Genomic DNA, 113,207 nt, shown 5'->3' on the forward strand with positions numbered 1-113,207 from the left:
ATGGGCTTTTCGCTGCTGGTGCAGTTGGTGGTGATGGCGGGGATCGTGGTGGTGGCGATATTGCCGGCGGTAGTGGTGTGGGCGACGGTGGCCGGGTACTTGCCGTTGGCGCTGACTGTCCTGGTGCTGCTCGGCTACGGCAGCGGAGTGTTTGCGGGGCTGTTGCGGGTGGCGGCTGCCGGGGTGGAGAGACACGCAGTGCGTTTCTTGACCGAGATGCGTTCTTGGCCAGGACATTAGGCCCATCGCCGCACGGCCCGGCCTCACCAATGGGCTAGGGTGAGGCGAGACCAGGAAGATTCCTACACTTCAACGAAGAGGAGTAACGTCGTGGACGTTTTGATCGTGAAGGACGACGCCACCATCGGCAAGCTCGCCGCGGACGAATACCAGCGTGTCCTGACCGCCAAGCCTGACGCTGTTATCGGCCTGGCGACCGGATCGTCCCCGTTGTCCACCTACGCCGAGCTGATTAAGCGCTACCAGGCCGGCACCCTGTCCTTCGCGGCGGCCACCGCGTTCATGCTCGACGAGTACGTTGGTATCGACCCGGCGCACCCGGAGCGCTACCGCAACGTGATCGACACGGAGATCGCCTCCCAGGTCGATCTGCGGCCGGAAGCGGTGCACGGCCCGGACGGCAACGCCAGCGACCTGCAGGCCGCCTGCGCCGAGTATGAGGCCAAGATCGCGGCCGTCGGCGGGGTGGACTTGCAGATTCTCGGCATTGGCTCCGATGGGCATATTGCCTTCAATGAGCCGGGGGGGTCGTTGGCTTCCCGCACCCACCTGGGGGTGCTCACCCAGCAGACCCGCGAGGATAACGCTCGTTTCTTTGACGGCGACCTGGCGAAGGTGCCCACCCACTGCCTGACCCAGGGGCTGGCCACCATCATGGCGGCCCGGCAGCTGGTGCTGGTGGCGCAAGGTGAGGGCAAGGCCGAAGCTATCCGCCAACTGGTGGAGGGGCCGGTCAGCGCCAAGTGGCCCGCCACCATCATGCAGCACCACCCCAATGCGTTGGTGATTGTCGATGAGGCTGCTGGCTCGAAGCTCGAACTGGCGGACTACTACCGGGAGGTCGCTGCCGCGTCGGGCCGCAGCGTATAGCCGAGGCGGTGAGGCGGCGTGCCTGCCTGTGTTTGGCCGCACTCGCCGCTCCTGGGCAGGCGTGAGATTTCCCCGCGCCTGCCCAGCTGCATTTGGGCGGGGCGAGAGTCTTATGCTTGTCCTCATGCACGTACCTGTTCTTTCCACTGAATCTGCTGACCCCGGCACCAGCGTGGGGGTGCTGGAGCGGGAAGAAACGCTGGCGGAGACCGATCCGGGGGATCGCGACCGCTTCGCCCACTACGTGCGTAAGGACCGGTTCACGGCTGCCGCTGCCTCGGGGGCACCCGTGGTGGCGTTGTGCGGCAAGGTGTGGGTGCCGGGCCGTGACCCGAGTAAGTACCCCGTTTGCCCGACTTGCAAACAGATCCTGGAAGAGCTTTTGCAGGGCCCGGGCGGATCGGGACCCCGGCGGCCGCGGTGGCCGTTTGGACGCGGCGGCAGCGAGTCGTGAGCCGGGCACCTGCGGGTGCCGCCGACCAACCCACTCTTTTCGGGCCGGGCTCTTCCCTGCCCGCGAGTGCCTCGCCGTCGGCGGCCGAACAGTTGTCCCCCGCCTACCCGGCGCGGGCCGCGTGGGGCACGGCCTCGTCTCTGCGGGCCTGGCAGGCGGAGGCACTGTCTAAGTATTTGCAGACCATGCCGTCCGACTTTTTGGCGGTGGCCACGCCGGGGGCAGGCAAGACGACTTTCGCGTTGCGTATCGCCACCGAGCTGCTGTCGCGGGGGGATGTGCGGCGGGTGACGGTGGTGTGCCCCACCGAACACTTAAAGTCGCAGTGGGCCGACGCGGCGGCGCGGGTGGGCATTCGCCTGGACCCGGCGTTCAGTAACGCGCAGGGGGAAGCGGGCAGCCAATTCCACGGGGTGGCGGTGACTTACGCGCAGGTGGCCACCAATCCGGCGGTGCATCGCCGCATGGCCACGACCCGCGACACGTTGGTCATCTTGGACGAGATCCATCACGGTGGCGACGCCAAGAGCTGGGGCGAGGGCATGGGCGAGGCCTTCGGAGGCGCCAAGCGCCGCCTGTCGCTGACGGGCACCCCGTTCCGGTCTGACGACGCCAAGATCCCGTTCGTGCGTTACCTCAAGGACGAGCACGGCGTGGAGCGCTCGCGCGCTGACCACACCTACGGGTACGCGGACGCGCTGCGGGATGGGGTGGTGCGCCCGGTGTTGTTCATGGCCTACTCGGGGCAGATGGCGTGGCGGACGCGGGCGGGCGACGAGTATGCCGCCCAGTTGGGGGAGCCGCTAACGAAGGAGCTGACCGCGCAGGCGTGGCGCACGGCGTTGGACCCGGCGGGGCAGTGGATTACCGCCGTGCTGGAGGCCGCCGAGCAGCGCCTGACGCAGGTGCGGCGGCAGGTGCCCGACGCGGGAGGCCTGGTTATCGCGTCGGACCACAAGGCGGCGCGGGCCTACGCCCAGCTGTTGCAGAGCATCTCCGGGCAGGCCGCCACCGTCGTGCTGTCGGATGATGCGGGGGCTTCGGAGCTGATCGATAAGTTCTCCGCCTCGACTGACAAGTGGATGGTGGCGGTGCGCATGGTCTCGGAGGGGGTGGACATTCCGCGGCTGGCGGTGGGAGTGTATGCGACTTCCACCTCGACACCGATGTTTTTCGCCCAGGCGGTGGGGCGGTTTGTGCGGGCCCGTCGCCGAGGCGAGACGGCCTCGATCTTTTTGCCGTCGGTGGCGCCGCTCCTGGAGTTGGCAGCGGCCTTGGAAGTGGAGCGGGACCACGTGCTCGGGGGCAAGTCCGCGCAGGGCCCGACGGAGGAGGAGCAGGCCTTAGCGGAGGCGAACAAGACCGAACAGGCCTCCGATGACCTGTTTGGCCAGTTCGAGGCGTTGGATGCCGATGCCGCGTTTGACCGGGTGCTCTTCGGGGGCGGCGAGTTCGGGACGCAGGCGGCGGTGGGCTCGGTGGCGGAGGCGAACTATCTGGGGATTCCGGGCCTGCTGGAGTTCGACGAGGTCACTTCGATGCTGCGCGAGCACCAGGCCACGCAGGTGCGCCAGCAGCAGGCGGAGCAGGCGGCGGCCGGGCTGCGGGAGGCCAACTCGGGAATCTCAGACCACCGGCTGCGGGCCGCCAAACGGAAGGAACTGCAGAGCCTGGTCAGCGCGTGGGCGCGGCGCTGCGGGGAGCCGCACGCCAACGTGCACGCGGACTTGCGGCGGCGCAGTGGCGGCCCGGAAGTGGCGAAGGCGACGACGGAGCAGATCCAGGCCCGCATTGACATGTTGCGGCGCTGGTTCGTAGGCAAAAGCTGAAGCTGGACCATTGGGGCGCTGCCGCTAGGCTGGCCGGATGGAAGATGAGCTGATGGAGGCCGCCCTGGCGGGAGACGCGGTGGCAATGCTGCGGGTAGCGCTGCGCTACGAGCAGCAGGAGGACGAGGCGCAGGCGCAGGAATGGTACGCCCGGGCTGCGCGCGCGGGCCACGCCGAGGCAATGGTGATCTACGGGGCCTTGTTGCATGAACAGGGACAAGGTGACCAGGCACGTTCCTGGTACGAGCGGGCCGCAGCGTTAGGGGATCCAGACGCCTGGGCGGTGCTTGGGGCCTTGGCGGTGGAGAACGACGAGCTGGCGGCCGCTGAGGAGCATTACCGGCGCGCCATCGCGGCTGGCAACCAAGACGCCTTGGTGTACCTGGCGGGAGTGTGCGAGTTGACGGGCCGGGTGCCGCAGGCCGTGGAGCTGCTGGCCCAAGCGGTGGCCGCTGATGTGGCGGAGGCTCGCGAGTTGCTGGCCGAGCTGGCGGCCGAGGGGCACGCGGCGGCCCAGGCCCAATTGGTGCGGTTGGCCGCGGACGCGGACTAGCCGACCCGGGCAGACCGGAGCGCGCTTGGCGGGGGCACCGGGCCCCCACCAACCGGTGCTTTAGCGGCGCGTGGCCTGCGAGACGGACAGGTCAACTAGGCGCGTGGGGATCGCGGGATCACCCTCGGACAGCCGCCAGCCGTCGTATGGGAGCTCGGCGCGCGAAGCCTTGTGGCGTTGGGCGGCCACCCGCAACGCTCCCGGCCCGCGGTGCTCCTGCACGATCTGCCCGCCGACCACGAGGTCGACGTGCAGCGCCCGCGCCCCCGCCTCCGCCAGCACCCGCTGGGCGGCGGCGCGGTCGTCGAACGTAACCACTAGCTCTTCGGTGGCCCGGCCGTCGCTGCTGACGCGCCCGGCGAGCTTTTGCCCACCGACGCTCTTCTTCGCCCCCGAGAACTTGGCGACGTCTTGCATGACGCCGTCGTCGCCCTCCCGGGCCACCAGCTTGTACACCAGGGCGGCGGTCGGCACGCCCGAGCCGGTCACCAGGCGGGTGCCCACCCCGTAGGAGTCGACCGGTGCGGCCCCCAGGGCGGCAATGGCGTACTCGTCCAGGTCCGAGGTGACGGTGATCTTGGTGCCGGTGGCCCCCATGGCATCGAGTTGTTGCCGTACCTTGATGGCCTGGGCTACCAGGTCACCGGAGTCCAGGCGCACCGCCCCCAGTTCGCCGCCCGCTGCCCGGGCGGCCTTGACGGCCCGCTCGACTCCGCGTTCGACGTCGTAGGTGTCCACCAGGAGCGTCGTGCCCGGGCCGAGGGCCGCGATCTGGGCGGCGAAGGCCTCTTCCTCAGAGTCGTGGAGCAGGGTGAAGGAGTGGGCGGCCGTACCAATGGTGGGGATCTCGTAGCGGCGCCCAGCCTCCAGGTTGGAGGTGCCCTCGAAGCCGCCCACGACGGCGGCCCGGGCCGCCGAGACTGCGGCGCGTTCGTGGGCCCGGCGGGCTCCCATGTCGAGGCACGGGCGACCGTGGGCGGCGGTGGTCATCCGGGAGGCGGCACTGGCCACTGCGCAGTCGTGGTTGTAGATGGACAGCAGGAGGGTCTCCAGCAGCACGGCGTCAGCGAACGTGCCTTCCACCACCAGCAGGGGCGAGCCGGGGAAGTAGCATTCCCCTTCGGCGTAGCCACGGATGTTGCCGTTAAACCGGTAGGAGCGCAGGTAGTCCAGGGTGTCGTCGTCCAGGAAACCGCGCCCGGCCAGAAAATCGATCTGGCGCGGCCCGAAGGTGAACCTGTCCAGGGCATCTAGCATGCGGCCCGTGCCGGCTACTACGCCGTAGCGGCGGGTGGCGGGCAGGCGGCGGCCGAACAGTTCAAAGACGCTGCGCCGGTGGGCGGTGCCGTCCCGTAGGCAGCTTTTCAGCATCGTCAGCTCATACATATCCGTGAGCAGGGCAGTGGAATCAACCATGTGCGCACCCTAGCGGGGTTGACGGGCTTTGTGTTGCGATTCCGTGCGGGGCCGCGGCGTGGTAGGGCTCACGCACAAGTTCTCTAGGGAAGTTGCCAGCAAACGTATAGCGTGCCAGGTATGAAGGACGCACCTATAGGCATCTTTGACTCCGGCGTGGGCGGATTGACGGTGGCCCGGGCGGTGCTTGACCAATTGCCGGGCGAGTCCATTCACTACATCGGTGACACGGCCAACGCCCCGTACGGCCCGAAACCCATCGCGCACGTGCGGGAGTTGGCTCTGAAAGTCATGGATCGACTGGTGGCGGCGGGGGTAAAGCTGCTGGTGATCGCCTGCAATTCGGCGTCGGCGGCAGTCTTGCACGACGCGCGCGAACGATACGCCGTCGGGGCAGGCATCCCGGTGGTGGAGGTCATCAAGCCTGCGGTACGCCGGGCGGTGGCCACGACCCGCACCGGGCGGATTGGGGTGATCGGGACCCAAGCGACGGTCTCCTCCCAGGCCTACCCTGACGCGTTTGCGGCTGCCCCGGAGTTGTTTATCACGCAGGCGGCTTGTCCCCGCTTCGTGGAGTTCGTGGAGAGCGGGACGACGACGGGCGGCGAACTTATCGAGGTGGCGCGCGACTACCTGCAGCCCATCGTTGCGCAGGACGTGGACACTTTGGTGTTGGGGTGCACGCACTATCCGCTGCTGACGGGGGTGATCTCGTACGTGTTGGGAGACAAGATTTCGCTGGTCTCCTCGGCAGAGGAGACGGCCAAGGATGTCTACCGGCAGTTGTTGACGCACGGGCTGGAGCGGGACAACCCGACCCCGCCCACGCACCGATGGGAGACCACCGGCAATCGGGAACAATTTTTGACGTTGGCGCGGCGTTTCTTGGGGCCAGATGTGCTGAACGTGGCCGAAATGGGGGACAAGTAATGAGACTGACGATCGTGGGTTCGTCGGGGTCGATGTCGGGCCCAGACAATCCAGCGTCGTGCTACCTGCTGCAGGCGCCGGGCCCGGCGGAGGGTGGCAGCCGACGGATTTTTTCGCTGGTGCTGGATATGGGGCCGGGATCCAACGGGGCCCTGATGAAGTATTTGCACCCGTCAGCGATTGACTTCATCGGTTTGTCGCACTGCCACGCGGACCACATGGTGGACATCATCGGGCAGCAGGTGTTCCGCAAGTGGCACCCGGATGGGCACCTGCCGCGCACCATGCTCTACGGGCCGTCGAACCTGACGCCCCGCATGCTGGGGGTATCGGGAGATGCGGGCATCGTGGACTACTCCGAGGAGTTCATTTTGGGGGAGTGGCGGCCGGGGGTGCCGGTGCAGGTGGGGCCATTCGTCATCACCGCGTTCCCGGCCTGGCATCCAGTGGAGGCCTACGCCATCCGCGTGGAGGGCCCATCGGCCCTGCACGACGGCACCGCGATCTTTACCTACTCGGGGGACACCGACCGGTGTGACACCGTGGTGGAAGCCGCCTACAACGCCGACCTGTTCCTGTGTGAGGCCGCGTTCCTGGAAGGGCAGGCGGTCGATCGGGGCGTGCACTTGACGGGGGTCAGTGCCGGGCAGCTGGCCACCGACGCGCGCGCTAAGGCCTTGGTGCTCACCCACATCCAGCCGTGGACGAACCGGGAATTGCCGGCGGCGGAGGCCCGCACTTCCTACAGTGGCCCGCTGGCCTTGGCCCGGCCGGGTGACGTCTACGAGTTTTAGGTCCGGGCGGGGCTCTGCCGCAAACGGCGAACCCCGCCCGCCCAGTGGCGGCCGTCAGAGCCAGGCCTGCACGGTGGCGGCCAAGGCCCGCAGTGCGCGCCCGCGGTGGGACAGGGCGTTCTTCTCGGCGGGCGACATCTCTGCCGTGGTGCGCTGGTGTCCGGTGGGCAAGAACAGCGGGTCGTAGCCGAAACCGCCGGTGCCGCGCGGGGCGGTCAGCAGCTGCCCCCGCACCTGGCCGAGTTCGACGTGTTCCCGCCCGTCGGGGTGCACCAGCGCCGCGGCGCACACGAACTGGGCGCCCCGGTGCGGCGGGGCGATGTCGGCCAGTTGGGCCAGCAGCAGCTCCAGGTTGGCTTTGTCGCCGCCGCCGCCCGCCCACCTAGCCGAGAAGATGCCGGGGCAGCCGCCGAGGATGTCGACGCTGAGCCCGGAGTCGTCGGCGATTGCCACGATGCCCGCCGCCCGGCAGGCCGCGCGTGCCTTCAAAAGCGCATTGTCCGAGAAGGTCAGACCAGTTTCCGCTGGCTCAGCCAGCGCGAGGTCCGCGGCACTGACGATGTCTTCGGGCACCAATCCCGGCACCAGCGGAACCAGGATTTCGCGTAGTTCGGCCAGCTTGTGTTGGTTGTGGCTGGCCAGCACCAGCCGCGCCGTCACAAGGCCTCCAGGGCCGCGCGCTGCAACTTGGCCAGCTCGGCGGTGCCGTGCACGGCGAGGTCCAGCAGCTCGTCCAGCTGGTGGCGGGCGAAGGGGGTCCCCTCCGCGGTGCCCTGCACCTCGACGAAGTCACCAGAGCCGGTGACCACCACGTTCATGTCGGTGTCGGCGGCGACGTCCTCCACGTACGGCAGGTCCAGGCACGCCACCGCGTCGACTATGCCCACCGAGACGGCCGCCACTGAGTCGCGCAGCACCGGTTTGCCCGCCTGCGGGGTGATGTGTCCCTGGGCGGTGGCCCACGCGATCGCGTCGGCCAGCGCCACGTAGGCCCCCGTGATTGCCGCGGTGCGGGTGCCACCGTCGGCCTGCAACACGTCGCAGTCCAGCACGATCGTGTTCTCGCCGAGCGCGGCCAAGTCCACCACAGCCCGCAGACTGCGGCCGATCAACCGGGAAATCTCGTGGGTGCGCCCGCCAATCTTGCCCTTAACGGACTCGCGCTGGCTGCGGGTGGTGGTGGCGCGCGGCAGCATCGCGTACTCGGCGGTCACCCAGCCTTCTCCCGAACCGGTGCGCCACCGCGGCACTCCCGGGGTAAAGGATGCGACGCACAGCACCCGCGTCCGGCCGAACTCGACCAGCACGCTCCCCTCGGCCTGGTCTAGCCAGTTGCGGGTGATCTTCACGGGACGTAATTCGTTGAAGGCGCGGCCATCTGCCCGCCCGTTAGCTACAGACACGAAATCAGCTTCCTAGATAGACAGTTGGGTGCGCAGCCGGGCCACATGCCCGGTGGCCTTGACGTTGTAAGCCACCGAGGTCAGGGTGCCGTCCGGCGCCACCACGAAGGTCGAGCGTTTGATGCCCAGCAGCTTGCGTCCGTAGGACACCTTTTCTCCCCAAGCGCCGTAGGCGGTGGCCACCGCCTTGTCTTCGTCGCACGCCAGCGGGAACGGGGCCCCGTACTTCTCGGCGAACTTAGTTTGCGCTGCCACGCTGTCGGGTGAGACGCCGATGATGCCGTAGCCGGCCTGCTCAAAACCGGCGAACGAATCGGTGAAGTCGCAGGCCTGCGTCGTGCATCCCGGGGTGGAAGCCTTGGGATAGAAGTAGACGATCACCCCCTTGGCGTGCTTGGCCAGCTCCGCGGACAAACTGACGGTGCCACCGCCAGCGGTGGGCAAGGTGAAGTCGGGGGCGGGGGCGCCCGTTTCCAGCTCGGTCACGTAACTCTCCTTCTGCCGGTGCTGCAACTGTCAGTGTCTCACTGTCCGGAGCCTGGCTGCCCCGCCTCGCCGGAGTACGGGCGCGGTTTCCAGGTTCCGATCAGAATTGGGGCAAATCAGGGGTGCAAAAGTATGTTGCGATTCGGTAACGGTGAGCTATCTTCGTTTCTGGTGTCAGTGGAATGACATCGCAGAAGTTCATGGCGAAAGGTAAACAGTGCGTTACCGCAGTGACGTTTGGCGCGGGTTGGTGGCGATTGGCGGCACCATGGGGCTCGTAGCAATGGCCGGGTGCGCCAGCCCGAGCCAGGAGGCAGAGGTATACCCGGCGGTTGTGGTAACCGCCGATCCCACGATCGGCGCGGTCGGGAGCGGCAAGGTGGCCCCCACGGCGCAAGCCCAGTCGCAAACCGCTGACCCCGCGCAGCGGGCGACCGCCGCCCCGGTGGAGGAGGGTACCGATCCCGCCGGGCAGGAGGCGGAGGCGCAGCCCGCCCCTGGGGTTAACGTCCCCGCCCCCGTGGGCGATGCCGGGGCGCGCGACGTGCCAAGTGTTCCGGCCGCTTGGAGCTTGGACGAGTTTCTCGCCGCGCACCACGTCAAGCAGGCCGACGCCACCGTCGTCTCCTCGCTCAGCGAGGCCTTGGCGTTGACCGCACCGCAGGCCAACATTGTTGTCTCCGACGGCACCGCGCACGCGCTGTTCGTACGGGAGGCGACTGATGCCGACAAGTCCATCGAGGTAGCCGGGGCCAGCTACGGGGCGCGTTTCGAGCGGGAGGTACCCGTGCTGGCTTTCGCGGAGGCCGGACACAACGCCGACGCGGTCAACGCCGCTTTGCAGGTGGCAGCCCAGCGTGAGCTGGGGGTACGCCTGAGCCCCAAAGCTGCCTACACCTTCGACAAGACCGTCAAGATTCCCGCCGCAGTTTCGTTCCTGGACGGGGCCGGGGCGAGTATCGCCGTGCAGTTGGGGGGCGGCACGCAGAGCAAGCCCAATGTGGCGGTGCTCGTGGAAACCAACACCGATGGCCTGGCTATCAGCAACCTGCGCTTAGACCTGTCGGCGTCCCCGTTCACCCGCGGCGTCCTCGGGCACAACGTCACCCACTTGGCGGTGACAAACTCGCACATCACCGGGGTCGACTATCGGGCAATCGAGTTTGTCGCGACCTCCGGACCGGTCACCGATGTGGCAATCGTGGGCAACACCATCGAGGCCACCCCGGGCGACAAGGACAACAAGGGCATCACCAACGCCATCTACATCACGGCGGCGCTGGCAGAAAACGACCCGCGTTTCACCTCCAGCTCCAGCCCCATCTGGGACCGGTACACCACGGAGGGAGATGTCGTCCCGGGCAAGTTCGAGGCTAGTCGTTTCACGGTGGCCGACAACCACATCTCCGGTGGCTACTACGGCCTCGGCATGTCGGCGATCCAGCACTCCCTCATCTCCGGCAATCACATTGAGATGAACATGCGCAACATCTCGCTGCAGAACAACTGCAGTTACAACGTCGTGGAGAACAACGAGCTGCGGGACTCCATCTCCTCTTCGGTGCACCTGGCATACAACTCCGACCACAACGTGGTGCGCGACAACAATGTCGCCACCTCGCGGGCCAGCGGCCAGGGCCTCCTACAGGCCTACCAGGGCAGCAATGACAACACGTTCACTGGCAACACGGTGAGCGTCACCGGCGACAGTCAACCCAGCTGGATCCTGTACGTCGGCACCGATTCCCACAATGTCAGCTTCACCGGCAATACCGTCAACGGTGGGGCCCGGCACGCGGTGGTCGGCATCGAATCGGTGTGGGACGGGCAGTCCGCTGTCAGCGGCCTGGACCGCAACCTCTACACCTATATGTCGCAGGGCACCATCCCGAGCCCGGTGGACGGTTCGGCACAGAACTTCGGCGGGGGCTTCGGTCCGCTGGCTGGGGTCAGCGTGACCGACAACGTGTTCGCCCCCGCCAATCCCGCCACCCCGCTCATCTACGTGGGAGCCGAGGTCTCCAAGGGGCGGCACGGCGAAAGCAAGATCGTGGGTGACGTCACCGGGTTGGTGCTGCGCGGCAACCAGGTGGAGGGCGATGCCTACTCCGAGCTGCTTATCACCCATGAGGGAGAGCTGCCGGGGGTAGGGCGAGCCCGCATCCAAGCAGACGACGACTCCGTGGAGTAGCCCTTGCCGCTGACCGGCAGCGGTCAGGGTGAAGGGCGTAATGATCCGAATAGAGCGGCGACGCAGGCCACCATCATGTCTTTAGCGCACCAGCATGCCCTTAAATCGGCGCATTAAGGGCATGATGGTGCAGCAAGGGCATGGTGGTGCAGCAAGGGCATGATGGTATCGCCGTGCCCCGTGCGGGGGACAGTCGGTGCCGCGGCGATAGCGCCCGGCCCCCGTCGATCGGGCAGCCCGCGGCTAGTCGGCGGCGGAGAAGGACATTTCGTGAACGCGCGCGGTCGAGCCCGTGAAGCGCAGACGCACCGCGTCGGCCGCGGGCGGCACCTTCAGCTCCAGCCAGCTGCCCCGCTGGTCGATTTCGCCCAGCGGCTGCCATTGGCCTGCCACCTTGGCCTCCACGTGGCCCTCGCCGGCCGCCACGACTGTCAACTGCCTGGGGGAGCCGGATGGTACCTGTCGCGTGAAGGTGCCGCCGCTGGGAGCAGGGGCGGGGAGGAAGCTGGTGGCCAACTTGCCATCTGCCCCGGCCTCGCTGCCGACGTCCGCTTTCGGCAGTGTCGTCGCCACCTCGGCACTGGGCGGCCACACCACGAACTCACGCACCATGACCCACTTGTCGCCCGGGTTGGGGCGCGCGGCGCGCACCCGCACATAGCGGGCTGGCACCGGCTCGTCCAACGGGAGAAAGATGCGGGCAGCTTCCTCCGCCCGCCCGAGCTCCTGCCAGTTCTCGCCGTCGGCGGAGGCCTCGACGACGGCGTAGTGGAACATGTCGCCCGGCTCGTCGTCCGCGCTCGCTTGGTGGAGTTCCACGGTCCCCACCGGCGCGGTTTTGCCGAGGTCGACGGTCAGCGCGTCGTCGGCGCGTGCTCCTGCTTCCGACTGCCAGGCCGTGTCCTGCTGCCCGTCCACGGCCTGCGCGAGCGGTAGCTCGGGGTTGGTGTTTAGCGTCGTGGTGGGCAGCGCCTGGTAGGGGTGGCGGGCCGGGGCTGCCTCCAAGGAGAACTGGGAATCGAGCGCGGCCAGCAGATCGGCTTGCAGCTCCAGGAGGCGCCCGTCGGCTACCACCGGCACTAGTGCCGCCTGGCGCACCGTGCCGTCGCCGCCGAGGGCCGCCACGGACGGTGAATCGGCGGCGGCCCGCGTGACCGACCAGGCGTCCAGTTGCCGGGCCACCTCCTGCCGGTCATCGCGCGCGGCCGCCTCCCGGGCCGCCAGCAGGTGCAGGGTGCCGCGGGCCTGGGCGCTGAGGGCCTGCGCCCACGGGGCGACGTCGGCGGCGAAACCCCGGTCCGGCAGGTCGGCCAGGGCGGCGGGTAGAGCCGCCAGCAGCTCCAGCTCGGCCCGCAGCGGGGCATCATCGCCCTGCTCGAATTGGGCGATCGCTCGCGTTAAGGTGGGCGCCTCCACCGAGGTGAGGCTGTAGGGTTGCCAGCCGCTCGCCGAGTCAGCGAAGGCGTGCAGTGCCCGGCGGGTATCCAAGTTGGGGCCGGCCAGCTCGTTCAACACGCCCCGCCAGGAAACCTCCACGGAGAAGCCCGTCGGGTTCCAGGTATAGTCCGCCACCCCGGCCAGCGCCACCTGTGAGGCGTAGGGCTGAATCATCGGATTGGCCGTCAGGCCCGTCACAATGTTGCCCAGCTCGGCAGCGCGCTGCGGCAACGGTCCGAGAAAGAGACGGGTACGGTCACCGTCGTTGACGGGGTAGTTGTCCCACACTACGAGCGGGGCGGCATGGTACTGCTCGCGGGCGGCCTGTGCGTCGGCGGCAGTGATGGCGGCCGAAATGATGCCCGGGCCGGTCCACTGCACGGTGATGCCGGTGGCCAGTTCGCGCCCCAACGTGTCCTTGTACGGGTGCGGGTCGGTGCCGTGATATTTGGTAGGCACCACGCTTACCCCGGTCAGTGACAGATCAGCCACGAGCCGGTTGGTGAAGTCGGCCTGGGCCCGGGCGAGGGCGGTCTCGGCATCCCCCGGGAAGCGGGCGGAATCGTGTTCGCAGTGGAATTGCGGCTCGACGTCGTCAAAGGCGAAGGTGAAGTACTTGACCCCGGTGTCTTGCAGCTGCGCCAGCTTGGTGCGGGCAGCCGCGTAGTCCTCCGCACTGGTGTAGCACAGGTCTAGGCCAGGGGACAGGGCGACGGTGAAACGCACGTGGTGGCTCTCGGCGGTCGCCACCAGTTCCCGGAACTTGGCCAACTGCGCGGTCGTGAAGGGCTCTCGCCACCTGGCGCGCAGCAGGTCGTCGTCCTTGGCGGCGTAAACGAACGTGTTGAGCTTGTGGCGCCCCGCGAAACGCAGCAGGTCCAGGCGGGCGGGGTGGGACCACGGCACCCCGTAGAAGCCCTCCACCACGCCCCGTAGCGGTAGGCCCGGCCAATCGGTGATCCGCACCGCCGGGATTTGTCCGTCGGCCGCCAGCTGCCGCAGGGTCTGCACTCCGTAGTAGGTGCCTGCGGGGCTGGGGGACACCACGGTGAGGGTCGGATGGTCGTTCTCAGTTTGGGAGGACAGCACGTAGCCCTCGGCGGGCATGTGGGCTGGGAAGGGATGCGGTTGCGGCGTGGGGGCGGAGTCCGTCAGGTTGATGATCTGCAAACGGATGACACTGCCCTTGCTTGACGGCAGCGGCGCGGCTGCCAGCTGGACGGTGGGGGTACCGCCCGCGGCCCGGACGGCCGCGACGGTGTCCTCCACCGTCTGGTCGCTAACGTGGGCCCCGCGCACGATCGTGACCTGCCCCGTCAGCGGGACGGTGACCCCGGTGGGGGAGACGTGTTGCGGGAACGGGAAGACGTTCAGGAGCGCAGAGGGCAGGGTGGGGCCAGCGTCAGGAACCACGACGCGGGTGTCGGCGGACTCGGCGGTCTGCTCGGAGCCTGCAGGCACGCAGGCCGCTAGCAAGACGATCCCTAAGATGCTGGCAGTCCAGTTGCCTCTGCGCACCTTACCCTCCAGCGGTGAGTCGTGAGTGATTCGTGGTCCCGAGGAGATTATGGGCACCGCCCGCCGACCGCGACTGGCAGACGCCGCCTGGAAATGGCTTGCGGGAGGGGATGCGTAGAGTTAAGGGATGAACTCTCTTCCGCAGCTGGCCCGCGGCGCCCTAGTTCGGCCGCCCGCACACGAATGGGAAACCGACCGGGCGGCGGCAGCGGCAGATCCCGCGGCCCGGGTGCTGTGGGTGGGCGACGACGGGACGTTGGCCGCCGACGACACGGGGCGGGTGCTGTGGGACGAGCCGGGGGAGCAGGCCACCTACCTGGGGCGCGGGCCGGGCGGACCGCTCTTCGCCCAACTGGCGGCCTCCGCGGCGTTGCCGCCTGGAGCCACGGACTGGGTGGGGTTACGACGCATCGCCCACGCGCTGACGGCAGACGCAAGTGCCGCGGCGGTCACCGCGGTGGCGCTGGCCGCCTTCCATACCACCCACCGGTTTTGTGGTCGCTGCGGTGGGGACTGCCGCGCGGATGCCACCGGGTGGCAGCGGACATGCAACCAGTGCGGGCAGGAGATCTATCCCCGCATCGATCCGGCCATCATCGTGGCCATCACCGATGCCGCCGATCGGCTACTGCTGGCCCACAACAGTCGTTTCGCTCCCGCCCGGCGCAGCGTGGTGGCGGGCTTCGTGGAGGCGGGGGAAAGCCTGGAGACGGCGGTCCAGCGGGAGGTACGGGAGGAGGTGGGGCTGGAGGTCGAGGCGATCGCCTACGCCGCCTCGCAGGCCTGGCCGTTCCCACGGGCGTTGATGCTGGCATTCACGGCCCAGGCCGCGACGACGCGCGTGCAGGTTGACGGGCAAGAGATCGATGCCGCCGATTTCTACTCGCGGGCCCAAGTGCGCGCGGAGACGGCGGCGGGGCGCCTGGAGTTGCCCCCAGCCCACTCGGTGGGGCGCTGGCTGGTGGAGCGGTGGCTGGCCGCCCCGGCAGGCCACTAGCCCGGGGCAATGTCAGCGGTGGGAGGCAAGATGAGGACAGGCAATTGGAGGGGCGGCAGATGACGCAGGCACGACGTTTGCCCAGCAGCCAGGAGCTGCTGGCGGCACTCGATCCGGATCAACGGCAGGTGGCTGAGCACCTGCGCGGGCCGTTGTGCGTGTTGGCCGGGGCGGGCACCGGTAAGACACGGGCGATTACCTACCGCATCGCCCACGGTGTTGTCAGTGGCCAGTACGATCCGCGCTCGGTGCTCGCGGTGACTTTCACCGCGCGAGCAGCGGGCGAGATGCGTACCCGGTTGGCTGACCTCGGGGTCGAGGGGGTGCAGGCGCGCACCTTCCACGCCGCCGCCCTGCGGCAGCTGCGCTACTTTTGGCCGTCGGCGGTTGGCGGCAGCCTGCCGCACCTGCTGGAGCACAAGGCTCAGGTGGTGGCCGGGGCGGCCGGGCGCGTCGGGTTGAACGTGGATCGGCCGCTGCTGCGCGACCTGGCAGCCGAGGTCGAGTGGGCCAAGGTCAGTCTGGTCAGCCCGGAGGACTACGTGCAGGCGCTGGCCACCGTCGGCCGCCCCGCCCCCGGGGACCTGGAGCCGGCCACGGTGGCGCACCTGCTGGAGGTCTACGAGAAGGTCAAGATCGAGCGGGGGCTGATCGACTTCGAGGACGTGCTGCTGGTGCTCAACGGCATCCTGTTGGAGCGCGAGGACATCGCCAAGACGGTGCGCGCCCAGTATTCGGTCTTCGTGGTCGACGAATACCAAGATGTCTCCCCGCTACAGCAGGCGCTGCTCGACCGCTGGCTGGGCGGCCGCACCGACCTATGCGTGGTGGGGGACGTGGCGCAGACGATCTACTCGTTCACGGGGGCCACGCCGCGCTACTTGACGTCGTTCGCCCGCCGCTACCCGGGGGCGCGCACCATTTCGTTGGTGCGGGACTACCGTTCGACACCGCAGGTGGTCAGCCTGGCCAACGCCGTGCTGGCCAAGGCCGGGCAGGCCGGGCGGGGGCGACTGGCGGGGGCGGTGACCCTGCAGGCGCAGCGGCCCAGCTCGGTGCCGGTGCGTTTCGAGACCTACGACGACGACCGCGCCGAGGCCGCCGGGATCGCCGCCCACATCCAGGGCTTGGTGCAGCAGGGGGTAGCGCTCAGCGAGATAGCGGTGCTATACCGCACCAACGGCCAGACCGAGACATTCGAGGAGGCGCTCAGCGCGGCCGGTATCGGCTACCAGGTGCGCGGCGGGGAACGGTTCTTCGCCCGACCGGAGGTGCGCCAGGCGCTGGGGCTGCTGCGCTCCCAGTCTCGCACCCCCACCGGGCAGGAGTTGCGGGCTGAGGTGGAGGAGGTGCTGACGGGCCTGGGATGGAGCCCGCAGCCGCCCGCCGCGCGCGGAGCCCTGCGGGAGCGGTGGGACTCGTTGCAAGCGCTCGCGGCCCTAGCGCAGGAGCTACAGGAGACCCGGGGGGCGGACCTGGTGGCTTTCGTAGCGGAGCTGGAGCAGCGGGCGGCCGTGCAGCACGCGCCCAGTGTGCAGGGGGTGACGTTGGCTTCCCTACACGCGGCCAAGGGGCTGGAGTGGGACGCGGTGTTCCTGGCCGGGATGAGCGATGGGTTGCTCCCCATTTCGCTAGCCGAGACGCCCGAGGCAATTGAGGAGGAGCGGCGGCTGCTGTATGTCGGGGTGACGCGGGCCCGCGAGCATCTGATGTTGTCCTACGCCCGGGCCCGCACTCCCGGCGCAAAGGGCCAGCGCAAGCCGAGTCGCTTCCTGCAGGGCATTTGGCCGACGCCGCCGCGGAGCGAGCAGCCGGAGCGGTCGCGGCGGGCGGAGGCGCGGCATCGGGCTGAACAGTTCGCGTTGCACCACGACGCCCGCACGCTGCTGCTGTTCGAGGAGCTAAAGGAATGGCGGGCGCAACAGGCACGGTCCTTGGGACGCCCGGCCTACACGGTGTTGCACGACACCACCCTGCAGGCCATCGCGGTGGCCCGCCCGAAAAACCTAGCGGACCTGGCGCAGGTGCGCGGTATTGGCCTGAACAAGCTGGAGCAGTTCGGGGCGGACATCCTGGCCCTGTGTCAGGCCAATGGCGTGGCGGACGGGTAGTGGGGGCGGCCGGGTGTTGCCCCGCCGCCTCCACTAGCTGGCTGGTCGATTAGGGAGTTTCCTGCATGAAGTCGCAGAAAATTTCCCGCGTTTTCCACACGGTGGTGCCGTCGGTGAGGTAGGTGGGCCACCAATATTGTTCGGTTTTGGCGTCCCAGCAGCCTTCGGGTAGGGGCTGGTCGGTGGTGAAGGCCTGCCATTGCCGAGGGTCTAGGTCTTGGTACCTGAGGAGGCTTACTCCGGGGGGACCGGCCTCCGGGTTGGGGGATTGCAGGCTGCACAGGTAGAGAGGCTGGGTGGCGGATAGCTGGTCGGCGATGGATTTAGTAAGCGGCGCGGCACTATCCGCATGGGCTTGGCACAGTTCCAGCAGCTGGGCGGTGCGTTCCACCCCGACTTCGGGATCCACTAGTTCGGTGGGATTCACGGGGCGCGGGTCTTTGGGCTTATCCACCCATTCCTTTTCTCCACCGACGCAACCAGTCAAGGACAGAGCCAGTACCAGCCCGCATACCCACCAGCGCCTCATCGCGCCCTCCTTCCAGGTAACAGAATCCTAGCGGGTTTCCCTGCCCTGGGGCCCACCGCGAGTCAACTGGCCGCATCGGCGGGGGCGGGCGGCCGAGCGCGGGCAACGGGCAGGTGACTGACGGGGCTGAGCCCGTCGGTGGCGGCTCCGCAGCCGCACTCCGGGTGGGCGGCGATCTCCCGCAGGCTCGCCCCGGTGCCGTCGAACGGGACCACCAGCTGGCGGCCGAGATACTCCGGGTCGCGGCGGTCCAGCCAGGCCACCGCGGCCTGGGTGACCAGACTGACGGCCCGCACCGTCGCCACCGCCGGAATGGGGGAGGGCGGCAGCCCCACCAACTGGGTGGCCAGGGCGGGCCAGTCCGGATCCGCTGCGGTCGCATGCAGGTGCGTGCAGCGGGCGCACGCCGACTGGCCGGGCACCACCAGAGGCCCCACCAGCAGCTCCCGCTCGCCGGTGATGACCAGCAGGTGCGGGACGTCTGCGGCCGTCAGGGCCCGGGTCAGCCACGGGGCGGTAACGTGGCGCCCGGCCACCACCACAAAATCCTGCTCCACGGCCCAATCGGTGCCCGGCCGCTGCAGCAGCCCGGGCGCACCGGCGATGGGCGGGGCCGCGGCCGCCAATTCGGCGCTCAGGCAGACCTGGCCGTAGCCGCAGGCCGCCAATGTCTCGGCCACCCGTGCCAGGTAGCTGCCCACCCCGACCAGCCCGACGCGGTGGTTAGGTCGCTGTTCCAGCCCTGGCAGTTTGATGGCGGCGCGGGCGTAGGTGTTGCACTCGCGCTGCAGGGCGGCACTCAGCCCGGTCGCCTCCGCGGGGGCCAGCAGATCGGCGTCGGCCAGCTGTGCCAACAGGTTCGCCCGCAGGTGGCGACGGGCCTCCCGCTCCGGCAGGCCCGGGGACCGGGCCAGCCGCGCCAGGGCCGCGAACTGGCGTTGGGTGACGTACTGCAGGAGCACACAGTGCCGCCGATCTACCCCCACCTGCACCTCGTGGCGCGAACGCCACAACACTTCCACCCCGTCGCGTAGCCGCATCGCCCGCCCTTTCTACTTGCCTGGCCGCAGCGTGGCACGAATCCCCGCGCGCTGCTTGCCGGGCAGTAAAAGCTGTGGATAAGCGGGGGGAGTGGCGAGCGGTGGACAACTAGCTGTCCGGTCGATCCCGCAGCGGGTCAGGCGCCGGGATCAGCCTCGTCGGCCTCGCCCGCCGCATCCCGCGGACCTTCCGTCCCGGGAGCCTCCGCCGGTCCGCTGCTCGGCGGGCCCGCGTCGGCGGTGCGGCTCTCGTCCCCCGGCGCGGCGGCCCGACGCGCACGCTCGGCGGCGTCGTGGGCGGCCGCCCCCGCGTCCTGCGCCAGCGAACCGTCCAGGAGCGAAGCCAATTGGGCGTCCAAGTCAGCATCGGCGTCGGCCGCTAGCTGCCGCAGGCGCACGAACGTGTCCGGGGACGACAATTCCTCGGCCGTCGGCATCAGGTCAGGGTGGTCCCATAAGGCATCGCGGGCAGCCACTCCCAAATCCCGCCCGACGTGCGCCCACAACCGGCTGGCGTCCCGCGCCCGGCGCGGCCGCAACTGTAAACCGACCAGCGAGGAGAACAAGTGCTCCGCGGGCCCGCCGGTGGCCCGCCGTCTGCGCAGCAGCTCTCGCAGGCCGTGGGCATTCGGCAGGTGTGGGGCAACCGCGGTGAAGGAAACCTCATCCACCCAGCCCTCCACCACCGCCAGGGTGGTCTCCAGCTGCAGCAAAGCCCGCTCCTGGGCGGGCGAGGGACGCGGAGAAAACATGCCCGCCGACAACGCATCGCGCACCGAGTCCGGATCCATGCCCTCCAGCTCGGCCACCGCCTGCTCAATGGCCGCCGTGTCCAGCCGGATCTCGCGGGCGTAGGCCGTCACCAGGGCCAACACGTGTGGGCGCAACCACGGCACACTGGCATACAGGCGGGCCGTGGCGCTCTCCCGCACCGCCAGGAACGCCAATACCTCCGAACTGGCCAAATCCAGCCCATCCATGAAGGCCTCCACGTTGCTGGGCAGCAGCGCCGCCGCCCCCACCGTCAACGGCAGCCCCACGTCGCCCGCCCCGAAACACTCACGCGCCAGCGACCCCACGGCCTGCCCGATCTGGGCGGCGAAAGCCAAAGCCGCCACCCGCTGCAACATCGTGCCGAGCCCCGGGCCCTGCCCGCCTGCGAGTGAAGCCAACGTGTCCAAGCCATCAAAGCCCGTCAGCCCCTCCAGGCCAGGCAAGTCCTGGCCCGTCAAGTCCAAGCCGTCCGCTTCGACCCGCTCCGCGATGGCCTGCGACAGGGCCTCCACCGCCGAGGCTGCCACCGGCTCCATCACCTGCCGCCACACGGGCATGGTCTGTTCCACCCACTGCGCCCGCGACCACGCATGGCGGTGCAACCCCGTCGGGGCAAAATCGGTCACCACATCCAGCCACAAATCCGCTGTCTGCAGAGCCGCGCTCACCTGGGCGGCCTGCACCGCCAAGACGGCCGGATCGTCCCCGCCGTGGGCCGTGTGGCGGGCAGCGTCGTGCGCCACCTCCCAATCCACCGGCCCCGCAGTGGGCTTGGCTAGCAGGCGGCGGGTCTGCTCGACCATGGCCTGCAGGTGCAGCGGATCAATGCCCTCCAAGGAACCGCCCAAAGACTGCGGATCCAGGCCCGAGGCCCGCATGGCCGCAAGCAGCTGGTCGGCGTTGTCGCTGCCCAGCAGGTTGCGGAGCATCTCTTCCCAGTCAGGCACGTTTGCCTCGCTCATCGGCTCCCCTTTCGGTTGCGCACTCAGAGTAATGCGTCCCGGCATGCAGGCGCCAAGGGGCAGAGGGTGGCACAATGCGGCGCGTGAGCCAACTGCAATCGATCCCGTCCCCTGCCCGCCCCCGCCGCCGGTGGAGATGGTGGCTGGCCGGTCTCGTCACCGTCCTGGCTGCCGCCATCCTTATCTTCGGCACGTTCGTGCGCGCCCCCTACGTGCTGTACGGCCCCGGGCCCACCCTGAACGTGCTCGGTCAGGACGCAGGCCGCGACATCATCAACGTCTCGGGGGCCGACGTCTTTCCCACTTCCGGGGAACTACGGATGACGACGGTCTCGCAACAGGGCGGCCCCGGCACGCACCTGACGTACTTCCAGGTCGCTAGCGCCCTGCTGTCAGACGACTGGGATGTCGAGCGGGAGGAGGACGTCTTCCCGCAAGGCACCACCCGGGAGCAGATCTCCGAACGTGGTGCCGCCCAAATGGTGTCCTCGCAAGAAAACGCCGAAGCGCGGGCTTTGACCGAGCTGGGATACCAGGTGCCAGTCACGATGAAAGTGGTGGGGACCACCAACACCTCCGACGCGGCAGGCAAGCTGCAAGAGGGGGACATCCTGCGCACCATCAAGGTTGGTGACCAGCAGCCCGCCAAGCTCGACACCTACGCCGCCATCCACGACTTCCTGGCCCAAGTGGAACCCGGCAGCGTCGTGACGCTGGAGTTTGAACGCGACGGCAAGACACAAACAGCGGACATCAAAACCCAAGAACCCATCAACTCCTACACCGGCGGCAAGCTGCTGGGCGTGACCGGCTCCCGGCTCGGAGTCTTCCTCACCGTCGACATGGACCTGCCGCTAGACGTCGGCATCCTGGTGGAAAACATCACCGGTCCCTCGGCGGGCATGATCTTCGGCCTGGCCCTCATCGACAAGCTCACCGAAGGAGACCTGACCGGCGGCAATAACATTGCCGGCACCGGCACCCTCGGCATGGACGGCACCGTCGGCCCCATCGGGGGCGCGCCCCAGAAACTCTTGGGTGCCAAACGGGACGGCGCGGAGTACTTCCTGCTGCCGGTGGACAACTGCGCCGACATCTCCGGGCGGGTGCCCGACGGCCTGCACGTCTACGCCGTGGCCACCCTGGGCGAGGCCCGGCAAACCGTGGAAGGTATCGCGGCGGGTGACTTCTCCCGCGCGCAGACCTGCGAGCAGGCCATCGAGCGGCTAGCTGTACTGACCGGAGACGTTGGTCAATCGTGAGAAGGGCGGCTGGTTGCCGCAGGCCGTGTGGAGCCGGTGCTGGTTGTAGTAGTGCAGCCAGCCGTTGAGTTCGCCGCGGCGTTCGGCCTCGGATGTGTAGCAGCGGGCGTAGGCCCAGCCGTCAGCCAGGGTCCGATGGAATCTCTCGATCTTGCCGTTGGTCTGAGGCCGATATGGCCGGGTGCGCTTGTGTGTGATGCCGAGCTCGGTGCAGGTGTCTTGCCACAGGTGTGAGCGGTAGGCGCCGCCGTTGTCGGTCAGAACCCGCTCGACGATGACTCCGCGCTGGTTGAACCACTCGACAGCCCGGACCAGGACAGCGGTGGCGGTCTGGGCGGTTTCATCGTCGTGGATCTCGGCGTAGGCCACGCGGGAGTGGTCGTCGATCACGGTGTGGACGAAGGCCTTGCCCATCAACGGGTCCCGGTACTTGTTCCTGGGCTTGTCGGGTGTGGCTGCTCGGTTCTTCTCACCTTGGCGGCGTCCGACGTAGCGCCATCCTCCGCCGTCGGGGATGTTGCCGAGCTTCTTCACGTCGACGTGGAGCATCGCGCCGGGATGGTCGTGTTCGTAGCGACGGACAGGCTCACCCGTCGCACGATCCATGTGGGAGAGCCGATTCAGGTGCGCGTCCGTCAGGATCCGATGGACCGTCGACGGCGCGATTCCCAGCCGGCAGGCCAACTGCACGGGACCTTCCCTAAGTCGGAGCCGCAGCTGGATGCAGCGCTTGGTCGTCTTCGCATCGGTCTTGTTTGGTGAGTGGTTCGGTCGCGATGAGCGGTCCTGCATGGACTGGCCAGCGCGGTAGCGGTCTGCCCAGCGCTTCACGGTAGGCCAGGAGACCTGGAAACGGGCGGCGACCTCGCTGACAGGCCAGCCCTAGTCCACGACGAGGCGGCCGACAATCAGCCGGTGGCGGGGTGTGAGAGCGGCGTTGGGGTGCGACATGAAGGAGCCTTCCTGGGGGCATGTGCCGCCCAGGAAGGCCGGGTTGCCCCCGTGGGGCGGCTGATGGGTGGTGGGTCAGGCAGCAGTGGAGATGTGGAGCACCTCGTAGGCGGTGACACCTGTTGAACTCTGGTCGGCTTCGTGGGTGCTGAGTTCGACGAGGATGGCAGTCCAGGTGGTGACGTCGACGGCGGTGACGCGGGCCACGGTGGAGTCCGTGGCCGTGGCAAGGAACTCAGCGGTGATGTCGTCGATGCACTGGGACGGTGCAGCGTGAGTTGGCAGGGGCACGGTCTTGACGGTCAGGCTGCGGGCAGCGGAGTAGTCCGCCGGCCCATCGACGAGCTGGTGGACGGTCCAGTCCTGGATCGAATGGCGGCCGAAGTCGCGCACGATGGCCGAGTAGCCGGGCTCGCCCCAGCAGAACTGCCGCATCCCATCGATGTCGCGCCAGACGTAGAAGGGGGCGTAGACGTTGCGGGGTGCGCCCTTGGTCTTCTCCTGGATGAGGTAGGCCTTGAATTGCAGCCCGGGGTAGCCGTCCATGAGATGCCCGGTCTGGGTGACGCGGTCGCGGATGATCTCCATGCTGTAGTCGGTGGGCAGGGTGATCTGGTACTGCATGGCGTACATCAGTGGTTCTCCTTGGTTGCCTGGGTGTAGGTCGTGGGGGTGACGGGTTCGTGCCAATCGACGGTCGACAGGTCGTCGGCGGCTTGCTGGTAGGCGACGTGGGTCATCGGCTGCCCAGGTGCGGCGCCATGCCAGTGCCGCCGGTCGGCGTCGATCCAGATGGATTCACCCTTGGTCAGGTGCTTGGCCGTCTGTCCTTCGATGTGGACCAGGGCAACGCCGTCCGTGACGTAGAGGCCTTGTCCCTTGGGATGGGTGTGCCAGTGGGTGTGCGCGCCAGCGCTGAACGTGACGACGTAGACAGCCAGAGGAGACTCGGGCGTGGGTGCCGCCAACGTCGTCGCGTTGACGGTGCCTGTGAAGTGCACAGGCACCGTACTCATCGTTGACTCCACGCACACAGGAGCGCCGTCGCACCCTGAACGGCGGCATCGAACTCGGCAGGATCCTGCTGCGCACGCGCTAGGACATAGCCACCCTGCACAGTGGCCACGACCATGGAGGCGAGCCGGTGGGCATCGGTGTGGTGCGGGAACTCACCGTTGACGATCCCCTCGTTGATGACCAACTCGATCGTCTGGACAAGCCAGGCGAGGGTTTCGGAGACCGGCGTGAGCAGCTCAGGCGTAGCGAGCACGTCCGCGTCGTAGGTCATGCGCCCCATGCGGCACCCCATGAGGGAGTTGCGCTGACGCCCAAGGTAGGCAACGAGCCGCTCAGTGGCCGTTCCGTCTCCGTGGAGAAGCGCTTCAGCATCCTGCCGCATGACTGTCGCGCTGGCCTCCAGCGCGGCTACCGCAAGGTCCTGCTTGCCGGAGAAGTGGTGGTACATGCTGCCCTGCCCAGCGTTGGCCCGACTCAGGATTTCCTTCGGGCTGGTCGCGGCGTAACCCCGCTCCCACAGCAGTTCCTGGGTGGCATCTAAGAGTCGACTCCTTGTGTCCATGACTCGACTGTACATACCAGTAGTTACAGATTGCCAATCTGATCGCTACTGTGAGCCGTCTCAATCAACGTCTCCGGTCAGTACAGCTAGCCAGCTGACAGGCGGCGGTCGGCGCGCGTGGACGGTCGCCGGGCTGCCGGCGGCCGCCGCGCCTAGTCGGCGAAAGTCGCTAAGGCCGCAGCCACCAGGTCGGGGGCCAGTTCGGTGCCGCCCCCCACGGCGTCATCGGAGTCATGGGCGCGCGCCCGCACCGCACACCACGACTCCCCAGTGCGCAACACCCCCACCGCGAGGCGCACGTCCTGCCGCTGCGGGTGAGACAACAAGAACTCCTCGCGGGCTGTCGGCTCGCTGGGGGCGTCCTGCTCGACCTGCGGCGGCAGCACGAGACGCTCGGCCGTCACCGCCATGCCCGCCACCGTCGGGGGCCACGCCAACTGGGCCAGTACGGCCCCCAAGTCGTCGCCGAGGTCCGCAGTCTCCTGGGCGATGGCCGTCAGATGTTCCGGATTGTTCTCCAACTGGGTGCGCAGTTGTGCAGCCATTTCGGCGTCCAACTCGGGCGAGGTGGCCAGCAGTGCCGCCGACTGCACGAGCGCAAACACGCTGATTGACCGGTCCCAGCCGAGCTGGGCCACGTGTTGCTCGATCTCGGTGACGGCATGCACGAGGGCAATCTGGCGGGCGGAAGGCAGGGCGGCAGTACTCATGGGGACATCATCGCACTGGTTCGTGGGACGATTGTCTCGACTATCGCCATCGAAGGAGCAACGTGAGTTTCTTTTCCGCGCCCGCCTCTGGCCCCGCCCAACCACCCCGTCGTCCCCCCACGCGGCCGACGAGACCGGCTGGTCCGCGCCGCCGCAGCGCTCTCGTCCCCACGCTAGTTGTGCTCGGGGTGCTGGCGGCAGGCTTGCTGCTGGCCGCCAAAGTGTGGACCGAGGTGTTGTGGTTCCGCCAACTGGGCTTCACCCGGGTGTTGCTCGTGGAGTGGGGCGCCAAGGTGGGGCTCTTCGTCGTCGGTTTCCTCGTGGTGGGGGGAGTGGTGTGGCTGGCCCTGACGCTGGCGCACCGGTCACGTCCGCCTGCCTCGCGTCTCGGGCCGTCCGACGCCGTCGTCGCCTCCTACCGCAAACAGTTTGAGCCGTTGCGGCGCTTGTCCTTCCTCGGGGTTGCTGCTGCCCTCGGGGTCTTGGGAGGCGTGAACCTGGCCGCCAACTGGTCGACGGTGCTCACCTTCTGGTACCGCTCCAGCTTTGGGGTAAACGACCCGCAGTTCGGACTAGACATCTCGTTCTTCGTCTTCACGCTGCCGCTGCTGCGCCTCATCCAGGGCACCCTGCTGACCTTGACGGTGTTGTGCCTGGTGGCGGTGCTCGTCATCCAGTACCTCTACGGCGGCATCTCGGTAGTGGATAAGGTGATCTCGCGGGCGGCCTGGGCCCAACTGTCGGTGCTGGCCGCCGTGGCCATGGCCCTCGTCGGCGTGAAGTACTGGCTAGACCGCTACTCCCTGTTGTTGCGGCAAAACTCGCGGTTTGCGGGGGCGTCGTACTCTGACGTGCACGCGGTGCTGCCGGCCCGGGCCATCCTGGCCGCTATCGCCCTGGTGGTAGTGGCGCTCTTCGTGACCGCCGTCTTCCGGCAGTCGTGGAAGCTGCCCATCGCGGGCATCGTGGTGATGGTGGCCTCCGGACTGGTCATCGGCACCGCCTACCCGGCCATCGTCCAGCGCTTCACCGTCGTGCCCAACGCGCAGGAGGCCGAGGCGCCCTACATTCAGCGCAACATCGACGCCACCTTGGCGGCCTACGGGTTGCAAAATGTCGAGACGCAGACCTACCAGGCGACGACCACGGCGTCGTCCGGGCAGCTGCGGGAAGACTCCGAATCGACGGCCTCGGTGCGGCTGCTCGACCCCAACATCATTTCGCCCACCTTCCGGCAACTGCAGCAAAACCGCCAGTACTACGGCTTCTCGCGGGAGCTGAACGTCGACCGGTACCTAGTGGAAGGCAAGCGGCGCGACACCGTCATCGCGGTGCGGGAACTGAACCAAGACGGCCTGGGGGCCGAGCAGCGCACCTGGGTCAACGACCACACCGTCTACACCCACGGCTTCGGAGTGGTGGCCGCCTACGGTAACGCCACCGCCACCGATGGGCGCCCGGCCTTCTGGGAGCAGGGGATCCCCTCGCAGGGTGACCTCGGCGAGTACGAGCCGCGCGTCTACTTCGGCAAGCACTCTCCGGCCTACTCCATCGTGGGGGCGCCCGAGGGGGCGGCCCCGCAGGAGCTTGACTACCCGGACGACAAGGCCGCCAACGGGCAGGTAAACACGACCTACAAGGGCGACGGCGGACCGAGCGTCGGCAATTTCTTCCACAAGTTGCTGTTCGCGATGCGGTTTAAGTCCCTGGAGATCTTGTTCTCCGACCAGGTCAACTCCCACTCCCAGATCCTGTTCGACCGTGACCCGCACGTACGGGTGGCGAAGGTCGCGCCCTGGCTGACGTTGGACGAGGAGGCCTACCCGGCGGTCGTCGACCGCGACGACAACCCGGCGACCCCGAAGGAACTGGTGTGGATCGTCGATGGTTACACCACCACCAACTCCTACCCCTACTCGGCGCGTGCCTCGATGTCGGCGCTGGTTAACAGCCAGACCGGCTGGGTCTCGGCCCCGCAGGAAGTCAACTACATTCGCAACTCGGTCAAGGCCGTCGTCAACGCCTATGACGGCTCGGTCACGCTGTACCAGTGGGACGAGAACGACCCGCTGGTCCGTACCTGGGGCAAGGTCTTTGGTGGCACCGTCACCCCCTTGTCTGAGGTGTCCGGGGACTTGATGAGCCACTTCCGCTACCCGGAGGATCTCTTCACGGTGCAGCGTGAACTTTTGGGGCGCTACCACGTCACCGATGCGCGTTCCTTCTACTCCGGGGGTGACTTCTGGAAGCAGCCCGCCGACCCGTCGAACCCGGCTGAGGGCCGCGCCCAGACCCCGTACTACCTGACGTTGCAGATGCCGGGGCAGGACACCGCCGAATTCTCCCTGACCAGCGTGTTTATCCCGGGCGGTAATGACACCCGCAACGTGTTGACGGGCTTTGTGGCGGTCGACTCGGAGACGGGCTCGGAGCCCGGCAAGATCCGGGAGGGCTTTGGCAAGATCCGGCTGCTGGAGCTACCGCGCGACTTGACCGTGCCCGGGCCGGGGCAGGTGAAGAACATCTTCGACTCCACCTCCCGGGTCTCTACCGAATTGAACCTGCTGAGCCAGAACTCCTCCCAGGTGGTGCGCGGTAACCTGCTCACCCTGCCGGTCGGAGGCGGTCTGCTCTACGTGCAACCGATCTATGTGCAGTCGGCGCAGGGTACCCAGTACCCGCTGCTGCGCAGCGTCCTCGTGGCGTTTGGGGAACAGGTCGGCTTCGCCCCGACACTGTCCGAGGCGCTCGACCAGGTCTTTGGCGGCGACTCGGGGGCAACCACGGGGCAGGAGACGGTGCCCGACGAGGCCCTCGAACCCGAGGAAGGGCAGACGCCCGCACCCGACCAGGGCACTGCGCCGGGTGGTACCACCACCGTGGATGCGGGCGCAGCGGCGCGCCTCGAGCAGGCGCTGCAGCGGGCGGCCGCCGCCATGAAGCAGTCCGACGAGGCGATGCGGGCAGGGGACTGGACCGCCTATGGGCAGGCGCAGGACGCGCTAGACAAGGCCCTGCAGGAGGCCTTCGCGGCGCAGGCGGAGCTTGGGGGCCAGGCGACGCCCGCCCCGACCCCGGCGCCGACCCCGGCGGGCTGAGGCGGGGCGGCCTGCCGCCCGCAGGCCGACGAGGCAGGGCGGGGAGCCACATGCGTGGTTCCCCGCCCTCGTGTTGTGGCCGCCTGCCCAGCGTTGGGGCTGCCCGCTCGGCGCTGTGAGGCACGCTACGGCTGGGCGACTTGCGTGGGGGAGGCAGGGTGTCGTAAGCTATTTCAGCCGACGCGGGGTGGAGCAGCTCGGTAGCTCGCCGGGCTCATAACCCGGAGGTCGCAGGTTCAAATCCTGTCCCCGCTACTAAACAAATCGCGGACCCTGAAGGGTCCGCGATTTTTTCGTGCCTGGGAATGGGGTAGGGGCAGAGTGCGGGCACCGCCGCACAGGAGGTGTCTGCTCCCGCTTGCCTGGCGCGGGCTCGATTGTTGGTCGGCTGAAGGGTGATCTCAGCGCCAAGCGTCGACAGTTAAGAACGGGCGCAAACCGCTGTGTGGTCGGTGCTTTGCCTTAGGGGTCTGCGAGGTGCGCAACGGTCAGTGTCGACCTCGCCGATCCTCATCGCACCCCACCATCATGTCGTTGGTTCACCACCATGCCCTTAATGCACCACCATGCCCTTAAACCACTGAAATAAGAGCATGGTGGTGCATTAAGGGCATGGTGGTGCCGCAAGCGCATGGTGGTGGCGGTGGTCAAGGCGGCGTAAGGGCATGACGGTGCGGCAAGGGCATGGTGGTGCGGCGACCTGCTGGCCACCCCCGGGAGCCGCAGTGGCCGCGCTCGTTCACCGCAACATCACATTGTGCGAGCTGACCCCTTGTCCAGGCTGCTCCCTCCCCGTACTATTAGACCGACGGTCGGTCTGTAGTGGGTCGCGGCAGGATAGGAGGCAATCATGCGTGTGAGAAAGACCGCGGACGCGCGCCGGGAAGAAATCCTGGACGCCGCGCAGCAGCTGTTCATTACCAAGGGCTTCCAGGCGAGCACCATGGAAGACATTTTGCGAGCTGTGGGAATCGCCAAGGGCACTCTCTACCACCACTTCCGCAGCAAGGAAGAGATACTCCGCCAGATCGTGGCCCGCTTCGTGCGTGACTACGCCGAACGAGCGCAACAAATTGCTGACAGCCCTGCCCCCGCGCCCGAGCGGCTACTAGCGGCCCTGGCCGCGGGGCGAGCCGCAGGGGCCGATGCCGAGCTCATCGACGAGTTTCATGCCGCGGGGAACGCCGAGTTCCATGTGCTGTCTGTCGTGGAAGTGGTCCGCGCCCTCGCCCCCATCGTCGCCCGCATCATTGAAGACGGGGTCGCCGAACAGGCGTTCCACACCGACCAGCCCCGCGAAGTTGCCGAGATCATCCTGGTCTCGGCTGGGGTGCTGCTCGACGAGGGATTCTTCGTCGGCGACCAAGCGGAACAACCCCGCCGCTTGCAAGGGCTGATTTTCGCTACCGAGACGCTCCTTGGATGCCCGCGCGGCAGCTTGGCGCAGCTAGCGGGGCAACAATGAAACCGTTCCTGTTGCTGGTAGGCGGGGCGCTGATAAATGCGCTCGGCACCGGCATGACCGCATTCGCCTTGGCTGTCGTCATGTTTCAGGCGCACGGGTCGGCGAGCCTGGTGGCGGCGGTGCAACTGTGTGGGCTGGGGCCCATTGTGTTGCTGGCTCCGCTCGCGGGTGCCCTGGCCGACCGCTACGACCGCCGCACCATGATGTTGCTGGGGGACGGCGGCTCCCTGCTGGGCCTAGCCATCGTCTTCGTGGCCGCGCAGGCCCCGCAGCCCTCGCCCCTACCGGTACTTGTCGGCGTGACGCTAGCGGCCACCTTCGCCTCCTTGACGGAACCTGCGTTGCGCGCCAGCGTCACTGACTTGCTGCCGCAGTCCCGCTACCAGCAGGCGGCCGGGATGCTGCAACTGGCTGGGGCCGCCAAATTTCTCCTCGCCCCCGCGTTGGCCGGGCTGCTGCTCCCGACAGCGGGCTTGGCCACCATCCTCGCGTTGGATGCCGCCACCTGCCTAGTGACCGTGGCCTGCACCGCCGTCGTCCGCCGGGCACTAGCGAACGCGCCCCGCCCGGACGACGTCCCCGCGGACACCGCCCAACCCCACGCCTGGCGAGCAATACTCGCCACCCCGCTATTGCGCGGCCTGCTGCTGCGCCTGACCTTGGTCACCTTTGCCATCGGCTGCCTGCAGACCCTCTTCAAGCCCATGCTGCTTCCCCACTTCGGCCCCCGGGTACTGGGAACCCTCGAATCGGGGATCGCCCTCGGGCTGCTGCTCGGGGCGGTGGCACTCAGCTTGGCCCCTGCATTTCCGCCCCTCCACCTGTTGCGGGCCGCGCTGGCATTGGCCGGACTGGCTATGTGCGCCCTCGGCCTGTGGCCCGCGCTGGCCTGGGTGGCGGCCTGGGGTCTGCTCTTCTTCTTGGGCCTATCCGGGGCGAACGCGGCCGCCGAGGTGCTGGTGCGGCGGCAAGTGGACAACTCCGTGCAGGCCCGCGCCTGGGGCCTGATCAGCCTGTTGACCCAAAGCGGCTACCTGCTGGCCTATCCGCTGGCGGGCTTCCTCGCCGACCACGTGCTGACCCCCCGCCTGCAAGTCGGCGGCGCGTGGGCAAACACCCTGGGCGCCGTCTTCGGCACCGGCCCTGGCCGGGGAGCAGCTGTGCTCGTCACCGCCCTGGGACTCGTGGTTGTCCTGACCGCTGCCCGCCGCTTGCCTGCCGCCAGCGGGCAAGCGCCCATGTCCACCCATGTGAAAGGTCAAGATAATGCTCGGTCGTCTGCTCACTGCTGATCTGCGGCGGCGTCGCGCCGTCTCGGCCAGCCTGCTCGCCCTGGTCACCCTCGCGGCCACGCTCGTGGCCACCGGTGTTGGTTTGATTCTGCGCACCGCCGCGGCCATCGACGGGCTGTGGGCGGCCGCCCAGCCGCCCGACGCGGTGCAGATGACCACCGGCGAGGTAGACCCGCAGGCCATCGACGAGTGGGTAGCCACCCGCGCGGACGTGGCCGACCACCAGGTCATCACCACCTTGCCCGTGGCAGGCGCCAGCCTCACGATCAACGGACGCTCCCAGGCCGAATCGGTGCTGGAACCCGCCTTCGTCACCCCCTCGCCGCGTTTCGACTTCCTGGTCGATGCGCAGGGACGACCGGTAGATCCTGCGCCGGGCGAGGTCGTGCTGCCCGTCTACTACCTAGACACGGGCGCGGCCCAGGTGGGAGACAAGATCGAGGTGGCCAGCGCGGCTGGCCCCGTGCACCTGACCGTGCGTGACTTTGCCCGCGATGCCCAGATGAACCCGTCCCTGGTCACCTCCAAGCGCCTGGTGGTGCACGCCGACGACTTCACCCGCCTGCACGGCCAACTGGGCCCCACCGAACACCTGGTGGAGTTCCGTCTCCACCCTGGCAACAGCGCCAAGGCCCTGCTCGACGACTACGCCGCTGCCGGACTGCCCGCCACCGGCATCGCCTTGGACGGTTCCGTGTTCTGGCTCATGAACGGACTGACCACCATGCTGGTGGCGGTTGTGGCGCTGTTGGCGGCACTGCTGCTGGTAGCGGCCGCCGTCGTCGCCCTGCGCTACGCCCTGCTGGCCGCCGTCGAGGCCGACGTCCGCCAAGTGGCAACGCTGCAGGCCATCGGGGCCCCCACCCGTTTCGTCTCTCGGCTCTACCTGACGAAGTACGCCGCCCTGATCGGGGCGGGGGCACTGCTAGGTTGTTTGTCCGCCCTGCCCCTGACCCGCGCTATGGACCGCACTGTGTTGCTGTACCTGGGCCAGCCGCCGTTCACCTGGTCCCAGGTGTGGGGACCGGTAGGGGTGGTGGCGCTCCTCAGCCTGCTGGTGCTTGCCACCTGCTGGCTGGCGCTGCGGCAATTGCGCAAGCTGCCCGTGGTGGAGGCGCTGCGGCGCGGCACGCTAGCCAAGGTGCGGGTGCGGCGTTCGCGCAGCCGGTTGGTGCGCGCGCGGTTGTCCGTGCCGACGTGGCTGGGGTTGCGCTCGGCCTTGGCGCGAGGCAGTGGCCTATTGGTGGCCATTTTGGCGACCGCCCTGACGATCATGGTGGTGCCCGCCAACGTCGCCTCTACCTTCGCCCACCCCGACTTTGCCTCGTACATTGGCGTGGGAGCGGGAGCGGATGTGCGCCTTGATGTGCGGGAGGGCGACGTCGACTTCGCTGCGCTGACCGAGCAGCTGTCCGCCGACCCGCAGGTCACCAAGACGGCCGCCCTGGTCAGCCGCCAATACGAGATGCTCTCCAGCGACGGGCAGTGGGAGACCGTGGTTGTCGAGGGTGGGGAGCACGCCACCTTCCCGTTGCGCTACCAGAGCGGTGGTGCCCCCACCACGCCCACCGAGATCGCGCTGTCAGCTAACCAAGCCGACGCTGTGGGCGCCGAGGTCGGGCAGCAGGTGCAGCTGCGGGCCGTGCAGACCGGCCCCGCCGAACCGCCCGCTAGCACGCTGACCGTCTCCGGTATCTACCAGGATCTCACCAACGGCGGGCGCACCGCGAAGGGAGAACCGGCGGTGGCGGCCCCGCCGGTGTGGCAGCTGGCCTACGTGGCGTTGGCCGCCGACGTCGACCCGGCCACCTGGGCAGCCCAGATGCGTGCCGCCTATCCCTCCATCAAGGTCACCGAGATCGCCCGCTACGCGGACCAGACGCTGGGGGCCACCAGCCGCCAGCTGAGTGTTGTCGCCACGGTGGCCTGCGGCGCTGCCCTAGCCCTGGCCTTCCTCATTACGGCGCTGTTTACCGTGCTCAGTGTGGCCCGCAGCCGCGCCGATATTGCCCTGCAGCGGGCCCTGGGGATGCGGCGGCGCGACATAGCTGGCCAATTCCTGCTGCGCACGGGCGTGCTGGCACTGGTCGGTATCGGCATCGGCCAGTTGGTGTCCCTCACCCTCGGGCAGCGTGCTTTCGCCGCGTTGTTGGGCTCCTTTGGGGCCCCCGGCGTGCGCTTCTTGCCAACAGCATGGGTGGTGTGGGGCGTCCTGCCCGCCGCGCTGTTGTTAACCACTTTGGCGGCGGTCGGCCTGGCCCTGCGTCCCGTGCGCACCAGCAAACTTCTAGGAGAGGAATAAACATGACCAGCAACCACGTCCTGCAAGCCCGCTGCCTGGTGAAGGACTGGCAAAGTCGAGTGCTGCACGGCATCGACCTAGATATCGCCGAGGGGGATTTCGTGGCCATCATGGGACCCTCCGGCTCCGGCAAATCGACACTTCTGCACCTGCTGGCGGGCATGGATCAACCGACCGAGGGCACGGTCACCCTGGCAGGCCAAGAGCTCGCGGGCCTGAATCCGAGCGAGCTGGCGCAGGTGCGACTTACCCGCCTCGGCTTTGTCTTCCAACAACCCCACTTCCTGCCGACCTTGTCCCTGCTCGATAACGTTGCCCTGCCGGGCCTGCTGGCTAAGCGGCGTTCCCGTGCCGAGGTAGCGGCCCGCGCCCAGACGCTGCTGCAGCAGCTAGGAATCGGGGACTTAGCGGACCGAGCCGTGACTGAGGTGTCGGGTGGGCAGCTGCAGCGGGCGGGCATCTGCCGGGCACTCATTAACGAGCCCGCGGTCGTCTTCGGGGACGAGCCGACGGGAGCCCTGAACTCGGCAACCGCCGCGCAAATTCTCACCGAGCTGGAGACCATTAACGCGGCGGGCACCACCATGGTGTTGGTGACGCACGACCCGCAGGTAGCGGCCCGGGCCGCGCGGGTATTGGTGCTCGCCGACGGGCGCCTTGTGCAGGATATGCAGTTGAGCGGGAACGACCGGGCCGCCCGCCTGGCATGCGTCACTGGGGCGCTGGCAGCGTGCGGAGTGTAGGTCACTGACCTGCCCAGTACAGCAGCAGCATGCCGAGGGTCAGCAGCCCGACGCTCACCCCCGCAAAGAGGTTCACGCGCGGCCGGTAGGTCACGACCGCGACGTACTCCCGGAGCCAAGCGTTGGGGACGAAGTAGAAGGCGGTGCGGGCCGGTGCCACCGTCCAGGTCAGACCGAGATCGGAGGCCAACAGGGCGGTGCGGGCGGCGTGATACGACGACGTCACCACCAACACCCGCTGCGGGGCGGCGGGGTGCGCGGCCAGCAGTTCGCGGGTGAACCGGAGGTTCTCGCGCGTGGTGCGGGACTTGTCCTCCACCAGCAGGCGCGCGGGATCGACACCGCGCTGGAGCGCGTACTCGGCCATGGCGGCTGCCTCCGCGCGTGGCTCGTCGGGGCCTTGCCCGCCCGAGAGCACCAGCAAGGGCTGGCGGCCTTGGTGCTGTTGCTGCCGCAAGATGGCCAGGGCACGGTCGACGCGGGAGCGCAGCAGCGGCGGCAGTTGGCCATTTATCAGTCCGCTGCCGAGCGCGACGATGGCGTCAGGCTGCGGGGTGGCGCGATAGCCGCCCCGCCAGCGCTGGATGAAGCTTTGCAGGAACAGGATGAGCAGCAGGGTGCTTAAGTACATCGCCACCAGCAGGGCGCTGATGAGGAGGACGACGGCGATACCCGGCGCGAAGCTGAGAATGAGGACGGACACGACGGGGGTGGCTAGCACCCCCACCCCCAGGAAGAGGGGGAGCAGGTTGCCGGGGTGCAGGCCCTCGCGGCGGGCCATGGTCAGGCCATTGGCCACCAGGAGCAGGGGGACCATGAGAGCACTGAGGATGAACGTGGTGCCGAGCAGGAGCTGCATTACCTCCCGCCAGCCATACCATTCGGCGACCCACCCGACTAGATCCACCAAAGCGAAAAACAGCAGCAGTGCGAAGAAGCCATTACGCAGACGGCGGTGATCTCGCCGCACCGAGCACCACAAGCCCCCTGCCCCAAGGGCCACGAGGAAGCCAGAGGTGGTCAATCCCCACCAAAGCTGGGCATGCGAAATGGCCTCCAAGCGTTCCCCCTCAAATTAGCTAGTTCGTGTTGGTCGTTACGGTTGATCCTAATTGGCGTCCGCCGCCACCTGTAGCCCCACCCCGAGGGCCAGCAAGGTGCACACCGCCTGGATCCCCACCAGGAGGGGGACGGCGGGAGCCCCGAGCAGGAGGAGACTGGCGGGCAAGCCAGCCACGAGACCGGCGAGCGGCACCGCCAACAGCATCTGCGCCAACCCCGGCGGTAAGGAACCAAAGGGGGAGGGCACCAGCCCGACCGAGAAGTCCGGCATGGGGCGAAAACCGGTGAAGAGCACCGCCCCACCCCAGGCCAGGCCAGCCAACGTCACCAGCGCAACCACTCCCAGGGGTGAGCCCGCTAACACGAAGGCACAGCCAGCCACCTCGACCTCCTGGCGAGTAGCGGCCGCACCCAACCGGGGACCCAAAGTGACCGCCACCCAGGCGGTCATGCCGACCACGGGCACCACCAAGTGCCCGACCGCCACGGTGAACGGCCCAGCGGGCCAGCGGTGGTCCGCGCTCGGATCGAACCAGGCCTGCCGCGCGGGCGCCGCCAACGCCAGCAGCAAAACCAGACCCGCCACCAGGTGGCAGCCCACCAGTTGGAAGCGCGGCAACTGCGGAGCCAGGTGCGGCAATGCCGCCAAAAGCAGACTGATCGCCACCTGAGCCAGCCGGAAGGACTGGCGTCGTAGCTGCAACCAGTCGGCGGCCGCCACCGCACAGATCACACGCGCGGGGCGCGGCAGGCCCCGGGCAGCCCGCAAACCTCGGAAACGTGCGGGCGCAGCGGGCGGCTGCGGGCGGGGCGCCAACATGCGCCCCAAGGCGCGCGTATCGAGGGACAGCAGCGACACGTGCGCCCCAAAGGAGCGAGCCGCTCCCGCCAGGAGCTGGGCGTCGGGCAGGCGGGCCAGGTGCGGCGCCACCGCCGCCCGCCACCGCCCGAAGGAGATGACGGCCAGCACCACCGCCGCCCCAACCAGTCCCGGCCAGGCCCCGGAGCGCGGCAGCGGGAACAGGAAACTGGCCGCCAGGCAGGCGCTCGCGGCGCCTGCCAGGGTGAGGCTGGGCCAGGGGGTGGCACGATCACGCACCTGCTCGCGAATTAGTTCACCCGCCAGCAGCACGGTGGTGGCGGCCCCCAGGGCCAACCAGCCGCCCAGGTCCGGCAGGCTCACCCCGAGCACCAAGCTGACGGCGGTGGCAGTGGCCAGCCCGGTGCTGGCCGCCGCCCCCACCACCAGGCGGGTAGCGGGCAGGAACAGGCCAGTCCGCTCGCCAGGCAACCCCAGCCACCAGGCAACCTCGAAGGGACGCAGGAATAGGGGACCCAGGCGGCGCGCCGGGCTGAGGGCCGCCAATAGTCCCAGGCAGGCAACGCCGACCATCAGCCACCCGGGATCGGCAACCGCCAGCCCGGTGGCGGCGGGGCCTGCGCTCGTCAGGCGACCCAGGTGCGGTAAGACGAGCGCGGCAAGGATGGCCAAGGCGAGGACGGAAATGTATATGTCGCCCAGCAGCGCCCAGGGGCCACGGGCGTGCCGTCGAGTGTGCTGGGCCGTCCAGGCGACGATTTGCTCCCCGGTGGGGAAGTCGGCGACCGCGCTCACAGCGTGCCCTCGGTGATTGCCGCAACGGCCCCAGCAACATCGGTGAGGGTGGTGCGTTCGCCGACGACTAGGGCCGCCTGGGCGCACGCAGCCACCAGGTCGGGGTCGTGGCTGACGAGGACGACGGCGCCCCCGTCGGCCGCTTCCTCCGCCAGGCGTCGCCCTAGGTGACGGCGCGTGGCGTGGTCGAGGCGCTGCTCCGGTTCGTCCAGGAGCAGCAGTTGCCGCGGGCGGGCCAGCACCGCGGTCAGCGCCAGGCGGCGGCGCTGCCCGGAGGACAGCTGATCGGGGAGGGAATTGGCCAGCCGGGCCAGCCCAAACTCGGTCAGCAGGGAGGTGGTGACGTCGGCGGTGTTGGCCACCCCGTGGCCGTAGCACACCAGCTCCAGGTGCTCGCGCACCGTGAGGGAGGGAAAGAACGACTCTGTCTGCATGTCGCTGGCCACCTCGGCGCGCTGCGCGGCACGGCGCGGATCCGGGAGGCGTCCCAGGAGCCGCACTTGCCCGTTAAGGGCCGGTTGCAGCCCGAAGCAGGTGCGTAGCAGCGTAGATTTGCCGCTGCCGTTGGCCCCCACGACGGCCAATACTTGCCCGGGGAAGACGGCGAAAGAAGCGGCCCCACACACGGCATTGTCGCCGTAGCCGACTTGCAGGTCGCGGGCCTGGAGGAGGGCATCGGCGGCAAAGTCAGGGGGCAGGGCACGAGAGGAACGCATGTGGCCAGTTTTCCAGAGGGGTTGTGGGGCGCGGATCGTGCTGCGGAACGAAGCAAATGGCACCTGCGGCGGAAAACAGGGGTGCGATGGCAGCAGAGTAGCCCCCTTTGGCCCGCCCGGCGCGCCCTGCTCCCGAGCTAGGGCGGGGCTGCCAGACTGGGGGTATGCGCGTTTATCTTGCTGCCGCCCCCGCCGCCTTGGTCGCTCCGCAGTTGGAGGCCGAGATCGTCTACGCAGTCACCCCGGCCCTGGCCGCGGTTTTCCCGGACGATGACGAGGAAGAGCTGGAGGCGATTGCCGCGCTGTGTGCCGCAGAGCTGTCGCTCAGCCTGCTGGGGGCAGGCCCGGCGCGCCGTCTGGTGGTGGCCGCCGACGTCGAGCCGGAGCGTCTGCGGGAGGTGACCGACCGGGAGGACCTGTACACGGGGGCACTGGCACTGGACGGTCCCGTGGCGTGGGAGGAGGCGGTATCGCTGCACCTGGATGATGTCGCCGCCGAGGAGGCGGTGCGGGCGGCCCGTAGCCAGCCGGAACGCGCCGACGAGCTGTTGGCGGAGCACGACCTGCTGTGGTTCGACATCTCCGAACGCGGCAAGGTCGCGGCGAGCCTGGGGCTGTGACATGAGCCGCCGACACACCCGCTTACCGTCGGCGCTGGGTGAGTTGACGCTGGTGGCGGACGGGTCGGCGCTGGTGGGTTGCTTTTTCCCCGGACAGCGGCACGACGGCGGGCCGCAGCTGCTGGCGGCGGAGGATCCGGTGCTGGCGGCCGCCGCCCAACAGTTGACCGAGTATTTCTCTGGCCAGCGCCGCGTTTTCGAGTTGCCGTTGCCGCCGCTGGGGGAGAGTTTCGAGGAGCGCGTGTGGGCGCTGCTGCGCGACATCGACTACGGCCGCACCGTCACGTACGGACAGATCGCCGAGCAGGTGGGCGGGCGTGGCTACTCGCAGCGGGTCGGGCAGGCGGTGGGTCGCAACCCGTGGTCGATCATCGTGCCCTGCCACCGGGTGATCGGGGCCGACGGCTCCCTGACCGGGTACGCTGGCGGCCTGCACCGGAAGCGAGCGTTGTTGGAGCTCGAAGGGGTGCTCCCGAGCGCGGCCGACCGGCTCTTTTAACGGCGCTGTCCGGGCGGGCCGGGGTGCTGCCTGGTGGGAAACCGCACCGTTAACCCGTCTCGCGGCTGCCGTCGCCCGCCGTGACGGTCAGGGTCGAACCCGTGGGGGTGCGGTGCACCGTGATCCGGTCGGCGATGCGCTGGGCCAGCTCTGCCACGTGGCTGATAACCCCGACGGTACGGCCACCCCGCTGCAGGGCCTGCAACTGCGTCATGACCTCGTCCAGGGTGGCCGGATCCAACGAGCCGAAGCCCTCGTCGATAAAGAGCGTCTGGATGTCTATGCCGCCCGCTTCGGCCCGCACGACATCGGCCAAAGCCAAAGCCAAGCAGAGGGAAACGTAGAAGGTCTCGCCCCCCGACAGGGTGTGGGGATTGCGTTGCTGCCCGCCCGCGAAGTGGTCCACCACGCTCAGGCCCAGGCCGCCCAAGCGGGCGCGCTGCCCGCCCTCTGTGTTGGTGCGCAGCAGCTCGTAACGCCCCGCCGAGATGGCGGCGATGCGCGGGTTGGCGGCGGCCAGGACCTCGTCAAAACGTTCCAACAGCACGAACGTATCGAGGGGCACCGCTAATTGGTTGGTGGGCCGGGCCACGGCTAGCTCCGCCACCCACAGCAGCGCCTCGGCCTGCGCGCGGGCGCGGGCGCGGTCCCGCAGGGCGGCGGCCAGCTCCCGGTAGGCTGCGCGGGCGGTAGCCAGTTGGCGGGCGGTGGCGGCCTGCTCGGCCCGCGCTTGGTCGGCCGCCGCCGCTGCGGCTGTGGCCCGGGCGCGTAATTCCTCCAGGTGCGGGGACGGCGCGGCGAGGGCCGCCTGCAGGGCCGGCTCCGCCAGCGCCGCGGCCACTTCGTGCCTGCCTTGTTCGTGTGTCGCGACCTCCGCCTCCAGCTCGGCCAGGAGCGCGTCCGGGACGGTGGCCGCCGCGGCCTCTGCCAGCGAGGCGAAGTCGCTGTCGGCCAGCTCCGCGGCCACCCGCTGCTCGGCCGCCGCCAGGCTGGTCGTCGCCTGCCGCGCTGTGTCGAGGGCGCGCTGGGCGGCGCGCAGAGCCGCGACTTCCTGCCGCTGCGCTTCCAAATGGGCGGCAACCGATTCGAAGGCTCCGCGCGCCGCCTCCACCTCCGCTGCGTTCCGCTCGTGGGCGGCCTGCAGCTCGCGCAGCGTGCCCGCCAGCTCGCCCTGCTGGGTGGCGAGGTCGGTGAGTTCCTCGCCGAGCTGCCCGTCGCGCTCGGTCAAACGCTGCAACTCGGTGGTCAATTCCGCCACGTGGTCAGCGGCCTGCTGGCAGTCGGTCAGGGCCTGGGTGGCCGCCGCTTGGCGGTCCGCGGCCTGTGCGGCATCCGCCCCGCCGGTTTGGGCGGCCCAACGCTCCACCGCCAGCTGCCGGGCGTGCAGTTGCGCGGCTGCTGCCTGGTGGGCCTGCAGCGCCGCCTCGGCGGCGTCGTTGCGGGTGTCAACGTCGGCGCGGGTCACCGGCGCATCCCCGGGGGCCGCCGGGGCCGGGTGCTCCCGGGAACCACAGACCGGACACGGGCGGCCAGCCTCCAGCTCGGCTGCCAGGTTGGCGGCCTGCGTCGTCAACCAGCCTTCCAGGGCGGCGTGGGCCGCCTGCCGGGCCTGTGCGAGGGCGGTCGCGGCATGCTCCGCCTGCTGCTCGGCTGCGACCAGTGCCGCGCTGGCGTGCGCGTGCTCCTGGAGCGCCGCCACCTGTTCCTGTACCGCGGTCAGCTCGGCTTGCGCGCTGGGCATCCGGGCGGCGGCGCGGCGGGCGGTCTCGCGCTGCTCTTCGATCGCGGTGCGGTGGGCAGGCAGCGCGGCACGTTCCGCCTGCCGCTCAGCCAGGAGGGCGGAGAGCTCAGCGTGGCGCTGAGCGTCGGCGGTCAACTGGGCGGCCTGCGCGGGCAGGAGCGCCTCCCGTTTGGCCGCCGCCTCCAGTTCTGCCCCGCGGGCGGCGCGGGCTTCGAGGGCCGCCGCCAAGCTTTCGCCCGCTAGCGCGAGTTGCTCCGGGGTGGGCCAAGTTGCCTGCTCCGGCGGGTCCGCGGCCGTTGGCCCCCCGGCCACCAGCGGCCGGGGGAGCAGGTCACCCAGTTGCCTGTCGGCGGTCCGCAGCTGGGCCAAACAGTCCGCCGCGGTGGTCCGGGCGGCAGCGGCCTCCTGGGCGGCCTGGCAGACAGGAGTGGCGGCGTGGTGGCGAGTGATTCGCTGATTTACGGCAGCGATGTGCGGCTCGGCGGCCGCCAGCTCTGCCTGCCGGGCGGTCAGTTGCCGACCGCGGGCCTGCAACTGGGCGCACTGCTCGCCTGTGGCGGCAGCGGCAGCGGTGGCGACGGCGTCGGCGGTGGCAGCTTCCGCCGTGCCCTGCAGCCGAGCGGCTTGCTCCGCGAGTTCGGTCACCACGGTGGCGGCGCCCTCCACCCCAGGCGCGAGACCTGCCTGCGCCGCAGCCCGCAGGAACTCGGTCCGCCCCGGGCTCGCCCCGGCGACCTGGCCGAGAGCCCCGGCCCGTTCGCTCAGCACGAGGCGGGCGGCGTCGTCGTCCCGCTGGGCCTGCCGGGCCCGCGCCGCCAGGTCTTCCTGCAGGCGGGTGTAGAGGCCAGTGTCGAAGACCTGGGCCAGGAGCTTCTTGCGTTCCTCCGGCTTGGCGTGCAGGAACTGGGCGAACTGTCCCTGCGGCAGGATCGCGGTCTGGGTGAACTGCGCCTTGGTGAGCCCAATGATGGCCGTCAGCTCGCTGCCGATCTCCTGCAGCGAGGTGGAGACCAGCTCGCCTGAGGCGGTGGGGGAGGCCAGCCGCCAGAGCTGGCCCGCGGCTTTCTGCGGGGTCAGTCCCGCCCCGCGCCGCTTGGGGCGGGCATACTCCGGGCTCCGACGCACCCGATAGCAGGCCTGCGGGGTGGAGAACGTCAACTCGACATAAGTGTCGATGTCCGGGGTGGCGTGCTGGGACCGCAGGCGCTGCTTATCGGCCTGCGCGCCCGCCACGTCTCCGTACAGGGCAAAAGTCACCGCGTCTATCAACGTCGACTTACCTGCCCCCGTTGGGCCCGTCAGCAGGAACAAGCCAGCCGGGGCGAGGGCGTCGAAGTCGACCACGTGACGGCCCGGGAACGGCCCGAGCGCCGCAAACTCCAGCCGGTGCAGGCGCATCAGCGCACCGCCTCGTAGCTCGCGCGCACCTCGGCCAACTCGACGGTCGTAGCAGGCCGCCCACCGACCTCCGCCAGGAAGCCCGCCACCACCTGCACCGGGTCGCGGCCCGGCCCGGGGGCGACGGAGGAGGCAGCCTGCGGTGTGGGTAGTGCAGGCGGCGCGTGTCGCACGACCAGGGCGTGGGGAAAGACCTCCCGTACGCGTCCCACCAGCTCGCGGGGGCGGGCCGCATCCGTCACCTCCACCGAGACAAAAGCCGAACGGTGCGCCGCGTGGGCCGGGGACAGCAGCTCGGCCAACGGTCCCCGCAGCACCGCTAGTCGCCGCCACACGGGGGTAGGCACCGCGGTCAGGCGCACCGCCCCACCGCGCTCCCCCAACTCCACCAGCGACACCGACTTGGTGTCCTGCCATTCCGAGAAGGAAAACGCCAGCGGTGAGCCGCTGTAGCGGGCCAGCTGCCCGCCCGGGGGGCGGGCAGGTCCCACCCACTGCGGGCGATGCAAGTGCCCGAGAGCCAGGTAATCCGGGGCCCAGCCGGTGGCGGGCGACAACGCCTCCAAGGGTGCAAAGTCCACGCCCCCCACCCGAATGTCCCGCTCCGAATCGCTGGTTCGGCCGCCCACCACAAACGCGTGCGCGCTCACCACTACCGGTAGCCCGGCCCAGTGCGGGTGGGTGGCCAGTTGCCGGGCGTGGGCGGCCGCAATCCGGCGGTGGGCCGCCTGCAGGACAGCAGCATGGGAACGCGCCAGCGCCCCGGTCCCTGCGTCATCAGCCGCCTGCCGCCTGTCCTCGCTAGCCGCCTGTGGGTCGCTGCCCGCCAACTGTAGGCGGGCCCAATCCGGTTCCAGGTAGGGCAGCGGGTAGATCAGCGCCCCCACCTGGCCCGCACCGTTTGGCAGCGCCACCGCCCGCCCGACGTCGGTCACCCGCGCCCGCATCACCAGTCGCTCGGTCAACAGGCCCTGGCCGAACGCCAGCCTGCCTGCCGAGTCGTGATTGCCGGGGGTGAGAAGGACGCGAGTGCGGGCGCAGAGACGGGCCAGGGCGTCGTCCACCAGCGCCACCGCCTCCACCGGCGCAATAGCCCGATCGAAAATATCGCCCGCCACGAGCAGGGCGTCTGGCTGTTCCTGGTCCACCAGTTCGCACAGGAAATCGAAGAACTGTGCGTGTGCCGCCGACAAATCGGCGCCGTGCAGACTCCGGCCGACATGCCAATCGGAGGTGTGGATGATGCGCATGGCCTGACGTTAGCGTGCCCGGCCTACATTCTCAGTCCGTGCCGGGCGCGAGCCACACCAGGACATCGTCGTGCAGGAGCCCGTTCGTAGCCAGCGCACTGTCGCCGAAGGGACCGTCGGTGCCCTCCAGGTCCGTGAATCGGCCGCCGGCCTCCGTGACGATCGGTACGAGGGCCGCCATATCGTGCAATGCCAGTTCCGGTTCGCAGGCGATGTCCACCGCGCCTTCCGCCACCAGCATGTAAGAGTAGAAGTCACCGTAGGCGCGGGTGCGCCAGCATTCCTCCGACAACCCCAGAAAGCCCCGCAGGCTGCCGCGCTGTGCCCACCCGCCGAGGGAGGAATAGGACAGCGACGCATCGGCGACCTGCGCGACTTGCGAGACCCGCAGGTTGCGGCCCTTGGAGAAGGACCGACCGGTCTGCGCCCCGCCGCCCTTCATCGCCCACCAACGCCGCTGCAGTGCCGGGGCCGAGACCACCGAGACCACCGGTTGGCCATCCTCCACTAGGGCGATCAACGTCGCCCACACCGGCACCCCGCGCACGAAGTTCTTCGTCCCGTCGATCGGGTCGATGATCCACTGCCGCGACGAGTGCCCCGTCGTGCCGTACTCCTCGCCCACGATCGCGTCGCGGGGCCGGGTCCGGGCCAGCTGATCCCGGATCATCTCCTCGGCTCGCCGGTCCGCATCCGACACCGGTGTCAGATCCGGCTTGGCTTCTACCACCAGATCGTCGGCCAGGAAACGGGACATCGTCAACGCATCGATCTGATCAGCAATCACGTGCGAGAGCCGCAGGTCGTCAATGTATCCACGATCAATCAGGGCCATGTGTTGAATCTAGCGGGCCGTGGACGGCGGCGCGCTCTGCCGCGCCGGGCAAAGTAGCCACCCCGGCCGGGCGGCCGCTTGGTGGTAGCGACCGACCGGGGGCGGGGTTAGTCTGGGGCGCACACCCGACAATGAGGAGAGGGAGGAACGTTCGTGGCGCACGTGCGGAGGGCGAAATGCACTAGGGCGTCAGCCCAGCTGCGGGCCGCGTGTTTGTTGAGCGGCCTGGGATTAGTGGCTCTTGGCGGCTGCGGCAGTGAACCGGAGACGACGGCCGCCACCGTTTCCCCGGTGGCTAGTAGCGCCAGCCCAAGCCCGACGTCTCCCGTCACGCCGCGCCCTTCACCGACTGCCACCGGACAACCGATGGGAGAAAACGCCAATGAACCAATCCTGCTGGGCACGACGCTGCCACCGTTGGTTTACGGCGAGCACAACGTCACCCTCGTGGAGGTGCGCGACGGGTCCGTGACCCTGTGGGCCCTGGAGGCGGAGCATCAGCTACAGGTGGGGCAGACCGCGAATCTCCCGGGCATCGGTGAACTGACGCTGCTAGAGACTTTCCCGGAGACGGCGGACGCAGACAGCGGCCCAATCTCCGGCGGGGGCGCGACGGCGGCCTTCACTTTCCAGCCCGCCCCGTAGCGGCAGCGCGGTCAGGCCTGCATCCGCAGCACGGTCAACTGCTCGACGATCCGCACCCGCAGGGTCTCGGGGGCCTGCTCGCAGCAGCACCGCTTCAAAATGGCGCGCAGATGTAGCTCGGCATCGGCCAGCTCGTGGCAGTGGCCGCACTCGTCTAGGTGCTGGGCGAGGCGATCCAGGAGGTCGGCATCAAGCTCCGCGTCGAGAAACGCGAACAGGTTCGCCACGAGTTCTTCGCATTCGGACTTCATGCTCACGACGCCATCTCCTTCACGTAGTCGGCGAGCTGGGCTCGCAATTGAGCGCGCCCGCGGTGCAGACGCGACATGACGGTGCCGATGGGGGTGCCCATAATCTCGGCGATCTCTTTGTAGGAAAAGCCCTCCACGTCGGCCAGGTAGACGGCCATGCGGCGATCCTCGGTCAGCGAGGCCAGGGCGTCGCGGATGACATCGTCCCCGATGGCGTCCAGGGCATCGGCCTCGGCGGACCGCAGGCCCGTTGAGGTGTGCGACGCGGCCCGGGCCAGCTGCCAGTCCTCCACCTCCGCCGCGTCGGACTCTTGCGGTCGCCGCTGCTTCTTGCGGTAGTTGGTGATGAACGCGTTGGTGAGGATGCGATACAGCCACGCCTTGATGTTGCTGCCGTCCTGGTACTGCGCGAACGCCGAGTAGGCCTTGGCGAAGGTCTCTTGCACGAGGTCTTCGGCGTCGGCCGGGTTGCGGGTCATGCGTAGGGCCGCGCCGTAAAGCTGGTCCAGCAACGGCAGCGCGTCGCGCTCGAACCGGGCGGACAGGTCGGCAGCACTGGCGGAGCGAGAAGGAGAAAGGTCAGTCATCGCTCCCGAGCCTAACCTGATCCGCACCGGGGGCGGAAGCCGCCGGGCGGCAGGCAAAGTAAGGCAGGGCATGTGAGGGCCAACGCGGCGACTTTCCGTTTATTCCCCGGCGCGCGGCGGTTAGCTGACGACGTCGATGGCGGCCACCTGCGGCACGGCCTGTGTCAGGTACCACCGCCAGAAACCTCGGCGGGCTTCCACATCGATGGTAGGCGGGTGCTGCCAATTCATGCCCCCAAAAGCAGCGGCGCACAGGTAGCTGCTTTCGTAACTGTCGGGACCCAGCTCATCGTCGTCAGCTATCTCGTCGACGATGTCGAAGCGGGGGTCGTGGCTGGCTGCCGCGCGCACGATCTTCACTGCGGCGTCTGCGACAAATACTGCAGGCTCAGTGACATCGTCGAATTCCTCCGTCTGCAGAAGGCTCTGCCAGAAGCGGGTGGCGGCGAGGTCAGCCTCGTTGCCGTCGACCAGTCCCGCCTCAACTTTCCGTGCCAATTCCAGATACTCGCTGACCCGATTGTCATCCGGGAAGGCCCGGTACCAAAAACTCAGACTGTGTTCCACGCAAGCTGCCTTCAGGGCCCACAGGCGTCGGCAACTCACAGGATCGTCGCCCGGCACGATGAGTGCGGACCAGACACGGCGTCGGCTGGGGAGCGGCAGTATCCCGCGTGGGTGGGTTTCCAGCAGGGTTTGCGCCTCTGCGAGGGAGGTGGACAGCTTCATCATGCGCCTTTCTCATGTTGGTGCCACCGGATTACGTGTGTTTTGTGCGGGGGGAAGCACCCCCACCCAGCCCCCTTTTTGCCCTCGACAGGTGAGTTTGGGTGGCGCTGGCGGCGCAGGTGGAGTACCAATTGACCTATGACTCTTCTAGCACGCCTTGCCCGCCCGCTGTTGGCCGCCCCCTTCATTAAGGATGGCATCGACGCCATCCTGCATCCGGAGGACCACGTGGACAGGTTCATGGAGGCGGCCACTTCGCTGGAGAAGGTCGGGGTGCCCCCGGTCATGCGGTCTGACGCCCAGCTGCTGACCCGCGCCGCCGGGGTGGTCTCCGTGGGGGCCGGTCTGATGCTGGCCACCGGGCGGCGCCCGCGCACGGCCGCGCTGGTCCTGGCGGGCATGAACGCAGTGTTGACCGCGGTGAAGAACCCGGTGTGGGAAACCAGCACACGGCGCGAACGTAACGAACAGTGGGTCGGGATCGCCCAAGGGGCGGCCCTGACTGGCGGGTTGCTGCTGGCGGCCGGGGACCGGGGTGGCAAGCCATCCCTGAACTGGCGCCTGGGCAATTGGCGGGACCACCGGGCCGCGCTGCGCGCCCAGAAGCAACACCTGCGGGAAAAGTACACCGCTTGAACGCGGTGACGCCCGCGACCGGGGCCTGGTCGGCTCCCCTCGCCACCGCTGCGCTCGCCGCCGAGGTAGCGGTGCCGGGCTCGAAGTCGCTGACGGCCCGCGAGCTGGTGTTATCGGCGCTTGCCACCGGGCCGTCCCGGCTGCACGGGGCCCTATTGGCGCGCGACACCCGGCTCATGCTGGCGGCCCTTACCCAACTGGGGGCGCACTGTGAGGTGAGTGACGGCCCGGTGCCCACCATCGACATCACCCCTGGCCCGCTGCGGGCGGGCGGGCATATCGACTGCGGGCTGGCGGGCACCGTCATGCGGTTCGTACCCGCGCTGGCCGCACTGGCGGCGGGCACCACTCACTTCGACGGCGACCCCGCCGCCCGGCAGCGGCCGCTAGCACCCCTGTTGGCGGCCCTACGGCAGCTGGGAGCCACCGTGGAGGCCGCGGCGGGTGACTGCCTGCCCGTGCGCGTGACCAGTCCCGGCAACCTGCCGGGTGGCCCGGTGCGGGTCGAGGCGTCGGCCTCCTCCCAGTTCCTCTCCGCCCTGCTGCTCATCGGGGCCCGCCTGCCCGCTGGGCTGACCATCACCGCCGCGGGCGCGATCACCTCGCGGCCCCACATCGACATGACGGTGCAGACTTTGCGGCAGCGCGGTGTCCAGGTGCGCGAAACGGACAACACTTGGCAGGTGGCACCCGGCCCGCTCACCGGGCGCGAAGTGCAAATCGAACCAGACCTGTCCAACGCCGGGGTTTTTCTCGCCCCCGCGCTCAGTGTCGGCGGGCAGGTGCGCATGGCCAACTGGCCGCTGGTCACCACCCAGGCCGGGGACGCCTGGCGCGAGCTGCTGCCCTGCCTGGGGGCGAGCGTCGAACTAGTCCCTACCAGCCCGACCACCGGCACGCTGACCGTGCGCGGCACTGGTCGCATCACCGGCATCGACGTCGATCTGTCCGCGGTGGGGGAGTTGGCGCCCACCGTGGCGGCGCTGGCCACCCTGGCCACCGGCCCGTCGCGCCTGCGTGGCATCGCCCACCTACGGGGCCACGAAACCGACCGGTTGGCAGCCCTGGAGGCCGAAATTACCCGCCTGGGCGCCACCGTGCGGCAGCTGCCCGACGGGCTGGAGATCACGCCGGGGCCCCTGACCGGTGCGCTGCTGCGCGCCTACGACGATCACCGCATGGCCACCTTCGCCGCCATCGTCGGCACCCGCGTGCCCGGGGTGCGGGTGGACAACATCGCCACCACCGACAAGACCCTGCCGGATTTTGTGGCCCGTTGGCAGAGACTCCTGCAAGGGGCAGCGTGAGCAGGCGCGACATCGGCACCGACGATGCCCGGGTGCGGGTGCGTCCCCCTCGCTCGTCCCGCCCACGCACCAAGGACCGCCCCAAGCACGCCGACGCCGTCACCGGTTTCGTTTTCGCGGTCGACCGGGGGCGCTACGGGGTGCTGCTGCCCGATGGCACCCGCATCGTGGCCATGAAGGCCCGCGAACTGGGCCGGGGCCGGGTGGTGGTAGGGGACCAGGCACGCGTCGTCGGGGACTTGTCCGGCCGGAAGGACACCCTGGCCCGCATCGTCGGCCTGGAGCCGCGCGCCACGCAGTTGCGGCGCTCCGCCGAGGATGGCGACCTGGCCGGGCACGAACGCGTCGTGGTGGCCAACGCCCAGCAATTGGTGGTGGTCACGGCGCTGGCGGACCCGCCGCCGCGGGTGCGCATGATCGACCGCTACCTGGTGGCCGCCTACGACGCCGGCATGGAGCCGGTGCTGTGCCTGACGAAGGCTGACCTCGCCGACCCGAGTGAGCTGTTGGCGGCGTATCGGCCGCTGGGGGTGCGCAGCCTCGTCGTCGCCTTCCCGCCGAGTGGGCAAGACCCCGACCTGACGGAAGTGGAGACGTTGCTGACCGGGCAGGTCTCGGTGTTGGTCGGCCACTCGGGGGTCGGCAAATCGACCCTCGTCAACGCGCTGACGGGGGCGGAGCGGGCCACGGGCGACGTCAACGATGTCACCGGCCGCGGCCGCCACACCTCCACCTCGGCGGTGGCGCTCCCGCTACCGGCGGGCGGGTGGGTTATCGACACCCCCGGGGTGCGATCTTTCGGGTTGGCGCACGTCCAGGACGACGACGTGCTGCGGGCGTTCGCGGATCTGGCCGCCGCCGCGGCGGACTGCCCGCGCGGCTGCCCGCACACCGCCACCGCGCCGGAGTGTGCCCTGTCAGCTCCGGGGCGCGACGAGGTTTTCGCCGCCCGGGTCGATAGCTACCGGCGGTTGATGGCCGCCCGCCTCGGGCCTGACCACGACCCGCGCCCCTAGCGGCGTTGTCAAGGCCACGCCGCGCTCGGTTGTGCGCGGGGGCGGGCGGTGTGACACAATCTCCCGCGTGTGCGGGGCATTGCCCGCGGAATGATCGGAGGCACCATGTCGAAGCGTGGACGCAAGCGTAAGGCGCGCAAGAAGAACGCGGCGAACGGCGGCAAGCGCCCCAACGCCTGACAGCGTAGCGGGGACGAAACCTGAGTGGTTTCGTCCCCGCTAGTTTTCCCCCTGCCGGTGGGGGAGCGCCGGGCCGGGAGACGGTCAGCTGGCAGCGCCGCACAGCCATTCTTTGAAGCCGTAGTGCATCACCAGCCAGGTGATGAGCTCGTAGCCCACGTGACCGGGCAGGCCGCTCGGGGAAGCGGCAACGTCGCTGCGCCACTGCTCGTGCTGGTAGAGGTGCTCGAACGTTTCGGCGTACGGCACGGAGCGTCGCCGACTCACTTCGTGGAAAGCCTCGGAATACTCCGAGAGCTTGCCGGGGTCCACACCGGGCAGGGGCGGCGGGCCGACGACGAAGGCTGCGTGCCGGGCGGTGGCGGCCGCGTCGAGGATCTTGGCCAGGTTCAGGCGGGCGCGCGCCAGCGAGATGCCTTCGCGCAGATCCTGCACCCCGAGGCCGACGATGAGTCGGTTATCGGTGCGGGGGGTGAAGCGTTGGCGGCACTCGGTTTCCCACCGCAGGGACAGCGCCAGGGTCGACTCGTGGTGGACCGGCAGGATGGCGACCATGCGGTCGTGGTAGTTGTCGATCTGGGCGAGCACGCGGCCCACCCAACCTTGGGCGCGCGGATCCCCGGTGCCGGCGATCAGCTCGTCGCCGACAAAGCACAAGCGTAAAAGTGGACCGTTGTCTTCGCTCGGAACCATAGGTGCATAGTGGCAGGTGGCAGGTGGGAGCGGGGCTTCGGCACGCCGACGACCATCGGGCCGAGGGCACGCCGGGCCCAGAATCGGGGTCAGGCGGGGCGCGTGCCCTGCGCCGACAGCCCGACGCGCGGCGAGACTACTCCCGGTGCAGGGCCGCCAGGTCGGCGAGGAAGGACTCAGCCCACAGATCGATGGTGTGCTCGGCAACCTGCTTTTTGAGCGCCCGCATGCGCCGCTGGCGCACCCGGGGCAGATCGGTGGCCGCGCGCAGGATTGCGGCCTTCATACCGTTGAGATCGTAGGGGTTGACGATGTAGGCCTGCTTCAGCTCCCGGGCCGCCCCCGCGAATTCGCTGAGCACCAAAGCCCCGTTGGTGGTGGGGTGGCAGGCCACGTACTCCTTGGCCACCAGGTTCATGCCGTCCCGCAGCGGGGTGACCAGCATGATGTCGGCGATCCGATAGAGGGCCGCCATGGTGGTGCGCGGAAAACTCATGTGCCGGTAGACGATCGCGGGGCGCCCGATCCCACCCACCTGCGAATTGATCTTGCCGACCAGGCCGTCGATGTCGTCGCGCAGTCGCTTGTATTCCTCCACCCGCTCGCGCGACGGGGTGGCCACTTGCAAAAACACTGTGTCGGTGGGGTCCAGCTTGCCTTCCGCAAACAGCTCGCCCACGGCTCGCACCCGCTGCCGGAGGCCTTTGGTGTAATCCAAGCGGTCCACTCCGAGCAGGACGCGGCGCGGATGCCCCAGCTCGGCGAGCAGGCCGGCGGCCTCCGCGATGGTGTCCGGATCGTTCGCGAGGGCGCTGAAACCGGGGGTGTCGATGGAGATGGCGTAGGCCCGCGCCGTGCAGCGGTGCGAAGCCAACTGCACCGTGTCTCTCGCCACCTGCCATTTGGTTAATTTTCGGGTCAGGCGGAGAAAGTTGGCCGCCCCGCCCGGCACCTGGAAGCCCACCAGGTCCGCCCCGAGCAGCCCCTCCAATATTTCTGCCCGCCACGGCAGCTGCAAGAAAATCTCGGTTGGGGGAAAGGGAATGTGCAGGAAGAAGCCGATGCGCAGATCGGGGCGCAGCGCCCGCAGCATCTGCGGCACCAGCTGCAACTGGTAGTCCTGCACCCACACCGTCGCCCCCGGCGCTGCCACCTCGGCCGTGGCGGCCGCGAAGCGCTGATTGACGTGGACGTAGGCATCCCACCACTCCCGGTGAAACTCCGGGAAAGCCACGGTGTCGTGATACAGCGGCCACAGTGTCGCGTTTGAGAAGCCCTCGTAATATTCCTCGTACTCGACGCTGCTGAGGGGGACTGGCACGATGCGATAACCGTCGTGCGTAAAGTCGGCGATCTGCTCATCCGGGGCTCCGTGCCACCCCACCCAGGCCCCGCCACGCTTTCGCATCACCGGCTCTAGCGCCGTGACCAGCCCGCCGGGGGCGGTGCGCCAAGTGGGTCTGCCTTTCTGATCAGTGACCCGGTCGACGGGCAGGCGGTTAGCGACAACAACAAACTGGGCGTGATCCGACACGGATAGTCCTCCTTGGTCCCCGCCAGCCTAACCCCATCACCTGACCGAACAGTGAGTTTCGTCGCTTTGCCCTCTAGGGTGGCAACATGGCTAAGTGGCAAGAACGCACCCCGGCGGCCGGTCGCTTCTGTGCGGCGGCGGCCAGTGATCCAGGCGGGGTGCTGCTCGCCCTCGACTTCGACGGCACGCTGGCGGACATCGTCCCGGACCCCACCGAGGCCCGCCTCCATCCGGCAGCCGCCGCCGCGCTGGCCCGACTAGGGCCGCACCTGGGGCAGATCGCCATCATTACTGGGCGGGCGGTCACCACGGTGTGCCAGCTTGGTCAGCTACCGGGACGTCCCGGTTTGGAGCGGCTGGTGGTGCTGGGACAATACGGGGCCGAGCGGTGGCATGCCGCCGACGGCCCGCCCCCCGCCGGGCAGGCCTCTGACCGCGTCGCGGCGGCGCGGGTGGCCGTCGAGCAGGCGGCGGCAAAGTGGCCCGGCGTGCACGTGGAAGACAAGGGTAGTGCGCTCGTGCTCCACACCCGCCGGGCCGCCCAGCCCGAGCGGGCTTTCGCCGCCCTGCAGGGACCGGCGCAGGCTATTGCGGCCGCCCACGACCTGGTGTTGGAGCCGGGACGCTGCGTGTTGGAACTGCGGGCCTCCCGGGTCAACAAGGGTGACGCGCTGCGCAGCCTGCTGGCCGAGCTGCGCCCGCGGGCGGTGGCCATGTGCGGCGACGACCTAGGCGACCTGCCCGCCTTCGCCGCCGTGCGGGAGGCGGAACCAGAGGTGACAGGGTGTGTGGTGGTCAGCGGCTCGCCCGAGACCAGTGAACTGGTGGAGATGGCCGACGTGGTCGCGGCGGGCCCCGCCGGGGTGGCCGCTTGGTTGACCGCCCTCGCCGACCAAATTGCGGCGGGCACCTAACCGCAGTGCCGGGGTAGGCGGGCGCTTGGCCGTCCTGGCGCGGTAGGCGGGCAGAGCAGGGCAGTACCCAGTAGTATCCGGACATGGCACTGGTAAGCCGTGTTATCGGCTATCGAGAACGAATTGTCTACTTGAGTCTCGCAGCTGGCTGCTTGGCGGCCTGCGGGGGTGTCGAGGTGGTGTCGGCCGACGGCCCGCCAACTTTGACGCAGTGGCAGCCAGAAAGCACGGTGGTGCTACCGGAACTAACGGCTGCGGAAGAGGAAACGATGCGCACGGAGTTATTGGAGAACGCGCGTCCTCCGGAAGCTGCGGGTCTGCCGATTCCACCGCCGGTGCGCTACGTCAGTGCTGAGGAAAATATGACAGTGCAAGCCGAGTGCCTGCGCGAGGCGGGCATAAATGTCAAGCTCCTGCCCGACGGTAATGGGCTCGAATACGAGGTCGAGCCGGGTAGCGAAGCGGATCGATTGGCTAATTTGCACAGCTGGCTGTGCCTAGCCAAATATCCCACGCCGCTCAAACAACAGTGGCCGTTCACGCGCGAACAATGGGCGGTGCTCTACGAATACTGGGACGGGTTCTTTCTCCCGTGCGCCGCCGTGCACGGGCTGGCGCTCGGCGAATCGCCGCCGTCAAAGCAAACGTGGATAGATGCGCGCATGGCGGGAGAAAACGGGCTGGAGGCCCTCGCGTGGGATCCGCGCAAAGAACGGTACTGGACCGAGGAGGCAAAAGAGAAACTCGCCAACGACGACGCTAAACTAGCGGCACTATTCCGTCAGTGCCCGGGCTGGCCCCCATCCCGCTACCTTTACCCCTGAGCGAGGTGCCGCAATGGAGCTAAGAAGAGTCCTGTTAATCACCCTGGGGGCCGTGGTGGGGCTGGCTGGCTGCGGGGGGAGTGTGGAATCGACGTCGGTGAGCAGGGTGGAGGCGGTGGGGGATTTGGCGGCGTGGCGGCCCGATACGCGGGTGAGTCTGCCCGAGTTGACGGAGGCGGAGCGGGAGCGGCTTAGGGTGGAAACGTTGGACGCAGCGCGAGAAATTTCGCCCGAACTGGAGTCTTTGCCGCTGCCGAAGGTGGTGCGGTGGGGCACGTTGGATGAGCCCATGCAAGGACTTTTTGATTGCTTGCTAGAAGCGGGATATGGCATCGAGCCGTGGCCCGATAAGCGGGGATATTCTTTTACTTTGGGGGACGGTCAAAAAATGGAGGACTACGACAGGCAGCACTGGCTGTGTCGGGCACAGTATCCGGAACCGGCCGAGCACATGCGGCCCCTGACTAGAGAGCAGTGGGCTGTGTATTACGAGTACTTGACTGAGTACTTCATTCCGTGCGCGCGGAGTATGGGGGTGGAGTTTGCAGACGGGGAGGTCCCGTCCCAGGAGGCCTGGGTGGATGCCCGCATGAGCCCGTCTGGGGCGCAGGCACAGCCCGCTGAGTTGTTTTGGTTCCCCAACGAAGTGGGCGGTTGGAGCGAGGAGACCCAGCGCCGCTACCGGGAGGACCCAGCTTCCTTCGCCTCCATGTTCGCCCGCTGCCCGGCCATGCCGCCCGCCCAGTACTTCTACCCGTGACCGCCCGCCCGGAAGGAGACTCCCGCATGGCCCGTAATGCTCCCCGCCGCCTCCTGCCTTGGCGGCGGCTCGTGGCCCTGACGATTGGCCTCCTTGTCTGCGGGGTCGCCGTGTTTTGGGCCGGGCTGCAGGTCGGCTCCCAGCAGCAGGACCCCGCCCAAGCCGCCTCCGCGCCCCTGACCGTCACCGTGGAGACCGCCAGCGTCGGCCGCTCCCTGACCCTGCCCGTCGTCGTCAAGCAAACTCGCGTCCCGGTGGGCGGCAACCTCGCTGCGGGGGTGCTGACCAAACTCGGCACGCCCGGCTCGTACGCCTCCGGGGACGTGCTCTACGCGGTCGACGGGCGCGACATCTACGCCGCCCCCGGCAAGACCCCGTTTTACCGTCCCCTCGCCAAAGACGCCAAAGGCGACGACGTGCTGGCCCTCAACCAGATGCTCGTTGACCTCGGCTACCTCGACTACGCCGACGACAAATTCGACGTCTACACCGAGGACGCCGTCAAACGCTGGCAGCGCGACGCAGGCCAGGAACCCACCGGCACCATCGCCCGCGGGGAACTGGTCGCCATCCCTACCCTGCCGCGCGCCATCTACTTCGATCCCGAGATCGGGCGCGTCGGGACCTTGCTCAGCGAGGGGCAAAACCTCGTGCTCACCCTCACCGGGGAACCAGAGTTCCAGCTACCCCTGACCGACCAGCAGCGTGCCACCGTGCTGTCCGGCATGCAGGTGGCCGTCACCGACGGCACCAACACCTGGCCCGCCGTCATCGGCGAGCAAGGCACCCCCAGCGACGGGGTCGTACCCTACCTGCTGACCGCCCCCGACGGCGGCACCGTCTGCGGCAACCAATGCAACCTCCTGCCGCCCGAACCCACCGTCTCCCTCCTCGGCGAGGTCGAGATAGTCCCCCGACAAGAAGGCTTGGCGGTTCCCCTGGCTGCCCTCACCCTCGGCACCGACGGCACCGCCACCGTCACCGTGCAGGAGGCCGGTGGTCCCCGCGAGGCCCAAGTGCAGGTTCTGACGGTGGCCGACGGCGTGGCCCTGGTCAACGGACTGGCGGCGGGCGACGTCGTCGTCCTGGCCGGCCCTCCACCAACCCCAGGGCCGTGATGGACCAGACCTACCCGCGCTGGGCCGTGCGGGACCTCCACTTCGCCTACACCCGCCGCGCCCCCGAGCTCTTCGGCGGCCTCACCCACGCGTTCGCGCCCGGGCAGGTCACAGCCCTGACCGGGCAGTCCGGGCGCGGCAAATCCACCCTGCTTTACCTCCTCGGGCTGCTGCTGCGCCCCCGCAGCGGGCAGATTCTCATCGACGACGCCGACGCCGCCCGCAGCTCCGACGCCCGCGCCTCCCGCCTGCGCGCGGGGGACATCGGCTTCGTCTTCCAAGACGCCCAGCTCGACCCGCGCGCCACCCTGGTCGACTGTGTGGCCGAGCCCGGCACCTACCTCGGCGACAGCCTCGCCGCTTGGCGGCCCCGCGCCCAACAGCTGCTCACGGAGCTCGGCCTGGCGGCCGCCAGCCACCAGCGGGCCGGGAAGGTTTCGGGCGGGCAGGCCCAGCGGGCCGCCGTCTGCCGGGCGCTGCTGACCTCGCCCGGGCTGCTGCTGGCCGACGAACCCACCGGCAACCTTGACCGCGCCAACGCCGAACTTGTGCTCGCCGCGCTGCAAAACGCGGCCAGCCAGGGCCGCACCGTCGTGATCGCCACCCACGACCCCTTCGTGGTCTCCCACGCCCAGGTGGTGCTCGACCTATGAACCCCACCGAGCTGCTGCGCACCGCAGCGCGTACCGCCCGCCAACAGTTAGTGGCTTCCCTGCTGACGCTGGTGGTCGTCGGCCTCATGTGCGCCACCGCGCTGGCCACCGCCGGGCGGGCCACCGCCACCGACGCCGCCCTGCGCGCCAGCCTCGACAAGGCCGGGGCGCGGGCGCTGTCCATCACCGATGTGAAGGACCTAGGGGTGATCAACTCCGCCACCTTCACGGTGGTGCGCGGGTTGAGCACCGTCGAGCGGGCCGTGGCCCTCGGCCGCACCTACGACATGACCCTCGGGGCCACGCCCGGGGGCAACGCCGTGCCGGTGCGCCCCGTCAACGACCCTGCCGCGGTCGCCACCTTGACGGCGGGCCGGTGGCCCGGCCCCAACGAAGTTGTGCTCGGTCCCGAGGCAGTCGCCGCGCTCCGCCTGCGCGGCCCCGTCGGCTATCTGGAAAGCAAGGGCGGGGACGAGGTGGCGGTGGTCGGTTTCTTTGCCCCGCGCCCGGGATTTGAGGACCTGACTGGCCTGGCCCTGCGCGGCTGGCGTGCGCCCGGCAAATTGACAGAGCTGCGCGTTATTGTCACCGACATTGCCGTGTTGCGTGACACCCAGGCCGAAATCTTGGGGAGCTTCGGCACGGTCGACCCACAGGCCTTGTCGGTCACCTCGCCCACCGGGCTAGCCACCGCCAACCAGCTAGTTGCCACCGAGTTGGGGGCCGCCAACCGGGCCGCCCTGGGACTCATTTTGGCCGTCGGGGCACTCTTCATCGGCATCGTGGTGCTGGCCGACGTGCTGCTGCACCGCCGGGAACTGGGACGCCGCCGCGCCCTGGGGGCCCGCCGCAGTGACTTGACCGCGCTGTATGTGGTGCGCACCTGCCTGCCCGGGGCCCTCGGGGCGGGCCTGGGCGCATTCAACACCTGGGCCTATTTTGCCAGCCGCGGCACCGATATTCCCCTGCCATTCGTGGGGGCGGTGGCGGTGTTGGCGGTCGCCACCGTCGCCGTGGCGGCCCTCGCCCCGGCCGCCTGGGCTGCACACCGCGACCCGGTGGCGGTGCTGCGCACCCCCTGAGTGGAAAGTCGCGCCGCGCAGGCGGGACGGGAGAAGGCAGCCCCCCGCGTGGTCACCAGATACTGGCTAAGTCCAGAAATGCCACCTGCCACGTGGGGTAAAACTCGCCCCACCGGTTCACGCCCAAGCCAGCCGCCAACACCGCGCCCAGGCTGGCCAATCCCAGCCATACCCCGCGGCTGACCAGCCGCCACAGGCGGCGCGGAATGAAAACCTCAGATGCTGGCAGGGGCGGGCTGGCCCCGCGCTCCCGGTCGCCGCGCATCCGCCCCCACCAGCGGCGCCGCGCGAGCAGCACCGCCCGGGGGAAGGCCGCAAGCACGGTCAGCACCCCGAGCAGCCCCCACGCCGCCACCAGCACCCCTAGGTGACGCAAAGGTGCCACCTCCTCCAGCTTGGCCAACAGCCCGACGGGGGTCTGGGGGCCGCTTTCTGTTGGTTCCCAGTCGATGGGCTGCCCTGCCTGGGCGGCCCCCCACCAGCTCAAGAAGTGCGGCAGGCGCTGGCGCCACAGCGCCCAGGCGTGCCCGCCCGCGGGCACAAGATCGCGGGCCACGTGATCAGCCTGCGGGGCCGCCAACGCGAAATGGCGCACGAAGTGGGTGGCGTCCCGGTCGTCCTGTGCGGCGGTCAGCCACCAATTAACGGCCGAATGCGCGTCGCCCTGCACCAGGTGCGACAAGGTGTGGGCCGCGCGCAATTCGTTGGCCTGCGCCAGCCCTCCGATTTGGGGGGCGTCGTAGGCCGAGAATGCGGCCGCCGTGCCGAATTCGGAGGACCGCTGCAGCACCGTCCACACCGCGCAGTAGCCGCCCGACGACACCCCGCCCAACGCCCACGCCTCCCGGTCGGCCGAGACGTTCGGGAAGTTGGCCCGCAACATGCGCGGCACGTCGACCTGCACCCACGTGCCTACCCGGGCCCGGCCCGCAAAATCGGCGCAGTCAGGCTCCGCCCGCTGGGCCGCATCCACGCTGAGGGCAGGTGCCACCACCAGCGTCGGGGGCAGGGCCCCGCTGTCGATGGCTTGCTGCACCTTGGCGGTGATATCCAGGTTGTAGAGCATCCCGTCGGGGGTGCCGGGGTCGCCGTGCAGCAGCAACAGCACGTTGTGCGGGCGCTTATCGGTGGGGGAGTAGTGGCGTGGGGTCCACACCCAGACGTCGTCGCTCACCCCGCTGGTAGGTCCCGCAAAATGCGTGACCTGCAGCTGCGCGTCGTGCTCCGTGAAATTGGTGTGCCACTTGGCGGACTTATCGGTGGTCGCGGTGGGTGTCAGTGGCAACAGCGCACTGGGCGCGGGAAGCTCCGCGCCTAACAGCTCCACGAGGTCTCCCAGCGTCACCGCCCAGCGCATCGTCTGGTTGGTGCGGGCCGCGAAGACGGCCACTACCAATACCTGACACAGCAGCACTGCGGCGAGGGCCGCCAGTCGCCGTCGCCACGTGCCCCAGCCGCCCTGGGCCGCCGCGTAGGTGCCACGGGTCGCCAGAAAATAGGTCGTGCCTAGTAGCACCGTGGCGGCCACCAAAACCAGGATCAGGACAAAGTTGGAGGTCGCAATTTCGAAGGGGAGGAAACGACTCACAGGCGTATATTTTGCCTTCTCTACCAGTGCCTGCCTATCCGCCTGCGGTCCTACGTAAATCCAGCGGGCTTAGGCGAAGGAAGTACGCAGGATCTCGGCATTTTCCTCCCGGTGGCGGGCCATGTTGCCCGCCGACGGGGAAGCGGCCTCCTTGCGGGAGATGAACGGCAGGCCGTCCCGCCCCAGCAGCGAGGGCAGGTGGCGCAACATGTAGGGAAGGGGGCCCTGGTTAGCAGGCTCGTCCTGCACCCACACCAGCTCCGCTCGGGAGAAGGGGGCCAGGGCGTCCTGCAGCTGGGGCACCGGCAGGGGGTAGAGCTGTTCCAGCCGCACGATGGCGACATCGGTGCGGCCTAGGCGTTCCCGCTCGGCGGCCAGGTCGTAGTAGATGCGGCCAGAGCACAGCAGCACTCGCGTGACCTGGTTGGCCTGCGCCGCCACCGTCTGGTTAACTTCGCCAAGCACCGGCTGGAACGTCCCGCTGGTGAAATCCTCCACCGCGCTAGTGGCCGCCCGTAGCCGCAACAACTGCTTGGGGGTAAAAGCAATCAGGGGGCGCCGCGGCCGCACGTAGGCCTGTCGGCGCAACATGTGGAAGTGATTGGCCGGGGTGGAGGGCTGACAGATCGTCATGTTGTCCTCCGCGGCCAGCGTCAGGTAGCGCTCAATGCGGGCCGAGGAGTGATCCGGTCCCTGCCCCTCGTAGCCGTGGGGCAACAGCACCGCCACGCTGGAACGCTGGTTCCATTTCTGCTCCGAGGAGGAGATGAACTCGTCGATTACTGTCTGGGCACCGTTGGCGAAGTCGCCGAACTGGGCCTCCCACAACACCAAGGCCTCCGGCATTTCCACCGAGTAGCCGTATTCGAAGGCCAGGGGTGCGTACTCGGACAGGGAGGAGTCGTAAATGCTGAAGTCGGCCTGGTTCTCGGTGATGAAGTGTAGCGGCGTCCACTCGCGGCCGTTGAGGTGGTCGTGCAAAACGGCGTGGCGTTGCACGAACGTGCCACGGCGGGAATCCTGCCCGCTCATGCGCACCGGGGTGCCCTCCACCAGTAGCGACCCGAAAGCCAACAGCTCGGCGAAACCCCAGTCGATGCCCCCTTCGCGGCTCATCTTTTCCCGCCGCTCGCACAGCTGCGCCAACTTGGGGTGCAGCGCGAAATCGGCAGGCACCCGCATGTGCGCCTGGCCGATCCGCTCGATGACATCCCGGTCGATGGCGGTGGTCCACCCGATCATCATCCCGGAACCGAGGCGCTGCGATTCGGGGCGCTCCAGGCCCGCCACCGCTTCCGCCTCCGCCTGCCAACCGTGCTCCTTGGTCGCGGACAGGATCTTTTCCAGTTCGCTGTTGAAGTCATCAACCAGCGCCTGCGCTTCACTTTCCGACAATTCCCCCCGCCCGACCAGCGCGCGGGTAAAGGTCTCCCGCACCCCGTCCTTGGCGTCGATCACCGAATACATCACCGGCTGGGTCATTGACGGGTCGTCACCCTCGTTGTGCCCGCGGCGCCGGTAGCAGGTCAGGTCGATGATGACGTCCTTGTGGAACTCGTTGCGGTAGGCGAAAGCCAACTGGGCGGCGCGGGCCACCGCCTCCACGTCGTCGCCGTTGACGTGCATAATCGGCACCTGCAGGCCCTTGGCAAGGTCGGTGCAGTAGTTGGTGGAGCGCGCCGATGTTGGGCCGGTGGTGAAGCCGATCTGGTTGTTGACGATCACGTGGACGGTGCCGCCGGTGCGGTAGGCGTCCAGTTGGCTCATGTTGAGCACTTCGTAGACCACCCCCTGCCCGGCAAAGGCCGAGTCCCCGTGGATCAACACCGGCATGACCGAGAAGTCCCCGGTGGCCAGGCGGTCCTGCTTGGCGCGTACGACGCCCTCCAGCACACCGTTGACGGCCTCCAGGTGGGAGGGGTTAGCCGCCAGGTAGACCCGGGTGGTCGCCCCATCGGTGCCCGTGAAGGTGCCTTCGGTGCCGAGGTGATACTTCACGTCGCCCGAACCGGCATTAGTCACCGTCACCCCGGACTCGAACTCGGAGAAGATCTGGGCATAGGACTTGCCGGCAATATTGGCCAGCACATTTAGGCGGCCCCGGTGGGCCATCCCGATGGCCACCTCGTCCAGGCCCTCGTGGGCGGCCTCGTCCAGCAGCCGGTCCAGCAACGGGATGAGGCTCTCGCCGCCTTCGAGGGAGAAGCGCTTTTGGCCAACAAACTTGGTTTGCAAAAAGACCTCGAACGCTTCCGCCTGGCCCAGCATTTTCAGAGCGCGGCGCTGCACCTGCGGGGCGAGCGGTACGTAGGGGCCCTCAATGCGGTCCTGCATCCAGCGGCGCTGGGCCGGGTCCTGGATGTGCATGTATTCAATGCCGATGGAACGGGTGTAGGTTTCCCGCAACTGAGAGAGGATGTCGCGCAGCTTCATGTGCGGAGCCGAACCGAACGAACCGGTGGCGAATTCGCGATCCAGGTCCCAGATAGTCAACCCGTAGTTGGTCATGTCCAGATCTGGGTGCCGTCGCACCCGGTAAGACAAGGGGTCGGTGTCGGCCGCTAGGTGGCCGCGCGACCGGTAGGCGTGGATCAACTCGACGATGCGGGCCGGTTTGTCCTTCTCCAGCTCGGCGTCGTACTCGACGTCCTGCACCCAAGTCAGCACCTCGTAGGGGATGCGCAGGGAAGTGAACACCCGCGAATAGAAACCGTCCTCGCCCGTGAGTTTGCGGTGGATCAGCCGCAGGAACTCGCCCGAGCCGGCCCCTTGAATGACCCGGTGATCGTAAGTGGACGTCAAGGTCAGGGTACGGCCGATTGCTCCGCGCGCCAGCGCCTGCGCCGACGCGCCCGCGAACTCGGCCGGGTAGTCCATCGATCCGACACCGACTATCACCCCCTGGCCCGCCATCAGGCGCGGCACCGAGTGCACGGTGCCGAGCGTGCCCGGGTTGGTCAGGGTGCAGGTGGCACCGAAGTCGGCAGCGGTTAATTCACCCCGGCGGGTGCGTTGCACCACCTGCTCGTAGGCCGCCACGAACTCGGCGAACGTCAGCTCGTCGGCGTCCTTGACGGCAGGCACCAGCAGCTGGCGGGTGCCGTCAGGGCGCGGCAGGTCGATTGCCAAACCGAAGGCCACGTGTGCGAACTCCACCAGGGCGGGTTTGCCGTCGACCACCTGGTAGGCCACGTTCATGGACGGCATCTCCACCAGGGCCTCCACCATGGCGTAGGCAATCAGATGGGTGAAGGAAACCTTGCCGCCCCGGGTCCGGGAGAGGTATTCGTTGATCAGCGCCCGGTTTTCGATCAGCAACTTGGCGGGCACCGTGCGCACCGAGGTGGCCGTAGGCACACTCAGTGACTCTTCCATGTTGGTCACGATGCGGCTGGCCGCCCCCCGCAGGCGGGTGGTGGTGTCCTCCTCCACCTGGTTGGCCGCCACCGGCAGGCGGGTGAGATGGCGGCGAGCCGCGTACGGAGAAGTGGGCGGGGCGATCGCCACAGGCGGGGCCGGGGGCAGGTCCGAGCGGGTGGCGTCGGCGGGTGCCGCCGCCTGCTGCGCGAATTGGTCCGGCTCCGGTGCCGGGGCGGGCGCTACGCCGCGTGGGGCGGGAGGCGGCACCGGGGCGGGCGCGGCACTGCTCGGCGTCGCCTGCGGAGACGGGGCAGGGGTAGCCGAACTGGCGGGGGCGGGCGCTTCGCCGCTTGGGGCGGAGGGTTGCGCCGGGGCGGGCGCGGCGGTCTCCGGGGTGGCGGCCACGAAGCTCGCCAAGGCGGCACCCGCCGTTGGGGTGGAATCGTCTGCCTCAAAGTAAGCCCGCCACGCCGCAGGAACGCTGGCCGGATCGGCCGCGTACCGTTCGCGGATCTCCTCAATCAACCACTCGTTCGCGCCAAAATCCAGAGAGTCAGCCACGTTACCGCCCACTTTCGCTGCGCGCCGCCTTGGCGCTGGTTACAAGCCTATGCCCTCCAGCACGCGCAACACGCCGCTTTTGGGACTTCCGGCCTAGTTAAGCTTGCCGAAAGAGGGCCTGCCCCGCAACCGGATTGGCCAGGTAACATCGCCTCATCATGAAAGGCCCTCGACATTCGCGCCCACTAGTTACCACTAGCCAAGGCCCCCAATGCTGATCGATTACGTTTTCTTGGCACTCGGGGTCGTCTTGACCCTCGGCACGGCACTGTTTGTGGCCACCGAGTTCTCCCTCGTGGCGCTGGACGCGGCCAGCGTGGAGCAGCGAGCCGTCTCTGGCGACCGGCGGGCGGCCATCATCGCGGCCGCTCTCAAGCGCCTGTCCTTGGAGCTGTCCAGTTCGCAGGTGGGTATCACCGTCACCACCATCCTGCTCGGCTACACCACGCAGGTGGCGCTAGGTGACATTTTGGCCGCCAACCTGGGACGCTGGCTGGCCCCGGCGGCGGCCACCGCCATCGCCCTGACGGTGGCTTTCCTCCTCACTAACGCCCTGTCCATGGTGTTTGGGGAACTGGTGCCGAAGAACCTGGCCCTGGCCGATCCGCTGCGGGTCGCCGGATTCGCCGTTCCCTACCAGTCAGTTTTCACCCGCCTGCTGCGTCCCGTCATTAAGCTGCTGAACTCGCACGCCGATTGGGTGGTGCGCCGCTGCGGAATTGAACCCGTCGAGGAGCTAGCCGGGGGCCGTTCAGCCCCCGAGCTCGCCGCCCTCGTGCGGCGCAGCGCGGAGGAGGGCACCCTGGCGGTTGGCACGGCCGAGCTGCTGACTCGCTCCATCGGCATCGGTTCCCTGACCGCGGTGGATGTCATGACCGACCGGGGGCGCTTGCATGTGCTGCGGCGCGAGGCGACGGCCGCCGACGTCGTCGAGCTGGCGGTCCGCACCGGCCACTCGCGTTTCCCCGTCATCGGGGAAGACTTAGACGATGTGCTTGGCATCGCCCTGCTGCGGCGGGCCGTGGCGGTGCCGCACGAGCGGCGCGGTGAGGTGCCGGTGATGTCGTCGTCCATCCTCTTCGATGCCGTGCGGGTACCCGAGACCGCCGAGCTGGCCGGGCTGCTGGTGCAGCTGCGGGAGCAGGGGGTGCCGATGGCGATCGTGGTGGACGAGTACGGGGGCGTGTCCGGGGTGGTGACCCTGGAGGACGTGGTCGAGGAGGTGGTAGGGGAGGTCTCCGACGAGCACGATCGCTCCCGAGTGACCACGCGGCGGCTGGCGGGCGGACAGTGGAGCGTGCCCGGCGTGTTGCGCCCCGACGAGCTGACCGCTGTGGCTGGGCTGCGGGTGCCCGACGACGGACCCTACGAGACACTGGCGGGGCTAGTGATGGAGCGACTCGGGCGCATTCCGGCGGTCGGGGACCACGTGGCGGTCGCCGATGTGAGCCTGGAAGTTACGCACATGGAGGGCCGCCGTGTCACGCGCCTGCTCGTGCGGGATCTCACCGAAGGGCAGGACCAGTGAATACCGCTACCGCACTGACCATCGGCGTTGTCCTGCTGGCTCTCAACGCCTTCTTTGTGGCCGCCGAGTTTGCCATTCTTTCGGCCCGTCGTTCCCGTATCGAGCCGCTGGCAGATGCTGGCCGTCGGGGGGCGGCCGACGCCCTGCACGCGATGGAACACGTCTCGGTTGTGCTCGCCTTTGCCCAGCTGGGCGTGACCGTGTGCTCCACTGGGCTGGGAGTGATCGCCGAGCCGGCGTTGGCTCACCTGCTGGAGGTGCCGTTGGGATACCTCGGGTTGGGGGAGGCCGCCGCCCACCTGCTGGCCGTGATTGTTGGCGTGAGCTTCATCGTTTACCTGCACGTGGTAATCGGGGAAATGTTGCCGAAAAACCTGGCGGTAGCGAAACCGGAAGGCGCCGCATTGCTGCTGGCCCCAGTTATTCGCCGCCTAGTACGCCTGCTGCACCCGATCCTGCACGCGCTCGATGCCACGGCGAACTGGATCCTGCGCCTGGCAAAGGTGGAGCCGAAAAGTGAAGTGGCTTCTGCTTTCACGGCGGAAGAGGTGGCAACTATCGTCGAGCATTCCCAGGCGGAGGGTGTGCTGGTCGACGAAGGGGGTTTGCTTTCGGGAGCCTTGGAATTCTCGGACAAGTTGGCCCGCGACGTGATGATCGCCCCGGAACAGTTGGTGACCTTGCCTCGTGGGGTGAGTGCGGAAGAGGTGGAGGCCGCCGTCGGCCGCACCGGTTTTTCCCGCTATCCCGTGGGAGAAGGCGGTGAGCTGGACGGCTACCTCCACATTAAGGATGTCATCGCCTTGCCCGCGGTGTTGCGCAGTGAGCCGGTGCCTGCTTGGCGCATGCGCCGCCTGGCGACGGTGGATGGTGAAGCGGAGGTCGAGTCCGTGTTGTCTGCCATGCAGGCCTCCGCCACCCACCTGGCGCAGGTGCACGAAGACGGCCGCCTGGTGGGTGTGGTTTTCCTAGAAGATATCTTGGAAGAACTTGTGGGCGAGGTGCGAGATTCCATGCAGCGCCGCAAAGGTTCCGGACGAAACTAGTGTTGTGGTCAGCCTCACCGGTAGGATGTGAGCGTTAACGCGGTCCGAGGAAAAACGGGCGGTTACAGTGGGTGGGGGTCGGAATGTCCCTACTGGATTTTGCAGGCAATGTAAGGAAATGCTGCGTGACTGAACGAATTTCCTCCCGGCGCGAGCGGCGGAGCCGCGAACGTGCTGTTGAGGCGGAGTTGGTCGCCCAATCCCGCTCAGCTGCTATGCCCACGCGACGGTCTTTGCGAGCATCCACTAGTGACAGCGAGGCGCCGCGGCGATCAGAGGTAACCTCCGCCACGACAGCGCTGTTCACGGGGCGGCGGCCGGTGACCGTGACCCGCCCGACGTCCGCAGCCCCCTCGGCCTCGCAAATGGCTCAGGCAGGGGAGAGGCTGCTGCGACAGGCCGCCCAGCGCGCGGAGGAAGAACGGCGGGCCGCTGCCCAACGACAGGCCGCCCAGCGCGCCGAGGAAGAACGGCGGGCCGCTGCTCAACGACAGGCCGCCCAGCGCGCCGAGGAAGAACGGCGGGCTGCTGCCCAACGACAAGCCGCCCAGCGCACCGAGGAAGAACGGCGGGCCGCCGCCCAGCAGGCTGTTGAGCAAGAGGAGCAGCAGCGGGCGCATGCCAAGCGGTCTGCGATGCGTCACGCCGCTGGTGGCGAGACCCGCGCGGCCGTAGCCTCTTCGTACGAGCCGGTAACGGAGCGATTGGACCCGGTGCGGCCGCAGGGCGAAGGTCGTCGGCGCTCCGCAGATAGCATTGTTCCACGCCGCTCCCGTCCGAGCTTCGAACAGGTCATATCGGCCCCGCCCAAGGCAGAAAAGCTGGAGCAAGTGTTGCCGACCGCCGGTCTGCTCAGTGACAGCTTGCAGGCTGCCGTGGAGGCGGCCAGTAAGGACTTGCAGCCGGGGGCGGAGCGATCGCAGTTGATGCGCACTGGGGCATTGGGGACGCTGTTGGCGGCCACTGTGGCGCTGCCGCTCAGTGGCATCCTGGCAGATGCCGAGTCTGCCACTGCTGCCTCCACGCCGCCCCGGGATCCGGTGGCGCGTTCGCTGGGCGAGGTGGACAACTCGGTGCTGCAGGAAGTGGTTTCCGAGGAAAACGAGGACGCCGCCATTCAAGAGGTACCCGCGGCCGCCTCGCGGGCCCAGGTGCGGGAAGCTTTTGCCCAGCCTCAGCCTGGCTGCATCTCGCCGGAGACTGCCGGGGCGGACGGCGTCCGCAACGTCGCGCGGCAAGAGGCGGTGCTGTTCTGGCCCATGATCCACGGCACTTACGAGATGACTTCCCCGTTTGGTTGGCGCGTGCACCCCGTGTACGGCGTGCCGCGCCTGCACGAAGGAGTCGATTACTCGGCGCCGCTCGACACCCCGATGTACGCCCCCGCTGACGGTGTTGTGAAAGATATCACAACGGATGGGTATGGGACGGCGATGACCATCAGCCACAACCTGAATGGCGAGGTGTTCGAGACCGTCTACCGGCACCTGTACCCCAGCACGATTTACGTTGCTGAAGGCCAGGAGGTCCAGGCAGGGCAACACATTGCTGGTGTTGGTAACTCGGGGGTCTCCACCGGTCCGCACCTGCACTTTGAGGTGGTCATCGACGGCACGCCCGTCGATCCAGAAGCGTGGCTTAGCGCACACGAGGCCGTGCAGGTCGGATCCTGCGGCCCGGTTGGGTAAAAGCACTGCCGAGAGCCTGCTAGGATTTACTCCGTTGCCCCGGTAGCTCAGTGGATAGAGCGCTTGCCTCCGGAGCAAGAAGTCGAAGGTTCGAATCCTTTCCGGGGCACAACGACGGCGGGTCACCTAAATGGTGGCCCGCCGTTTGCGTTGCTGTGCGAGGTGGAGATTTGGGGGCTGTAGGCCCAAATGTGTTGTTCTGGGGTTTGGTTTTCGTTGTGTTTGTTGGGCAAAGTGGGGTTTGAAGTTGGGGTGTGGCAACTTCAAGGTCGGACAGATTGTGTTGCTGGCGGGGCTGGTTTTCGTTGTGTTTGCAACGGATTGGTGGTGTTGAAGTTGGTGGGGTCAGGTTTGGGGGATGAACACTGCCAAATGCCCGCTGTGTGCGGCGGTGATGACTTGGCATGGCAAGACCCGTGGTGGGGCCCAGCGGTGGCGTTGTCGTAGTTGTAACGTTTGGCGGGTTGGGCGCATTGATTCAAGCGCTAAGCAACTACAGGCTTTCTTGACTTGGCTGTTAGGCGCGGGACGTCAGGCCGACATGCCTGGCGTTGGTAGGACCTTTCGGCGTCACTGCCAAAAGTTTTGGTGTCTGTGGCCCCTGTCCCCGATCGTGGACGAGGTCCACGAAGTCGTCTTCGTTGACGGTATCCATCTGGGGCGTAAAGCGGTGGTCTTGATTGCCCGCAGTAGGCACCACGTGCTGGGCTGGTACGTGGCTCGTAACGAAAACTCCCGGGCCTGGGCGGCGCTCTTAGCTAGGATCGCCCCGCCACAGATGGTGGTCACTGACGGGGGCAGTGGTTTTGATAAGGCCCGCAGACAGCACTGGCCAGGCACTATGGTGCAGCGCTGTACTTTCCATGTTTTTGGGATGATCAAGACCGCTACCACCACTCGTCCCAAGCTGGAAGTCTCCCGCCAGCTCTACGCCCTTGGGCTCGATCTGATCCGTCTACACACCCGTGACCAGGCCTTGGGATGGCTCCAGGCCTACCAAGCCTGGACCACGTGTTGGCAGAGCTTTCTAGATGAGAAGACCACCGGGCCAGACGGCAAGCAATTCTTCACCCACGCGCCCTTGGTCAAGGCCCGCAACAGTCTGAACCGTCTGCTGCGGGCAGGGGTGTTGTTCAGTTTTCTGGCCCCGGGCTGGCTAACGGTGATGCCCGCGATGAACAACCAGATCGAAGGAGCAACCAACGCCCCGCTGCGTCAGATGCTGCGCGATCACCGCGGCCTAGGGCTAGTCAGACGGATCAAAGCGATCTTTTGGTGGTGTTACATGCACACCCAAGCCCCGCTACCGGCAGTCAAGATCCTTAAAACCATGCCCACCGACGCCCAGATCTAGGCCGCTTACCAAGTTGCTGCTCTCCACGCCCAACCCGCTGACTTCCTGCCCCGCTAGGGAGACGCCATTGTCTGGAGAGAACTCCACCACACAAGCCCATACCGCAACGACTGGAACTAAGCAACCCACCCCACCCCCAAGCAACACAATTTGCCCTATAACCCGGATGTTTAGCGTCCGGCCACTAACCCCCGCTGTTCCCACTCCTGCCATCTCCGTAGCTTCACCATCGTGTCCTTAGCGCACCATCGTGTCCTTAGTGCACCGTCATGTCCTTAGTGCACCGTCATGTCCTTATTTCAGTGTTTTAAGGGCATGATGGTGACTTAAGGGCATGATGGTTGCCCCGTCATCGGGCAGCAACTCCTCGCGAGTCGTGAATGGCTGGTGCAGGGGGCAGCCCCAAAGACGCCGCTAATCCCACTGCTTGGGCTGTAACTCCAGCTCGGCAAGGCGTGCGAGGCCTGCCGTACACACACCCCTGCCGCTAACCCGCAAATGCAGCTTCAGCCTGGGGCGAGGCCACCGCCTGGAGGCAGTGGCAGCATTCCAGCCCCTGCAGCAACAGCCGGAGCCGAGCAGCCTGCACCCCAAAGCAACACGTTTTGGACTGCGGTGCTCAAGGCCATCCTTGCGGACCTGGCTCACCAGCACGCCTTTGGCTCACCACCATGCCCTTAACACACCAGCACGCCCATATGTCGGTGTTTTTAGGGCGTGCTGGTGGGGTTCCTGGCTACCTACTTCTTTGGCTTCGCCGACGCGGACGCAGACACCGCCCGGGATGTCAAGAAGGTCCGCCTCGGCAACCGCGCACCGGTAGCGCGCTGAGCGAACCGGCAAGGGGTGGGGCCCGGCAGCAGCGTGCTGCCGGGCCCCACCGGATGCTGCCGCACCTCGCTCAGGCGACTACGGTGCGCTGCACGCCTTGCCCGGGACGGGTGATGATCGTGGAGGCACGGCTGCCCTCTTCGGGCCAATGTGTCTGGTATTCAGCCAGCCAACGCGCCGCGAAATCTTCCGCGTCGCCACTGGGCACGAGCGCCCACACCGAGCCACCGAAGCCGGCCCCGAAGGCGCTGGCGGCCACGGCCCCGCTGCTGCGCGCCAGGCGGTGCAGCGAGATGGTCTGCGGCACCTGGTTGGAGAGCCCCTCCTCGGTCCAGGTCTGGGACTGATCCACCAGCCGCCCGAACTCAGCGAGGTCGTGCGCGGCCAACGCGTCGGCAGCCGCGGGTACCAGGGACTCCGATTCGGCGAGGAATTGCTCGAACCGTCCGCGCAGGTAGCTGGTGCGGCCGAGCAGTTTGCGCATGATTTCGGGGGCGTCGGGCTGGGACCGCACGGCGGAGGCCAGGTAGATGTCGTGGCGATCCATGGCCTTGTTCCACAGGGCAACTATCTCTCGAGTGGAGAGGGAGGCCCGGTTGTACAGTTCGCGCGCTTGGCCCGATTTTTCGGCGAGCACGCCGGAGACGGCGATCACGAACGTGTGGTCGGTGGGGAAGGGCACGCGCCGCTCGTAGCGGGTGGGGCAGAACGAGTACTGCGACAGCTCCCCGGCGGTGCAGCACAGCATGGCGGTGTGGTCCTCCGAACCGCCAAATGTGCCGACCCCGGCGTGTCCGGCCAGGTCGCCGAAGCTTTGGCCGTTCTCGATGCAGGCGAGGTAGGCGGCGTACTGCTCCAAGGTCGTGATGTTGTCACGGAAGACATCGGTGCTTTCGATGCCTGCGATATCGATGAGGCAGCGGGCCAGCCCGACGATCATCGCTGAGGAGGAGGACATGCCCGAAGCGAGCGGCAAGGTGGAGGAGACGTGGATTTGCGCGCCGCGCACTGCGGTGGGGAAGTTGGTGGCCAGGCGGGCGGCGACAGCCGCTGGGTAGCCGGACCAGTGCCCGTGCCGATCCTCGTGTTGGGCTGCGAACGGCACCTCGACCACCTCGCCCGGAATGGCCTCGGAGGTGACGCGCAGGACTGGCTCATCGATGGCCGTGGCGGCAAAGGTGATGCCGACGTCGGAGGCCGCCAGTAGGGAGCGTCCGCCCGCATAGTCGGTGTGTTTTCCGAGCACTTCGATGCGGCCCGGCACCGTCCAGGTGACCTTTTCGGCGGGTGCGGACAGCGGCGTGATGGTCACAGGACTACCTCGGTGTCAGCCAACGCCGCTTGCACCGCCGCAATGTCGGTGCGGCGCGACATGTCCAAGACGCCCACCGCGGCGCGCACCACGGTGAAAGGGGTTCCCGCAGCGATCGCTGCTCGCACGGCGTCGGGCAGCTCGTACTCGCCCCGCACCGACTTAGCAATCGAGCGGCAGGCGGTGAAGATCGCGGGCGTGAACACCCACGCGTTCATGTTGGTGGGGGCGTCCTCGCCCAGTTCGGCAATTTGCGTGGGGGTCGGCTTTTCGACGATGTCCACCATGGTGCCGTCAGCGGCAACCTCGATGAGGGCGAAGGCGGCGATGCGGTCGGCGGGAATATTGGACTGGGACACTAGAGCCTCTCGGTCGAAGCCGACGACGCCTGCCCCCGGAAGCTCCGTCAGGGCCCGCAGGGCACTGACGGGGTAGTAGTTGTCGGAATTGAGCACGAGGAAGGAGTCCTCGCCCGCGAAGTCCGCGGCAGCGGCGACGGCGTCGGCGGTGCCGAGCGGTTCGACCTGGACGGCGTAGTGAATCTTGACCCGGCTGGTGGGCACGGTGTCGTAGTAGTCGCGGAAGATGTTGTGCTCGGGGCCGATGACGAGGCAGACGTCGGTGATACCGGCATCGGCGAGGGCGGAGATGACGTAGTCCAGGAATGGGCGGCCGATGTCGATCATTCCTTTGGCGCCGACGTCAGCGGCCGCACTGGCGGGGGCGGCGGAGTCTTGCTCCCGCATGCGGGTGCCGAGACCGCGGGCGAGGATTACTGCCTTCGTCGTCTTAGTCATGGGCCACATGGTAGTGGCCGCTCTCCGTTCCTGGCGCGAATCCGGCCCGTGTGGTTACCGGGTGGCAGTCAGTCGCCGCCGACGCACCAGGGCCCAGATCCCGAAACTGAGGGCGAGGACGAAAGTGAGCATGACCCCAACCGTTTTCGTGAGAGAGAACCAGGAACCCAGCTGGGGCAGGGTGGGGCTGACCTCGGGGTAGGCGCGCAGTGCCAACCAAGTGCAGACATTTTCGCCCCAGTCACTGAGGCCCGCCAGCACCGGAATTAGGGATATCAGCCGTGCGGGGCGGGGCAGGCCCAGGTACCGGGTTAAGGCGGCCAATAGCAACCCGAAGGAGGTCATGAACAGGGCGGGATACACCATGTCGACGGGGAGCTGAATGTGCTGGTAGTAGTCACGACCCTCGACGCCGAGGGCTTCGTAGAGGCTGACGGTTTCGGCGTGGCTGAGTCCCGTGGGGGACAGGTCGGCGAGTTGGTGTCCGGGCGCGAAGCCCTGGAGCGCGGGGGTGGTGATCAACAGGAGGGTGAGGTAGACCCCGCCGGTGAGGGCCAAGAGGGTGAGCAGCAGGCCGATGCGGGTGCGGGAGGTCAGGGGAGTGCCGACCGAGGTTTCATCCATATTTCAACTTTAACCCCGTCCATCTTCTGGTGGGGCCAGTTTGCCCCCGCCGACCAGAGACGAAAGCTAACTGTGATGCTGGCCGCGCCTGCCGCCGACAGTCCAAGACGGGCTCAGGGGACGTAATAGGCTTTGGTCATGACACCTGCTGAGCTTGCCGCGCACGTGCGCACCGCCCTGTTAGCCCTCATCGACGCGGGCCAAGTAGCCCTCGATCCGGCCGAGGTGCCGGACCCAGTCAAGGTGGAGCGTCCCCGATCCCGTGAGCACGGCGACTGGGCAACCAACGTGGCCCTCCAGCTGGGCAAGAAGGCGGGCACCAACCCCCGGGCGTTGGCGGAGCTGCTGGCCGCGCAGCTGCGGGAGATTGAGGGGATCGACAGCATAGAGATCGCGGGTCCGGGTTTCTTGAACATTCGCCTGTCGTCGGGGGCCGCCGGCGAGCTGGCGCGCACCATTTTGACGCAGGGCGAGGCCTACGGACACACGAACACCGGGGCAGGCCACCACGTCAACCTGGAATACGTCTCCGCCAACCCGACCGGCCCGGTGCACCTGGGCGGGGCCCGGTGGGCCGCCGTTGGCGACACCCTGGCCCGCCTGTTTGCCGCCACCGGCGCCAAGGTGACTCGCGAGTACTACTTCAACGACCACGGTGCGCAGATCGACCGTTTTGCCCGCTCGCTGTACGCCCGGGCGCTGGGGCAAGAACCCCCGGAGGACGGCTACGGCGGCCAGTACATCGAAGACATCGCCAACCAGGTTTTGGCCCAGCAAGCCGAGCGCGGTGAGCCGGACCCGCGGCAGCTGCCCGAAGAGCAGGCCGTCGAGGTCTTCCGGGCCAACGGCGTGGAGTTCATGTTCGCGGAGATCAAGCAGCGACTGGCTGACTTCCGCACCGAGTTCGACGTCTTCTTCCACGAGGACTCCCTGCACACCTCCGGGGCGGTCGCACGCGCCATCGACCAGCTGCGGGGACGCGGCGTGATCTTCGAAGAGGGAGGCGCCACCTGGCTGCGCACCACTGACTTCGGGGACGACAAGGATCGCGTGCTCATCAAGTCCGACGGGGCCCCCGCCTACTTTGCCGCTGATGTCGCCTACTACCTCGACAAGCGGGACCGCGGTGCCGACAAGTCCATCTACCTGCTGGGAGCCGACCACCACGGCTACGTCGGCCGCATGATGGCCCTGTGCGCCGCCTTCGGCGACACCCCCGGGGAAAACATGGAAATCCTCATCGGCCAGATGGTGAACCTGGTCAGTGGTGGGGAAGCGGTACGCATGTCCAAGCGGGCCGGCAACATTGTCACCTTGGACGACCTGGTGGACGCCGTCGGCGTCGACGCCGCCCGCTACGCCCTGGTGCGTTCCTCCATGGACTCGCAGATCGACATCGACCTGGATCTGCTGCGCTCCACCTCAAGCGAAAACCCCGTCTACTACGTGCAGTACGCCCACGCTCGTACCTGCAACGTCGCCCGCAATGCCGCCGCCCACGGAGTGCGGCGCGAGGACGGCTTCGACCCGGCCGAGCTGTCTGCGCCCGCCGACGCCGAGCTGCTGGGCGAATTGGCGCGCTTCCCCGAGATCGTGGCGCAGGCCGCTGAACTGTCTGAACCCCACCGGGTGGCCCGCTACCTCGAGTCCACCGCCGCGGCCTACCACACGTGGTACGGCAAGTGTCGCGTCACGCCGCGCGGGGACGACCCAGTCACGCCTGCGCACGTGGCCCGCCTGTGGCTCAACGACGCAGTCACCCAGGTGCTCGCCAACGGCCTGCGGTTGCTCGGCGTCTCCGCCCCGGAGCGCATGTGACCGGCGGGGCGCCGTTGGCCTGCCCTGAGCCCGACCAACGGCCCGACCTGTGGCCCGCCAACGTGCGGCGGGCAGCTGACGGCGCCCTGACCATGGCGGGGCAGCGGCTGCCGGACTTAGCGGCCCAGTTCTCCACCCCCGCCTACCTGCTGGATGCGGCCGATTTGGCGGGTCGCGCCGAGGTGTACGCCACCGCGTTCGCCGAGGAGTTTTGGCCCAACTACGGCATGAACGGCGCCGACGTCTACTACGCCGGTAAGGCGTTTTTGTGCCGGTACGTGGTGCGCACCGTCGTCGACCACGGCCTGGGCGTGGACACGGCTACCGGCGGGGAGCTGGAGATCGCGCTCGCAGCGGGCGCGGACCCGGGACGGCTGACTCTGCACGGCAACAACAAATCGCGGGCCGAGATCGAGCGGGCGCTGCAGGCCGGGGTGGGACGCCTGGTGTTGGATTCCCTGCCTGAGATCGACTTTGTGGCCGAGATCGCCGCGCGCTTGGGCGTGGTAGCGCCCGTCATGGTGCGGGTGACCACCGGGGTGCACGCGGGCGGCCACTCCTACATCTCCACCGCCCACGAGGATCAGAAGTTCGGGTTGTCGGTGGCGGCGGGCAGCGCGCTGGAGGCACTGACCCGGGTGGCTGCGCATCCGCAACTGCGGTTGGTTGGGATCCACTCGCACATCGGCTCGCAGATCTTCGATTTGACCGGCTACCAGGTGGCTGGGCGGGCAATTTTGGAGTTGCGGGCCGCCCTGCAAGCGCGTGGTATCGCGGTCCCGGAGGTGGACTTCGGCGGCGGGGTGGCGGTGGCCTACACGGACGCCGACCCCGTGGCGCCGTCGGCTGCCACCTTTGCACGCACGCTGGCCGAGCTGGTGCGCACCGAGTGTGAGCGCCTGGGTACCGACGTGCCGCACGTGAGCGTGGAGATGGGGCGGGCCATTATCGCCCCCACGACGCTCACGCTTTACACCGTCGGCACGGTCAAGCCAGTGCAGCTCGACGACGGGGGCTCGCGCCTCTACGTCTCCGTCGACGGGGGCATGAGTGACAACATTCGCCCCGCTCTCTACGGTGCGGCCTATACCGCCACCCTGGCCAATCGTCGGTCGGCCGCTCAGTTGGTGACGGCCCGGGTGGTGGGACGACACTGCGAGTCCGGCGACATCGTGGTCCACGACGTGGCCCTGCCCGCCGACATCACTGCCGGGGATCTGTTGGCTGTCCCCGTCACGGGGGCCTACGGCCGGTCGATGGCCAGCAACTACAACGCCGTGCCGCGACCGCCCGTGGTGGCGGTGACACAAGACGGGGCGCAGGCAATCGTGCGCCGCGAGACGGTGGCGGACCTGCTGTCCCTCGACATCGGCTAAAGGTCGGACACTCTGCCCGCCTCCGGTGGTGTGGCCCATATACTGCGCCCAGACCCACCAAGCTCAGGAGTTTGCATGCCGGAAGTTTCCCTCGCCGTCCTTGGGGCGGGCACGGTTGGTTCCCAGGTGCTGCGGCTGCTGGGGCAGCGCGCTGACGATCTCGCTGCCCGCGCCGGGGCCCAGTTGGTGGTCAAGGCCGTTGCGGTGCGTAATCTCGCCACCCCGCGCCCCGACTTCATCGACCCCGCGCTGTTGACGACCGACGCGCGGGCCGCCATGGCGGGAGTTGACATTGTGGTGGAGCTGATTGGGGGGATCGAGCCTGCCCGCAGCTTGGTGCTGGCGGCCTTGGCGCAAGGCAGCACCGTGGTCACCGGCAACAAGGCCCTGCTGGCCGCGCACGGGCCCGAGCTATACGAGGCCGCCGCCGCCAGTGGCGCCGACCTGTACTACGAGGCCGCCGTGGCCGGGGCGGTGCCCGTCGTCTACGCCATTCGCGAGTCTCTCGCCGGGGACCGCATTACCAAGATTCTCGGCATCGTTAACGGCACCACGAACTACATCCTGGACGAGATGACGACCAAGGGCCTGGACTTCCAGGAGGCCCTGGCCACGGCCCAACAATTGGGATACGCCGAGGCTGATCCGACGGCCGACGTCGACGGCCACGACGCCGCGGCCAAGGCCGCGATCTTGTCCTCCCTGGCCTTCCACACGCGGGTCGCCAGTAAGGACGTGCCGGTCACCGGGATCCGGCACATCACCGCGGCGGACATCGCCCAGGCCCGCGCGGACGGTTACGTCATCAAGCTGCTGGCCTCGGCCGAGCGACACGCCGACGGATACGACGTGCGAGTCGAGCCGCGGCTGGTGCCGCTCGTGCACCCGTTGGCCAGCGTCAGCGGCGCGTTCAATGCGGTAGTCGTGGAGAGTGAGGCGGCTGGACGGCTCATGTTTTACGGTCAGGGGGCCGGCGGGGCGCCGACCGCCTCGGCCGTGCTCGGTGACGTGGTGGCGGCCGCCAGCCACAAGGTGCGGGGCGGTAACGCGCCTGCCGAATTGGCCTACGCCGACCTTGCCGCCCTGCCGCCCAGCCGGGTCCGGGCCCGGCGGTGCCTGACCATTGAACTGTGCGACCAGCCGGGGCAGTTGGCGGCGGTGGCTAACATTCTGGCCGGGCACGACATTTCGATCGACCGGGTGCATCAGCGACCCTTGGCCGCCCAAGAAGGGCAGCCACGGGCGGCGGTGACGATCATGACCAAGGCCGCCACCCGGGCCGCTCTCGACGCGGCCGTGACCGAACTGGGCTCGCTCGCGGTCCGCATCATCAACGTCCTGACGGTGGAAGGAAACGACTAATGGCACACCAGTGGCGCGGGCTAATCGAAGAATACCGCGAGCGCCTGCCGATTGCGGCAGACGACCCCGTAGTGAGCCTATTGGAGGGCGGCACCCCGCTGGTACCGGCTCCGGCCCTGTCCGCGCGGGTGGATGCGCAGGTGTGGGTGAAGGTGGAGGGCGCCAACCCCACCGGGTCCTTCAAGGATCGCGGCATGACCATGGCGATGAGCAAGGTGGCGGCCACTGACACGCAGATGGTGGTGTGCGCCTCAACGGGTAACACCTCCGCCTCGGCTGCCGCCTACGCGGTGGCGGCGGGCCTGCGCTGCGCCGTCGTGCTGCCCACCGGCAAGATTGCCGCGGGCAAGCTGGCCCAGGCCATCGTGCACGGGGCCGAGCTGGTGGCCGTGGACGGCAACTTCGACGACTGCCTGACGATGGCGCGTTCCCTGGCGGCCAACTACCCGGTGGCCCTGGTTAACTCGGTCAACCCCTACCGGCTGCAGGGACAAAAGACCGCAGCTTTCGAGATCGTGGATGCGCTGGGCGATGCCCCCGACATTCACGTCCTGCCGGTCGGCAATGCTGGCAATATCTCGGCCTACTGGATGGGCTACCGCGAGTACGCGGGCCTGGACGCGGGGGCCGACTTCGCCCCGCAGGCCACCAAGACCCCCCGCATGTGGGGAGTGCAGGCCGCCGGGGCCGCGCCCTTTGTCAGCGGTGCCCCCGTGGCTCAGCCCGAGACGATCGCCACCGCGATCCGGATCGGTAACCCGGCCTCGTGGGAGCTGGCAATTGCGGCCCGCGACCAGTCCGGGGGCGCCATCACCGCCGTCAGCGACGCGGAGATCCTGGCCGCCCAGGCCCTGCTGGCTGCCGAGGTGGGCATCTTCGTCGAGCCGGCGTCGGCCGCGTCGATCGCGGGCCTGCTGGCCGCCCACGCGCGCGGCGAGGTACCCGCGGGGGCCCGCATCGTCTGCACGGTGACCGGCAATGGTCTGAAGGACACCGCCACCGCGCTCGGTGAGCGGCAGATCGAGCCGACGGTCATCCCGCCGCAGGCTGCGGCGGCCGCCGAGTTCCTCGGACTGTAGGGCGCGCCATGTCGATCGTGCGGGAGCAAGCCACCGTCGTCGTCCCAGCCACCTCGGCCAATCTCGGGCCGGGCTTTGACAGCCTCGGTCTGGCCCTCGGCATCTACGACGAGATCACCGCGCGTGCCACCACTGGGGCCACCGAGGTGACGATTCACGGGCAAGGGGCGAGCAGGGTCGCCACTGACGAGCGCAACCTGGTGGTGCGAGCGCTGCGCGTCGGCCTGGAGGCCGCCGGGGCGCCCGAATGCGGGTTGGAGTTGACTTGTCACAACCGGATTCCGCACGGGCGGGGCCTCGGCTCCTCGGCGGCGGCGGTCGTGGCGGGGCTCATGCTGGCCCGGGGCCTGACCACCCCGCCGGTTACGCCGTCCGAGTTCGACCCGGCCAGCCGGGGCGTGCTCAACGACGAGCTGTTGTTGGAGCTGGCCACCGAGTTCGAGGGACATCCGGATAATGTCGCCCCTGCGCTTTACGGCGGGGCGACCGTCGCCTACGTGGACGGCGACGGACGGGGGCGGGCCGCCCGCGTGCCGCTGGGGCGGGAACTGCCGCTGACGGTCCTGGTTCCGGAGGTGCGCCTGGCCACCAAGAAGGCGCGGGCGGCGCTGCCCGCCAGCGTCCCGCACGGGGACGCGGCCTTCAACGTGGCTCGCGCCTGCCTGCTGGTGCTGGCCCTGGCCGGGGGCGAGGTAGAGCTACTGACCGCCACGGAGGATCGGCTCCACCAGGACTCCCGCCGTGCCTCCATGCCCGGCACTGTCGGCGCCGTCGACGCGCTACGACGTCGCGGACTGCCCGCGGTCGTCTCCGGGGCCGGGCCCTCCATCCTGGTGCTGGCGCACCTGGATGCCGAGCTGCGCAGCGAGTTGTCCCGCGACTGGCAGGTGCTGACGCCGTCGCTGGACATGAGTGGAGCGCGCCTGCGCTAGCTAGCGGGGCACTTTCGGGGCGGCCGGTTGCCGGACTGCCGGTGATATGCCTGCTAGCGTCGATGGGGAAGTCCGATGAAAGGAGCTCCGTTGACCCGCCCAACTGACTGGTCTGCGTTGTCCTTGTCTAGCGACCCAACGCCGGGCGATCCGGCGGTTGTGCGAGAGGGAGGCCGCAAGTATAAGGCGGTAGCGGATTCGATAAAACGAATTGCCGATAACATGCGGAAGCTGTCGGCAGGGACGGTGCAATCGCAGTCGGTGCAGGCACTCATGGAGTCCCGCGATACTGTTGTAGAGGGGGTAGGGAAGGCTGAGAATCGGTACCGGCAGGCTGGCCAGGCACTGGAGGACTACGCGGTAGTCCTCGATCGGGTCCAGGTAGAGACCGCGGAAGCCCTGGCCAAAGCTCGCAGCGCGGTGACGGACAGGGACGCGGCAGAGGCCGCGGCCAAGCGTTACGACACCAGCGCTGAATCTGCAGGCACCGACGACAGCTTGCAAGAAAAGTACTCCCGCCGCGCTGCCGAGGAGCGAAGCGCTGCCGCCGACGCCCGGAGCACAATTGCCGCCCAGCAGACAGTGGTGCAGCAGGCGGTAGCGGACCGCGACGCCGCTGCCCGCACTGCGATAGACGGCATCAATATGGCAACCGAGAGCGACGGTCTGAACGACGGCTGGTGGGAAAACTGGGGCGCCAAGCTAACGAAGATACTGGCGAAGATATGCGAATTTGTATCCATGGTGACCGGCATCTTGGCGTTGCTGGTGTGTTGGATCCCGGTGATCGGCCAAGCAATGGCAGCTGTGCTGATGACCATTTCTGCCGTCGCGGGGATCCTAGCGGCATTGGGTAATATTTTGCTGGCAGCTACCGGGCAGATCTCTTGGAAGGAAGCGCTGCTGTCTATCGGGATGGCGGTGTTATCGTGCATCGGGCTCGGCTGGTTCAGGGGCGCTTTCGGGGCGTTGTGTCGGGCGGTGCCGTTGTTAGGAAAGGGGGCGGCAAGCGTCTCGCGGGCGGCCTCCGCGGTAGCCGCCGGAGTGAAAGGTACGGCGGCCTTTCAGAAGCTGGCTCAGGCTTACGGGCGTGCCAACAGTGCGGTGCGGACGTTGGTGGCCAAAGCGGTCTCTAAGACGCCACTAAATCAGTTCAAACAGACCTTTGACGTTCACATGGCAATTCTGCGGAGGAACCTGGAGACAAGATTTGGAAAATCCACTACTCCGGTTCGTTTCAGGGAGACCCATGGACTGGATGATGCAGCGCGGGCATTTCTGCGGGATCGGGCGGTTCCACGGGGGGCAACCCGCGAATTTAGGCGCGAATTTACTGAGAAATACGCGGGCATGCCTAAACAGAGGGACCCGGCTTTGAAGGCGCCTAAGGGTGGTGACCCAATATATTCCCGTGTTGAGCAAATCCAGACTGAGCACATTGTGCCCTTTGATGACATTATTCGTATGGATGGTTTTGATAAGCTCTCTGAGGTGCATCGGCTCCAGGTTGTGCGAGAGGCAGAGAATCTGATGCCGCTGAGTCAACCGGCTAATGCTTCGCGACAGGCGACGCACTACTCAGATTGGACCCAGGTTGTGTCTGGCAGGCACGCGGGAGCCACGGTGCCAGCTCTCTATCGGCATCAAATGGCGAGCCTGCAAAATGTTTTGCAGGACAGGATGCAGTTCATTATCGACGATTTAGTGGCTTCGATGAAGACAAGTAGGGGCGGGTAGCTCGATGAGCGAAAAGCGCGGATCGGCACTGCGGGAGCGCATTGAATATTTGCAAAACTATGTGTTTGGGCGCGGCGAGCTGACCTTTCTGGATGGTCCAGTGGCGGCGAGCGTGGCGGTCCCGGACTGTTGGCGGCGATTGCCGGAGCTTGTGCCCGAGGGGCGGGTCGGCCTCGCAGTGGGGAAAGTGCGGGAGGTCCTTGGTGGCCGACTCCCGATCACTTCACAACTATTTTCTGTTTTCACTCGCGATGTTGAGCTAGTGCGGATAGGGAATGATTATTTCCTGCTATACTTGCTTATCGGGCCCCACGGAGATGCGGCCTATTACCTTGGAGGCAACCCGCTGCAGCCTGAGCAAATAGACCCGCCGCTGCGCCCCGAACTGGGTGAGTTGGGGTCGAGGTGGGGAGAACTGCCGGAAGAACTACAGAGCTTCTATCGGCAAGTGCACAGCGGGTTGTCGGCCCTGGAGATGCGTTGCTATGGCCTGAACCCCTCGTGGGGGGTGCGGTGTCTTGGGGATTTCGACCTGGGGGCAGATAACCCGCTGCGTCCCCAATTTGCCGATGCCTACGTTTTCTTTTCCACCTGGCGTTTCGGTGGCAACATGCTGGCGATTGATCTGGCTGGCGACGCTCCAGACAATGGTATTTTGTGGATGCGGGACGACGAAAACCGCTTGGGCGTGAATTTCTGGGGATACCTGGACATGTTATGGGCATTGGCTATCGGTGACATGCTTTCCGTAGAAATCTAGGAGGAGTGCGTGGGTTGGTTCGGCAGACGGCGGGATGGGGCTGGGCCGCGCGGTAATGGCCCGGACCCCAGTTCGGTTGCCTACTTTGCGGCCCACTGGCCGGGGGGAGGCACATTGGGAGAAGGAGGACAGGACGTCGGCGCCCCTGCCCACTGGCGGCGCCTTGTCTTCGCCGCCTCACCCGCAGAGCGGGTAGCGGCCTGGCGGGCAGAATTCGGTCAGGCGTGGCGGCAGCGGCTACCCCAAAGTTGGGCGGTGGTGGAACAGACGTTGACCGATGTGGCATTGGCCGAGCTGTCTGGTTCCCCCTGCCTGATAGGCAGGTTGGAGACGGACAACGGGGTGGAGTTCCTGGTGGCGGCAGCACCAGTGGAGCCTGCTGCGGCGCAGGCGCAGCTGGCGGCGCGCGGCGTCAGCTGGCAGGACGTCCCGGACTCGGTGCGCCACTGGTATGAGAAGGTGCACGGGGCGCTGTGGCTTGGGGCGTTCATGCCCATCTTGCGCTCTTTGCCCGAGGTGGAGAACCTGGCGGAATACGCCACGCTGCCGCCCGCCGACTATCCCGACTTCGCGGCCTGCTACGTGTTTTCCGAGCGGGGCAACGGCGACCCCGTGGTCTTGCGCTTGTCCGCGCCAGGAGCCGGACAGGCGTACCTGTGGGGGCACGACTCCAGCGGCCCGCAGGGCCCTCAGCTAACCGTGGTTGACTTTTGGTCGGCCATCGACTGGCACCTGGCCGCCGAGCTGGGCGGGAGCGAGCTCACCTAGCTGCCTGCCGGGGCAGGAGGGCCGGTTTGCTATACTGTCGGCGAGCGCCAGCTGTAGATGGTCCGGCGCCCCGCCAGCGAACGAGGCTGGTATCCCAACTGCCTAGCGCAGTTTCACTCCATTCGATCCGTGCAATAGGCACGCAGGAGGAACCCAATTGAGTGACGAGTCCACGAACGCAGGGGCATTGACTGCCATGCGCCTGCCCGAGCTGAAGCAGCTCGCCAAGGAACTCGGCGTCCCCAGCGTCTCCACCAAACGCAAGCCGGAGCTCATCGCCGCCATTTCCGCGATCCGCGTGGCGCAGCGGCAAAAGGCCGCAGAGCCTGTCGCCCCCACCCCGCAGGCCGAGCGCGGCGAGGATGCCGCTGCGGAGCGGCGGGTGGCGCCCCGGCGGCGGGCGGCCAGTGAGGTAGCCGCCGTCGTTCCGTCGCAGGAAACTGCCGCAGAGCTCCCCGTCGAACCCACCCGGGGCGAGGGCGTGCGGGTGGAGGCTACCAGCCGCGGGGAGCGTGCCGGCCGGTTGCAACGCGCCGAGCACGACGTGCGGCGCCGCACCCGCCGGGGTGTGAGCGCCCCGGCCGCCGAACCGGGCGAAGCCCCGCTGCTGGACGTGAAGTCCGAGCTGGCCCGCACCCGCGAGGAGGCGGCCGCCCGCCCGGAGCGGCGCCTGGACCAAGACGCCCAACGCGCCCTGGAGCAGGTCTCCGAGGCGGCGGGGGAGCGGCGTCAGCAGCGGCGGGAACGGGACCGCGATCGCGACCGGGAGCGCGACGACGAGCGCGGCGGGCGCAGTCGCCGCAACCGGCGGGACCGCAACAAGCGGCGCGGCCGCGGCGGCGACGTCGAGGTCGATATCGAGATTTCGGAAGACGACGTCCTCATCCCGATCGCGGGCATCCTGGACGTGCAGGACAACCACGCCTTCGTGCGCACCTCCGGTTACCTGCCGGGGCCGAAGGACGTGTACGTGACCATGAACCAGGTGCGGCGCAATGGTCTACGGCCGGGTGATGCTGTGCAGGGCGCCATCCGCGCCCCGCGCGATGGCGAGTCCCAGCCCACCTCGGGGCGGGGCGTGAACAAGGCCAACCCGCTGGTGCGGCTGGACCGGGTGAACTCCATGACGGTGGAGGAGGCCAAGGCGCGGCCCGAGTTCGCCAAGCTGGTGCCGCTCTACCCCAACGAGCAGCTCCGCTTGGAGACCACCCCGAAGGCCCTGACCCCGCGCGTGATCGACATCGTGGCCCCCATCGGGAAGGGGCAGCGCGGGCTGATCGTCTCCCCGCCCAAGGCGGGTAAGACCATCGTGTTGCAGCAGATCGCCAACGCGATCGCCGTCAACAACCCCGAGGTGCACCTGATGGTGGTGCTGGTGGACGAGCGGCCCGAAGAGGTCACCGACATGGAGCGCACCGTCAAGGGGGAGGTCATCGCCTCGACCTTCGACCGTCCCGCTTCCGACCACACCATCGTCGCGGAGCTGGCTATCGAGCGGGCCAAGCGCTTGGTGGAGCTGGGGCAGGACGTGGTGGTGTTGCTTGACTCCATCACCCGCCTCGGCCGCGCCTACAACCTGGCCGCCCCCGCCTCGGGCCGCATCCTGTCCGGTGGGGTGGACGCCTCGGCCCTCTACCCGCCCAAGCGATTCTTCGGGGCGGCCCGGAACGTGGAGAACGGCGGCAGCCTGACGATCCTCGCCACGGCCCTGGTGGAGACCGGCTCGAAGATGGACGAGGTCATCTTCGAGGAGTTCAAGGGCACCGGCAACATGGAGCTGCGGCTGTCGCGGCAGCTGGCGGACCGGCGCATCTTCCCGGCGGTCGATGTCAACGCGTCGGGCACGCGCCGCGAGGAGATCCTGCTCAAGCCCGAAGAGCTCAAGGTCTTGTGGAAGCTGCGGCGGGTGCTGGCCGGCCTGGAGCCGAGCCAGGCTATCGACATCGTGTTGGGCAAGCTGCGCGAGACCCAGTCGAACGCCGAGTTCTTGCTGACTGTCGCCAAGACGACGCCCAGCGACGACTAACAGTCGTCCCGGGGGCGGGTCGCGCGTTTGCGGGGCCCGCCCCTTTTGCTGTCTCTTCGCAGGTGCGCCACCCTAGTTGACGCTGGGGAGACCATAAGTGGCATATATGGCGCCTACGGCGCGTAGACAGCCAACTAGGGTGGGGCCTCCGGGCTGTGGTGCGCCGCGCCGTTAGTCGGCGGCGTACTGGGCGTGGACGGTGACGGTGAGCCGCAGGTCATCGGGCAGCACGGGCGCGGAGTCTGCTGATTTGCGGCTGTGCAGCGACGCCGCGAGGGGGCCGGAGGCGCGGTGCACGGGCAGACTGTCCCAGTTGTCGGACAGGTGCGTGCAGTCCGTCAGCTCCGCCCCGGCCGCGCGCGCCAGCACGGCGGCCCGGCGGCGGGTCTTTTCCACTGCCTCGACCAGCAGCTCCTCCTCGACGGTCGCCTGGGTGGGCGGGCTGAGTTCCCACTCCACGGGCAGCAGCTCAACGTGTTCGTACTGGCCCCAGTGCTGGCAGAAGTCACCCAGGGCGGTCAGGTCCAGGAAGGTTAGGCGCGCCCGGGCGCTGGCGGCGCAGCGCAGAATGCCGCCGCGACGACCAGTGGTCCAGGAGTGCACCCGCACGGGGGACAGGCTCCACTTGCTGACGGCGTGCGGCACTAGGTTCGGCACGGTATCGGCCAGTTCGACGCTGAGCGAGCGCACCGTTTCCATCACTGCCTGGCGGTCTGTGCCTTCGCAGGAAATGTCTAACTCCAGTGTCGCCCACTCGGGTTGCACCAGGCGCTCAGCTTGCGCCTCAACCTTGATCTCCATGGGCGGGAGTATAGGCAGCCCGCCGGGTCAGCACGGCGCTGGGGGCCCGGCAGAGCGAGCCCCCAGCGGTTGCTGTCAGCCCTGGCGGGCCTTGAAACGCGGGTTTTGCTTGTTGATGACGTAGAGCTTGCCGCGGCGGCGCACGACCTTGGAGCCGGGCTGCTTGGCAAAGGAGCGGATGGAGGCGCGTACCTTCACTTGACCGCCTCCCGCTTGGCGTAGCGGGCCCGGAACTTCTCCACCCGCCCGGCGGTGTCGATCAGACGGGACTTACCCGTCCAAAACGGGTGCGAGGCCGCCGAGATATCAACGTCGATGACGGGGTAGGTCTGCCCATCCTCCCAGTCGATGGTGCGCGCCGAGGTGGCGGTTGATTGGGTGAGGAAGGCGAAGTTGGCGGACTTGTCGCGGAAGACGACGGGGTGGTAGTCGGGGTGAATGCCCGGTTTCATATGGAACTCCTTCTCTAGGGATGGGGCAGGTGGGCTACCAGGACGACTTCTTCACGCCGGGTAGCTCGCCGCGCAGTGCCATCTGCCGGAACTGCACCCGCGACAGGCCGAACTTGCGCAGATAACCGCGGGGGCGGCCGTCGCTGGCACCGCGGCCCCGCAGGCGGGTGGGGGAGGCGTCGCGCGGCAGGGCGTGCAGGGCAGCCATGGCCGCGTCGCGTTCGGTGGCGCTCAGGTGCGGATTGGTGGCGGCGGCCTTGTAGGCGCGGCGCCGCTCGGCGTATTTGCGCACCACGGCCTCGCGCTGCTGGTTACGGGCGATCTTCGACTTCTTGGCCATCAGCGGGTCTCCACGAATTCGACGTGGCGGCGCACGATTGGGTCGTACTTGCGGATGCGCATGCGGTCCGGGGTGTTGCGCCGGTTCTTGGTAGTGATGTACCGGTAGCCGGTTCCCGCAGAGGACTGCAGGGTGATCTTGGGGCGGATGTCGGTGCCTTTTTTCGCCATTAGAACTTCTCTCCTCGTCGCTGCATGTCCGCTACTACCGCCTCAATGCCGCGCTTGTCGATGGTCTTGATGCCGCGCGGGCTCAGGCGCAGCTTGATGGTGCGCCCCAGGGAGGGGACGTAGTAGCGCTTGGTCTGCACGTTGATGTCGAAGCGCCGGGTGGTGCGGCGGTGCGAGTGCGATACCCGCTTACCGAACGCTGGGCGTGCGCCCGTGACCTGGCAGTAGTTGCTCATGTGATTGGTCCTAGTCGTTGGTGGGGGAGGCGGTTGCCACCCCCGCTGTTATAGTAATGATAATCATTCTCATGCAAGTTGGCTTGAAGGAACCCCGTGCTGCTCGCCACCCTTTCCGCCGTCGCACCGCTGGTGCGCGACCTGACCGCCCTCACCGCCGCCTGGCACACCCCAGTTTTGGTCTGCGACCTCGACGCAGCGGGACTCACCCTGCGTCTGAACGACGCAGCGGGGGAACAATGGCAACAACGCGTGGAGCTCGAACATTCCTGTATCACGTGCTCCCTGCGGGAGGGCATAGTCCCGACCCTGGCCGACCTAGTCGCCCGCGGCACCGACACACTGCTGCTAGCCCTGCCGTGCGGCGTCGAGCCCCTCTATGTCCTGCCGCAACTGGCCGAACTGTGTGAGGCGGGCGAGCTGGAGGGAATTGAGCTGACCGCGCACCTGCACGCCGTGCACCTGGACACCCTGGCCGCCGACCTCTTCACCCACATCCCGCTCCACACCGCCGACGCTGCCCTCTTCCCGGAGGACGAACGCTGCACCGGCGAGGTGCACATGGTCAGCCTCGGCTACGCCGACCTCATCGTGGCCGTCGGCCACGACCCGCTCGGTGCCGAGGCTCTGGAACACCTGCGGCCCCACGACACGCTGCTCCTGCCCGACCCGGACAACCTCGCCCCCGAACTGCTCTTCGGTTCCCGCCACGATGTCGAACGCGCCCTGGCGCGCGTCCACCCGGCCTCCACCGCCGCCTGGGGTGGCCCCACCGAGCACGGCGTGTGGACCCTCGACCTGCACTCCGCCCGCCCCTTCCACCCCACCCGCTTTGGGCAGCTGGCCGCCGAGCTGGCGGGCACCGGCACGTGCGCCCGCGGCTGCTTTTGGCTGCCTTCGCGCCCGCGCACCCTGTGTACCTGGGAGGTAAACGGGGGAACGGCGAGCGTGGGCACCGCCGGACAGTGGGATGGCACCCCCCAATGTCACCTGATCGTCACCGGCATCGGCGGGCAGGAACAAAAAGAGCGGATCGTGGCCGCCTTCGCCGAGATCCTGCTCAACGAGGAGGAAATGGCCGACGCCCTGGCCTGGGTGGGCGCCGACGACGGGCTAGCTGACTGGTTCGCCGATTCTTAGCCAGCCGCCTGGCAGCGTGGGCGACGCGCTGGCGGGCGATGATAACAAACAGTGCACTGCCCAACTGGTCGTTCCGCGGTTGGGTGAAGCGGGGCGTAGGGTAGGACAAACACGCTTTTCTCGACCGCCGGGAGGCCCAGGCGAGCGCGCGGTCACGAGCCAGGTGAAGGAGTTGTTGCGATGTCTGGTCCATTCCCTCTGCCTCCACCCGCCGACGGTGACCGTTCCCAGCCCGCCAGGCCTGCTGGCGCCGGAGCCTGGCCCGCACATGGCAGGGGCGATGCCCAGACAGGCGTGCCCAACTCGGGGTCGCACCCCGCGCTGCCCTCTACCGCCGTTCCCGGCTATCCCGCGGGGGCCCCGACGGGCTCCCTGCCGCCGGGGGTCGGCCCGCTCTCCCCGCCCCCCAGTGGCAACAGGGTGGGAGCTTGGGTCGCCGCCGGGGTGGTGGCGCTACTACTAGTGGTGGGCGGGGTGGCTGCCGCCGTCAAGCTATCAGGCAAGGGCCAACCCGCTCCCGCCGCGTCGTCCGCGGTGGAGACCAGCTCCTCCCCGACCGCTAGCGCTCAACCTTCCCCCTTCGTGTCGTTGCCGCCCGCGGCCCCCGCCGGTGGCTGGGCCAATGGGGCGCGCGAGGCCTGGCGGCTCAACTGGGGTAAGGGAGGCAAAGTAGCCGCATTTTGGCGCGGAAATGCCTTGGTGGTCTTGAAATTCGATACTGCAGAGTACCGGTATGCCGTCTACGACTATTCCGCGGAGACCGCCAATCTGCGATTTGACGGGAAATGGCACGGCAGTAGCGGTGAGATCTCCGACCGCTTTCAAAGCGCGGCGTGGGTAGGGTCGAAGTTAGTGGTGCCCGACCCACGCGAGAAGCGGCCTTTCGTCATCAATGTGGAGACCGGGGAAGCGGTCGAGGCACCCTGGGGGCCCGACTACGCCATTCATAGCGTCTCTGACGACTCGCTCGTGGTCACGTGCCGCCGAATTGCGGACACCGACTGCCGGGTCTGGGACGAGAACCTGCAGGAAAAGGCCCATCTGGATGTCGGTGTGCCGTTGTACTACTTCGGAGACATTAAGGTCGACGGCACCACCTACCTGGCCTTCAAGGAACGCGATACCGCCCGCGTGACGATCCTGGACGCCACCAGCGGACGGGTAACCCGCAGCACGGCTATCCCCGAAAACCCCAGCACCAACGCCTTCGTCAGTCCGCTGGCGGACGGCTGGCTCTACGAGGGATATGTGCAGGAGGGGGACAAGGCGGTTACGAAGATCATGGGCTACCTCACCCCGGGCGGCGTCTGGTGGGAACAGTCGAAGTTCAGCACCGAGGACATCAATAACCGCTACCCGGCCACCGGGGTGGCGTTGCGGCAGATGACCAAGCGCGACTTCGAGGCCTGGTTGGGGGGTGAAAACAACGCCCTGGTGGTGAAGTTTCTCGACGATGCTTGCACGAAGATTGAGATCGGCCCCTACCAAGTCACGTTGCCAGACACGGGCAATAGCATCAAGGACCAGGATAAATGCATTTTTTCCTACCGCGGATGGCTCAACATCGAGGAGCACGTGGTGGAGCTGCACGCGGCGGTGCCCAAAGATAAAGAGCATTACCAAAGCGAGAAGTACGTGCACGGCCACATCGACCTAAAGTCGGGCAAGTATCACGAGATCCCGGGGGCCCACGACGCCTACCAGCAGCCGCAGCGCACGCGCCAAAACGTCGTCTTCCTCGTGGAGGAAGACGGCGAAGTGGTGGCCTACGTGCCGCGCGGTTAGCGCGGCAACTCCGAGACGGGGCGGCCAAAAGCGGCCGCCACGGGGGCAGACACCAGCAGCCCGTCCCAGGTATTGACACCCTCGGCCAGGGCCGGGCAGGCCCGCACCGCTTCGGCCACCCCTTGGTCAGCCAGCTGTAAGGCGTAGGGCAGGGTGGCGTTGGTCAGGGCAGTCGTTGAAGTGCGGGGGACCGCGCCCGGCATGTTGGCGACGCAGTAGTACAGCGCGTCGTGCACCCGGTAGGTGGGTTCCGAGTGCGTGGTGGGGTGGGAATGGGCGAAGCAACCCCCCTGATCGATGGCCACGTCCACCAGCACCGTGCCGGGGCGCAGTCCCGCCACCATCTCGTCCGTTACTAGCTGCGGGGCGCGGGCCCCGGGCACCAGGACGGTGCCGATGATGATGTCGGCGTCGGCCACCGCCTGGGCGATGGTGGGGGCGGAGGAAACCAGAGTCGTTACCTGCCCCGGGTACTGGGCCTCCAGTTGTCGAAGCTTGGCGACATCGATGTCCAACACCGTCACCTCGGCCCGCAGTCCCACCGCCAGGGCGACCGCGTTTTGCCCCGCTACCCCGGCCCCGAGCACCACCACCTTGCCGCGGGGCGTACCCGCCACCCCGGGCAGCAGCTGTCCGCCGCCTCCTAGCGGTTGCAGACAGTGGTAGGTACCGACAATGGTAGCCAGGCGGCCAGCGATCTCCGACATCGGGCGGAGCAGCGGCAGCGAACCGTCGGCTGCCTGCACCGTCTCGTAGGCGATGGCCCGGCAGCCGCTGGCCAACAGGGCGTCGGTGAGTGGCTCGTCGGCCGCCAAATGCAGGTAGGTGAACAAGGTCAGATCCTGGCGCAGGAAACCGTACTCGCTGGCTATCGGTTCCTTCACCTTCAAAACCAGCTCGGCCTGCCCCCAGACCTCAGCGGCCTCAGCCACCAACTGGGCCCCGGCGGCCGCGAACTCAGCATCACTAATGCCTGCTTCCACACCGGCCCCCGCCTGCACCTGCACGGTATGCCCCCGTCCCACCAGCTCGGCCACCAGGGTGGGGGTCGCGGCAACCCGGTGCTCGTTATTCTTCACCTCAGTGGGTATTCCGATGCGCACTACTGTTCCTTCCCGCTCTGCTTGCCCGCGCGATGGGGCGTAGGCTGTGTTCTCCACGCTACCGCGCCGGACTGCCCCTGTTGGCCGGTAGGCGACACAACCAAGAAGAAGAAACCTGATGTCTGCGCGTGAGTTGACTGCTCTGGGCACCGCGAGCCTCGTGCCCACCAAAACCCGAAACCACAACGGCTACTTCCTGCGGTGGGGGGCCAGCGGCCTGCTTTTCGATCCGGGGGAGGGAACGCAACGGCAGCTGACGCAGGCGGGTATCAGCGTGCGCGCCATTGACGTCATCTGCCTGACCCACCTGCACGGGGACCACTGCCTCGGCCTGCCCGGGGTGCTGCAGCGCCTTTCGCTGGATCAGGTGCCGCACGAAGTGACCATTTGCTATCCCGCGCAGGGCCAGGAGTACGTGGACCACCTGCGGCACGCCAGCAGCTACTACAACCAGGCCCGGCTGCGGTTCCTCCCGGTGCCGGGCAGCGAGGCGCCGCGCGAAATCTTGCGCACCGCCGACTTTGTCCTGTCGACCGCCAGCCTTGACCACCGGGTGCCCACCATCGGCTATCGCGTGGCCGATCTGCCCGGCCGCCGCCTGGACCAGGCCGAACTGGAGCGGCGGGGGCTGGCCGGGCCGCAGGTCGGGCAGTTGGTGCGCGACGGGCAGCTCACCGTCGCCGGACTCACCCATCGGTTGGCCGACGTCTCCGTTCCGCGGCGGGCGACAACGTTCGCTTTCGTCATGGACACCCGGCCCTGCGCGGCGGCCGCTGCCCTAGCGGCTGACGCCGACCTGCTGGTGATGGAGGCGACCTACACGCGGGAGTGCGCGCACCTAGCCGCTGAACACGCCCACTCCACGGCCGCCCAGGCCGCCGAGGTCGCGGTCAGTGCCGGGGCGCGACGCCTGGCCCTCACCCACTTCTCGGCCCGCTACCCGGACACCACGGGGCACGTGGCGGAGGCCAGCGCGCTGCACGGCGATGTGGTGGCGCTGGCGGACCTTGCGCGGGTGCCCGTGCGGTGATGCGCCGGAAACCTGGGCGTGGGCGGGCTCACCGAAAGGCTACTGGCCTGCCGACCTCAAACCTGGAATACTGTCCCCTCGGCTCCGGTTCACCTGAGTAGTCCAGCTTAAGGACCCGGACCATCCGACCCAAGGAGACTCCATGAAGCAGGGAATTCACCCCGAGTACGTCACCACCACGGTGACCTGCACGTGCGGTAACACGTTCGAGACGCGCTCGACCTCGACCTCGGGCCAGATCCGCGCAGACGTGTGCTCGGCGTGCCACCCGTTCTACACCGGCAAGCAGAAGATTCTCGACACCGGTGGTCGCGTGGCTCGCTTCGAAGCTCGCTACGGCAAGCGCGGCAAGTAGCACCGTCAAGGCGCCGGAGTTTGGTTATACCAACTCCGGCGCCTGACTGTATTGACGGCACCAGGACAGGGGGAGTAATGAGTGACGTGGCCAAGGCACAGCTAGCGGAGTACGCCGAGATCGAGGCGGCGCTAGCCGATCCGCGGGTCCACGAGGATCAGGCCCGGGCCCGGACGCTCGGTCGCCGCTACGCGGAGTTGGGGCGCGTGGTGGCGGCCCACCGTGCCTGGGTGGCGGCCACCGAGGAACTGACTGCTGCCCAGGAGCTGGCGACCGAGGACGCCGACTTTGCGGCCGAGGTGCCTGCGCTGGCCGAGGCGGCTGCCGCCGCACAGGCCCGCCTGCACGAGGTGCTGGCCCCGCGGGACCCCGACGACGCCCGCGATGTCATCCTGGAGGTCAAGGCCGGGGAGGGCGGGGCAGAGTCGGCGCTGTTTGCGGCTGACCTGACCCGCATGTACACCCGGTACGCCGAAACCAAGGGCTGGGTGGTCTCGGTGCTTGGGTCGACTGAATCGGACCTGGGGGGCTACAAGGACATCTCCCTGTCGATCCGGGCGCGCGGCAATGTCGCTCCCGAGGACGGGGTGTGGGCGCACCTGAAGTTCGAGGGCGGCGTGCACCGTGTTCAGCGGGTGCCGGTGACCGAGTCGCAGGGCCGCATCCACACGTCGGCGGCCGGGGTGGTGGTCATGCCCGAGGCGGAAGACACCGATGTCGAGGTGGAGATCGACGCCAACGACCTGCGTATCGACGTCTACCGCTCCTCCGGCCCCGGCGGCCAGTCCGTCAACACCACCGACTCGGCGGTGCGGATCACCCACCTGCCCACCGGCATTGTTGTGTCCATGCAGAACGAGAAGAGCCAGCTGCAGAACAAAGAGGCCGCCATGCGGGTGCTCAAGGCGCGGCTGCGCGACGCCAAAAAGGCTGAGATGGAGGCCGAGGCATCGGCGGCCCGCCGGTCCCAAGTGCGAACCGTGGACCGCTCCGAGCGGATCCGCACCTACAACTTTCCCGAAAACCGCATCGCTGATCACCGCACCGGCTACAAGGCCTACAACCTGGACGCGGTACTCGGCGGCGAACTGGGCCCCGTGATCGACTCGGCAATCGAGATGGAGAAGGCCGAGCGGTTGGCCGAGGCCTCCGGTACTGCCGAGGCATGAGCGCCACCCGGGCGCTGCTGCAGCAAGCCACCGACCGCCTCCGCGCGGCCGGGCTGGCGAGCCCGGCTGCTGATGCGCGCTGGCTGCTCACCCACGTCCTGCAGGTGGACAACCTGGTGTGGGCACCCGCGGCGCTCACCGCCGCCCAGGCGGGCCGCTACTGGGAGCTGGTAGAGCGCCGCGCCGCTCGCCAGCCCCTGCAACACCTAACCGGCGAGATGGCCTTCCGCCACCTCGTACTGGCCAGCGCCCCGGGCGTCTTCATCGTGCGGCCGGAGACCGAGGCGGTGGCCGGGGCCGCGATCGCCGCCGCCCAGGCCGCCGGGCCGCAGCCACGCGTGGTCGACCTGTGCACCGGTTCCGGGGCCATCGCCTTGGCCCTGGCCACCGAGGTGCCCGGCGCGCAGGTGTGGGCCGTGGAATTGGGTGCCGAGCCGCTGCGGCTGGCTGCCGCCAACGCCGAGCGGGTAGGTGCCAGCATTCACCTAGTGCCCGGAGACATCCGGCGCCCCCTGCCCGCCCTGGCTGCGCTGGCGGGGCGTTGCGACGTCGTCGTCTCCAACCCGCCCTACATCCCGCCCACCGCGGTGCCCCGCGACCCGGAGGTGCGCGACCACGACCCCGCGTTGGCCCTGTACGGCGACGGACCTGACGGGCTCGGGCACGTAGGCGCCGTGTTGGCCCGGGCCGCCGAACTGCTGCGGCCCGGCGGCAGCGTGTTGATAGAGCACGCCGACTGCCAAGGGCTGGCCACTCGTACAATGGCCACACAGGCCGGTTTCCGCGCTGCCCGCACGGCGCGCGATGACACCGACCGCGACCGCTACCTAGTCGCCACCTGGCCAGGGGAGGAGCCCGGCGATGCCGCTGATTGACGCCCACCACCCCACCGCCCTGCCCCGCGCAGCGCAGGCCGTGCGGGCCGGGCAGATAGTGGCTCTGCCGACCGACACCGTCTACGGCATCGGCGTGGACCCGGCCAACAGCGCCGCCATCGACCGGTTGCTCGCGGCCAAGGGCCGCGGCCGCAGCCTGCCGCCGCCGGTGTTGCTGGCCGATGCTGCGCTCCTACCTGAGCTCGCCAGCGCTCTGACCCCCGCAGCTCGCCGACTGGCGGCCGCCTACTGGCCCGGGGCATTGACGCTGGTCGTTACCGCTCACGCCCACCTCGGCTGGGACCTGGGGCAGACCGGGGGCACGGTGGCGCTGCGCGTGCCGGACGACGCTGTGGCGCGCGCCCTGCTGGCCCGGACCGGGCCGTTGGCGGTCACCTCCGCCAACCTGCACGGCCAACCCCCCGCGACGACCGCCGCCGAGGTAGTTGCCCAGCTCGGAGCGGCGCTGGCGGTGGTGTTGGACGACGGCCCCCGCGCCACCTCCGCCGCCTCCACCATCGTGGACGTCACCGGACCTGAGCCACGCATACTGCGCAGCGGTGCCGTGGCACCTGCAGCGCTGCTGGCCACCGGGCAGGAGGAAAGGCAGTGAAGGTCTACCTCCTGATCCTGCTGGTGGCGGCCGCTGTCACTTTCCTGGCCACCCCCGTCGTGCGCCAGCTGTCTTTCCGCATCGGGGCGCTCAGCCCCGTCCGGGAGCGCGACGTCCACTCCGTGCCCACCCCCCGCCTGGGAGGATTGGCGATGCTGTTGGGGGTCTTCGTCGCCCTCTTCTTGGCGCGGCTGACGCCCTTCCTGAAGGGACAGCTGCAAAGTCCGGAGTTAACGGCGGTGTTGGTGGGGGCCATTCTCACCTGCCTGTTGGGGGCAGCAGACGATCTGTGGGACCTGAGCTGGGAGCTGAAGATTGGGGGGCAGATCCTCATCGCCCTGGTCACTGCCTACCTCGGGGTGACGCTCTACTCCTTCCCGCTCGCCGACCTCACGATCGGCTCGTCCCAGCTGTCGATGACGGTGTCCGTGATGGTCATCGTGCTGCTCATGAACGCCGTCAACTTCGTCGACGGACTAGACGGATTGGCCGCGGGCATGATGGGCATCGGGGTCTCCGGCTTCTTCATCTACAGCTACGTCCTGACCCGGTTGACCGGTGCCCCCAGTTACGCCTCTTTGGCGACCGCGATCTCGGCGGCGATCATCGGGGTGTGCCTGGGGTTCTTGCCGCACAACTTCCATCCGGCCCGCATCTTCATGGGAGATTCCGGGGCGCTGCTGCTCGGCTTCCTCACGGGCTGCACCATCATCATCGTCACCGGGCAGATCGACCCCAACTCGGTGGCGACCGAACGGGTCGCCCCCGTGTGGCTGCCCGTCATCTTGCCGTTTGCCATCGTCATCCTGCCGCTGACGGACATGATTATGGCCGTGGTGCGGCGCACCCGGTCAGGGCATTCGCCGTTCAAAGCTGACCGCATGCATCTGCACCACCGGCTGCTGCAGGCCGGGCATTCCGTTCCCCGCGCCGTGCTCGTGATGTACCTGTGGACGGCGATCGTCTCCCTGGGGTTGTCAGCGGTGCTCGTCATTCCCCTCCGCTTCATCCTGCCCACCGTCGCCGGCCTCGTCGCGGTCGGCATCCTGACCACCTGGACCGTCATGCCGGACATCTCCCACAACGAGGACGTGGCCGACCCGCCTGCCCCGGCCGAGGAACAGAAGGGAAGCAGCCATGCCCCGCAGCCTTGACCTGTTCGACGCCTTCACGCAGGTGGGGCGCCGCCTGTTTGGGCTGGCCGGCGGCATCGCCGGGGCCGCGTGCCTGACGGGCTGGCTAGCGGCTGAGCGCCCGGGCCTCGCGGCAGGTGCGATCGGCGGGGTGATCGTGCTGGCCATGGCCGCACTAGAGGCGGGCGCGCTGCGGCTGGTGGCCAGGCGCCCCGCCCTGGCAATGGCCGCCATCTTGGGCTCCTTCCTCGGTAAGGCCCTGCTGATGTTGGCGGCGCTCTTGGTGGGGCGCCTAACCGACACTGCCGCGCCCGCTGTGTTGTTCCTCACCTTAGTTGCGGGTATTCTCGGCACTACTGCGCTTGAGGTGCACGCTTTGGCGCGCATTCGCCCACTTCTGGACCCCCAAGCAGGGACTTCTGGCCCGCGCGGCGGCGAATAAACAGGAGTAAGTCCAGGCAATAATCAGCTATTGTCACTGAGGCCGATCCACAACGACGAATGGGGGACCAACTGTTCACCGCAGCTACGCAGCGTGTCCTCGTTGCTCTGTCCAACTCGTCTGACGACGGCGGCTTCCCGGGCATCGATTTCGAGCACGAGTTCTTCCCCGAGCCCATCGCCTTCGCCGGCACCATCTTCGAGTTCAATCGGCTGGTGCTGGTGCGGATGATCGCTGCGCTGGCTGTGGCCGCGATATTCGTGGTGGCGGCCCGCCGGGCGAAAATGGTGCCCGGACGCGGGCAGTCCCTGGTGGAGCTCCTGCTGGAGTTCGTCCGCAAGGGCATCGCCGAGGAAATTCTCGGACCACGGGCCCGCAAGTACACCCCGGTGCTGACCATCATCTTCGTCGGTGTCTTCGCAATGAACATCACCGGCATCATCCCGGGGCTCAACATCGCGGCCTCCTCAGTGGTGGCCGTGCCCCTCGTCTTCGCGCTCTTCGCATATTTCACCTTCATCATCGCGGGCATGCGGGAACGCGGGGGGCTGGCCTTCTTCCGGGAACAGCTTTTCGTTCCCGGCATCCCGTGGCCGATCTACTTCATCTTGACTCCCATCGAGCTGTTGTCGACCTTCGTCATCCGGCCGGTGACCCTCACGATGCGTCTGTTGGCCAACATGATGGTGGGGCACCTGATCCTGGTGCTGGCCTTCACCGGGACCCACTACCTCTTCTTCGAGGCCGCGGGGGCAGTGAAGGCCGCCGGTACCCTGACCTTCGGGGTCGGGATCATCTTCCTGCTGTTCGAAACCTTCGTGGCGGCGCTGCAGGCCTACATCTTCACGCTTTTGACCTCTGTGTACATCAACCTCTCGGTCGAACACCACTGATCGAGCGCACCGGAATAAAAGGAAACCAAATGAACCTCATCGGTAACATCGCCACCATCGGTTACGGTCTGGCGACGGTTGGCCCGGCTCTCGGTATCGGGTGGCTGGTGGCCAAGACCCAGGAAGCTACCGCCCGGCAGCCCGAGGTCGCTGGCACGCTGCGGGTCAACATGATCATCGGTGCTGCCTTCGTTGAGGCCCTGGGCCTCATCGGCTTCGCCGCCGGTCTCGTCTTCCCGGCCACCGCGTGATGCAGCCGCTCGCTGGAGGGGCGGGCGGCGTGCAGGTTCTCCTTCCGCCCCTGTCCGAGGTCTTTTGGGCTGGGCTGGCGCTGGCCATCATCGTTGGGGCCCTGTGGAAGTACGCCCTGCCGAAGCTGACTAGTCTGCTCGACGAGCGGTCGGCCCAGATCGAGGCAGGCTTGCGTGCGTCCGAGCGGGCAGAGGACGAGCTAGCGACCGCCCGGGCCCACGCGGCCGCCGAGCGGGAGCAGGCGCGCACCGAAGCCAACCAGCTGCGGGAGCAGGCGCGCGCCGAAGCCAAGGACATCGTCGCCGCCGCCCGAGTGGCCGCTGTCGCCGAAGGCGAGCGCGTGCGGGAACAGTTTGACGCCCAGCTGGCCGCCTCGAAGGCCGCAGCCGAGCGGGAACTGCGGGGGGACGTCGGCCGCCTGGCCACCGAGCTGGCGCGCCGCATCGTCGGTGCGGAACTGTCCGACCCGGACCGCGCCGCTGCCGTGATCGACCAGGCCATCGAAGAGCTTGAGCGGGCACCCATCAAGCGCCCGGCGCGAAGCGAGGCCTGATGCGACCCACCTCCGCCGCGGCCCTGGCCGCCACCACTGGGCAGTGGACCTCGCTGCTGGCCTCCGGGCCGCGGCGGGGCCTGCCGCCTGCCCGTGAACTGTTCACCGTCGCTGACCTCCTGACGGGGCACCCGCGACTGGCTAGCGCCCTGACCGACACCGGGCGGTCTGCCACCGACCGGGCGGAGCTGTTGCGCGATCTGCTGGCCGCCCGCGTGGCCGCCGCGGAACTGTCGCCCGAGGTGTTGGACCTGCTGACCGGGCTGGTGCGCCACCGGTGGGCCGAACCGGCAGACCTGGCGGCGGCTTGCGAGACCCTGGGGCGCACGACGGTCCTGTTCGACGCCCAGCTGACCGACCAACTGGATGACGTGGAGCGGGAACTGTTGGCGCTGCTCGACGTGCTCGACGGCTCAGCGGAGCTACGCCAAGCCCTGGTAAACACCCGGGACTACACCACCGCCCAGCGAGTGGGGCTGTTCGAACACCTCTGCGGGGCACAACTGACCGAGCACACCCGCACCCTGGTCACCCGCGCCCTGACTATCAACGGGCGGCGGCCGCTGCGGGCAGTGCTGCGCGAGCTCATCGACGAATCGGCGGCTCGCCGGGACGAGCTGGTGGCGCTAGTGAGCTCCGTAGTGCCGCTCAGCCCCGCGCAGGAGGCGCGGCTGGCCGCAGCCCTCAAACGCATCTACGGCACCGAGGTGCTGCTCAACGTCACGGTCCGTCCCGAGATCGTCGGCGGCCTGCACATTCAGGTGGGGCAGGACGTCATCGACGACACCGTTGGTGCCCGCCTGCGTACCGCCCGCCAAATCCTGGGCCAGTAAGCCGCCCACGCCGGAACTGAAAGACAAAGGAACATAAATGGCTGAGCTGACGATCCGCCCCGAAGAGATTCGCGCGGCCCTGGACAGCTTCATCGACTCTTACGCCCCCGCCGCGCCCGCGGTAGAGGAGGTCGGGCACGTCACCCTGACCGCCGACGGGATCGCCCACGTTGCCGGGCTGCCGGGGGCGATGGCCAACGAGCTATTGCGGTTCGAGGACGGCACGCTCGGCCTAGCCATGAACCTGGATGTGCGCGAGATCGGGGTGGTCGTCCTCGGCGACTTCTCCGGCATTGAGGAGGGCCAGGAGGTGCGGCGCACCGGCGAGGTACTGTCGGTGCCGGTTGGTGACGGCTACCTGGGGCGCGTCGTCGATCCGCTAGGTAACCCCATCGACGGGCTGGGCGAGATTAAGGCCGAGACCCGCCGGGCCCTGGAGCTGCAGGCCCCCGGCGTGATGGCCCGCAAGTCGGTGCATGAGCCGCTGCAGACCGGGCTGAAGGCCATCGACTCGATGATTCCGATCGGGCGCGGCCAGCGCCAGCTCATCATCGGTGACCGCCAGACCGGCAAGACCGCCATCGCGCTGGACACCATCTTGAACCAGAAGGCCAACTGGGACAGCGGCGACCCCAGCAAGCAGGTGCGCTGCGTGTACGTGGCCATCGGGCAGAAGGGCTCGACCATCGCGGCCGTACGCTCGGCGCTGGAAGAGGCCGGGGCGCTGGAGTACACCACCATCGTCGCCTCCCCAGCCTCCGACCCGGCCGGGTTCAAGTACCTGGCGCCCTACACCGGCTCGGCCATCGGCCAACACTGGATGTACGACGGCAAACACGTCCTGATCGTCTTTGACGACCTGTCCAAGCAGGCCGAGGCCTACCGCGCGGTCTCGCTGCTGCTGCGTCGCCCGCCGGGCCGCGAAGCCTACCCCGGTGACGTGTTCTATCTGCACTCCCGGCTGCTGGAGCGGTGCGCCAAGCTTTCCGACGAACTCGGTGGCGGTTCGATGACGGGCCTGCCAATCATCGAGACCAAGGCCAACGACGTGTCGGCCTACATCCCCACCAACGTCATCTCGATCACCGACGGGCAGATCTTCTTGCAGTCTGACCTCTTCAACTCCAACCAGCGCCCGGCCGTCGACGTCGGGGTGTCGGTCTCCCGCGTGGGTGGGGCGGCCCAGATCAAGGCCATGAAGCAGGTGGCCGGGACCCTGAAGCTGACCCTGGCCCAATACTTCTCGATGGCCAGCTTCGCCATGTTCGCCTCCGACCTGGACGCCACCACCCGGCGGCAGCTGGCGCGTGGGGAGCGGCTGATGGAGCTGCTCAAGCAGCCGCAGTACTCCCCGTACCCGGTGGAGGAGCAGGTGGTCTCCATCTGGGCGGGCACCAACGGGTTGCTTGACCAGATCGAGGTGGCCGACGTGCAGCGCTTCGAGGAAGGCCTGCTGGACTACGTGCGGCGGCACACCAAGGTGCTGGCCACCATCGCCGAGACCGGCAAGCTGGAAGACGCCACCGTGGCCGAGCTGCAGGCGGCCGCCGACGCCTTCGCTGCTGACTTCACCGGCGGCGCGGGCCAGGCGGCCGACGCGGCCGACGGCGAGGTCGAGGCCGAATACGCCGAGGAGCGCATCGTCAGGAAGAAGCGGGGCTAGGCATGGGCGGCCAGCAGCGCATCTATAAGCAGCGCATCCGCTCCACCCAGACCCTGAAGAAGGTGTTTCGGGCCATGGAGCTGATCGCTGCCTCGCGCATCGGCAAGGCGCGCGAACGGGCTTCCTCCGCCTCCCCCTACGATCGCGCCCTCATCCAGGCGGTCGGGGCGGTGGCCGCACACGCCGACTTCGATCACCCCCTGACGCAGGAACCGGAGGAGCGGGCCGACAATCCGCGGGTGGCCGTCGTCGTCGTGTCCGCCGACCGCGGCATGGCCGGTTCCTACTCGGCAACCCTGCTGCGCGAAACCGACCGGCTGTTGGCCGCGTTGGCGGCCGAAGGCAAGCAGCCCGTGCTGTACGTGGTGGGACGGCGCGGTGCCGCCTACTTCCGGTTCCGGGGGCGGCCCATCGAGCACGCCTGGGCAGGCAACTCGGATAACCCGACCGAGGAGGAGATGGAGGACATCGCCCTGACCCTGCTCGCGGCCTTCCTCAGCCCCGCCGAGGAGGGCGGGGTCTCCGAGGTCCACATGGTCTACACGCGGTTCGTCTCCATGGTCAGCCAGGTGCCGCAGGTGCGGCGCATGCTGCCCATCAAGGTTGTCGACGAGGATCGCGTGCAGGTCGAGCGGGCGGATACGGGCCCGCACACCCACGGTACCGACGCCGAGCCGCTGTACGAGTTCGAGCCGTCGGCCAACGAGGTGCTCGACGCCCTCCTGCCCCTGTATGTGCGTTCCCGCATCCGCAACGCGCTGTTGCAGGCTGCGGCCTCCGAGCTGGCGGCCCGCCAGCAGGCGATGCACACGGCGACCGACAACGCCGAAAACCTCATCCGCGACTACACCCGGCTCGCCAACTCGGCGCGCCAGGCCGAAATCACTCAGGAAATCAGCGAGATCGTGTCGGGGGCCGACGCCCTCGCGGCGAGCTGAGCCACCCCGGACACGAAGGAGACAAGTTCATGGCAGCATCAGGTCGCATCGCGCGCGTCATCGGGCCGGTGGTCGACATCGAGTTCCCGCCGGACGCGATTCCGGAGATGTACAACGCCCTGACCACCGTCGTGGGCGAAAGTGGCACCACCATCACGCTGGAGGTCGCCCAGCACTTGGGTGACAACCTGGTGCGGGCCATCTCGCTGAAGCCCACCGACGGGCTGGTGCGCGGCTCGCAGGTGGTCGACACCGGGCAGCCGATCACCGTGCCGGTCGGGGACGTCACCCGCGGCAAGGTCTTTAACGTCATCGGCGAGCCGCTCAACCTGGCGCCTGGCGAGCAGCTGGAGGTCACCGAGCGGTGGTCCATTCACCGCCAGCCCCCGGCCTTCGACCAGCTGGAGGCCAAGACCCAGATGTTCGAGACCGGCATCAAGGTCATCGACCTGCTGACCCCCTACGTGCAGGGCGGCAAGATCGGCCTGTTTGGTGGCGCCGGGGTCGGCAAGACCGTGCTCATCCAGGAGATGATCCAGCGCGTGGCCCAGGACCACGGTGGGGTCTCCGTGTTTGCCGGGGTGGGGGAGCGAACCCGCGAGGGCAACGACCTCATCCACGAGATGGACGAGGCCGGAGTGTTCGACAAGACGGCCCTTGTCTTCGGGCAGATGGATGAGCCGCCGGGCACGCGGCTGCGGGTGGCGTTGAGCGCGCTGACGATGGCGGAGTACTTCCGCGACGTCAAGCAGCAGGACGTGCTGCTGTTCATCGACAACATCTTCCGCTTCACCCAGGCCGGCTCCGAGGTCTCCACCCTGCTGGGCCGCATGCCGTCGGCGGTGGGCTACCAGCCCAACCTGGCAGACGAGATGGGGCAGCTGCAGGAGCGCATCACCTCGGCCGGGGGCCACTCGATCACCTCGCTGCAGGCCATCTACGTGCCCGCCGACGATTACACCGACCCGGCCCCGGCCACCACGTTCGCGCACTTGGACGCCACCACGGAGCTGTCGCGTGCCATTGCGTCGCGCGGTATCTACCCGGCGGTGGACCCGCTGGCCTCCACCTCGCGCATCCTTGACCCGCGCTATGTGGGCACCGAGCACTACGAGGTCGCCACGCGCGTGAAGTCGATCCTGCAGAAGAACAAGGAGCTGCAGGACATCATCGCCATCCTCGGGGTGGACGAGTTGAGCGAAGAGGACAAGGTGGCGGTGGCACGCGCCCGCCGCATTGAGCAGTTCTTGTCCCAGAACACCTACATGGCGGAGAAGTTCACGGGCGTGCCCGGCTCCACGGTGCCGTTGGCCGAGACGATTGAGGCCTTCCGTCGCATCGCCGACGGGGAGTACGACCACGTCGCGGAGCAGGCATTCTTCAACATTGGTGGCATCGAGGACCTGGAACGCAACTGGGCCAAGCTGCAGGCCGAGGCGTAAGGAGGCGGCATGGCGCTGCGCGTTGACATTGTCTCCCGCGTCGCCGACGTGTGGAGCGGCGAGGCGACGGCCGTGACGGTTCCGGCCGTCCACGGTGAGCTCGGGATTCTGCCCGGGCGCCAGCCCATCCTGGCGGCCCTCGACTCCGGCTCGGTGCGGGTGACTACCGCGGCCGGGCAGGAGCTGTCCTTCGATGTGCAGGGGGGCTTTGCGACGGTGGACAGCGACACGGTGACGGTGGTGGTCGACAACGCCGCTGCGCGCCTGGGCTGAGCCGTGGAGGGGGTCGTCGTCCTCAGTGCACTGGTGGTGGTGCTGCTGGCCTTGGCCTTGGCGCGCCAACGGGCACTGCGACACCGGCTCGGTACCTTTCCGTGCCTGCTGATTGGTCGCAACGGACGGCAGCTGCGGGGCCTGCTCGTGTTCGCCTCGACCAACCTGTACATCTATCGCTCGATCTGGGTGGGCACCCGCCTGGTGCGCAGCTACCCGCGGGGGAGCTTTGAGATGCGGAACCTGCGGCTGACTGACCAGTGGGCGCGGGTGGAGATTCGCCAGGGTGAGACCTGTGAGGAGCTGCTGTTCGGGCGGGACGTGCACTCGGCGATCGTGGCGTGGATTGACGCGGCTGGCCCCCGCGAGGAACCGATTCTGTGAGGCGAGTGTGCGGGTAGTTTTTGCCGATTGCGCGGTGACGTACGCCGGGCGGCTGGATGCGCGCCTGGAGCGGGCCGTGCGGGTGCTCATGTTGAAGGCCGACGGCTCGGTGCTGGTGCACGCCGACGGGGGCTCGTACAAGCCCCTGAACTGGATGAGCCCACCGTGCACGTTCGCGGTGGAGCAACCTGCCGCCGATCAGGCCCCCGAGGTCGCCGAGGTGTGGCGGGTGCGGGCCACCAAGAGCGACGACGAGCTGACCATCGAGATCTACGAGGTGGTGGCCGACGTCGAACACGCCCTCGGCCAGGACCCGGGCCTGCTGAAGGACGGGGTGGAGGCGCACCTGCAGGAGCTGCTCGCCCAGCAGGTTGAGCTGGTGGCCCCCGGCGTGAGCCTGGTGCGCCGCGAGTACCCGACGGCGATCGGGCCGGTGGACCTGCTGGTGCGCGACCCGGCGGGCGGGCACATCGCCGTGGAGGTCAAGCGGCGCGGCGAGATCGACGGCGTCGAGCAGCTCACCCGCTACTTAGAGCTGCTCAACCGGGACCCGCTGCTGGCCCCGGTGCGGGGGGTGTTTGCGGCCCAGCTGATCAAGCCGCAGGCCCGCGTGCTGGCGGCCGACCGCGGCATCGCTTGCCTGCTCTTGGACTACGCCGCCATGAAGGGCACCGACGATTCCGAGTCCCGCCTGTTCTAGGCGTGTGCCCGCGCTGGGCTGGGCGTGTCGAACCCAACCAGGCAAGATCAGGGATGGTTACCGCTGACACCTAGGACGCTAGGATCTGCGCATGGATCTTCTTTCGGCTCCCAAAGTCAAACCGGGGGATCAGGTGGCAGTGCTGTCCCCGTCGTTCGCTGCGCCAGGTTTTGCGCCCGCAGTGCACGAGCAGGCGATGGAGCGACTACGTAGTGAGTTCTCCTTGGTGCCGGTGGAGTATCCGACCACCCGGCAGTTAGGGGCCCCGCCAGCAGAGCGGGCCCGTGATTTGCTGGCGGCGTTTGCCGACCCGAGCATTAAAGCCGTGCTCGCCACCATCGGTGGCGATGATCAGATAACGGTGCTGCGGCACCTGGACCGCGATACGGTGCGGGCAAATCCGAAGCCCTTCCTGGGTTACTCGGACAACACCCATCTGCACAACTACCTCACCGGTTGCGGTGTGGCCAGCTTCTACGGTGGCTCCACCCAAATCCATATCGGTGCGGGACCGGCCGTGGACGCGATCCATGCGGCCAGTTTTCGGGCAGCCCTGTACACAGGCGAGACTCTGGAACTGACGGAGCCGGGAGAGTCAGAAGACTACGGGCACGACTGGCTCGATCCGCGCGCCCTCACCGAGTTCGGTCAGCGAGAGGAGACCGAGCCGTGGCAGTGGTCAGGAGCGGGGTACCGAGTTGCCGGGCGCGCCTGGGGTGGTTGCCTGGAGGTCGTCAATGACATCCTGGCTGCGGGGCACCTGTCGCTCTCGCTGGCGGATTTGACCGGCAGTGTGCTGTTGCTGGAGACCAGCGAGGAGGTAGCACCTGTACCGGTGGTGCACCGGATGCTGCGAAACTTGGGGGAGCGGGGCATATTGGGCGTGGTCGCGGCGGTGCTCTTCGCCCGACCACCGGTGCGTACCTTCGCCCACACGCCCACAATGGAGGAGCGGCAGGTCATGCGGGCCGAACGCTATGACACATTGCGCCAGGTGGTGGAGCGGTACCAACCTGAGGCGGTCGTCTGCTGCGGGGTGCCGTTCGGGCACACTCGCCCACAGTGGATAGTTCCCTACGGTGGCAAGCTGACAGTCGACGGGCAGGCACGGCGCATTTGGGCCGACTACTCCTAGTCAGTTACCCACCTGTGTCCGGAGCGCTCTCGTTCTCGCGGGGATCAGCGTTTTTCGGGTATGGCCCGCGCTGGGCCGGGTGGCCCGCGGGGCCGGGCGGCGGGGGTGGCAGAATTGAGGGCATGGAGCAGATCACTGGCGCCCTGCGCGGGCGCATCGTTCTTCCCGACTCGGTGCTCGACGACGGCGTTGTGGCCTGGGCGGGGCAAGACCTAGTTTTCGTTGGCCCGGTTGACGCGGCCCCGGCACCCTACCTGGAGGCGGCCGAACCAGTGGCCGGCTACGTCCTGCCGGGACTGGTGGACGTGCACTGCCACGGTGGGGGCAGCGCGTCGTTCCCGGACGCCACCACCTACGAGGAGGCGATGGTGGCGGTGCGGGAGCATCGCCGCCACGGCACCACCACGCTGGTGGCCTCGACGGTGACCGCCGCCCCGCAGACGCTGCGGGAGCGCACCAAGTTGTTGGCCCAGCTGTGCGACGACGGCGAGCTGGCCGGGATTCACTGGGAGGGGCCATTCGTCTCGCACGAGCGCTGCGGGGCCCAAGACCCGACCCTGATTCAGCCCCCGAATGCTGCCCTGACAGCGGAGCTGTTGGAGCTGGGGCGCGGGCACGTGGTGACCATGACGCTGGCCCCCGAGAAGGAGGGTGTGACCGGCCCGGGTGGGGTGAGTGAGGTCCTGATCCGCGGCGGGGCGCTACCGTCGTTCGGGCACACCGACGCCGGGCCGGCGGAGACCCGGGCGGCCATGGAGTGGGCCCGCCAGGTGCTGGCGGACACACCGAACCGCCGCAGTGACCACGCGACGATCACGCACCTGTTCAACGGGATGACGCCGCTGCACCACCGCACCCCCGGCCCGATCGCCGAGATATTGGCCGACGCGGTGCGCGGCGGGGTGATCGTGGAGATGGTGGGCGACGGCACCCACCTGCACCCGAGCGTCGTGCGCGACGTCATCGAGATTGTCGGCCGGGACCACGCCGTCCTCATCACCGACGCGATGGCCGCGGCGGGCATGCCCGACGGCCAGTATCGCCTGGGAAGCCAGGACGTGACTGTCGCCGACGGCGTGGCGCGCCTGACGGGGGGAGACTCCATCGCGGGCGGGACGGCACACCTGCTGGATGTGGTGCGCACCAGTGTCGACGGCGGCGTGTCGTTGGTCGATGCCGTGTACTGCGCCTCCCTGGTGGGGGCCCGCATCATTGGCTGCCAGGACCAGGTTGGGTCGCTGGCGGCGGGCAAGCGCGCCGACCTAGTGGTAGTCGACGACACCCTGCACCCCCAGCGGGTGGTGCGCGCCGGCGCGGTGGTGGACTGAGCCCATGCCGTCGTCGCGCCGCTCCTCTCGCCGCCCCTACCACGCCGGGCACGTCCCCCTTGACCCGGCGCGGCTGGCCAGCGTGCCGCGCACCGAGACCGGGCCGGGCGGGGCCCAGTTCACGGTGCGGCAGCTGCGGGGCAACGAGCGGACCTACACGTGCCCGGGCTGCCACCGACCGATCCCGCCCTACACGGCACACGTGGTGGCGTGGAGCAACGAGCACCTGTTCGGGCCCGAGCGCGGGCTGGAGGAGCGGCGCCACTGGCACACGGAATGCTGGCGGCGCGCGAAATGAAGGAGGACCAGTGCTGTTAGGGCACACCGTCTTTGGTGATCTGCACGCAGCGATCCCGTACGTGCTGCTGCACGGCTTCCCGGTCGATAGCCGCATGTGGCGGCCCCTGGTGCCGCTGCTGGAGGGGCCGGTCATCACGCTGGACGCCCCGGGGTTCGGCACCTCGGCCCACCTAGTGGGGCCCGACGGGGCCAGCGAGGTGGCGGGGCTGGCGGGCTACGCCGATGCGGTGGCCGCCACCCTGCACCACCTGGGGGTGGAACAGGCCGTGTGCGTGGGACTGTCGATGGGCGGTTACGTGCTGGCCGAACTGGTGCGCCGCCATCCGGAGCGCCTGGCAGGCCTGGTCTTTGCCGACACCAATGCCCGCGCCGACACCGCCGCCGCCCGCGCCACTCGCCTGACGCAGGCCGACCAGGCGCTGCGGGAGGGAGCCACCGTGGTGGCCGGAGCCCCCGCCAACCTACTCGGGGCCACGACGCTGGCCACTCGGCCGACGGTGGTGGCCGACTTCCGCCGGTGGGTGGCGCAGGCCCCCGGCGGCGCCATTGCCTGGGCCCAACGGGCTATGGCGGCCCGCCCGGCGGCTTTCGAGACTTTGGCCACGGTGGGGGTGCCGAGCCTGGTGGTGCGGGGACAAGAAGACACCGTGGCCAGCGCCGCCGTCAGTCAGGAACTGGCCGACGTTTTGGGCTGCGATCTGGTGGAGATTGCCGCCGTGGGGCACTTCCCGCCGGTGGAGGATCCGGTGGCGCTGGCCCGGGTGCTAGTCACGTGGCGTTAACGCTGCGTCCGGTCTCTTCCCAGCCGGGCAAGAGACGATCAAGTGCCGCTGTCAAAGCGATGGAGTCCCCATCGCGGCCGCCCTGGCCAATGACCAGCGGTGCTGGCTCGGCCGTGAGCTTAATTGTGCGGAAGCGATCGAGAAAGCTGAGCGGCGCGGTTAGTACGTAGAACTGTCCATCTGTACCAACGCCCACGGTGCGATCCAGGCGCAGGTACCAACCCGTTACGGAACTTTTGGCTTGCGAACCGTTGTAACCCTGCACCCGCAAATTGGTGGGAGCCAGGCCCGCGCGACGGGCGGCTGCCACAAAAAGAGTCAGATATTGGGCGGCCTGGGCGGCCTCGGCGGCCTGGCGCTTACGCGCCAACTCGGCCTGGCGAGTGGCGTTGGCGCGGCGGCGGCTGGCCCAGTCTTCTTCGTGCATAAACGCCCCCTGGTGTATTGCGCGACACAGCGCGAGTCGGCAGCTCGTCGTATTGTCTTGGGATTGTGTCATATCACCGAGGAGTGGCTTTGAAGAATATTCGGCTCACGTTGCGCCACCTGGTGGCCCTATTGGGGGCGCTAGCCGCCGTCTTCGCCTTGGTGGCGGTGCTCTCCCTGACCGTATGGAAGCCCGTCGAACGCATTAACGCGGCGCTGACGGGCCAGCGGGCGCCCTACGTGCTCACCGCCCCCGGCGTGCTTTCGCTTTATCCCGGTGATGTCACGATCACGGTCAAGGCGGCCGGGGCGGACTCCCCGGTGGTGCTGGCCCTCGGGCGCAGCGCGGACGTCAAAGCCTGGGTGGGGCAGGCCGAGCACGCCACCGTCGTCGGCATCGTCGACTGGGAGACCTTGCAGGTAGACAAATCCGCTGCCGCGCCCCCGGCCTCCGGTGCCCCCACCGCCGCGGCCACCCCGAGCGCGGAAGGCAGCGCAGCCCCGGAGGACGCCAATCCGGCAGGTTCCGACCTGTGGATCAAAGAGGCCACCGGCACCGGGCAGGCGACTTTGCAGTGGAGCCCCGCTCGTGCTGAACAGGTGTCGATTCTGGCCGCCACGGACGGCCTGCAGGCCGCCCCACAGGTGACGATCTCGTGGAAGGCGCCGCCGCAGCGCAGCTTCTTCACCCCGGCCCTGCTGCTCACCGCCTTGTTTGCGGCCGCTGCAGCTGGCGTCTGGTACCTGGAGTCGGTGGAGAACCGGGAGCGGGCACGTCGTCGGGAGGTAGCCGCCAAGCGCGCGGCCCGGCGGGCCGCGACCTCCTCCATGCTGGCCACTATTGACCCGCACGCCGTCGCCCCGGTCTCGCGCCGCGAGGTGGTGGAGCCGGAGGAAGACACGCCCGCCCTGACCGGCATAGCTGGTTTCGTCTCGGGACTACTGGCGCGCTTCACCGCTCCGCGGGCCGGGCAGGCAGAACCAACGGATCCTCCCGCGACGGCCGTGCCGAGCCCGGACCTGTCGGTGGCGGCCGCGGCCGCGCCGACCGCTGCCGCAGTAGTCGATTTGCCGCCGCCGACCGCCGAACCACAGCCTGCGGCGGAGGCGACCAGCGCCGGTGACCGCAAGTCGTTGGCGGCGCGCTTGGCCCGCAAGGTGGCGGCCAAGGCGGGCGTTGCAGCTCAGGAGTCCCTCGGGGAGCTGGCTGATGAGCAACTAGCCAAGCTGGAAGACGCTGACGGGCTGACGGCGCTAGGGCAGTCCCTGCCGCAGGCTGACGAGTCGCCCCTGGCGGCCGTGACCCCCGACTGGGCGCAGGCGAGGCAAGAACTCGAGGCAGTAGCGGCGGACGAATCCGTTGGCTCGCTCGGGGAGGCGGCGCAGGCGTTAGCGGACGGCGACGTTGCCGGGCGCCTGCAGGAAGCTGCCGAAGGACTGGCTGGGCGCGGGCTGCAGGGCGGTGCCAAGGCCGCCGGGGCCTTCGTGCTCAAGAAATGGCGGAAGGTCAAGCCCGCCCCGGCCCAAGCGGCGCTGCCAGAGTTCACCGAATTGGCCGACGCCCCCGCCCCGGACGGGCAACCGTCGACCCCGCCGCCCGCAGCTGAGGACTTCGGCCCGGCCCCGCTGCAGGGGCTGCTACAGCGCATGAAAGAGCGGGGCCTGGAAGTGGATTTGCCTCAGGAGGAGGAACAGTGACCAAGCGTGTAACTAACTGGCTGGCCCTCACGGTGGCCGCGGCGTTGCTGGGGGCCTGCGCCGATCCAGTGCCGGGACCTGTCAGTGCGCCGACCGCCGAAGAAACCACGCCCGTGCTCACCCCGGAGCAGCTCAGCTCGGCACTCAAGACGATTAACGACGCGCTACAGGCCGCCGACGCCAAGATGGACCTGGAGTTGCTCGATGACCGGCTCGTCGGCCCGGCGTTGGCGGCCCGCACCAACTCCTACAACTTGGCCAAGGTCAACGCGAAAGAGTTCCCCTTGGCTAATTTGGTGGCCCCGACTGCTACCGTCTCGGTGTCCGCGGGGGTCGACTGGCCGCGCTCCATCATTGAGGTCACCGAAACCCCGGAGGGCGGCCAGGTACCGCTGCTCCGGTTGGCCCAGCAGGCTGATGCCCGCTCCGACTACAAACTGTGGGGCTGGGTGCGCCTGCTGCCGGGCGCTACCGTGCCCTCGACGGCCGCCCCCGAGGTGGGATTGGTAGAAACTGGCACTCCCAAGTTCACAGCCAAGGAAGTCATCGATTCCTACACCGCGCAGGTCACGGGCGGGGCGCAGGACGGCGCACCGGTAGCGATTTCGGACCCCTACACGCAGGCGGCCTCCACCCAGGTGACTGAGGCGATGGCGGCCACCAAGGATGTCGGTACCGTGAAAACGGCCTTGACCAGCGGCAAGGACGAACCGGTCAGCATTCCCACCGCGGACGGCGGCTTGATCGTCTTCGCGCCGCTGGAGCAGACGGTCACTTACCAGCGGACGGTCGCCGGTGCCACCTTCCAGTTGCAGGGAGCGCCCGCGGTGCTGTTGGGGCAAGACCCGTCGGTGTACGGTACGGTGACGGTGACCTACGACGTTATGCTGGCCTTCGTCATCCCGGCCAAGGACGCGAAGGAAAACGCCACCGTTATCGGGGCGGATCGGACGTTGCGTTCGGTGGTGGCGGATAAGAGCACCAACCCCGACGAGCAGGAGACCACCCCATGAGTGGCGGCATTGACCTTTCCCCCCTCGCTAACAAGCAGCAGCCACCAGCGGCGGGCCCGGCCCCGTCTCTGCCGCCCGCCCGGGTGGAGCTGACCGAGCAAAACCTCCAGGCCACGGTGGTGGCCTCGCAGCAGGTACCGGTGATCGTCACCCTCGGGGCGGGCAGCGATCAGTCCTCGCAGCAAAACGTGCAGGCGTTGGAGGCCCTGGCCGCGCGTAACCCGGGCGCGTTCCAGCTGGCCGTGGTCGACATCGAGACCGCCCCGCAGGTGGCCGGGGCCTTCGGGATCCAGCGAGTCCCCTACACGCTGGTGCTACTGGCCGGACGGCCCGTGCCGCTGTACGAGGGGGAGGCCTCGGCGGCCGAACTGGACCCGCTGTGGGACCAGGTGCGGCAGCTTGCCGTGCAGCAGGGGGTGACCGGCAAGACGGCGGCCCCCGGGGCGCAGGCCGAACCGGAGCCGTTGCCGCCGCTGCACGTGGAGGCCCAGGCGGCCATTGAGGCCGGTGACCTGGCGGCCGCCGAGGCGGCCTACCTGCAGGCGCTCAAGGAGAATCCCCGGGACCGGGAAGCGGAGGCTGCCCTGGCACAGGTGCGGCTGATGGTGCGGCTGGAGGCCGGGGGCGACGTGACCGATCCCTTTGCCCGGGCCGACCAGCTGGTGGCCAGCGGGCACCCGGGCGCCGCCCTGGAGCTGCTGTTGGAGCAGGTGGCCACCACCAGTGGGGAGGAGCGGGAGGCCGCGCGGGCCCGCTTGGTGGAGCTATTTACGGTGCTCGGGCCCAGCAGCGAGGTGGATGCCGCCCGGCGGCGACTGTCCACGCTCATCATGTAGTGACCTGGGCCAACCGGTACAGGTGCACGCCCGAGTCCCCGAGAGACGCGGTGTGTATCGTCCGGAAGCCGTGCCGATGATAAAACGGCAGGTTGCGGGGATTGGTTGACTCCAGCCACGGGGTCTGCACTTCCGCCAGGCCAGCTTGCAACAGGCGCGCGCCGACGCCCTGCCCCTGGGTGGTCGGCAGAACCGCCAGGAGGAAGAGATAGTCCCCGCTGCAGTCGGGGGCGGCGGAGCGCGCCTGGCGGAGTGCCGTGGTGATGCGTTCGGCTCGCCTGGGGGAGGTCAGAATCTCGGTCATGTCGCCCAGACGCGGCAGGCTTGCGGGCGGGGTGGTGCCGTGCGGCACCCACGCCGCGAAACCCACGACGTCGGGGCCTACGCGGGCCACGTGGACTAGCGCGGCGGTCACCAGCCACTCCAATGTCGGCGAAAAATACAGGGCGATGCGGCTGCGGCGCACATCGCTGCGTTCGTAGGTCGGCGGAAAGTACCACTGCAGCAGGGGATCGTCCCCCAGCGCCTCCACCAGCACGCGGCGTATCGCGGGCAGGTCCGTTACCTGGGCGCGGACTATTTCGTCGGTCATTGTCTCAGACTATGGCAAGCGGCTGGGCGGCAGTTCCCGCTGAGCAGAGCAGCCTGAGGCGAGGCGAGCAGCTCGTGGCCTGCGGGCAACGTATACGCAGCAGACCGGTCGCGGAAGTTTGCTCCACGACCGGTCTGGCTAGCCAGCGGTATGCAGTTCAGCCTTATTCGCCGCTGCGTTGCTTGGCGAACTCGAACAACGAGTCCAGCGAGGCGGAAAATTCCACCAGGATCGGCACCGGCACAGTCCGGCTGTCAGCGCGGGTCGCCAGCTGCCGCTGCAGCTCCGCGAAGGAAGCCCCCGTGCCCTCCGGCGCGAAGATGGTGACCACTAAGGCCCCGTCATCCAACAGGGGGACGCTCCACCCGAATCCGGGGAAGTCTCCGAGCAGTTGCTCGATCTCGGCGTTGGCCTGCGCCAGCTCTGCCCGCGAGAACGGCGCAAGGGTCACGTGCACGTGCTCGGCGAGCGCGGAGCTGTCAATGAGTTCACGCAACTCAGGGTGGTTCTCTCCGTCAGTACCCTCTTTCACCGTTAATTCGATGCCGGCGTAGTCGGGGGAGAAGTTGACGTCGGCGTAGATGTCCTCGTGACTGAGGGCAAAGTCTTGTATTTGTCCGTAGAGGTCAACTAGCTCGGCAGTGGGTTCTTTCGACATGTCGAATGACCGCGACTCATCAAAGAAGCGCGCCGGGGCAGTGGGGGTGAGCTCACCGGTGGTGTCCAGCAGCACCCAGATGGGGAGGTCGGCCGCTTCGACGGCCTGCGCGGTGTGTGTCGTGCGAGACGGGTCCGGTGTTTCCTCCGCAGCGATAGCAGACGAATAGAGAACAGCGGTCCCGAGGGCTGTTGCCGCTGCCAGGGCAGTTAGGGATAAGCGTGGGGAGAGCACGATCTAGTCCTTTCGTCGGGCAAGAAATCAGTGCAACGACCGTGATCACCCCAGGGTGGTGTACGGGCAGGTGGCGTCCCAACCCCCTGTAGTTTACTTTTTAAGTGAGTTGGTCATGCCGGAGGACTATGGCCTGCGCTCCGTAGGTAGTTTCCAAGTGGGACCGTTGGGTCGGATCCAACATGAGGATGGTGGCGACCGCGTCCGCTAGGCGGGCGGTGGGGGCCTTGACGTAGACGGTCACCACGTCGGTGCTGCTGCTGGCCGCCGTGGTCGGATCGAACAGGTGATGATGCTCCACCCCATCTGTCACCCACACCCGTTTCACTGTCGAGCTCACCGCCAGGCCGCCGTTGGTCAGCTGGGTTTGTCCCACCTGCAGCTGCGGATTGTACGGGTGCTCCAGGGCCAGAGAGACGGGGGTGGGGGAGATGACGCGCAGGTCCCCACCGCCGTTGACGATTAGCTGTGCCAGTCCCGCCGCCCGGCAGTGCTCCGCGAGCTTGTCGATAAGCCACCCTTTGCCGAAGCCGCCGAGGTCTAGGCGCACCCCGGCGGGCACGGTCAGGAGCTCGGGCGACAGGTGAGTGCGCTGCCACAAGTCGGCGTGCACCTGGCCTCCCGGACCGCTGCCGTAACCGGCCTGTTCCAGGGCGCCGCCGATCGAGATGTTGAACACGCCCCCGCTGTGGGCGTGCAGGTCGCGGGCGAAGGTCAGCATGTCCAGCAACTCGGTGGGTGGGTTGGGCAGTGTGCCCGTCGTCCCCAGCTGGTTGAGTAGCGAAGTGGGCTCGAAGCGGGAGTAGGCGTGCACGAAGTCGGCCACCAGCGTGGCTATCTCCGCCCGCAGGGCGGCAGTGAACTCGCCCTGCCGGGCCTCCAACCACCAGCGTGTGCCGAGCGCGTCGAACTCCAGCGTGGCTACCACAGCTCTCTCCCGTCTGTCGCCCGGGTGGGCCGGGATCTGCACGGGCCCCGGCCCACCTTTAGCGCTCCTAGCGCGCCGCCTCGGCGCGAATCTGGTCCAGGGCCGCGGTGAAGCCCTTGGTGGTCAGGCTGGCCCCCGCGATGGTGGCCGGGGTGTAGGTGGACAGCGGCTGCCCCACCACGGTGCCGGCAAACTCCTTGTCGAAGGCCTCCGCGAACTGCGCCGACTTCTCGTCGCCCGTGTTGTAGGTGGCCTTGGCGCCAGTGATCTTGTCCCCGGCAACGGTCAGCTCGACGGTGATCTGGTTGGTGCCGGCCGGCACCACGTAGTCGGCGGTGGCCGAGAAGGTCTGCTCGCCTGCGGCGGGGGCGGCGGAGGAATCCATCCCGGCGGGGGACGCAGACTCGGCGGGGGCGGCCGTGGCGGGGGCCGCGCCCTCCGACACCTTGGCGGCCTCATCGGTGGCGCCGCAGCCTGCCAGGGCCGCCAAGCCCAACGTGGTGGCGGCCATCGTGGTCAGCGAGCCGATGCTCAGCATGCCCTTGTCCAACTTG

108 protein-coding genes, 2 tRNA genes and 1 pseudogene (2 of these 111 running past the window's edge) are annotated in these 113,207 nt (G+C 68.2%); 70 read left to right on the plus strand and 41 right to left on the minus strand.

Going from position 1 to position 113,207, the window contains the following annotated elements; genetic code table 11:
- The 5 genes from BSZ40_RS05870 to BSZ40_RS05890 form a co-directional block, all read left to right on the plus strand.
- A protein-coding gene (locus tag BSZ40_RS05870) for a hypothetical protein (protein WP_073824230.1) crosses the window boundary here: on the plus strand, positions 1-240 show its end. 1,452 nt of this gene lie to the left of the window's left edge; the window shows 240 of its 1,692 coding nt (coding positions 1,453-1,692); its start codon lies beyond the left edge, outside the window; the stop codon is at positions 238-240.
- 90 nt (positions 241-330) lie between these two features.
- Positions 331-1,110, plus strand: a complete 780-nt coding sequence (nagB, locus tag BSZ40_RS05875; RefSeq protein WP_073824232.1) for a glucosamine-6-phosphate deaminase — start codon at positions 331-333, stop codon at positions 1,108-1,110.
- A gap of 124 nt (positions 1,111-1,234) precedes the next feature.
- On the plus strand, positions 1,235-1,564 hold the full coding sequence (locus tag BSZ40_RS05880) for a DUF3039 domain-containing protein (protein WP_073824414.1): 330 nt from the start codon (positions 1,235-1,237) through the stop codon (positions 1,562-1,564).
- Positions 1,561-3,393, plus strand: a complete 1,833-nt coding sequence (locus BSZ40_RS05885) for a DEAD/DEAH box helicase (RefSeq protein WP_425425640.1) — start codon at positions 1,561-1,563, stop codon at positions 3,391-3,393. Before BSZ40_RS05880 ends, BSZ40_RS05885 begins: the two co-directional genes overlap by 4 nt.
- 37 nt (positions 3,394-3,430) lie before the next feature.
- A complete protein-coding gene (locus BSZ40_RS05890) occupies positions 3,431-3,946 on the plus strand; it encodes a tetratricopeptide repeat protein (protein WP_073824234.1) in 516 nt (171 codons plus the stop codon).
- 60 nt (positions 3,947-4,006) lie between these two features.
- Here the strand turns inward: BSZ40_RS05890 and BSZ40_RS05895 are convergent, their stop codons facing one another.
- A complete protein-coding gene (locus tag BSZ40_RS05895; protein WP_073824236.1) occupies positions 4,007-5,362 on the minus strand; it encodes a nicotinate phosphoribosyltransferase in 1,356 nt (451 codons plus the stop codon).
- A gap of 120 nt (positions 5,363-5,482) precedes the next feature.
- On the opposite strand from BSZ40_RS05895, the gene murI reads away from it, so the two are divergent.
- Positions 5,483-6,292 (plus strand): glutamate racemase, encoded by an 810-nt coding sequence (gene murI / locus BSZ40_RS05900; RefSeq protein ID WP_073824237.1) that lies wholly within the window; start codon positions 5,483-5,485, stop codon positions 6,290-6,292.
- Entirely contained in the window at positions 6,292-7,086 is a 795-nt protein-coding gene (locus tag BSZ40_RS05905) for an MBL fold metallo-hydrolase (RefSeq protein ID WP_073824238.1), read from the plus strand. The genes murI and BSZ40_RS05905 overlap by 1 nt, the downstream gene beginning before the upstream one ends.
- 54 nt (positions 7,087-7,140) lie before the next feature.
- On the opposite strand, the gene rdgB is transcribed toward BSZ40_RS05905, so the two are convergent.
- The 3 genes from rdgB to BSZ40_RS05920 are packed head-to-tail and all read right to left on the minus strand — an operon-like array spanning position 7,141 to position 8,975.
- On the minus strand, positions 7,141-7,746 hold the full coding sequence (gene rdgB / locus BSZ40_RS05910) for an RdgB/HAM1 family non-canonical purine NTP pyrophosphatase (protein ID WP_073824240.1): 606 nt from the start codon (positions 7,744-7,746) through the stop codon (positions 7,141-7,143).
- Positions 7,743-8,489: a ribonuclease PH gene (rph, locus tag BSZ40_RS05915; RefSeq protein WP_073824241.1), complete on the minus strand. Its 747-nt coding sequence runs from the start codon at positions 8,487-8,489 to the stop codon at positions 7,743-7,745. Before rph ends, rdgB begins: the two co-directional genes overlap by 4 nt.
- 12 nt (positions 8,490-8,501) lie before the next feature.
- Positions 8,502-8,975: a peroxiredoxin gene (locus BSZ40_RS05920; RefSeq protein WP_073824243.1), complete on the minus strand. Its 474-nt coding sequence runs from the start codon at positions 8,973-8,975 to the stop codon at positions 8,502-8,504.
- Positions 8,976-9,192: 217 nt separating this feature from the next.
- Here BSZ40_RS05920 and BSZ40_RS05925 point away from each other — a divergent pair, with 217 nt between their 5' ends.
- On the plus strand, positions 9,193-11,166 hold the full coding sequence (locus tag BSZ40_RS05925; RefSeq protein ID WP_073824245.1) for a right-handed parallel beta-helix repeat-containing protein: 1,974 nt from the start codon (positions 9,193-9,195) through the stop codon (positions 11,164-11,166).
- 243 nt (positions 11,167-11,409) lie between these two features.
- On the opposite strand, the gene BSZ40_RS05930 is transcribed toward BSZ40_RS05925, so the two are convergent.
- Complete coding sequence (locus BSZ40_RS05930; protein ID WP_073824247.1) at positions 11,410-14,121, minus strand: glycoside hydrolase family 84 protein; 2,712 nt, start codon at positions 14,119-14,121, stop codon at positions 11,410-11,412.
- 127 nt (positions 14,122-14,248) lie between these two features.
- Between BSZ40_RS05930 and nudC the strand changes: the two genes are divergently transcribed.
- Positions 14,249-15,118, plus strand: a complete 870-nt coding sequence (nudC, locus tag BSZ40_RS05935) for an NAD(+) diphosphatase (protein ID WP_073824249.1) — start codon at positions 14,249-14,251, stop codon at positions 15,116-15,118.
- Positions 15,119-15,177: 59 nt separating this feature from the next.
- A complete protein-coding gene (locus BSZ40_RS05940) occupies positions 15,178-17,229 on the plus strand; it encodes an ATP-dependent DNA helicase UvrD2 (protein WP_073824250.1) in 2,052 nt (683 codons plus the stop codon).
- Between the two features lie 49 nt (positions 17,230-17,278).
- Here the strand turns inward: BSZ40_RS05940 and BSZ40_RS05945 are convergent, their stop codons facing one another.
- From BSZ40_RS05945 to BSZ40_RS05955, 3 genes are all read right to left on the minus strand, one after another.
- On the minus strand, positions 17,279-17,758 hold the full coding sequence (locus BSZ40_RS05945; RefSeq protein ID WP_143180895.1) for a hypothetical protein: 480 nt from the start codon (positions 17,756-17,758) through the stop codon (positions 17,279-17,281).
- A gap of 62 nt (positions 17,759-17,820) precedes the next feature.
- Positions 17,821-18,798 (minus strand): hypothetical protein, encoded by a 978-nt coding sequence (locus tag BSZ40_RS05950; RefSeq protein ID WP_073824253.1) that lies wholly within the window; start codon positions 18,796-18,798, stop codon positions 17,821-17,823.
- Positions 18,799-18,935: 137 nt separating this feature from the next.
- Positions 18,936-20,534 (minus strand): zinc-dependent metalloprotease, encoded by a 1,599-nt coding sequence (locus tag BSZ40_RS05955; RefSeq protein ID WP_073824255.1) that lies wholly within the window; start codon positions 20,532-20,534, stop codon positions 18,936-18,938.
- A gap of 83 nt (positions 20,535-20,617) precedes the next feature.
- On the opposite strand from BSZ40_RS05955, the gene BSZ40_RS05960 reads away from it, so the two are divergent.
- Positions 20,618-21,796, plus strand: a complete 1,179-nt coding sequence (locus BSZ40_RS05960) for a YlbL family protein (RefSeq protein WP_158020874.1) — start codon at positions 20,618-20,620, stop codon at positions 21,794-21,796.
- Here BSZ40_RS05960 and BSZ40_RS05965 read toward each other — a convergent pair.
- The 5 genes and pseudogenes from BSZ40_RS05965 to BSZ40_RS05985 all read right to left on the minus strand — a co-directional run bounded on the left by BSZ40_RS05965 (position 21,761) and on the right by BSZ40_RS05985 (position 25,036).
- Positions 21,761-22,747: pseudogene (locus BSZ40_RS05965) on the minus strand (IS481 family transposase). The gene BSZ40_RS05960 and the pseudogene BSZ40_RS05965 sit on opposite strands and share 36 nt — an antisense overlap.
- A 75-nt stretch (positions 22,748-22,822) precedes the next feature.
- Complete coding sequence (locus BSZ40_RS05970; RefSeq protein WP_073824258.1) at positions 22,823-23,380, minus strand: DUF4865 family protein; 558 nt, start codon at positions 23,378-23,380, stop codon at positions 22,823-22,825.
- Entirely contained in the window at positions 23,380-23,763 is a 384-nt protein-coding gene (locus BSZ40_RS05975) for a cupin domain-containing protein (protein WP_073824260.1), read from the minus strand. Before BSZ40_RS05975 ends, BSZ40_RS05970 begins: the two co-directional genes overlap by 1 nt.
- Positions 23,760-24,326, minus strand: coding sequence for a TetR/AcrR family transcriptional regulator (locus BSZ40_RS05980; protein ID WP_245793898.1), 567 nt, complete (start codon positions 24,324-24,326; stop codon positions 23,760-23,762). Before BSZ40_RS05980 ends, BSZ40_RS05975 begins: the two co-directional genes overlap by 4 nt.
- Before the next feature lie 152 nt (positions 24,327-24,478).
- A complete protein-coding gene (locus tag BSZ40_RS05985; protein ID WP_073824264.1) occupies positions 24,479-25,036 on the minus strand; it encodes a PPA1309 family protein in 558 nt (185 codons plus the stop codon).
- A 62-nt stretch (positions 25,037-25,098) separates the two neighbouring features.
- On the opposite strand from BSZ40_RS05985, the gene BSZ40_RS05990 reads away from it, so the two are divergent.
- The 6 genes from BSZ40_RS05990 (at position 25,099) to BSZ40_RS06015 (ending at position 33,936) form a co-directional block, all read left to right on the plus strand.
- Entirely contained in the window at positions 25,099-28,134 is a 3,036-nt protein-coding gene (locus tag BSZ40_RS05990) for a UPF0182 family membrane protein (protein ID WP_084542673.1), read from the plus strand.
- A gap of 181 nt (positions 28,135-28,315) precedes the next feature.
- A tRNA-Met gene (locus BSZ40_RS05995) sits at positions 28,316-28,389 on the plus strand.
- Between the two features lie 595 nt (positions 28,390-28,984).
- Complete coding sequence (locus BSZ40_RS06000) at positions 28,985-29,599, plus strand: TetR/AcrR family transcriptional regulator (protein WP_342741913.1); 615 nt, start codon at positions 28,985-28,987, stop codon at positions 29,597-29,599.
- Positions 29,596-30,891 carry an MFS transporter gene (locus BSZ40_RS06005; protein ID WP_073824269.1) on the plus strand — a complete coding sequence of 432 codons (1,296 nt, stop codon included), beginning with the start codon at positions 29,596-29,598 and terminating at the stop codon, positions 30,889-30,891. Before BSZ40_RS06000 ends, BSZ40_RS06005 begins: the two co-directional genes overlap by 4 nt.
- The gene (locus BSZ40_RS06010; RefSeq protein ID WP_073824271.1) at positions 30,866-33,193 is read left to right on the plus strand and encodes an ABC transporter permease; all 2,328 of its coding nucleotides are present in this window, start codon (positions 30,866-30,868) and stop codon (positions 33,191-33,193) included. Before BSZ40_RS06005 ends, BSZ40_RS06010 begins: the two co-directional genes overlap by 26 nt.
- Before the next feature lie 2 nt (positions 33,194-33,195).
- Entirely contained in the window at positions 33,196-33,936 is a 741-nt protein-coding gene (locus BSZ40_RS06015; protein WP_073824272.1) for an ABC transporter ATP-binding protein, read from the plus strand.
- A gap of 1 nt (position 33,937) precedes the next feature.
- Here the strand turns inward: BSZ40_RS06015 and BSZ40_RS06020 are convergent, their stop codons facing one another.
- From BSZ40_RS06020 to BSZ40_RS06030, 3 genes are read right to left on the minus strand one after another with little or no spacing between them, the layout of a single operon-like run.
- Positions 33,938-34,996 (minus strand): YdcF family protein, encoded by a 1,059-nt coding sequence (locus tag BSZ40_RS06020; RefSeq protein WP_143180897.1) that lies wholly within the window; start codon positions 34,994-34,996, stop codon positions 33,938-33,940.
- A 48-nt stretch (positions 34,997-35,044) separates the two neighbouring features.
- Positions 35,045-36,613: a DUF6297 family protein gene (locus tag BSZ40_RS06025; protein WP_073824275.1), complete on the minus strand. Its 1,569-nt coding sequence runs from the start codon at positions 36,611-36,613 to the stop codon at positions 35,045-35,047.
- Positions 36,610-37,329, minus strand: a complete 720-nt coding sequence (locus BSZ40_RS06030) for an ABC transporter ATP-binding protein (RefSeq protein WP_073824277.1) — start codon at positions 37,327-37,329, stop codon at positions 36,610-36,612. The genes BSZ40_RS06025 and BSZ40_RS06030 overlap by 4 nt, the downstream gene beginning before the upstream one ends.
- A gap of 164 nt (positions 37,330-37,493) precedes the next feature.
- Here BSZ40_RS06030 and BSZ40_RS06035 point away from each other — a divergent pair, with 164 nt between their 5' ends.
- Both BSZ40_RS06035 and BSZ40_RS06040 read left to right on the plus strand, forming a co-directional pair.
- Positions 37,494-37,949 (plus strand): DUF6912 family protein, encoded by a 456-nt coding sequence (locus BSZ40_RS06035; RefSeq protein ID WP_073824278.1) that lies wholly within the window; start codon positions 37,494-37,496, stop codon positions 37,947-37,949.
- Between the two features lies 1 nt (position 37,950).
- Positions 37,951-38,448, plus strand: coding sequence for a methylated-DNA--[protein]-cysteine S-methyltransferase (locus BSZ40_RS06040; protein ID WP_073824280.1), 498 nt, complete (start codon positions 37,951-37,953; stop codon positions 38,446-38,448).
- Between the two features lie 49 nt (positions 38,449-38,497).
- Here the strand turns inward: BSZ40_RS06040 and BSZ40_RS06045 are convergent, their stop codons facing one another.
- Genes BSZ40_RS06045 through hisN form a run of 3 tightly spaced genes read right to left on the minus strand, consistent with a single transcriptional unit; the run spans position 38,498 to position 43,672 of the window.
- Positions 38,498-41,587: an AAA family ATPase gene (locus BSZ40_RS06045; protein WP_073824281.1), complete on the minus strand. Its 3,090-nt coding sequence runs from the start codon at positions 41,585-41,587 to the stop codon at positions 38,498-38,500.
- A complete protein-coding gene (locus tag BSZ40_RS06050) occupies positions 41,587-42,837 on the minus strand; it encodes an exonuclease SbcCD subunit D (RefSeq protein ID WP_073824283.1) in 1,251 nt (416 codons plus the stop codon). The genes BSZ40_RS06045 and BSZ40_RS06050 overlap by 1 nt, the downstream gene beginning before the upstream one ends.
- A 31-nt stretch (positions 42,838-42,868) precedes the next feature.
- Positions 42,869-43,672 carry a histidinol-phosphatase gene (gene hisN / locus BSZ40_RS06055; RefSeq protein WP_073824284.1) on the minus strand — a complete coding sequence of 268 codons (804 nt, stop codon included), beginning with the start codon at positions 43,670-43,672 and terminating at the stop codon, positions 42,869-42,871.
- Between the two features lie 366 nt (positions 43,673-44,038).
- Between hisN and BSZ40_RS06060 the strand changes: the two genes are divergently transcribed.
- Entirely contained in the window at positions 44,039-44,317 is a 279-nt protein-coding gene (locus BSZ40_RS06060; protein ID WP_073824286.1) for a hypothetical protein, read from the plus strand.
- 11 nt (positions 44,318-44,328) lie between these two features.
- Here BSZ40_RS06060 and rsrA read toward each other — a convergent pair whose 3' ends face one another.
- The 3 genes from rsrA to BSZ40_RS06075 all read right to left on the minus strand — a co-directional run bounded on the left by rsrA (position 44,329) and on the right by BSZ40_RS06075 (position 45,887).
- Complete coding sequence (gene rsrA, locus BSZ40_RS06065; protein WP_073824287.1) at positions 44,329-44,568, minus strand: mycothiol system anti-sigma-R factor; 240 nt, start codon at positions 44,566-44,568, stop codon at positions 44,329-44,331.
- A 2-nt stretch (positions 44,569-44,570) separates the two neighbouring features.
- Positions 44,571-45,155, minus strand: coding sequence for a sigma-70 family RNA polymerase sigma factor (locus tag BSZ40_RS06070; protein WP_073824289.1), 585 nt, complete (start codon positions 45,153-45,155; stop codon positions 44,571-44,573).
- Between the two features lie 120 nt (positions 45,156-45,275).
- Complete coding sequence (locus BSZ40_RS06075) at positions 45,276-45,887, minus strand: Imm5 family immunity protein (RefSeq protein WP_073824290.1); 612 nt, start codon at positions 45,885-45,887, stop codon at positions 45,276-45,278.
- 135 nt (positions 45,888-46,022) lie between these two features.
- Here BSZ40_RS06075 and BSZ40_RS06080 point away from each other — a divergent pair, with 135 nt between their 5' ends.
- The 4 genes from BSZ40_RS06080 to BSZ40_RS12505 all read left to right on the plus strand — a co-directional run bounded on the left by BSZ40_RS06080 (position 46,023) and on the right by BSZ40_RS12505 (position 49,023).
- Positions 46,023-46,520: a DoxX family protein gene (locus BSZ40_RS06080; RefSeq protein ID WP_073824292.1), complete on the plus strand. Its 498-nt coding sequence runs from the start codon at positions 46,023-46,025 to the stop codon at positions 46,518-46,520.
- Positions 46,521-46,525: 5 nt separating this feature from the next.
- Positions 46,526-47,827 (plus strand): 3-phosphoshikimate 1-carboxyvinyltransferase, encoded by a 1,302-nt coding sequence (aroA, locus tag BSZ40_RS06085; protein WP_073824416.1) that lies wholly within the window; start codon positions 46,526-46,528, stop codon positions 47,825-47,827.
- Positions 47,824-48,843 carry a ribosome small subunit-dependent GTPase A gene (gene rsgA, locus BSZ40_RS06090; protein WP_073824293.1) on the plus strand — a complete coding sequence of 340 codons (1,020 nt, stop codon included), beginning with the start codon at positions 47,824-47,826 and terminating at the stop codon, positions 48,841-48,843. The genes aroA and rsgA overlap by 4 nt, the downstream gene beginning before the upstream one ends.
- Positions 48,844-48,948: 105 nt before the next feature.
- Positions 48,949-49,023, plus strand: a complete 75-nt coding sequence (locus BSZ40_RS12505; protein WP_371153015.1) for a 50S ribosomal protein bL37 — start codon at positions 48,949-48,951, stop codon at positions 49,021-49,023.
- An 84-nt stretch (positions 49,024-49,107) separates the two neighbouring features.
- Here BSZ40_RS12505 and BSZ40_RS06095 read toward each other — a convergent pair whose 3' ends face one another.
- Together BSZ40_RS06095 and BSZ40_RS06100 are read right to left on the minus strand one after the other, a co-directional pair.
- Positions 49,108-49,680, minus strand: coding sequence for a GDSL-type esterase/lipase family protein (locus BSZ40_RS06095; protein ID WP_245793901.1), 573 nt, complete (start codon positions 49,678-49,680; stop codon positions 49,108-49,110).
- Between the two features lie 172 nt (positions 49,681-49,852).
- A complete protein-coding gene (locus BSZ40_RS06100; RefSeq protein ID WP_073824296.1) occupies positions 49,853-51,250 on the minus strand; it encodes an alpha,alpha-trehalose-phosphate synthase (UDP-forming) in 1,398 nt (465 codons plus the stop codon).
- Between the two features lie 86 nt (positions 51,251-51,336).
- Here BSZ40_RS06100 and otsB point away from each other — a divergent pair, with 86 nt between their 5' ends.
- The 6 genes from otsB to BSZ40_RS06130 all read left to right on the plus strand — a co-directional run bounded on the left by otsB (position 51,337) and on the right by BSZ40_RS06130 (position 56,601).
- Positions 51,337-52,164, plus strand: a complete 828-nt coding sequence (gene otsB, locus BSZ40_RS06105; protein WP_073824298.1) for a trehalose-phosphatase — start codon at positions 51,337-51,339, stop codon at positions 52,162-52,164.
- Positions 52,165-52,247: 83 nt separating this feature from the next.
- A complete protein-coding gene (locus tag BSZ40_RS06110; protein WP_143180898.1) occupies positions 52,248-52,988 on the plus strand; it encodes a hypothetical protein in 741 nt (246 codons plus the stop codon).
- 13 nt (positions 52,989-53,001) lie between these two features.
- Positions 53,002-53,748, plus strand: coding sequence for a hypothetical protein (locus BSZ40_RS06115; protein WP_073824301.1), 747 nt, complete (start codon positions 53,002-53,004; stop codon positions 53,746-53,748).
- A 26-nt stretch (positions 53,749-53,774) separates the two neighbouring features.
- Entirely contained in the window at positions 53,775-54,866 is a 1,092-nt protein-coding gene (locus tag BSZ40_RS06120) for a peptidoglycan-binding protein (RefSeq protein ID WP_073824302.1), read from the plus strand.
- Positions 54,866-55,519 carry an ABC transporter ATP-binding protein gene (locus tag BSZ40_RS06125; RefSeq protein ID WP_073824304.1) on the plus strand — a complete coding sequence of 218 codons (654 nt, stop codon included), beginning with the start codon at positions 54,866-54,868 and terminating at the stop codon, positions 55,517-55,519. Before BSZ40_RS06120 ends, BSZ40_RS06125 begins: the two co-directional genes overlap by 1 nt.
- A complete protein-coding gene (locus tag BSZ40_RS06130; protein ID WP_073824305.1) occupies positions 55,516-56,601 on the plus strand; it encodes an FtsX-like permease family protein in 1,086 nt (361 codons plus the stop codon). The genes BSZ40_RS06125 and BSZ40_RS06130 overlap by 4 nt, the downstream gene beginning before the upstream one ends.
- A 52-nt stretch (positions 56,602-56,653) precedes the next feature.
- Here BSZ40_RS06130 and BSZ40_RS06135 read toward each other — a convergent pair whose 3' ends face one another.
- Positions 56,654-58,189, minus strand: coding sequence for an alpha/beta hydrolase (locus BSZ40_RS06135; protein WP_073824307.1), 1,536 nt, complete (start codon positions 58,187-58,189; stop codon positions 56,654-56,656).
- Between the two features lie 69 nt (positions 58,190-58,258).
- The gene (locus tag BSZ40_RS06140) at positions 58,259-62,110 is read right to left on the minus strand and encodes a multifunctional oxoglutarate decarboxylase/oxoglutarate dehydrogenase thiamine pyrophosphate-binding subunit/dihydrolipoyllysine-residue succinyltransferase subunit (protein ID WP_245793903.1); all 3,852 of its coding nucleotides are present in this window, start codon (positions 62,108-62,110) and stop codon (positions 58,259-58,261) included.
- A gap of 214 nt (positions 62,111-62,324) precedes the next feature.
- Between BSZ40_RS06140 and BSZ40_RS06145 the strand changes: the two genes are divergently transcribed.
- From BSZ40_RS06145 to BSZ40_RS06165, 5 genes are all read left to right on the plus strand, one after another.
- Positions 62,325-63,638, plus strand: coding sequence for a hemolysin family protein (locus tag BSZ40_RS06145; RefSeq protein WP_073824418.1), 1,314 nt, complete (start codon positions 62,325-62,327; stop codon positions 63,636-63,638).
- A complete protein-coding gene (locus BSZ40_RS06150) occupies positions 63,635-64,684 on the plus strand; it encodes a hemolysin family protein (RefSeq protein WP_073824310.1) in 1,050 nt (349 codons plus the stop codon). The genes BSZ40_RS06145 and BSZ40_RS06150 overlap by 4 nt, the downstream gene beginning before the upstream one ends.
- A 125-nt stretch (positions 64,685-64,809) precedes the next feature.
- Positions 64,810-66,372: a M23 family metallopeptidase gene (locus tag BSZ40_RS06155; RefSeq protein WP_143180899.1), complete on the plus strand. Its 1,563-nt coding sequence runs from the start codon at positions 64,810-64,812 to the stop codon at positions 66,370-66,372.
- 36 nt (positions 66,373-66,408) lie between these two features.
- Positions 66,409-66,481, plus strand: a tRNA-Arg gene (locus tag BSZ40_RS06160).
- A gap of 249 nt (positions 66,482-66,730) precedes the next feature.
- Positions 66,731-67,726: an IS1249 family transposase gene (locus BSZ40_RS06165; RefSeq protein ID WP_425425641.1), complete on the plus strand. Its 996-nt coding sequence runs from the start codon at positions 66,731-66,733 to the stop codon at positions 67,724-67,726.
- Positions 67,727-68,627: 901 nt separating this feature from the next.
- Here the strand turns inward: BSZ40_RS06165 and BSZ40_RS06175 are convergent.
- The 3 genes from BSZ40_RS06175 to BSZ40_RS06185 are packed head-to-tail and all read right to left on the minus strand — an operon-like array spanning position 68,628 to position 71,290.
- Positions 68,628-69,869 (minus strand): galactokinase family protein, encoded by a 1,242-nt coding sequence (locus BSZ40_RS06175; protein WP_245793905.1) that lies wholly within the window; start codon positions 69,867-69,869, stop codon positions 68,628-68,630.
- Entirely contained in the window at positions 69,866-70,666 is an 801-nt protein-coding gene (locus tag BSZ40_RS06180) for a sugar phosphate nucleotidyltransferase (protein WP_084542676.1), read from the minus strand. Before BSZ40_RS06180 ends, BSZ40_RS06175 begins: the two co-directional genes overlap by 4 nt.
- A gap of 54 nt (positions 70,667-70,720) precedes the next feature.
- Positions 70,721-71,290, minus strand: a complete 570-nt coding sequence (locus BSZ40_RS06185; RefSeq protein WP_073824314.1) for a hypothetical protein — start codon at positions 71,288-71,290, stop codon at positions 70,721-70,723.
- A 138-nt stretch (positions 71,291-71,428) separates the two neighbouring features.
- Between BSZ40_RS06185 and argS the strand changes: the two genes are divergently transcribed.
- The 9 genes from argS (at position 71,429) to rho (ending at position 83,148) form a co-directional block, all read left to right on the plus strand.
- The gene (argS, locus tag BSZ40_RS06190) at positions 71,429-73,108 is read left to right on the plus strand and encodes an arginine--tRNA ligase (RefSeq protein ID WP_073824316.1); all 1,680 of its coding nucleotides are present in this window, start codon (positions 71,429-71,431) and stop codon (positions 73,106-73,108) included.
- A complete protein-coding gene (gene lysA / locus BSZ40_RS06195) occupies positions 73,105-74,484 on the plus strand; it encodes a diaminopimelate decarboxylase (protein ID WP_073824317.1) in 1,380 nt (459 codons plus the stop codon). Before argS ends, lysA begins: the two co-directional genes overlap by 4 nt.
- Positions 74,485-74,559: 75 nt before the next feature.
- Positions 74,560-75,846 (plus strand): homoserine dehydrogenase, encoded by a 1,287-nt coding sequence (locus tag BSZ40_RS06200; protein WP_073824319.1) that lies wholly within the window; start codon positions 74,560-74,562, stop codon positions 75,844-75,846.
- On the plus strand, positions 75,846-76,925 hold the full coding sequence (gene thrC, locus BSZ40_RS06205; protein ID WP_073824320.1) for a threonine synthase: 1,080 nt from the start codon (positions 75,846-75,848) through the stop codon (positions 76,923-76,925). The genes BSZ40_RS06200 and thrC overlap by 1 nt, the downstream gene beginning before the upstream one ends.
- A gap of 8 nt (positions 76,926-76,933) precedes the next feature.
- A complete protein-coding gene (gene thrB, locus BSZ40_RS06210; RefSeq protein ID WP_073824322.1) occupies positions 76,934-77,857 on the plus strand; it encodes a homoserine kinase in 924 nt (307 codons plus the stop codon).
- 90 nt (positions 77,858-77,947) lie between these two features.
- Positions 77,948-79,594, plus strand: a complete 1,647-nt coding sequence (locus tag BSZ40_RS06215; RefSeq protein WP_124851465.1) for a hypothetical protein — start codon at positions 77,948-77,950, stop codon at positions 79,592-79,594.
- Between the two features lie 4 nt (positions 79,595-79,598).
- A complete protein-coding gene (locus BSZ40_RS06220; protein ID WP_073824325.1) occupies positions 79,599-80,354 on the plus strand; it encodes an SMI1/KNR4 family protein in 756 nt (251 codons plus the stop codon).
- A gap of 114 nt (positions 80,355-80,468) precedes the next feature.
- Positions 80,469-81,122 carry an SMI1/KNR4 family protein gene (locus BSZ40_RS06225; protein ID WP_073824326.1) on the plus strand — a complete coding sequence of 218 codons (654 nt, stop codon included), beginning with the start codon at positions 80,469-80,471 and terminating at the stop codon, positions 81,120-81,122.
- A gap of 157 nt (positions 81,123-81,279) precedes the next feature.
- Entirely contained in the window at positions 81,280-83,148 is a 1,869-nt protein-coding gene (gene rho / locus BSZ40_RS06230; protein ID WP_073824328.1) for a transcription termination factor Rho, read from the plus strand.
- Between the two features lie 171 nt (positions 83,149-83,319).
- Here the strand turns inward: rho and BSZ40_RS06235 are convergent, their stop codons facing one another.
- The 6 genes from BSZ40_RS06235 to rpmB form a co-directional block, all read right to left on the minus strand.
- Positions 83,320-83,949 (minus strand): SIMPL domain-containing protein, encoded by a 630-nt coding sequence (locus BSZ40_RS06235; protein WP_073824329.1) that lies wholly within the window; start codon positions 83,947-83,949, stop codon positions 83,320-83,322.
- A 75-nt stretch (positions 83,950-84,024) separates the two neighbouring features.
- Positions 84,025-84,147, minus strand: coding sequence for a type B 50S ribosomal protein L36 (gene ykgO / locus BSZ40_RS06240; RefSeq protein WP_073824331.1), 123 nt, complete (start codon positions 84,145-84,147; stop codon positions 84,025-84,027).
- A complete protein-coding gene (locus BSZ40_RS06245) occupies positions 84,144-84,401 on the minus strand; it encodes a type B 50S ribosomal protein L31 (protein ID WP_073824332.1) in 258 nt (85 codons plus the stop codon). Before BSZ40_RS06245 ends, ykgO begins: the two co-directional genes overlap by 4 nt.
- Positions 84,402-84,435: 34 nt before the next feature.
- Positions 84,436-84,741 (minus strand): 30S ribosomal protein S14, encoded by a 306-nt coding sequence (gene rpsN, locus BSZ40_RS06250; protein WP_073824334.1) that lies wholly within the window; start codon positions 84,739-84,741, stop codon positions 84,436-84,438.
- Positions 84,741-84,911 (minus strand): 50S ribosomal protein L33, encoded by a 171-nt coding sequence (gene rpmG, locus BSZ40_RS06255; protein ID WP_073824335.1) that lies wholly within the window; start codon positions 84,909-84,911, stop codon positions 84,741-84,743. Before rpmG ends, rpsN begins: the two co-directional genes overlap by 1 nt.
- Positions 84,911-85,147 carry a 50S ribosomal protein L28 gene (gene rpmB, locus BSZ40_RS06260; protein ID WP_073824337.1) on the minus strand — a complete coding sequence of 79 codons (237 nt, stop codon included), beginning with the start codon at positions 85,145-85,147 and terminating at the stop codon, positions 84,911-84,913. Before rpmB ends, rpmG begins: the two co-directional genes overlap by 1 nt.
- 96 nt (positions 85,148-85,243) lie before the next feature.
- On the opposite strand from rpmB, the gene BSZ40_RS06265 reads away from it, so the two are divergent.
- Both BSZ40_RS06265 and BSZ40_RS06270 read left to right on the plus strand, forming a co-directional pair.
- On the plus strand, positions 85,244-86,287 hold the full coding sequence (locus tag BSZ40_RS06265) for a GTP-binding protein (RefSeq protein WP_073824338.1): 1,044 nt from the start codon (positions 85,244-85,246) through the stop codon (positions 86,285-86,287).
- A 420-nt stretch (positions 86,288-86,707) separates the two neighbouring features.
- Positions 86,708-88,072, plus strand: coding sequence for a flagellar basal body-associated FliL family protein (locus BSZ40_RS06270; protein WP_143180900.1), 1,365 nt, complete (start codon positions 86,708-86,710; stop codon positions 88,070-88,072).
- Here BSZ40_RS06270 and ald read toward each other — a convergent pair.
- The gene (gene ald, locus BSZ40_RS06275) at positions 88,069-89,175 is read right to left on the minus strand and encodes an alanine dehydrogenase (protein WP_073824342.1); all 1,107 of its coding nucleotides are present in this window, start codon (positions 89,173-89,175) and stop codon (positions 88,069-88,071) included. The two genes, BSZ40_RS06270 and ald, sit on opposite strands and share 4 nt — an antisense overlap.
- Before the next feature lie 118 nt (positions 89,176-89,293).
- Here ald and BSZ40_RS06280 point away from each other — a divergent pair, with 118 nt between their 5' ends.
- The 21 genes from BSZ40_RS06280 (at position 89,294) to BSZ40_RS06380 (ending at position 106,268) form a co-directional block, all read left to right on the plus strand.
- Positions 89,294-90,205 carry a ribonuclease Z gene (locus BSZ40_RS06280; RefSeq protein ID WP_073824343.1) on the plus strand — a complete coding sequence of 304 codons (912 nt, stop codon included), beginning with the start codon at positions 89,294-89,296 and terminating at the stop codon, positions 90,203-90,205.
- A 142-nt stretch (positions 90,206-90,347) separates the two neighbouring features.
- Positions 90,348-90,560, plus strand: a complete 213-nt coding sequence (gene rpmE / locus BSZ40_RS06285) for a 50S ribosomal protein L31 (protein ID WP_073824344.1) — start codon at positions 90,348-90,350, stop codon at positions 90,558-90,560.
- Between the two features lie 77 nt (positions 90,561-90,637).
- Entirely contained in the window at positions 90,638-91,729 is a 1,092-nt protein-coding gene (gene prfA, locus BSZ40_RS06290; protein ID WP_073824346.1) for a peptide chain release factor 1, read from the plus strand.
- Positions 91,726-92,604 carry a peptide chain release factor N(5)-glutamine methyltransferase gene (gene prmC, locus BSZ40_RS06295; RefSeq protein WP_073824348.1) on the plus strand — a complete coding sequence of 293 codons (879 nt, stop codon included), beginning with the start codon at positions 91,726-91,728 and terminating at the stop codon, positions 92,602-92,604. Before prfA ends, prmC begins: the two co-directional genes overlap by 4 nt.
- Positions 92,591-93,217, plus strand: coding sequence for an L-threonylcarbamoyladenylate synthase (locus tag BSZ40_RS06300; protein ID WP_073824349.1), 627 nt, complete (start codon positions 92,591-92,593; stop codon positions 93,215-93,217). The genes prmC and BSZ40_RS06300 overlap by 14 nt, the downstream gene beginning before the upstream one ends.
- Entirely contained in the window at positions 93,214-94,371 is a 1,158-nt protein-coding gene (locus tag BSZ40_RS06305) for an MraY family glycosyltransferase (protein ID WP_073824351.1), read from the plus strand. Before BSZ40_RS06300 ends, BSZ40_RS06305 begins: the two co-directional genes overlap by 4 nt.
- The gene (locus BSZ40_RS11580; RefSeq protein ID WP_073824353.1) at positions 94,355-94,792 is read left to right on the plus strand and encodes a Cg1360 family ATP-synthase-associated protein; all 438 of its coding nucleotides are present in this window, start codon (positions 94,355-94,357) and stop codon (positions 94,790-94,792) included. Before BSZ40_RS06305 ends, BSZ40_RS11580 begins: the two co-directional genes overlap by 17 nt.
- 59 nt (positions 94,793-94,851) lie before the next feature.
- Positions 94,852-95,685, plus strand: a complete 834-nt coding sequence (gene atpB, locus BSZ40_RS06315; RefSeq protein WP_073824354.1) for a F0F1 ATP synthase subunit A — start codon at positions 94,852-94,854, stop codon at positions 95,683-95,685.
- Positions 95,686-95,714: 29 nt separating this feature from the next.
- The gene (atpE, locus tag BSZ40_RS06320; protein WP_073824356.1) at positions 95,715-95,936 is read left to right on the plus strand and encodes an ATP synthase F0 subunit C; all 222 of its coding nucleotides are present in this window, start codon (positions 95,715-95,717) and stop codon (positions 95,934-95,936) included.
- Positions 95,937-95,965: 29 nt separating this feature from the next.
- On the plus strand, positions 95,966-96,490 hold the full coding sequence (gene atpF, locus BSZ40_RS06325) for a F0F1 ATP synthase subunit B (protein ID WP_158020875.1): 525 nt from the start codon (positions 95,966-95,968) through the stop codon (positions 96,488-96,490).
- Positions 96,490-97,323, plus strand: coding sequence for a F0F1 ATP synthase subunit delta (locus BSZ40_RS06330; protein ID WP_073824359.1), 834 nt, complete (start codon positions 96,490-96,492; stop codon positions 97,321-97,323). The genes atpF and BSZ40_RS06330 overlap by 1 nt, the downstream gene beginning before the upstream one ends.
- A gap of 37 nt (positions 97,324-97,360) precedes the next feature.
- Positions 97,361-98,986 carry a F0F1 ATP synthase subunit alpha gene (gene atpA, locus BSZ40_RS06335; RefSeq protein WP_073824361.1) on the plus strand — a complete coding sequence of 542 codons (1,626 nt, stop codon included), beginning with the start codon at positions 97,361-97,363 and terminating at the stop codon, positions 98,984-98,986.
- 2 nt (positions 98,987-98,988) lie between these two features.
- Positions 98,989-99,924 carry a F0F1 ATP synthase subunit gamma gene (locus BSZ40_RS06340; protein WP_073824362.1) on the plus strand — a complete coding sequence of 312 codons (936 nt, stop codon included), beginning with the start codon at positions 98,989-98,991 and terminating at the stop codon, positions 99,922-99,924.
- Between the two features lie 29 nt (positions 99,925-99,953).
- Positions 99,954-101,366: a F0F1 ATP synthase subunit beta gene (gene atpD / locus BSZ40_RS06345; protein ID WP_073824364.1), complete on the plus strand. Its 1,413-nt coding sequence runs from the start codon at positions 99,954-99,956 to the stop codon at positions 101,364-101,366.
- A gap of 9 nt (positions 101,367-101,375) precedes the next feature.
- On the plus strand, positions 101,376-101,639 hold the full coding sequence (locus BSZ40_RS06350) for a F0F1 ATP synthase subunit epsilon (RefSeq protein ID WP_073824366.1): 264 nt from the start codon (positions 101,376-101,378) through the stop codon (positions 101,637-101,639).
- A gap of 3 nt (positions 101,640-101,642) precedes the next feature.
- A complete protein-coding gene (locus BSZ40_RS06355) occupies positions 101,643-102,023 on the plus strand; it encodes a DUF2550 family protein (RefSeq protein WP_073824368.1) in 381 nt (126 codons plus the stop codon).
- A 7-nt stretch (positions 102,024-102,030) separates the two neighbouring features.
- A complete protein-coding gene (gene nucS, locus BSZ40_RS06360) occupies positions 102,031-102,723 on the plus strand; it encodes an endonuclease NucS (protein ID WP_073824370.1) in 693 nt (230 codons plus the stop codon).
- 91 nt (positions 102,724-102,814) lie between these two features.
- Complete coding sequence (locus BSZ40_RS06365; protein WP_073824372.1) at positions 102,815-103,858, plus strand: S66 family peptidase; 1,044 nt, start codon at positions 102,815-102,817, stop codon at positions 103,856-103,858.
- A 122-nt stretch (positions 103,859-103,980) separates the two neighbouring features.
- Entirely contained in the window at positions 103,981-105,186 is a 1,206-nt protein-coding gene (locus tag BSZ40_RS06370) for an N-acetylglucosamine-6-phosphate deacetylase (protein WP_073824374.1), read from the plus strand.
- Between the two features lie 4 nt (positions 105,187-105,190).
- Positions 105,191-105,484: a hypothetical protein gene (locus BSZ40_RS06375; protein WP_073824376.1), complete on the plus strand. Its 294-nt coding sequence runs from the start codon at positions 105,191-105,193 to the stop codon at positions 105,482-105,484.
- A 10-nt stretch (positions 105,485-105,494) separates the two neighbouring features.
- Entirely contained in the window at positions 105,495-106,268 is a 774-nt protein-coding gene (locus tag BSZ40_RS06380; protein ID WP_084542677.1) for an alpha/beta fold hydrolase, read from the plus strand.
- Here BSZ40_RS06380 and BSZ40_RS06385 read toward each other — a convergent pair.
- Entirely contained in the window at positions 106,255-106,695 is a 441-nt protein-coding gene (locus tag BSZ40_RS06385; protein WP_073824378.1) for a hypothetical protein, read from the minus strand. The two genes, BSZ40_RS06380 and BSZ40_RS06385, sit on opposite strands and share 14 nt — an antisense overlap.
- An 89-nt stretch (positions 106,696-106,784) precedes the next feature.
- Between BSZ40_RS06385 and BSZ40_RS06390 the strand changes: the two genes are divergently transcribed.
- From BSZ40_RS06390 to BSZ40_RS06400, 3 genes are read left to right on the plus strand one after another with little or no spacing between them, the layout of a single operon-like run.
- Positions 106,785-108,392 (plus strand): hypothetical protein, encoded by a 1,608-nt coding sequence (locus BSZ40_RS06390; RefSeq protein ID WP_073824380.1) that lies wholly within the window; start codon positions 106,785-106,787, stop codon positions 108,390-108,392.
- The gene (locus BSZ40_RS06395; RefSeq protein ID WP_073824382.1) at positions 108,389-109,405 is read left to right on the plus strand and encodes a hypothetical protein; all 1,017 of its coding nucleotides are present in this window, start codon (positions 108,389-108,391) and stop codon (positions 109,403-109,405) included. Before BSZ40_RS06390 ends, BSZ40_RS06395 begins: the two co-directional genes overlap by 4 nt.
- A complete protein-coding gene (locus BSZ40_RS06400) occupies positions 109,402-110,241 on the plus strand; it encodes a tetratricopeptide repeat protein (protein ID WP_073824384.1) in 840 nt (279 codons plus the stop codon). Before BSZ40_RS06395 ends, BSZ40_RS06400 begins: the two co-directional genes overlap by 4 nt.
- Here the strand turns inward: BSZ40_RS06400 and BSZ40_RS06405 are convergent.
- The 4 genes from BSZ40_RS06405 to BSZ40_RS11890 all read right to left on the minus strand — a co-directional run.
- On the minus strand, positions 110,234-110,833 hold the full coding sequence (locus BSZ40_RS06405) for a GNAT family N-acetyltransferase (RefSeq protein ID WP_073824386.1): 600 nt from the start codon (positions 110,831-110,833) through the stop codon (positions 110,234-110,236). The genes BSZ40_RS06400 and BSZ40_RS06405 overlap by 8 nt on opposite strands.
- 163 nt (positions 110,834-110,996) lie before the next feature.
- Positions 110,997-111,725: a hypothetical protein gene (locus BSZ40_RS06410; protein WP_073824387.1), complete on the minus strand. Its 729-nt coding sequence runs from the start codon at positions 111,723-111,725 to the stop codon at positions 110,997-110,999.
- Positions 111,726-111,825: 100 nt separating this feature from the next.
- Entirely contained in the window at positions 111,826-112,653 is an 828-nt protein-coding gene (locus BSZ40_RS06415) for an FAD:protein FMN transferase (RefSeq protein WP_073824389.1), read from the minus strand.
- Positions 112,654-112,720: 67 nt separating this feature from the next.
- Positions 112,721-113,207 carry the 3' portion of a hypothetical protein gene (locus BSZ40_RS11890; protein ID WP_073824390.1) on the minus strand. It continues 5 nt past the right edge of the window, so only the last 487 of its 492 coding nucleotides appear in the window; its start codon lies beyond the right edge, outside the window; it ends in the stop codon at positions 112,721-112,723.

Source organism: Buchananella hordeovulneris, assembly GCF_001907235.1.
Taxonomy (GTDB): Bacteria; Actinomycetota; Actinomycetes; order Actinomycetales; family Actinomycetaceae; genus Buchananella; species Buchananella hordeovulneris.

Bases quoted from the DNA above. Each gene is read 5' to 3' on its own strand.
- BSZ40_RS05880 (WP_073824414.1), top strand. From the start codon at position 1,235: ATGCACGTACCTGTTCTTTCCACTGAATCTGCTGACCCCGGCACCAGC.
- BSZ40_RS05890 (WP_073824234.1), top strand. From the start codon at position 3,431: ATGGAAGATGAGCTGATGGAGGCCGCCCTGGCGGGAGACGCGGTGGCA.
- BSZ40_RS05895 (WP_073824236.1), bottom strand. From the start codon at position 5,362: ATGGTTGATTCCACTGCCCTGCTCACGGATATGTATGAGCTGACGATG.
- murI (WP_073824237.1), top strand. From the start codon at position 5,483: ATGAAGGACGCACCTATAGGCATCTTTGACTCCGGCGTGGGCGGATTG.
- BSZ40_RS05905 (WP_073824238.1), top strand. From the start codon at position 6,292: ATGAGACTGACGATCGTGGGTTCGTCGGGGTCGATGTCGGGCCCAGAC.
- nudC (WP_073824249.1), top strand. From the start codon at position 14,249: ATGAACTCTCTTCCGCAGCTGGCCCGCGGCGCCCTAGTTCGGCCGCCC.
- BSZ40_RS05940 (WP_073824250.1), top strand. From the start codon at position 15,178: ATGACGCAGGCACGACGTTTGCCCAGCAGCCAGGAGCTGCTGGCGGCA.
- BSZ40_RS05945 (WP_143180895.1), bottom strand. From the start codon at position 17,758: ATGAGGCGCTGGTGGGTATGCGGGCTGGTACTGGCTCTGTCCTTGACT.
- BSZ40_RS05950 (WP_073824253.1), bottom strand. From the start codon at position 18,798: ATGCGGCTACGCGACGGGGTGGAAGTGTTGTGGCGTTCGCGCCACGAG.
- BSZ40_RS05955 (WP_073824255.1), bottom strand. From the start codon at position 20,534: ATGAGCGAGGCAAACGTGCCTGACTGGGAAGAGATGCTCCGCAACCTG.
- BSZ40_RS05970 (WP_073824258.1), bottom strand. From the start codon at position 23,380: ATGTACGCCATGCAGTACCAGATCACCCTGCCCACCGACTACAGCATG.
- BSZ40_RS05975 (WP_073824260.1), bottom strand. From the start codon at position 23,763: ATGAGTACGGTGCCTGTGCACTTCACAGGCACCGTCAACGCGACGACG.
- BSZ40_RS05980 (WP_245793898.1), bottom strand. From the start codon at position 24,326: ATGGACACAAGGAGTCGACTCTTAGATGCCACCCAGGAACTGCTGTGG.
- BSZ40_RS05985 (WP_073824264.1), bottom strand. From the start codon at position 25,036: ATGAGTACTGCCGCCCTGCCTTCCGCCCGCCAGATTGCCCTCGTGCAT.
- BSZ40_RS06000 (WP_342741913.1), top strand. From the start codon at position 28,985: ATGCGTGTGAGAAAGACCGCGGACGCGCGCCGGGAAGAAATCCTGGAC.
- BSZ40_RS06005 (WP_073824269.1), top strand. From the start codon at position 29,596: ATGAAACCGTTCCTGTTGCTGGTAGGCGGGGCGCTGATAAATGCGCTC.
- BSZ40_RS06010 (WP_073824271.1), top strand. From the start codon at position 30,866: ATGCTCGGTCGTCTGCTCACTGCTGATCTGCGGCGGCGTCGCGCCGTC.
- BSZ40_RS06015 (WP_073824272.1), top strand. From the start codon at position 33,196: ATGACCAGCAACCACGTCCTGCAAGCCCGCTGCCTGGTGAAGGACTGG.
- BSZ40_RS06030 (WP_073824277.1), bottom strand. From the start codon at position 37,329: ATGCGTTCCTCTCGTGCCCTGCCCCCTGACTTTGCCGCCGATGCCCTC.
- BSZ40_RS06035 (WP_073824278.1), top strand. From the start codon at position 37,494: ATGCGCGTTTATCTTGCTGCCGCCCCCGCCGCCTTGGTCGCTCCGCAG.
- BSZ40_RS06040 (WP_073824280.1), top strand. From the start codon at position 37,951: ATGAGCCGCCGACACACCCGCTTACCGTCGGCGCTGGGTGAGTTGACG.
- BSZ40_RS06045 (WP_073824281.1), bottom strand. From the start codon at position 41,587: ATGCGCCTGCACCGGCTGGAGTTTGCGGCGCTCGGGCCGTTCCCGGGC.
- BSZ40_RS06050 (WP_073824283.1), bottom strand. From the start codon at position 42,837: ATGCGCATCATCCACACCTCCGATTGGCATGTCGGCCGGAGTCTGCAC.
- hisN (WP_073824284.1), bottom strand. From the start codon at position 43,672: ATGGCCCTGATTGATCGTGGATACATTGACGACCTGCGGCTCTCGCAC.
- BSZ40_RS06060 (WP_073824286.1), top strand. From the start codon at position 44,039: ATGGGAGAAAACGCCAATGAACCAATCCTGCTGGGCACGACGCTGCCA.
- rsrA (WP_073824287.1), bottom strand. From the start codon at position 44,568: ATGAAGTCCGAATGCGAAGAACTCGTGGCGAACCTGTTCGCGTTTCTC.
- BSZ40_RS06070 (WP_073824289.1), bottom strand. From the start codon at position 45,155: ATGACTGACCTTTCTCCTTCTCGCTCCGCCAGTGCTGCCGACCTGTCC.
- BSZ40_RS06075 (WP_073824290.1), bottom strand. From the start codon at position 45,887: ATGATGAAGCTGTCCACCTCCCTCGCAGAGGCGCAAACCCTGCTGGAA.
- BSZ40_RS06080 (WP_073824292.1), top strand. From the start codon at position 46,023: ATGACTCTTCTAGCACGCCTTGCCCGCCCGCTGTTGGCCGCCCCCTTC.
- otsB (WP_073824298.1), top strand. From the start codon at position 51,337: ATGGCTAAGTGGCAAGAACGCACCCCGGCGGCCGGTCGCTTCTGTGCG.
- BSZ40_RS06110 (WP_143180898.1), top strand. From the start codon at position 52,248: ATGGCACTGGTAAGCCGTGTTATCGGCTATCGAGAACGAATTGTCTAC.
- BSZ40_RS06115 (WP_073824301.1), top strand. From the start codon at position 53,002: ATGGAGCTAAGAAGAGTCCTGTTAATCACCCTGGGGGCCGTGGTGGGG.
- BSZ40_RS06120 (WP_073824302.1), top strand. From the start codon at position 53,775: ATGGCCCGTAATGCTCCCCGCCGCCTCCTGCCTTGGCGGCGGCTCGTG.
- BSZ40_RS06125 (WP_073824304.1), top strand. From the start codon at position 54,866: ATGGACCAGACCTACCCGCGCTGGGCCGTGCGGGACCTCCACTTCGCC.
- BSZ40_RS06130 (WP_073824305.1), top strand. From the start codon at position 55,516: ATGAACCCCACCGAGCTGCTGCGCACCGCAGCGCGTACCGCCCGCCAA.
- BSZ40_RS06165 (WP_425425641.1), top strand. From the start codon at position 66,731: ATGAACACTGCCAAATGCCCGCTGTGTGCGGCGGTGATGACTTGGCAT.
- BSZ40_RS06180 (WP_084542676.1), bottom strand. From the start codon at position 70,666: ATGACTAAGACGACGAAGGCAGTAATCCTCGCCCGCGGTCTCGGCACC.
- BSZ40_RS06185 (WP_073824314.1), bottom strand. From the start codon at position 71,290: ATGGATGAAACCTCGGTCGGCACTCCCCTGACCTCCCGCACCCGCATC.
- argS (WP_073824316.1), top strand. From the start codon at position 71,429: ATGACACCTGCTGAGCTTGCCGCGCACGTGCGCACCGCCCTGTTAGCC.
- BSZ40_RS06200 (WP_073824319.1), top strand. From the start codon at position 74,560: ATGCCGGAAGTTTCCCTCGCCGTCCTTGGGGCGGGCACGGTTGGTTCC.
- thrC (WP_073824320.1), top strand. From the start codon at position 75,846: ATGGCACACCAGTGGCGCGGGCTAATCGAAGAATACCGCGAGCGCCTG.
- thrB (WP_073824322.1), top strand. From the start codon at position 76,934: ATGTCGATCGTGCGGGAGCAAGCCACCGTCGTCGTCCCAGCCACCTCG.
- BSZ40_RS06220 (WP_073824325.1), top strand. From the start codon at position 79,599: ATGAGCGAAAAGCGCGGATCGGCACTGCGGGAGCGCATTGAATATTTG.
- BSZ40_RS06235 (WP_073824329.1), bottom strand. From the start codon at position 83,949: ATGGAGATCAAGGTTGAGGCGCAAGCTGAGCGCCTGGTGCAACCCGAG.
- BSZ40_RS06245 (WP_073824332.1), bottom strand. From the start codon at position 84,401: ATGAAACCGGGCATTCACCCCGACTACCACCCCGTCGTCTTCCGCGAC.
- rpsN (WP_073824334.1), bottom strand. From the start codon at position 84,741: ATGGCCAAGAAGTCGAAGATCGCCCGTAACCAGCAGCGCGAGGCCGTG.
- rpmG (WP_073824335.1), bottom strand. From the start codon at position 84,911: ATGGCGAAAAAAGGCACCGACATCCGCCCCAAGATCACCCTGCAGTCC.
- rpmB (WP_073824337.1), bottom strand. From the start codon at position 85,147: ATGAGCAACTACTGCCAGGTCACGGGCGCACGCCCAGCGTTCGGTAAG.
- BSZ40_RS06280 (WP_073824343.1), top strand. From the start codon at position 89,294: ATGTCTGCGCGTGAGTTGACTGCTCTGGGCACCGCGAGCCTCGTGCCC.
- rpmE (WP_073824344.1), top strand. From the start codon at position 90,348: ATGAAGCAGGGAATTCACCCCGAGTACGTCACCACCACGGTGACCTGC.
- prfA (WP_073824346.1), top strand. From the start codon at position 90,638: ATGAGTGACGTGGCCAAGGCACAGCTAGCGGAGTACGCCGAGATCGAG.
- prmC (WP_073824348.1), top strand. From the start codon at position 91,726: ATGAGCGCCACCCGGGCGCTGCTGCAGCAAGCCACCGACCGCCTCCGC.
- BSZ40_RS06300 (WP_073824349.1), top strand. From the start codon at position 92,591: ATGCCGCTGATTGACGCCCACCACCCCACCGCCCTGCCCCGCGCAGCG.
- BSZ40_RS11580 (WP_073824353.1), top strand. From the start codon at position 94,355: ATGCCCCGCAGCCTTGACCTGTTCGACGCCTTCACGCAGGTGGGGCGC.
- atpB (WP_073824354.1), top strand. From the start codon at position 94,852: ATGGGGGACCAACTGTTCACCGCAGCTACGCAGCGTGTCCTCGTTGCT.
- atpE (WP_073824356.1), top strand. From the start codon at position 95,715: ATGAACCTCATCGGTAACATCGCCACCATCGGTTACGGTCTGGCGACG.
- BSZ40_RS06330 (WP_073824359.1), top strand. From the start codon at position 96,490: ATGCGACCCACCTCCGCCGCGGCCCTGGCCGCCACCACTGGGCAGTGG.
- atpA (WP_073824361.1), top strand. From the start codon at position 97,361: ATGGCTGAGCTGACGATCCGCCCCGAAGAGATTCGCGCGGCCCTGGAC.
- BSZ40_RS06340 (WP_073824362.1), top strand. From the start codon at position 98,989: ATGGGCGGCCAGCAGCGCATCTATAAGCAGCGCATCCGCTCCACCCAG.
- atpD (WP_073824364.1), top strand. From the start codon at position 99,954: ATGGCAGCATCAGGTCGCATCGCGCGCGTCATCGGGCCGGTGGTCGAC.
- BSZ40_RS06350 (WP_073824366.1), top strand. From the start codon at position 101,376: ATGGCGCTGCGCGTTGACATTGTCTCCCGCGTCGCCGACGTGTGGAGC.
- BSZ40_RS06365 (WP_073824372.1), top strand. From the start codon at position 102,815: ATGGATCTTCTTTCGGCTCCCAAAGTCAAACCGGGGGATCAGGTGGCA.
- BSZ40_RS06370 (WP_073824374.1), top strand. From the start codon at position 103,981: ATGGAGCAGATCACTGGCGCCCTGCGCGGGCGCATCGTTCTTCCCGAC.
- BSZ40_RS06375 (WP_073824376.1), top strand. From the start codon at position 105,191: ATGCCGTCGTCGCGCCGCTCCTCTCGCCGCCCCTACCACGCCGGGCAC.
- BSZ40_RS06385 (WP_073824378.1), bottom strand. From the start codon at position 106,695: ATGCACGAAGAAGACTGGGCCAGCCGCCGCCGCGCCAACGCCACTCGC.
- BSZ40_RS06400 (WP_073824384.1), top strand. From the start codon at position 109,402: ATGAGTGGCGGCATTGACCTTTCCCCCCTCGCTAACAAGCAGCAGCCA.
- BSZ40_RS06405 (WP_073824386.1), bottom strand. From the start codon at position 110,833: ATGACCGACGAAATAGTCCGCGCCCAGGTAACGGACCTGCCCGCGATA.